Source organism: Pseudomonas sp. 21LCFQ02 (assembly GCF_024129895.2).
GTDB lineage: Bacteria > Pseudomonadota > Gammaproteobacteria > Pseudomonadales > Pseudomonadaceae > Aquipseudomonas.
The window spans coordinates 229744-341926 of record NZ_CM178749.1; the positions used below are offsets into that span (position 1 = coordinate 229744).

The 112183-nt window shown below is 60.6% G+C and carries 112 protein-coding genes, 1 tRNA gene, 1 pseudogene and 1 riboswitch (2 of these 115 running past the window's edge); of the genes and pseudogenes, 71 read left to right on the forward strand and 43 right to left on the reverse strand.

Annotation, left to right across the window (positions count from 1 at the left end):
• The 11 genes from algK to NJC40_RS01125 form a co-directional block, all read left to right on the forward strand.
• On the forward strand, positions 1-1327 hold the 3' portion of the coding sequence (gene algK / locus NJC40_RS01075; RefSeq protein WP_253140534.1) for an alginate biosynthesis TPR repeat lipoprotein AlgK. 113 nt of this gene lie to the left of the window's left edge; only the last 1327 of its 1440 coding nucleotides appear in the window; the start codon falls outside the window, past its left edge; the stop codon is at positions 1325-1327.
• Entirely contained in the window at positions 1324-2832 is a 1509-nt protein-coding gene (locus tag NJC40_RS01080; RefSeq protein WP_253140535.1) for an alginate export family protein, read from the forward strand. Before algK ends, NJC40_RS01080 begins: the two co-directional genes overlap by 4 nt.
• A 26-nt stretch (positions 2833-2858) precedes the next feature.
• A complete protein-coding gene (gene algG / locus NJC40_RS01085) occupies positions 2859-4469 on the forward strand; it encodes a mannuronan 5-epimerase AlgG (RefSeq protein ID WP_045482967.1) in 1611 nt (536 codons plus the stop codon).
• A gap of 14 nt (positions 4470-4483) precedes the next feature.
• Positions 4484-5923, forward strand: coding sequence for an alginate O-acetyltransferase (locus NJC40_RS01090; RefSeq protein WP_253140670.1), 1440 nt, complete (start codon positions 4484-4486; stop codon positions 5921-5923).
• 8 nt (positions 5924-5931) lie between these two features.
• The gene (locus tag NJC40_RS01095) at positions 5932-7056 is read left to right on the forward strand and encodes a mannuronate-specific alginate lyase (RefSeq protein WP_253140536.1); all 1125 of its coding nucleotides are present in this window, start codon (positions 5932-5934) and stop codon (positions 7054-7056) included.
• 161 nt (positions 7057-7217) lie between these two features.
• The gene (locus tag NJC40_RS01100; RefSeq protein WP_045482971.1) at positions 7218-8771 is read left to right on the forward strand and encodes an MBOAT family O-acyltransferase; all 1554 of its coding nucleotides are present in this window, start codon (positions 7218-7220) and stop codon (positions 8769-8771) included.
• A gap of 10 nt (positions 8772-8781) precedes the next feature.
• A complete protein-coding gene (locus NJC40_RS01105) occupies positions 8782-9954 on the forward strand; it encodes an alginate O-acetyltransferase (RefSeq protein ID WP_045482974.1) in 1173 nt (390 codons plus the stop codon).
• Between the two features lie 13 nt (positions 9955-9967).
• Complete coding sequence (locus NJC40_RS01110) at positions 9968-10651, forward strand: alginate O-acetyltransferase AlgF (RefSeq protein WP_045482977.1); 684 nt, start codon at positions 9968-9970, stop codon at positions 10649-10651.
• Positions 10652-10755: 104 nt separating this feature from the next.
• The gene (locus tag NJC40_RS01115) at positions 10756-12207 is read left to right on the forward strand and encodes a mannose-1-phosphate guanylyltransferase/mannose-6-phosphate isomerase (protein ID WP_045482980.1); all 1452 of its coding nucleotides are present in this window, start codon (positions 10756-10758) and stop codon (positions 12205-12207) included.
• A gap of 111 nt (positions 12208-12318) precedes the next feature.
• A complete protein-coding gene (locus tag NJC40_RS01120; RefSeq protein ID WP_253140537.1) occupies positions 12319-12780 on the forward strand; it encodes a multidrug transporter in 462 nt (153 codons plus the stop codon).
• A gap of 297 nt (positions 12781-13077) precedes the next feature.
• On the forward strand, positions 13078-13896 hold the full coding sequence (locus NJC40_RS01125) for an SDR family oxidoreductase (RefSeq protein WP_253140538.1): 819 nt from the start codon (positions 13078-13080) through the stop codon (positions 13894-13896).
• A 147-nt stretch (positions 13897-14043) separates the two neighbouring features.
• Here the strand turns inward: NJC40_RS01125 and NJC40_RS01130 are convergent, their stop codons facing one another.
• Genes NJC40_RS01130 through NJC40_RS01145 form a run of 4 tightly spaced genes read right to left on the reverse strand, consistent with a single transcriptional unit; the run spans position 14044 to position 18820 of the window.
• Entirely contained in the window at positions 14044-14901 is an 858-nt protein-coding gene (locus tag NJC40_RS01130; protein WP_045482989.1) for an efflux RND transporter periplasmic adaptor subunit, read from the reverse strand.
• A gap of 21 nt (positions 14902-14922) precedes the next feature.
• Positions 14923-15123, reverse strand: coding sequence for a DUF1656 domain-containing protein (locus tag NJC40_RS01135; RefSeq protein WP_253140539.1), 201 nt, complete (start codon positions 15121-15123; stop codon positions 14923-14925).
• The gene (locus NJC40_RS01140; protein ID WP_253140540.1) at positions 15113-17296 is read right to left on the reverse strand and encodes an FUSC family protein; all 2184 of its coding nucleotides are present in this window, start codon (positions 17294-17296) and stop codon (positions 15113-15115) included. The genes NJC40_RS01135 and NJC40_RS01140 overlap by 11 nt, the downstream gene beginning before the upstream one ends.
• A 24-nt stretch (positions 17297-17320) precedes the next feature.
• On the reverse strand, positions 17321-18820 hold the full coding sequence (locus tag NJC40_RS01145; protein WP_253140541.1) for an efflux transporter outer membrane subunit: 1500 nt from the start codon (positions 18818-18820) through the stop codon (positions 17321-17323).
• A 200-nt stretch (positions 18821-19020) separates the two neighbouring features.
• Here NJC40_RS01145 and NJC40_RS01150 point away from each other — a divergent pair, with 200 nt between their 5' ends.
• Positions 19021-19959, forward strand: coding sequence for a LysR family transcriptional regulator (locus NJC40_RS01150; RefSeq protein WP_045482997.1), 939 nt, complete (start codon positions 19021-19023; stop codon positions 19957-19959).
• Positions 19960-20126: 167 nt separating this feature from the next.
• Here NJC40_RS01150 and NJC40_RS01155 read toward each other — a convergent pair whose 3' ends face one another.
• Positions 20127-21209 (reverse strand): IS481 family transposase, encoded by a 1083-nt coding sequence (locus NJC40_RS01155; protein WP_253140671.1) that lies wholly within the window; start codon positions 21207-21209, stop codon positions 20127-20129.
• Between the two features lie 515 nt (positions 21210-21724).
• Here NJC40_RS01155 and NJC40_RS01160 point away from each other — a divergent pair.
• A complete protein-coding gene (locus NJC40_RS01160; protein ID WP_253140542.1) occupies positions 21725-22699 on the forward strand; it encodes a 2-hydroxyacid dehydrogenase in 975 nt (324 codons plus the stop codon).
• Here the strand turns inward: NJC40_RS01160 and NJC40_RS01165 are convergent, their stop codons facing one another.
• Positions 22700-23602, reverse strand: a complete 903-nt coding sequence (locus NJC40_RS01165; protein ID WP_253111772.1) for a DMT family transporter — start codon at positions 23600-23602, stop codon at positions 22700-22702.
• 134 nt (positions 23603-23736) lie between these two features.
• Here NJC40_RS01165 and NJC40_RS01170 point away from each other — a divergent pair, with 134 nt between their 5' ends.
• Positions 23737-24657, forward strand: a complete 921-nt coding sequence (locus NJC40_RS01170) for a helix-turn-helix domain-containing protein (RefSeq protein ID WP_045483008.1) — start codon at positions 23737-23739, stop codon at positions 24655-24657.
• 113 nt (positions 24658-24770) lie between these two features.
• Here the strand turns inward: NJC40_RS01170 and NJC40_RS01175 are convergent, their stop codons facing one another.
• The 3 genes from NJC40_RS01175 to NJC40_RS01185 are packed head-to-tail and all read right to left on the reverse strand — an operon-like array spanning position 24771 to position 27060.
• On the reverse strand, positions 24771-25100 hold the full coding sequence (locus NJC40_RS01175; protein ID WP_045483011.1) for a DUF3325 domain-containing protein: 330 nt from the start codon (positions 25098-25100) through the stop codon (positions 24771-24773).
• Positions 25100-26716, reverse strand: coding sequence for a PepSY-associated TM helix domain-containing protein (locus NJC40_RS01180; RefSeq protein WP_253140543.1), 1617 nt, complete (start codon positions 26714-26716; stop codon positions 25100-25102). Before NJC40_RS01180 ends, NJC40_RS01175 begins: the two co-directional genes overlap by 1 nt.
• Positions 26713-27060 (reverse strand): DUF3649 domain-containing protein, encoded by a 348-nt coding sequence (locus NJC40_RS01185; RefSeq protein ID WP_045483014.1) that lies wholly within the window; start codon positions 27058-27060, stop codon positions 26713-26715. The genes NJC40_RS01180 and NJC40_RS01185 overlap by 4 nt, the downstream gene beginning before the upstream one ends.
• A gap of 193 nt (positions 27061-27253) precedes the next feature.
• On the opposite strand from NJC40_RS01185, the gene NJC40_RS01190 reads away from it, so the two are divergent.
• The 5 genes from NJC40_RS01190 (at position 27254) to NJC40_RS01210 (ending at position 32477) form a co-directional block, all read left to right on the forward strand.
• Positions 27254-27757 carry a sigma-70 family RNA polymerase sigma factor gene (locus NJC40_RS01190; RefSeq protein ID WP_253140544.1) on the forward strand — a complete coding sequence of 168 codons (504 nt, stop codon included), beginning with the start codon at positions 27254-27256 and terminating at the stop codon, positions 27755-27757.
• A gap of 2 nt (positions 27758-27759) precedes the next feature.
• Positions 27760-28731, forward strand: a complete 972-nt coding sequence (locus NJC40_RS01195) for a FecR domain-containing protein (protein WP_492180455.1) — start codon at positions 27760-27762, stop codon at positions 28729-28731.
• Between the two features lie 96 nt (positions 28732-28827).
• Complete coding sequence (gene fecA / locus NJC40_RS01200; RefSeq protein ID WP_253140545.1) at positions 28828-31176, forward strand: TonB-dependent Fe(3+) dicitrate receptor FecA; 2349 nt, start codon at positions 28828-28830, stop codon at positions 31174-31176.
• A gap of 264 nt (positions 31177-31440) precedes the next feature.
• Complete coding sequence (locus NJC40_RS01205) at positions 31441-31866, forward strand: HPF/RaiA family ribosome-associated protein (protein ID WP_253140546.1); 426 nt, start codon at positions 31441-31443, stop codon at positions 31864-31866.
• 263 nt (positions 31867-32129) lie between these two features.
• The gene (locus NJC40_RS01210) at positions 32130-32477 is read left to right on the forward strand and encodes a DUF3509 domain-containing protein (protein ID WP_253140547.1); all 348 of its coding nucleotides are present in this window, start codon (positions 32130-32132) and stop codon (positions 32475-32477) included.
• Between the two features lie 63 nt (positions 32478-32540).
• On the opposite strand, the gene NJC40_RS01215 is transcribed toward NJC40_RS01210, so the two are convergent.
• The gene (locus NJC40_RS01215; RefSeq protein WP_045483028.1) at positions 32541-33014 is read right to left on the reverse strand and encodes a phosphate-starvation-inducible protein PsiE; all 474 of its coding nucleotides are present in this window, start codon (positions 33012-33014) and stop codon (positions 32541-32543) included.
• Between the two features lie 238 nt (positions 33015-33252).
• On the opposite strand from NJC40_RS01215, the gene NJC40_RS01220 reads away from it, so the two are divergent.
• Entirely contained in the window at positions 33253-33516 is a 264-nt protein-coding gene (locus NJC40_RS01220; RefSeq protein ID WP_253111768.1) for a YebG family protein, read from the forward strand.
• Between the two features lie 64 nt (positions 33517-33580).
• Here NJC40_RS01220 and NJC40_RS01225 read toward each other — a convergent pair whose 3' ends face one another.
• Genes NJC40_RS01225 through pdhA form a run of 3 tightly spaced genes read right to left on the reverse strand, consistent with a single transcriptional unit; the run spans position 33581 to position 36779 of the window.
• Positions 33581-34684: a dihydrolipoamide acetyltransferase family protein gene (locus NJC40_RS01225; protein ID WP_253140548.1), complete on the reverse strand. Its 1104-nt coding sequence runs from the start codon at positions 34682-34684 to the stop codon at positions 33581-33583.
• An 18-nt stretch (positions 34685-34702) separates the two neighbouring features.
• Positions 34703-35689 (reverse strand): alpha-ketoacid dehydrogenase subunit beta, encoded by a 987-nt coding sequence (locus tag NJC40_RS01230; protein ID WP_253140549.1) that lies wholly within the window; start codon positions 35687-35689, stop codon positions 34703-34705.
• Positions 35682-36779, reverse strand: a complete 1098-nt coding sequence (pdhA, locus tag NJC40_RS01235) for a pyruvate dehydrogenase (acetyl-transferring) E1 component subunit alpha (RefSeq protein ID WP_253140550.1) — start codon at positions 36777-36779, stop codon at positions 35682-35684. The genes NJC40_RS01230 and pdhA overlap by 8 nt, the downstream gene beginning before the upstream one ends.
• A gap of 346 nt (positions 36780-37125) precedes the next feature.
• Here pdhA and NJC40_RS01240 point away from each other — a divergent pair, with 346 nt between their 5' ends.
• Complete coding sequence (locus NJC40_RS01240; RefSeq protein WP_253140551.1) at positions 37126-37926, forward strand: SirB1 family protein; 801 nt, start codon at positions 37126-37128, stop codon at positions 37924-37926.
• On the opposite strand, the gene NJC40_RS01245 is transcribed toward NJC40_RS01240, so the two are convergent.
• The gene (locus NJC40_RS01245; RefSeq protein ID WP_253140552.1) at positions 37923-38486 is read right to left on the reverse strand and encodes a hypothetical protein; all 564 of its coding nucleotides are present in this window, start codon (positions 38484-38486) and stop codon (positions 37923-37925) included. The genes NJC40_RS01240 and NJC40_RS01245 overlap by 4 nt on opposite strands.
• A 394-nt stretch (positions 38487-38880) precedes the next feature.
• Between NJC40_RS01245 and NJC40_RS01250 the strand changes: the two genes are divergently transcribed.
• On the forward strand, positions 38881-39333 hold the full coding sequence (locus tag NJC40_RS01250; protein WP_253140553.1) for a hypothetical protein: 453 nt from the start codon (positions 38881-38883) through the stop codon (positions 39331-39333).
• 109 nt (positions 39334-39442) lie between these two features.
• Positions 39443-40780: a hypothetical protein gene (locus NJC40_RS01255; protein ID WP_253140554.1), complete on the forward strand. Its 1338-nt coding sequence runs from the start codon at positions 39443-39445 to the stop codon at positions 40778-40780.
• A 19-nt stretch (positions 40781-40799) separates the two neighbouring features.
• Here NJC40_RS01255 and NJC40_RS01260 read toward each other — a convergent pair whose 3' ends face one another.
• A complete protein-coding gene (locus NJC40_RS01260; RefSeq protein ID WP_253140555.1) occupies positions 40800-41252 on the reverse strand; it encodes a flavodoxin in 453 nt (150 codons plus the stop codon).
• 257 nt (positions 41253-41509) lie between these two features.
• Here NJC40_RS01260 and NJC40_RS01265 point away from each other — a divergent pair, with 257 nt between their 5' ends.
• From NJC40_RS01265 to NJC40_RS01295, 7 genes are all read left to right on the forward strand, one after another.
• Entirely contained in the window at positions 41510-42115 is a 606-nt protein-coding gene (locus tag NJC40_RS01265) for a hypothetical protein (RefSeq protein WP_045483051.1), read from the forward strand.
• A 171-nt stretch (positions 42116-42286) separates the two neighbouring features.
• A complete protein-coding gene (locus NJC40_RS01270; protein WP_253111759.1) occupies positions 42287-42853 on the forward strand; it encodes a putative antibiotic biosynthesis monooxygenase in 567 nt (188 codons plus the stop codon).
• A gap of 178 nt (positions 42854-43031) precedes the next feature.
• A complete protein-coding gene (gene folM / locus NJC40_RS01275) occupies positions 43032-43739 on the forward strand; it encodes a dihydromonapterin reductase (RefSeq protein WP_253140556.1) in 708 nt (235 codons plus the stop codon).
• 20 nt (positions 43740-43759) lie between these two features.
• Entirely contained in the window at positions 43760-44323 is a 564-nt protein-coding gene (folE, locus tag NJC40_RS01280; protein ID WP_045483060.1) for a GTP cyclohydrolase I FolE, read from the forward strand.
• Positions 44323-44694: a dihydroneopterin triphosphate 2'-epimerase gene (folX, locus tag NJC40_RS01285; protein ID WP_253140557.1), complete on the forward strand. Its 372-nt coding sequence runs from the start codon at positions 44323-44325 to the stop codon at positions 44692-44694. Before folE ends, folX begins: the two co-directional genes overlap by 1 nt.
• 29 nt (positions 44695-44723) lie before the next feature.
• Positions 44724-45032 carry a DUF1244 domain-containing protein gene (locus NJC40_RS01290; RefSeq protein ID WP_373568499.1) on the forward strand — a complete coding sequence of 103 codons (309 nt, stop codon included), beginning with the start codon at positions 44724-44726 and terminating at the stop codon, positions 45030-45032.
• Complete coding sequence (locus NJC40_RS01295) at positions 45025-45366, forward strand: HopJ type III effector protein (RefSeq protein ID WP_253140558.1); 342 nt, start codon at positions 45025-45027, stop codon at positions 45364-45366. The genes NJC40_RS01290 and NJC40_RS01295 overlap by 8 nt, the downstream gene beginning before the upstream one ends.
• Before the next feature lie 85 nt (positions 45367-45451).
• Here the strand turns inward: NJC40_RS01295 and trxB are convergent, their stop codons facing one another.
• Both trxB and NJC40_RS01305 read right to left on the reverse strand, forming a co-directional pair.
• Entirely contained in the window at positions 45452-46414 is a 963-nt protein-coding gene (gene trxB / locus NJC40_RS01300; RefSeq protein WP_045483069.1) for a thioredoxin-disulfide reductase, read from the reverse strand.
• Positions 46415-46536: 122 nt separating this feature from the next.
• Complete coding sequence (locus NJC40_RS01305) at positions 46537-47136, reverse strand: peroxiredoxin (RefSeq protein ID WP_045483072.1); 600 nt, start codon at positions 47134-47136, stop codon at positions 46537-46539.
• Positions 47137-47398: 262 nt separating this feature from the next.
• Between NJC40_RS01305 and cysZ the strand changes: the two genes are divergently transcribed.
• The 4 genes from cysZ to NJC40_RS01325 all read left to right on the forward strand — a co-directional run bounded on the left by cysZ (position 47399) and on the right by NJC40_RS01325 (position 51174).
• A complete protein-coding gene (cysZ, locus tag NJC40_RS01310; RefSeq protein ID WP_253140559.1) occupies positions 47399-48160 on the forward strand; it encodes a sulfate transporter CysZ in 762 nt (253 codons plus the stop codon).
• A gap of 206 nt (positions 48161-48366) precedes the next feature.
• A complete protein-coding gene (locus NJC40_RS01315; RefSeq protein WP_253140560.1) occupies positions 48367-48846 on the forward strand; it encodes a hypothetical protein in 480 nt (159 codons plus the stop codon).
• 260 nt (positions 48847-49106) lie between these two features.
• Positions 49107-49454, forward strand: a complete 348-nt coding sequence (locus tag NJC40_RS01320) for a hypothetical protein (RefSeq protein ID WP_144403190.1) — start codon at positions 49107-49109, stop codon at positions 49452-49454.
• A gap of 547 nt (positions 49455-50001) precedes the next feature.
• A complete protein-coding gene (locus tag NJC40_RS01325; protein ID WP_253140561.1) occupies positions 50002-51174 on the forward strand; it encodes a glycosyltransferase family 4 protein in 1173 nt (390 codons plus the stop codon).
• Positions 51175-51198: 24 nt separating this feature from the next.
• Here NJC40_RS01325 and NJC40_RS01330 read toward each other — a convergent pair whose 3' ends face one another.
• Both NJC40_RS01330 and NJC40_RS01335 read right to left on the reverse strand, forming a co-directional pair.
• Entirely contained in the window at positions 51199-51681 is a 483-nt protein-coding gene (locus tag NJC40_RS01330) for a glutathione peroxidase (RefSeq protein WP_045483081.1), read from the reverse strand.
• A gap of 110 nt (positions 51682-51791) precedes the next feature.
• On the reverse strand, positions 51792-52277 hold the full coding sequence (locus NJC40_RS01335) for an FKBP-type peptidyl-prolyl cis-trans isomerase (protein WP_045483084.1): 486 nt from the start codon (positions 52275-52277) through the stop codon (positions 51792-51794).
• On the opposite strand from NJC40_RS01335, the pseudogene NJC40_RS01340 reads away from it, so the two are divergent.
• From NJC40_RS01340 to yihG, 3 genes and pseudogenes are all read left to right on the forward strand, one after another.
• A pseudogene (locus NJC40_RS01340) lies at positions 52246-52597 on the forward strand (DUF3565 domain-containing protein). The gene NJC40_RS01335 and the pseudogene NJC40_RS01340 overlap by 32 nt on opposite strands.
• Positions 52598-52687: 90 nt before the next feature.
• Positions 52688-54778 carry a phosphate acetyltransferase gene (pta, locus tag NJC40_RS01345; RefSeq protein ID WP_045483087.1) on the forward strand — a complete coding sequence of 697 codons (2091 nt, stop codon included), beginning with the start codon at positions 52688-52690 and terminating at the stop codon, positions 54776-54778.
• 61 nt (positions 54779-54839) lie between these two features.
• Positions 54840-55757 (forward strand): 1-acylglycerol-3-phosphate O-acyltransferase, YihG family, encoded by a 918-nt coding sequence (yihG, locus tag NJC40_RS01350; RefSeq protein ID WP_253140562.1) that lies wholly within the window; start codon positions 54840-54842, stop codon positions 55755-55757.
• Positions 55758-55786: 29 nt separating this feature from the next.
• Here the strand turns inward: yihG and NJC40_RS01355 are convergent, their stop codons facing one another.
• Positions 55787-56518: a YiaD family glycine zipper/OmpA-like lipoprotein gene (locus NJC40_RS01355; protein WP_045483092.1), complete on the reverse strand. Its 732-nt coding sequence runs from the start codon at positions 56516-56518 to the stop codon at positions 55787-55789.
• 453 nt (positions 56519-56971) lie between these two features.
• Between NJC40_RS01355 and NJC40_RS01360 the strand changes: the two genes are divergently transcribed.
• Complete coding sequence (locus tag NJC40_RS01360) at positions 56972-58150, forward strand: HD-GYP domain-containing protein (RefSeq protein ID WP_253111751.1); 1179 nt, start codon at positions 56972-56974, stop codon at positions 58148-58150.
• Here NJC40_RS01360 and NJC40_RS01365 read toward each other — a convergent pair.
• The 5 genes from NJC40_RS01365 to NJC40_RS01385 form a co-directional block, all read right to left on the reverse strand.
• Positions 58143-60827 (reverse strand): winged helix-turn-helix domain-containing protein, encoded by a 2685-nt coding sequence (locus NJC40_RS01365; RefSeq protein ID WP_253140563.1) that lies wholly within the window; start codon positions 60825-60827, stop codon positions 58143-58145. The genes NJC40_RS01360 and NJC40_RS01365 overlap by 8 nt on opposite strands.
• Positions 60828-61023: 196 nt before the next feature.
• On the reverse strand, positions 61024-62382 hold the full coding sequence (locus NJC40_RS01370) for a DUF1329 domain-containing protein (protein ID WP_045483101.1): 1359 nt from the start codon (positions 62380-62382) through the stop codon (positions 61024-61026).
• A gap of 25 nt (positions 62383-62407) precedes the next feature.
• Positions 62408-64345 carry a DUF1302 domain-containing protein gene (locus tag NJC40_RS01375; protein WP_045483104.1) on the reverse strand — a complete coding sequence of 646 codons (1938 nt, stop codon included), beginning with the start codon at positions 64343-64345 and terminating at the stop codon, positions 62408-62410.
• A 343-nt stretch (positions 64346-64688) separates the two neighbouring features.
• Positions 64689-66371, reverse strand: a complete 1683-nt coding sequence (locus tag NJC40_RS01380) for a fatty acid--CoA ligase (protein WP_253140564.1) — start codon at positions 66369-66371, stop codon at positions 64689-64691.
• 105 nt (positions 66372-66476) lie between these two features.
• On the reverse strand, positions 66477-67106 hold the full coding sequence (locus tag NJC40_RS01385; RefSeq protein ID WP_253140565.1) for a LysE family transporter: 630 nt from the start codon (positions 67104-67106) through the stop codon (positions 66477-66479).
• 101 nt (positions 67107-67207) lie between these two features.
• Between NJC40_RS01385 and NJC40_RS01390 the strand changes: the two genes are divergently transcribed.
• The 3 genes from NJC40_RS01390 to NJC40_RS01400 all read left to right on the forward strand — a co-directional run bounded on the left by NJC40_RS01390 (position 67208) and on the right by NJC40_RS01400 (position 70226).
• The gene (locus NJC40_RS01390; protein ID WP_253140566.1) at positions 67208-68173 is read left to right on the forward strand and encodes a 2-hydroxyacid dehydrogenase; all 966 of its coding nucleotides are present in this window, start codon (positions 67208-67210) and stop codon (positions 68171-68173) included.
• Positions 68174-68395: 222 nt separating this feature from the next.
• Positions 68396-69394: a methyltransferase gene (locus NJC40_RS01395; protein ID WP_253140567.1), complete on the forward strand. Its 999-nt coding sequence runs from the start codon at positions 68396-68398 to the stop codon at positions 69392-69394.
• A gap of 39 nt (positions 69395-69433) precedes the next feature.
• A riboswitch (yybP-ykoY riboswitch) is annotated at positions 69434-69555 on the forward strand.
• An 86-nt stretch (positions 69556-69641) separates the two neighbouring features.
• Positions 69642-70226: a TMEM165/GDT1 family protein gene (locus NJC40_RS01400; RefSeq protein ID WP_045483111.1), complete on the forward strand. Its 585-nt coding sequence runs from the start codon at positions 69642-69644 to the stop codon at positions 70224-70226.
• 3 nt (positions 70227-70229) lie between these two features.
• Here NJC40_RS01400 and NJC40_RS01405 read toward each other — a convergent pair whose 3' ends face one another.
• Positions 70230-71048: a M48 family metallopeptidase gene (locus tag NJC40_RS01405; RefSeq protein ID WP_253111743.1), complete on the reverse strand. Its 819-nt coding sequence runs from the start codon at positions 71046-71048 to the stop codon at positions 70230-70232.
• Positions 71049-71339: 291 nt separating this feature from the next.
• On the opposite strand from NJC40_RS01405, the gene NJC40_RS01410 reads away from it, so the two are divergent.
• Complete coding sequence (locus NJC40_RS01410) at positions 71340-71792, forward strand: methyl-accepting chemotaxis protein (RefSeq protein WP_045483114.1); 453 nt, start codon at positions 71340-71342, stop codon at positions 71790-71792.
• Positions 71793-71795: 3 nt separating this feature from the next.
• Here the strand turns inward: NJC40_RS01410 and NJC40_RS01415 are convergent, their stop codons facing one another.
• The 3 genes from NJC40_RS01415 to NJC40_RS01425 are packed head-to-tail and all read right to left on the reverse strand — an operon-like array spanning position 71796 to position 72865.
• Positions 71796-72419 carry an SOS response-associated peptidase gene (locus tag NJC40_RS01415; RefSeq protein WP_045483116.1) on the reverse strand — a complete coding sequence of 208 codons (624 nt, stop codon included), beginning with the start codon at positions 72417-72419 and terminating at the stop codon, positions 71796-71798.
• Between the two features lie 3 nt (positions 72420-72422).
• Positions 72423-72683, reverse strand: coding sequence for a putative signal transducing protein (locus NJC40_RS01420; RefSeq protein WP_045493784.1), 261 nt, complete (start codon positions 72681-72683; stop codon positions 72423-72425).
• The gene (locus NJC40_RS01425; RefSeq protein ID WP_045483118.1) at positions 72683-72865 is read right to left on the reverse strand and encodes a CPXCG motif-containing cysteine-rich protein; all 183 of its coding nucleotides are present in this window, start codon (positions 72863-72865) and stop codon (positions 72683-72685) included. The genes NJC40_RS01420 and NJC40_RS01425 overlap by 1 nt, the downstream gene beginning before the upstream one ends.
• A gap of 138 nt (positions 72866-73003) precedes the next feature.
• Here NJC40_RS01425 and NJC40_RS01430 point away from each other — a divergent pair, with 138 nt between their 5' ends.
• Together NJC40_RS01430 and NJC40_RS01435 are read left to right on the forward strand one after the other, a co-directional pair.
• On the forward strand, positions 73004-74173 hold the full coding sequence (locus NJC40_RS01430) for a 1-acyl-sn-glycerol-3-phosphate acyltransferase (protein WP_253140568.1): 1170 nt from the start codon (positions 73004-73006) through the stop codon (positions 74171-74173).
• Positions 74174-74321: 148 nt separating this feature from the next.
• Entirely contained in the window at positions 74322-74543 is a 222-nt protein-coding gene (locus tag NJC40_RS01435; protein ID WP_045483122.1) for a hypothetical protein, read from the forward strand.
• Between the two features lie 69 nt (positions 74544-74612).
• Here NJC40_RS01435 and NJC40_RS01440 read toward each other — a convergent pair whose 3' ends face one another.
• Positions 74613-75194: a YajG family lipoprotein gene (locus NJC40_RS01440; RefSeq protein ID WP_253140569.1), complete on the reverse strand. Its 582-nt coding sequence runs from the start codon at positions 75192-75194 to the stop codon at positions 74613-74615.
• A 179-nt stretch (positions 75195-75373) separates the two neighbouring features.
• On the opposite strand from NJC40_RS01440, the gene NJC40_RS01445 reads away from it, so the two are divergent.
• Both NJC40_RS01445 and mqo read left to right on the forward strand, forming a co-directional pair.
• Positions 75374-75607 carry a hypothetical protein gene (locus NJC40_RS01445; protein ID WP_045483128.1) on the forward strand — a complete coding sequence of 78 codons (234 nt, stop codon included), beginning with the start codon at positions 75374-75376 and terminating at the stop codon, positions 75605-75607.
• Between the two features lie 664 nt (positions 75608-76271).
• Positions 76272-77783 (forward strand): malate dehydrogenase (quinone), encoded by a 1512-nt coding sequence (gene mqo / locus NJC40_RS01450; RefSeq protein WP_253140570.1) that lies wholly within the window; start codon positions 76272-76274, stop codon positions 77781-77783.
• Between the two features lie 127 nt (positions 77784-77910).
• On the opposite strand, the gene NJC40_RS01455 is transcribed toward mqo, so the two are convergent.
• Positions 77911-78807, reverse strand: coding sequence for a homocysteine S-methyltransferase family protein (locus NJC40_RS01455; RefSeq protein WP_253140571.1), 897 nt, complete (start codon positions 78805-78807; stop codon positions 77911-77913).
• A 109-nt stretch (positions 78808-78916) separates the two neighbouring features.
• Here NJC40_RS01455 and NJC40_RS01460 point away from each other — a divergent pair, with 109 nt between their 5' ends.
• Together NJC40_RS01460 and NJC40_RS01465 are read left to right on the forward strand one after the other, a co-directional pair.
• Positions 78917-79738, forward strand: a complete 822-nt coding sequence (locus tag NJC40_RS01460) for an ABC transporter substrate-binding protein (RefSeq protein ID WP_045483136.1) — start codon at positions 78917-78919, stop codon at positions 79736-79738.
• Positions 79735-80568: an amino acid ABC transporter permease gene (locus NJC40_RS01465; RefSeq protein WP_253140572.1), complete on the forward strand. Its 834-nt coding sequence runs from the start codon at positions 79735-79737 to the stop codon at positions 80566-80568. Before NJC40_RS01460 ends, NJC40_RS01465 begins: the two co-directional genes overlap by 4 nt.
• Before the next feature lie 53 nt (positions 80569-80621).
• Here NJC40_RS01465 and NJC40_RS01470 read toward each other — a convergent pair whose 3' ends face one another.
• The 3 genes from NJC40_RS01470 to NJC40_RS01480 all read right to left on the reverse strand — a co-directional run bounded on the left by NJC40_RS01470 (position 80622) and on the right by NJC40_RS01480 (position 82066).
• Positions 80622-80915, reverse strand: coding sequence for a PA4642 family protein (locus NJC40_RS01470; RefSeq protein ID WP_253111735.1), 294 nt, complete (start codon positions 80913-80915; stop codon positions 80622-80624).
• Positions 80916-80980: 65 nt separating this feature from the next.
• A complete protein-coding gene (locus NJC40_RS01475) occupies positions 80981-81460 on the reverse strand; it encodes a hypothetical protein (RefSeq protein WP_045483142.1) in 480 nt (159 codons plus the stop codon).
• A gap of 48 nt (positions 81461-81508) precedes the next feature.
• Positions 81509-82066 (reverse strand): hypoxanthine-guanine phosphoribosyltransferase, encoded by a 558-nt coding sequence (locus tag NJC40_RS01480; protein ID WP_045483145.1) that lies wholly within the window; start codon positions 82064-82066, stop codon positions 81509-81511.
• Positions 82067-82266: 200 nt separating this feature from the next.
• Between NJC40_RS01480 and upp the strand changes: the two genes are divergently transcribed.
• The gene (gene upp / locus NJC40_RS01485; protein WP_045483148.1) at positions 82267-82905 is read left to right on the forward strand and encodes a uracil phosphoribosyltransferase; all 639 of its coding nucleotides are present in this window, start codon (positions 82267-82269) and stop codon (positions 82903-82905) included.
• Positions 82906-82909: 4 nt separating this feature from the next.
• The gene (locus NJC40_RS01490) at positions 82910-84187 is read left to right on the forward strand and encodes a uracil-xanthine permease family protein (RefSeq protein ID WP_045483151.1); all 1278 of its coding nucleotides are present in this window, start codon (positions 82910-82912) and stop codon (positions 84185-84187) included.
• Between the two features lie 244 nt (positions 84188-84431).
• On the opposite strand, the gene hemH is transcribed toward NJC40_RS01490, so the two are convergent.
• Together hemH and NJC40_RS01500 are read right to left on the reverse strand one after the other, a co-directional pair.
• Complete coding sequence (hemH, locus tag NJC40_RS01495) at positions 84432-85457, reverse strand: ferrochelatase (protein ID WP_253140573.1); 1026 nt, start codon at positions 85455-85457, stop codon at positions 84432-84434.
• 8 nt (positions 85458-85465) lie between these two features.
• On the reverse strand, positions 85466-86374 hold the full coding sequence (locus tag NJC40_RS01500; protein WP_045483157.1) for a TIGR01777 family oxidoreductase: 909 nt from the start codon (positions 86372-86374) through the stop codon (positions 85466-85468).
• 306 nt (positions 86375-86680) lie between these two features.
• On the opposite strand from NJC40_RS01500, the gene NJC40_RS01505 reads away from it, so the two are divergent.
• The 11 genes from NJC40_RS01505 (at position 86681) to NJC40_RS01555 (ending at position 96535) form a co-directional block, all read left to right on the forward strand.
• Positions 86681-87670: an NAD(P)/FAD-dependent oxidoreductase gene (locus NJC40_RS01505; protein ID WP_045483161.1), complete on the forward strand. Its 990-nt coding sequence runs from the start codon at positions 86681-86683 to the stop codon at positions 87668-87670.
• On the forward strand, positions 87667-87882 hold the full coding sequence (locus tag NJC40_RS01510; protein WP_253140574.1) for a TIGR02450 family Trp-rich protein: 216 nt from the start codon (positions 87667-87669) through the stop codon (positions 87880-87882). Before NJC40_RS01505 ends, NJC40_RS01510 begins: the two co-directional genes overlap by 4 nt.
• 328 nt (positions 87883-88210) lie before the next feature.
• A complete protein-coding gene (locus NJC40_RS01515; RefSeq protein ID WP_045483167.1) occupies positions 88211-89173 on the forward strand; it encodes a YbgA family protein in 963 nt (320 codons plus the stop codon).
• Positions 89174-89176: 3 nt separating this feature from the next.
• Complete coding sequence (locus NJC40_RS01520; RefSeq protein WP_253140575.1) at positions 89177-90109, forward strand: MerR family transcriptional regulator; 933 nt, start codon at positions 89177-89179, stop codon at positions 90107-90109.
• A gap of 20 nt (positions 90110-90129) precedes the next feature.
• Complete coding sequence (gene phrB, locus NJC40_RS01525) at positions 90130-91569, forward strand: deoxyribodipyrimidine photo-lyase (protein ID WP_045483173.1); 1440 nt, start codon at positions 90130-90132, stop codon at positions 91567-91569.
• Positions 91569-91991, forward strand: coding sequence for a nuclear transport factor 2 family protein (locus tag NJC40_RS01530; protein ID WP_045483176.1), 423 nt, complete (start codon positions 91569-91571; stop codon positions 91989-91991). Before phrB ends, NJC40_RS01530 begins: the two co-directional genes overlap by 1 nt.
• Positions 91988-92779, forward strand: coding sequence for an SDR family NAD(P)-dependent oxidoreductase (locus NJC40_RS01535; RefSeq protein ID WP_253140576.1), 792 nt, complete (start codon positions 91988-91990; stop codon positions 92777-92779). The genes NJC40_RS01530 and NJC40_RS01535 overlap by 4 nt, the downstream gene beginning before the upstream one ends.
• A complete protein-coding gene (locus NJC40_RS01540; RefSeq protein WP_253111727.1) occupies positions 92776-94023 on the forward strand; it encodes an NAD(P)/FAD-dependent oxidoreductase in 1248 nt (415 codons plus the stop codon). Before NJC40_RS01535 ends, NJC40_RS01540 begins: the two co-directional genes overlap by 4 nt.
• Positions 94020-94826, forward strand: coding sequence for a DUF1365 domain-containing protein (locus tag NJC40_RS01545; RefSeq protein ID WP_253140577.1), 807 nt, complete (start codon positions 94020-94022; stop codon positions 94824-94826). Before NJC40_RS01540 ends, NJC40_RS01545 begins: the two co-directional genes overlap by 4 nt.
• Positions 94807-96075 carry an SAM-dependent methyltransferase gene (locus NJC40_RS01550; RefSeq protein ID WP_253140578.1) on the forward strand — a complete coding sequence of 423 codons (1269 nt, stop codon included), beginning with the start codon at positions 94807-94809 and terminating at the stop codon, positions 96073-96075. The genes NJC40_RS01545 and NJC40_RS01550 overlap by 20 nt, the downstream gene beginning before the upstream one ends.
• Positions 96068-96535 carry a DUF2878 domain-containing protein gene (locus tag NJC40_RS01555; RefSeq protein WP_253140579.1) on the forward strand — a complete coding sequence of 156 codons (468 nt, stop codon included), beginning with the start codon at positions 96068-96070 and terminating at the stop codon, positions 96533-96535. Before NJC40_RS01550 ends, NJC40_RS01555 begins: the two co-directional genes overlap by 8 nt.
• A 114-nt stretch (positions 96536-96649) precedes the next feature.
• Here NJC40_RS01555 and NJC40_RS01560 read toward each other — a convergent pair whose 3' ends face one another.
• The 6 genes from NJC40_RS01560 to hemA form a co-directional block, all read right to left on the reverse strand.
• Complete coding sequence (locus tag NJC40_RS01560; protein WP_045493787.1) at positions 96650-97168, reverse strand: acyloxyacyl hydrolase; 519 nt, start codon at positions 97166-97168, stop codon at positions 96650-96652.
• A 115-nt stretch (positions 97169-97283) separates the two neighbouring features.
• Positions 97284-98099, reverse strand: coding sequence for a glutamate racemase (gene murI / locus NJC40_RS01565; RefSeq protein WP_253111723.1), 816 nt, complete (start codon positions 98097-98099; stop codon positions 97284-97286).
• Positions 98096-98842 carry a molybdopterin-synthase adenylyltransferase MoeB gene (locus NJC40_RS01570; RefSeq protein WP_162484332.1) on the reverse strand — a complete coding sequence of 249 codons (747 nt, stop codon included), beginning with the start codon at positions 98840-98842 and terminating at the stop codon, positions 98096-98098. Before NJC40_RS01570 ends, murI begins: the two co-directional genes overlap by 4 nt.
• On the reverse strand, positions 98836-99669 hold the full coding sequence (gene prmC, locus NJC40_RS01575; RefSeq protein ID WP_253140580.1) for a peptide chain release factor N(5)-glutamine methyltransferase: 834 nt from the start codon (positions 99667-99669) through the stop codon (positions 98836-98838). Before prmC ends, NJC40_RS01570 begins: the two co-directional genes overlap by 7 nt.
• Complete coding sequence (gene prfA, locus NJC40_RS01580; protein WP_045483203.1) at positions 99670-100752, reverse strand: peptide chain release factor 1; 1083 nt, start codon at positions 100750-100752, stop codon at positions 99670-99672.
• Positions 100749-102026, reverse strand: a complete 1278-nt coding sequence (hemA, locus tag NJC40_RS01585) for a glutamyl-tRNA reductase (protein WP_045483205.1) — start codon at positions 102024-102026, stop codon at positions 100749-100751. Before hemA ends, prfA begins: the two co-directional genes overlap by 4 nt.
• Before the next feature lie 214 nt (positions 102027-102240).
• Here hemA and NJC40_RS01590 point away from each other — a divergent pair, with 214 nt between their 5' ends.
• The 8 genes from NJC40_RS01590 (at position 102241) to ychF (ending at position 109523) form a co-directional block, all read left to right on the forward strand.
• Entirely contained in the window at positions 102241-103968 is a 1728-nt protein-coding gene (locus NJC40_RS01590; RefSeq protein ID WP_253140581.1) for a tetratricopeptide repeat protein, read from the forward strand.
• A gap of 209 nt (positions 103969-104177) precedes the next feature.
• Positions 104178-104795, forward strand: a complete 618-nt coding sequence (gene lolB, locus NJC40_RS01595; RefSeq protein ID WP_045483211.1) for a lipoprotein insertase outer membrane protein LolB — start codon at positions 104178-104180, stop codon at positions 104793-104795.
• Positions 104796-104799: 4 nt separating this feature from the next.
• Complete coding sequence (gene ispE, locus NJC40_RS01600; protein ID WP_045483214.1) at positions 104800-105648, forward strand: 4-(cytidine 5'-diphospho)-2-C-methyl-D-erythritol kinase; 849 nt, start codon at positions 104800-104802, stop codon at positions 105646-105648.
• A 39-nt stretch (positions 105649-105687) separates the two neighbouring features.
• A tRNA-Gln gene (locus NJC40_RS01605) sits at positions 105688-105762 on the forward strand.
• A gap of 45 nt (positions 105763-105807) precedes the next feature.
• The gene (locus NJC40_RS01610; RefSeq protein WP_002552145.1) at positions 105808-106749 is read left to right on the forward strand and encodes a ribose-phosphate pyrophosphokinase; all 942 of its coding nucleotides are present in this window, start codon (positions 105808-105810) and stop codon (positions 106747-106749) included.
• A gap of 139 nt (positions 106750-106888) precedes the next feature.
• Positions 106889-107485: a 50S ribosomal protein L25/general stress protein Ctc gene (locus NJC40_RS01615; protein ID WP_045483216.1), complete on the forward strand. Its 597-nt coding sequence runs from the start codon at positions 106889-106891 to the stop codon at positions 107483-107485.
• A 190-nt stretch (positions 107486-107675) separates the two neighbouring features.
• The gene (gene pth, locus NJC40_RS01620) at positions 107676-108257 is read left to right on the forward strand and encodes an aminoacyl-tRNA hydrolase (RefSeq protein ID WP_045483219.1); all 582 of its coding nucleotides are present in this window, start codon (positions 107676-107678) and stop codon (positions 108255-108257) included.
• A gap of 165 nt (positions 108258-108422) precedes the next feature.
• The gene (gene ychF, locus NJC40_RS01625) at positions 108423-109523 is read left to right on the forward strand and encodes a redox-regulated ATPase YchF (RefSeq protein WP_045483222.1); all 1101 of its coding nucleotides are present in this window, start codon (positions 108423-108425) and stop codon (positions 109521-109523) included.
• Positions 109524-109998: 475 nt separating this feature from the next.
• Here ychF and NJC40_RS01630 read toward each other — a convergent pair whose 3' ends face one another.
• Positions 109999-110586, reverse strand: coding sequence for a TetR/AcrR family transcriptional regulator (locus NJC40_RS01630; protein ID WP_045483225.1), 588 nt, complete (start codon positions 110584-110586; stop codon positions 109999-110001).
• Positions 110587-110751: 165 nt separating this feature from the next.
• On the opposite strand from NJC40_RS01630, the gene NJC40_RS01635 reads away from it, so the two are divergent.
• Complete coding sequence (locus NJC40_RS01635) at positions 110752-111852, forward strand: alkene reductase (RefSeq protein ID WP_253140582.1); 1101 nt, start codon at positions 110752-110754, stop codon at positions 111850-111852.
• A 52-nt stretch (positions 111853-111904) separates the two neighbouring features.
• Positions 111905-112183, forward strand: partial view of an SDR family NAD(P)-dependent oxidoreductase gene (locus NJC40_RS01640; protein ID WP_253140583.1) — the 5' end (the start) only. It continues 504 nt past the right edge of the window; the window shows 279 of its 783 coding nt (coding positions 1-279); the start codon lies at positions 111905-111907; the stop codon falls past the right edge of the window.

Consider the following 112183-nt stretch of genomic DNA (forward strand, 5'->3'; position numbering starts at 1 on the left):
CGATCAGCGCCTGGCCAATGAAGCCATGCAGAACGGCGATACTGCCCTGGCGGAGCGCAATTACCGGCAACTGGCCGAGCTGGGCTACAGCGATGCCCAGGTCGGTCTGGCCGACATTCAGGTGGCCAGCGGTGACCCGGCCCGCCTCAAGGAGGCCGAGGCCACCTACCGGGCTGCGGCGGCCACTTCGCCACGCGCCCAGTCACGCCTGGGCCGGCTGCTGGCCGCCAAGCCCGACGCCACCGATGCTGAACGCAAAGAAGCCCAAGGGCTGCTGCAAAAAGCTTTCGCCAGTGGCGAGTCTGGCAGCCTGTTGGCGCTGGCCATGCTTTACCTGCAATACCCGCACAGCTTCCCTGAGGTCAACGCCCAGCAGCAGATCAGCCAGTGGCGCAGCATGGGCTATGCCGAAGCCGGCCTGGCACAGATCGTTCTGTACCGCACCCAAGGCACCTACGAGCAGCATCTGGATGAAGTCGAGAGCATCTGCAAACAGGCGCTGGCCAGCACCGACATGTGCTACGTCGAACTGGCCACGGTCTACCAGACCCGTGGCCAGGCCGACCAGCAAAAAGCCCTGCTCGACCAGCTCAGAAGTGCCTACTCGGCCGGCCGTGTCGACGCCCAGCGCGTCGACAGCGTAGCCCGGGTACTGGGCGATGCGCAGGTCGGCAGCCCTGATCCGCAAACCGCCCAGCAATTGCTCGAAGGCATCGCGCCGGGCTACCCGGTGTCATGGGTCACCCTGGCCAAGCTGCTCTACGACTTCCCGGAGCTGGGCGACGTCGACAAGATGATGGAGTACCTGGACAACGGCCGCGCCGCCGACCAGCCGCGCGCCGAACTGCTGCTGGGCCGACTCTACTACGAAGGTAAATGGGTGCCGGCTGACGCGAAGAAAGCCGAGCAGCACTTGAGCAAGGCCAGTGCCAGCGAACTGTCTGCCCACTACTACCTGGGCCAGCTGTACCGCCGTGGCTATCTCGGTCAGGTCTACCCGCAAAAAGCCGTGGATGAACTGCTGCTCGCCGCCCGTGGCGGGCAGGCCAGCGCGGACTTCGCCCTGGCGCAGCTGTTTTCCCAGGGCCGCGGCATCAAGCCTGACCTGGTCAATGCCTGGGTCTTCAGCCAACTGGCCAAGACCCACAATCCGACCCCGCAGGCCGATGAACTGGCCCAGCAGATCAACCCACAACTGTCACCCGCACAACTCGCCGCTGCCCAGCAGCTGTTGCAACGCGAGCAAAAAGCCCGGGGCGCGACCGCCAGCCAGAACGCGCTGGTCCTGCAGACCCTGCAAAAAGACGACGGTGAGGAAGCACTATGAAGCTGAACCCTTTGATGGCCGCTGGCATGGGCCTTGGTTTCACCCTGCTGTGGGCCTGCCCGACGCTGGCCGCCATGACTGAAGAAAAAAACTTCGGCCTGGAAGCGAAGATCACCGCGCAAAGCGAAGATGACCGCGACCTGGGCACCCGCTCCGGCGGTGACGTCAAGGGTATCGGCCTGGACCTGCGCCCCTGGGTATACGGCGAGCGCGGCAACTGGAGCGGCTACGCCATGGGCCAGGTGGTCACCGCCACCGATACCATCCAGACCGACCCGCTGGAACAGACCACCATCGACAGCAATGGCCAGAGCGGCACGCAGATCTCCCGCGGTAACGCCAGCGAACGTGAAGTCGACAAGACCTACGCCGCGCTGCGTGAATTCTGGATCGGCTACAGCGGCTTCACCCCCTACCCCGGGGAAGTACTCAAATTCGGCCGCCAGCGCCTGCGCAACGCTGATGGCCAGTGGCACGACACCAATATCGAAGCGCTGAACTGGACCTTCGACACCACCCTGCTGCGTGCCGAACTGGGTGCCGCTCAGCGTTTCAGCGAGTACCGCACCGACCTCACCGAACTGGCGCCGGAAGACGAAGACCGTCAGCACCTGTTCGGCTCGGCCAGCTATCAATGGACGCCAGGCCACTGGGCCGGCATCCGCGCCCACCACAGCCATGAAGACGGCAAGCTCAAGCGCAGCGGCGAAGTGCTCGACGATCTGGACAAGACCGCCAATGGCGACCTGACCTGGGTCGGCCTGAACGTCGACAGCGATGCCTATAACCATCGCAATACCCACACCGTCAATTACTGGGGCAGCCTGACCTGGCTGACCGGTAACCGCGACCAGATCGGCGCCAACTACGACAACACCACCGACCAGTATCTGGCCGGCGACAAGACCGGGCGTAACGTCAATGGCTGGGCGACTGACCTGGGCATCCGCCTGCGTCTGGACCCGCAATGGCAAGTGGGCGCCGCGTACTCGCGCGCCAGCAAGGATTACGAACAGAACGGCCTGGAGAGCAACCGCTCGAACTGGACCGGCACCCGCTCGCGCGTGCACCGCTTCGGTGAAGCCTTCCAGGGTGAAATGGCCAACGTCGAAAGCGCTTCGCTGTTCGCCTCCTGGCAGTTCAACGAGGAGTACGACGCCTCGCTGATCTACCACAAGTTCCGCCGCGTCGATGGCAACGCCGGCATCGGTGGCGCCGGGATCAACCCGACCCGTGAAGTGATCGATGCCAGCGGCATCCCGACCAATACCTTCAGCTCCCTGCCGCTGGAAGACGGCCGTAAGGATCTGGGTCAGGAGATGGACCTGGTGGTCACCAAGTACTTCAAACAAGGCCTGCTGCCGGCAGCGTTGAGCCAGTCGTTCGATGAGCCGTCGGCGCTGGTGCGCCTGCGCGCCGGGGTGTTCAAGCCGGGTGATGCCTATCACGACCAGGTCGACAGCTACATGCATCGCGCCATTGTCGATGTCATCTGGCGCTTCTGAAGCGACGGCCCAAGGAGTGCGATGAAATGAATCGTCAGATCAACAACGCCAGGCCGCGCCATTGGCCGCATACCCTGCTCGAAAGCGCAGTGCTGGGCAGCGCCTTGCTGGTGGCCAGTGCCGCACTGGCCAACACCCCGGTGGTCAGCGAACCGGCCAAGTCGGTGGTCAAGGAGCTGCAACAGGCCAAGACCTACACCATCACCAGCCCACCGGCCGAGCCACTGGCGATGCAGACCCCCGAGCTGCCCGACCTGTCCGGCTACACCACCGAGGCTGCGCTGCAAAAGATCGACCGCAGCGCCAAAGGCAAGGTGCGTGTGACGCGGATGATGGATGAAGAAACCGGCATGAAGGAGTTCGTCGGCGGCGACAACAAGATGGCCGAGTGGGTGGCGCGCCAGCGCGGTATTCCGCAGATCATCGTGGTCGAGAACGGCTATGCCAGCCTGCAGGACGTCGCCCGCCAGGTGCCCAAACAGATGCTCAGCGAAGTGTCGCCCGGCGTATTCATCGCCCGCGTGCCGATTCTGGTCAAGCAAACCGGCAGCCTGGAAATCGACAAGCGCACCACCGAACTGCGCCTGTCTCAGGAGCGCGGCGCGTTTCTGGTCAACGAAGGCAAGCTGCTGATCGCCAATACCCAGGTCAACGGCTGGAGCGAGACCCGCAACGGCCATTCCACGTGGCGCAAGGCCGGCGAATTCCGCCCGTTCCTGCTTAGCTGGGGCGGCTCGCAGACCTGGATCGCCAGCAGCAAGATGGCCAGCCTGGGTTATGACCAGAGCAAGTCTTACGGTGTGAGTATTTCCCAGTACACGCCCAATGCGGCCAAGGTGCTTAACCGCCCCGAGCCGACCGGCTGGATCATTGACTCGGAATTCTCGGACCTGTGGTACGGCTTCTACTGCTATGAAACCGAAAACTTCGTGATCAAGGGCAGCACCTACCGCGACAACATCGTCTACGGCATCGACCCGCACGACCGCTCGCACGGGCTGATCATCGCCGAGAACACCGTGTACGGAACCAAGAAGAAGCACGGGATCATCATCTCCCGCGAGGTGGACAACAGCTTCATCTTTCGCAACAAGAGCTACGATAACAAGCTCTCCGGCGTGGTCCTGGACCGTAACAGCGTCGGCAATATCGTCGCCTTCAACGAGATTTACCAGAACCACACCGACGGCATCACCCTGTACGAGAGCGGCAACAACCTGTTGTGGGGCAATCGGGTGGTGGCCAACCGTCGCCACGGTATCCGGGTGCGTAACAGCACCAACATCAAGCTCTACGACAACCTTGCCCTGGGCAATGGCCTGATGGGCGTCTACGGCCACATCAAGGACTTGAACGACACCGACCGCGACATCGACCTGGACCCGTTCGACGCCGAAGTTTCGCTGATCGTGGTCGGCGGCCAGCTGGCCAGCAACGGTTCCGGCCCGCTGGCAATCGACTCGCCGCTGAGCGTCGAACTCTACAACGTGGCCATGCTGGCACCGACCAAAAGCAATGGCATCACCTTCAACGGCGTACTGGGCGAGAACCAGGAGCAGATCCTCGATCTGCTGGTGCGCCAGAAACGCGCCGTACTGATCGATCCCGTCGAAAGCCAGAGCGAGCTGCGCCCATGAGCCGAGAGACTTCCATGCATAGCCACCTGATCAAATGGCTGGGCCTGTCCAGCCTGACCCTGGGCCTGATGGCCGCTACCAGCGCTGCGCGTGCCGATGACAGCCAGGCGCCGGACTTCACTGCCGAGCCGTGCTGCCAACTGTGCCCGGCCGCCCATGATGCCAGTAACTACACCACCCGCTATCAGCAGAACTTCACCACCCTGATTCAGGCTGAGGGCGACTGGCTGTTCCGTACCAAAGAAGACCTGCGCACCGAGTTCGACACCACGCCGGCCGGCTATAAGCGCCTGCAAGAACTGCAACGCGCCTTCAAGCGCAAGGGCATCGACCTGGTGGTGGTCTATCAGCCAACCCGTGGCATGGTCGACCGTAACAAGCTGCTGCCGCAGGACCGCGCCAAATACGACTACGACACCGCGCTGAAGAATTACCAGGCGATGCTCGGCCGCTTCAGCAAGATGGGTTACTGGGTTCCGGACCTGAGCCCGCTGACCAGTGAAACCCAAGACCAGGATTTCTACTTCCGTGGTGACCAACACTGGACCCCTTACGGCGCCCAGCGCACCGCCAAGGTGGTGGCCGAGACGGTGAAGCAGATCCCGGGCTTCGACGAGATTCCCAAGCGCGAATTCGAAAGCCACAAGTCCGGGCGCATGGGCAAGACCGGCACCCTGCACAACATGGCCGGCCAGCTGTGTGGCACCAGCTATGCGATCCAGTACATGGACCAGTTCGCCACTGAGCCCAAGGGCGAAGCCGGTGACGGCGACCTGTTCGGTGACTCGGGTAACCCGAAGATCACCCTGGTCGGCACCAGCCACAGCGGCAAGAACTACAACTTCGGCGGTTTCCTGCAGGAATACATCGGTGCCGACGTGCTCAACGTGGCCTTCCCCGGTGGCGGCCTGGAAGGCGCGATGATCCAGTATCTGGGCAGCGAAGACTTCCACAACAATCCGCCGAAAATCATCGTCTGGGAATTCTCGCCACTGTATCGCCTGGACCAGGACAGTATCTGGCGGCAGATGTTTGCCCTACTTGATGACGGCTGCGATGCCAAGCCTGCGGTGCTCAGCGCCGAAACCAGCCTCAAGCCCGGCAACAACGAAGTGCTGGTCAACGGCAAGAACGGCATCAAGGACATTCGCAACTCGGCCAACCGGGTCGACATCCAGTTTGAAGACACGTCGGTAAAAACCCTCAAGGCGCGCCTGTGGTACATGAACGGCCGCCATGAAGACCTGAAGATCGAAAAACCGGAAACCGCCGACACTGATGGACGCTTCGCCTTCGACCTGCGCGAAGACGAAGACTGGGCCAGCCAGCAACTGCTGGCCCTGGAAATCGAAGGACCCGAAGCAGGTAGTGAGCCACAGAAAGTCAAAGCCCAGGTGTGCAAACGCAATGCATTGCCAGGTACCCAACAGCATTCTGCGCAAGCCGGATTATGAGGTGACTTATGCAGATATCCCGACCTGTCCGCCCCGCCCTGCTGTCGCTGGCCATCCTGGCCGCGACCGCCTGGAGCGGCGCGGCTGCGGCAGCAGCGCCGCTGATTCCGCCCCAGGGTTACTCGGCCCCTATCGAGAAGATGAAAACCGGCGATCACAACTTCAGTTGTGCCGCCATCCCGCAGCCGTACACCGGTGCGTTGGTGTTTCGCAGCAAATACGAGGGCTCCGACAAGGCCCGTGCAACCCTTAACGAAGCCGCTGAAAAAGCCTTTCGTAACGCCACCCAGGACATCACCGACCTGGAGCGCGGGGTGAGCAAGGTGGTCATGCAATACATGCGTGACGGCCGCCCCGAGCAGCTTGATTGCGCGCTCAACATCCTGACCACCTGGGCCCGCGCCGGTGCGCTTGAGTCGCAGGAGTTCAACCATACCGGCAAGTCGATGCGCAAATGGGCGCTGGGCAGCATGTCGGCGGCGTACCTGCGGCTGAAGTTCTCCGACTCGCGGCCGCTGGCCAACCATCAGCAGCAGGCCCAGGAAATCGAAGCCTGGTTCAGCAAGCTCGGTGACCTGGTGATCAGCGACTGGAGCAACCTGCCGCTGGAAAAAATCAACAACCACTCGTACTGGGCCGCCTGGTCAGTCATGGCCACCGCCGTGGCGACCAACCGCCGCGACCTGTTCGACTGGGCCGTCAAAGAGTTCCGGGTCGCCGCCAATCAGGTCAGCCCGGAAGGTTTCCTGCCCAATGAAATGAAACGTCGCCAACGCGCGCTGGCTTATCACAACTACGCCCTGCCGCCGCTGGCGATGGTCGCCAGTTTCGCCCGCGCCAATGGTGTGGACCTGCGCCAGGAAAACAACGCGGCGTTGCAGCGCCTGGCCCAACGGGTGCTTGAAGGGGTACGCGACCCGGACGAGTTTGCCGACCGTGGTGGCGAGAAGCAGGACATGACGGATCTGAAAAAAGATCCGAAATTCGCCTGGCTGGAACCGTACTGCAGCCTCTACACCTGTGATGCCCAGGTGCTGGAGGAAAAGCACGAAAAGCAGCCGTTCAAGACCTTCCGCCTGGGCGGGGACCTGACCCGGGTCTATGACCCTAATCACGACCGTGACAACCAGTGATTTGGTAACACCGTAGGAGCGGCTTGAGCCGCGAATGATTCACAGCGAATTTCGCGGCTCAAGCCGCTCCTACAGATAGCAATGCGATGTCCCTCCTGTTTTTCATGGGGGGGTTTGGGGGGGCATTGGCCCTTATTGCCGGACTGACGGAGTAAAGACGGATGGTGTTTTCATCCAACGTGTTCCTGTTCCTGTTCTTGCCGATCTTCCTCGGCTTGTACTACGTGAGCGGGCAACGCTACCGCAACCTGCTGTTGCTGATCGCCAGCTACATTTTCTACGCCTGGTGGCGTATCGACTTCCTGAGCCTGTTCATCGCCGTTACGGTGTGGAACTACTGGATCGGCCTGAAGGTGGGCGCCGCCGGGGTACGGACCAAGACGGCGCAGCGCTGGCTGCTGTTGGGGGTGGCGGTCGACCTGTGCATCCTGGGCTACTTCAAGTACGCCAACTTCGGTGTCGACAGCCTCAACGCCATCATGACGTCCATGGGCCTGGAGCCGTTCATCCTGACCCACGTACTGTTGCCGATCGGTATCTCGTTCTACATCTTCGAGTCCATCAGCTACATCATCGACGTCTACCGGGGTGACACACCGGCGACCCGTAACCTGATCGACTTTGCCGCGTTCGTAGCGATCTTCCCGCACCTGATCGCCGGTCCCGTACTGCGTTTTCGTGACCTGGCCGACCAGTTCAACAACCGCACCCACACCCTGGACAAGTTCTCCGAAGGCTGCACGCGGTTCATGCAGGGCTTCATCAAGAAGGTGTTCATCGCCGACACCCTGGCCGTGGTCGCCGACCATTGCTTCGCGCTGGAGAACCCCAGCACCGGTGATGCGTGGCTGGGTGCGCTGGCCTATACCGCACAGCTGTACTTCGACTTCTCCGGCTACAGCGACATGGCCATCGGCCTGGGCCTGATGATGGGCTTTCGCTTCATGGAGAACTTCAAACAGCCGTACATCAGCCAGTCGATCACCGAATTCTGGCGGCGCTGGCACATCAGCCTGTCGACCTGGCTGCGCGACTACCTGTACATCACCCTGGGCGGCAACCGCGGCGGCAAGATCGCCACCTACCGCAACCTGTTCCTGACCATGCTGCTTGGCGGCCTGTGGCACGGCGCAAACATCACCTACGTGATCTGGGGCGCCTGGCACGGCATCTGGCTGGCCATCGAGAAAGCCGTGGGCATCAACACCAAGCCTTACAGCTTCAACGTGATCCGCTGGGCGTTCACCTTCCTGCTGGTGGTCATCGGCTGGGTGATCTTCCGTGCCGAGAACCTGCACGTGGCGACCCGTATGTACAGCGCGATGTTCAGCTTCAGCGACTGGCAGTTGTCGGAACTGACCCGCGCCAACCTGACCGGTCTGCAGATCGCAACCATGGTGCTGGCTTACGCGACCCTGGCGTTCTTTGGCCTGCGCGACTTCTACAGCGACCGGCCGGCCAAACAAGGCAAAGCCAAGGCCGACGGCCCGGCCACTGACCAGCCTGGCACCATCAAGGCGGTCCCGGGCGATGCCGCTGGCAGCATCCATGAGCCGGGCTTCACCGTGGGCCGCGAAGCCAATGTGCAGGCGGCCTACTGGCAGGCTGACTGGCCACGCTACGCCATGCGCGTGCTGGTGTTGCTGCTGTTCATCGCATCGATCCTGAAACTGTCGGCGCAGAGTTTCTCGCCGTTCCTGTACTTCCAGTTCTGAGGAGCCTGACATGACCCGTTCATTACGCATCCTCTACATCGCGGTATTCATGAGCCTGCTGATCGTGCTGGGGCTCTGGTCGCTGGGCAGTTTCGCCAGCTTCACCAAGACCCCACAGCAGACGGTACTCAACGGACGCTGGACCAAGGCGGTGGAAACTCATTACGACGATGAGTTTCCGATCAAGCGCCTGAGCACCAACTTGTGGGCGGCGCTGGACTACAAGCTGTTCAACGAGGGCCGCCCAGGTGTAGTCCTGGGTGAGGACCAGTGGCTGTTCACCGATGAAGAGTTTGACGCCATCGCCGGCGGCGAAAAGAACCTGGCCGACAACCTGGCACTGGTTCGCGGTGTGCAAGACACCCTGAACAAACAGGACGTGAAGCTGGTGCTGGCGATCATTCCGGCCAAGACCCGTCTGTACCCGGAGCACATCGGTGAACACACCCCGGCGCGCCTGCATGCCGATCTGTACCAGCGCTTCCATCAACAGGTCGCCCAGGCCGGCATTCTTGCCCCTGACCTGCTGCAACCGCTCAAGGACGCCAAGCAGCGTGGCCAAGTATTCCTGCGCACCGACACCCACTGGACCCCGCTGGGTGCCGAAGTCGCCGCGCAGCAACTGGGCATGGCCATTGACCGCCAGGTGCAACTCAATGGTGAGCAGACCTTCGTCACCGCTGAGCAAGGCACTGCCGAGTACAAGGGCGACCTGACCAACTTCCTGCCGCTCGATCCGCTGTTCAGCAACCTGCTGCCCAAACCCGATGCCCTGCAAAAGCGCAACACCGAAGCAGTCGGCGGTGCCAGTGAAGGTGACGAGGCGCTGTTCGCCGACAGCGAAATCCCGGTGGGCCTGGTCGGCACCAGCTACAGCGCCAACCCGAACTGGAACTTCCTGGGGGCACTCAAGCAGGCGCTGCGCAGTGATGTCGTCAACTACGCCGAAGACGGTCACGGCCCGGTGCTGCCGATGCTCAAGTACCTGCAGACCGAAGAATTCAAAAACAACGCACCACAAGTGGTGATCTGGGAATTCCCCGAGCGCTACCTGCCGGTACACAACGACCTGGGTGAATTCGATGCCAACTGGATCGCCCAACTGAAAAAGCCGCAAGCCAGCCAGGACAACCTGGCACAGAACACCCAACCATCCGAGTCGCCCGAGCGGGCGCAAAACTGAGAGGACTGCCCTTATGACCTTGAAGACCACTGCCAATCGTTCGGCCAACACCACCCTGATCAAGCGCTGCGCGCTGGCCATGAGCCTGAGCCTGGGACTGGGCATCGCCGCACTGCCGGTGCAGGCCGCCGGTGACGCCGCCCTGTACGGCCCGACCGCCCCGAAAGGCTCGACCTTCGTGCGGGTCTATAACGCCAGCAACAGCGAAGTCAGCGCCAGCGTCGGCAACACGGCGCTCAATGACGTCGCGCCGCTGGGCAGCACTGCATTCAGCTTCATGCCAGGCGGCGACTACACCGCCAAACTCGGCAGCCAGAGCGTCCCGGTGAAGCTGGCCAGCGATCATTACTACACCCTGGTCAATCACGCCAACGGCAAACCGCAACTGGTCGAGGAAGCGCCGTTCAAGAACAAGCAGAAGTCTCTGGTGCGCCTGCAAAACCTCAGCGACCAGCCACTGACCCTGAAAACCGCCGACGGCAAGACCGACGTGGTCAAGAGCGTCGCGGCCAAGGGCACTGGCGAGCGTGAAATCAACCCGGTGAAGGTCAGCCTGGCGCTGTACAACGGCGACAAAAAAGTCTCTGACGTCAAACCGGTGGCCCTGGAGCGCGGTGAGGCAGCGGTGCTGTACGTCACCGGCAGTGGCAGCAGCCTGTCGCCGGTGTGGGTCAAGCCACCGGTTGAAACTCGCTAACCCGATTGCTGCCCCGGCTCTTGCCGGGGCTCTGGAACAACAACAAGACGCAAGAATGGCAGTACCCGTACAGCCCCTATTGAATACTTCGGAGATGCAGAAAAATGATTCCAGTAATCCTGTCAGGCGGTAGCGGTTCTCGACTCTGGCCACTGTCGCGCAAGCAATTTCCCAAGCAGTTCCTGGCATTGACCGGCGAACACACGCTGTTCCAGCAGACTCTGGAGCGCCTGGTGTTTGAGGGTATGGAAGAACCCATCGTCGTGTGCAACAAGGAACACCGCTTTATCGTCAACGAGCAACTCGCCGCACTGAACCTCGACACCCAGGCGATCATCATGGAGCCGTTCGGCCGCAACACGGCACCGGCCGTGGCGCTGACCGCCATGCTGATGGTCAATGAAGGCAACGACGACCTGATGCTGGTGCTGCCGGCCGACCACGTGATCGAAGATCAGAAAGCCCTGCAACGCGCCCTGGCGCTGGCTACCATTGCCGCCGAACGTGGCGAGATGGTGCTGTTCGGCGTGCCGGCGACCAAACCGGAAACCGGCTACGGCTACATCCGTTCCACTGGCGACTCACTGCTGCCCGAAGGCGTGCGCCGGGTACAGAGCTTCGTCGAGAAACCCGACGAAAAACGCGCCAAAGAGTTCGTCGAAGCCGGTGGCTACTACTGGAACAGCGGCATGTTCCTGTTCCGCGCCAGCCGCTACCTCGAAGAGCTTAAAAAGCATGATCCGGACATCTACGACACCTGCGTGCTGACCCTTGAGCGCAGCAAGCAGGACGCCGGCAGCATCGACATTGACGAAGCCACCTTCGCCTGCTGCCCGGACAACTCCATCGACTACGCGGTCATGGAAAAGACCCAGCGTGCCTGTGTGGTGCCGCTGAGTGCCGGCTGGAGCGATGTGGGTTGCTGGTCGTCGCTGTGGGAGGTGCACGAGAAGGACAACCAGGGCAACGTCACCAAGGGTGATGTGGTTCTGCAAGACAGCCGCAACTGCATGATCCATGGCAACGGCAAGCTGGTGTCGGTGATCGGCCTGGACAACATCGTGGTGGTGGAAACCAAAGACGCGATGATGATCGCCCACAAAGACAAGGTCCAGGGCGTCAAGCAGATGGTCAACACCCTCAACGAGCGTGGCCGCAGCGAAACCCAGAACCATCTGGAAGTCTATCGTCCATGGGGCTCCTACGACTCGGTGGACATGGGCGGGCGCTTCCAGGTCAAGCGTATCTCGGTCAAGCCGGGTGCCAGCCTGTCGCTGCAGATGCACCACCACCGCGCCGAGCACTGGATCGTGGTCTCGGGCACCGCCCAGGTGACCTGCGACGAGAACGTGTTCCTGCTGACCGAAAACCAGTCGACCTACATCCCGATCGCTTCGGTGCACCGCCTGAAAAACCCCGGCAAGATCCCGCTGGAAATCATCGAGGTGCAATCGGGCAGCTACCTGGGTGAGGACGATATCGAGCGCTTCGAGGATGTCTACGGGCGCACCGACTCCATCGAGTCGGGGGTCAAGACCCAGACCATCGCGCGCTGATTCAGCACCGCAACACCTGCAGCATCTGATAACGCCCTGCCTTTGTGCAGGGCGTTGTCGTTATGCCGGTGGTAGGATGACCCGCATCATCACGTGCGAGGACACTCTTCCATGCTGATCGGCATCTTATTGATCCTGACCTGGCTCATCTTGCTATTGCGCTATCCGGCCAAGGCTTTGCCGGTGTCGCTGGTGGCCGCCATGGCGCTGGGTATCGTGGCTGCCACGGTCATCTGGCAAGACAGCCGGGAAACCCGCCAGTTGGAGCGCCTCGACCTGCGTTTGAATCTGGCACAAAGCTGCCCGGCCGACCGGCCGTTGCAGGTGAGCATCACCAATACCAACAAGACGCCGCTGCGTGAGTTGCGCTGGCGAGTGGCGGCTTATGTGCCGGGCGACACGGTGAACCTGGTGGATAACACCTACAATTCGGCGCGTTATCGTGGGCCGGGTGAGTTGCAGGCTGGCGCTTCGTGGCAGGAGTGCTTGCCATTGCCGGCATTGCGCAGTGGCTATCGGGCGCAGAGCCTGGAGTTTCGGGCCGAGCATTTGCAGGGGAGTTTTTCCAACTAATTTGAGTGGGCCAGGTAGGAGCGGCTTTAGCCGCGAAGGCCGCGAACAGCTTGATGTCGGTGCAAGGATCGTTGCCGCAGTTGTCTGAACTGAGGGTTTCACCCCGACGCTTGCTCCTGGCTTGGGTCCGCCCTGCGGGCGAACTTCCCTCCGTCCGGCATCGATTCGGGGGGCCAGCGCCCAAGTCGCGATTCGCGTCGTCTGTGCCATCTCGGTTTGAAAAGCAAGAGCAGATCGGCAACGGCAACGGCAACGGCAACGGCAGACATTAAAAGCAGTATTTTATAAGGACTCTATATGCCCATTACTCTGATCACCGGTTGTTCCAGCGGCATTGGCCGTGCGTTGGCTGATGCGTTGCATGCCGCCGGTCATGAGGTTTGGGCCACGGCGCGCAAGGCTGAAGATGTCGCGGCGCTGGCCGCTGCGGGTTTCACTGCTGTGCAACTGGACGTCAACGATGCCACCGGGCTGGCGCAATTGGCTGCACGGCTGGAAACCCATGGGCTGGATGTGCTGATCAATAACGCCGGTTACGGTGCGATGGGGCCGTTGCTCGATGGCGGTGTCGAAGCGATGCAGCGTCAGTTTGAAACCAATGTCTTTGCGGTGGTCGGGGTGACCCGTGCACTATTCCCGGCATTGCGGCGCAATCGCGGCCTGGTGGTGAATATCGGCAGTGTCTCGGGTGTGCTGGTGACGCCGTTCGCCGGTGCCTATTGCGCTTCCAAGGCGGCGGTGCATGCGCTTAGCGAAGCGTTGCGTCTGGAGCTGGCGCCGTTCGGTATTCAGGTGATGGAAGTACAACCGGGCGCGATTGCTTCAAGCTTTGCGAAAAACGCCAGCCATGAGGCCGAGCAGTTACTTGATGAACAGTCGCCCTGGTGGCCGATCCGCGAAGGCATCCGCGCACGTGCACGCGCCTCTCAGGACAAGCCGACACCCGCTGAAGACTTCGCCCGTGGCGTGGTCGCCGCCCTGCAACGCCCTCGCCCGCCGCGCCTGTTACGGCTTGGAAATGGCTCGAAAGTCATGCCGCTGATGGCCTGGCTACTGCCTGGCAGCTTGCTTGGGTTTGCCTTGAAGAAGCGTTTTGGATTGGATCAGCGGTTGTAGCACGTGACGGGGGCGACAGTCATTGCTTCGAACAGCTTCGTGGGCAAGCCGACTCCCACCGGATGAGAGTCGTGCTTGCTAATCGCGTTACACACAAACTCTGTGGGAGGCTCTGCTGGCGAACAGCATTCAACGCCGATACGTGCATTACGGCCCCGCCTTGAGAATCACCGTACACGTCATCCCCGCCGCCAGCACAAAATCCTCCGGCCACGGATCAAGCCGGATGCGTACCGGCACCCGCTGGGCCAGGCGTACCCAGTTGAAGGTCGGGTTGACATCGGCCAGCAGCTCACGGCTTTGCGGGTTGTCGCGGTCGTAGATGCCGCGGGCGATGCTGTCGACCCGGCCGGTCAGGCGCTCGCCGCTCATCATCTCCAGTTCTGCCATATCGCCGACCTGCACATGGGGCAGTTTGGTTTCTTCGAAGTAGCCGTAAACCCAGAACGAATGCCGGTCGATCAGCGCCAGCTTGGCCTCGCCGGCATGGGCATAGTCGCCGCGATGCACGTTGAGGTTGGTGATGTAACCGTCCACTGAAGCGCGCACCTGGGTGCGTTGCAGGTTCAGCTCGGCGATTTCCAGACGGGCCTGGGCCTGCCGGTAATCGGCTTCGGCGCTCAAGGCCAGATGCCCTGTATCATCGCGGTTTTCGGCAGAGATCACCCGTGTATCCATGTCGGCGCGGCGCTTGGCATTGCTGGCGCGCATCTGCCAGGCGGCCTTGCGCGCAGCCACTTCGGCGCGGGCCTGCTTGACCGCCAGTTGGTAATAATCGGGGTCGATCTGCAGCAGCAGGTCGCCCTTTTTCACTGTTTGGTTATCGCGCACCGCAACATCAACTACTCGCCCGGAGACCTCCGGCGCCACATTGATGATGTCGGCCCGCACCCGGCCATCGCGGGTCCAGGGGGTCTGCATGTAATGCACCCACACCGCACGCCCCAGCGCAATCGCCACGGCCAGGATCAACAAGGTAGCGGCGACACCGAACAGCTTTTTCATCCCAGGTTCTCTCACCAGGCATCAATGATAGAGGCCCAGCGCCAGAGCGCCGAACACACAGACAAACAGGCTCAGGCGCAACAACGCCGGGTGCCAGAACAGGCGGTACAGGTCCAGGCTCGCCAGCAACCGGTCCAACAGCCAGGCAAACAGCATGGCCAGCACAAACAGCAAGCCCATCCCCGGCATGTACAGGTCGAACACAGCGATCTCACGCGGCATCTGGCCCCCCCGCAACAGGCAGTGGCTGACCGAACCCCGCCAGCGGCGATTGCGGATCGAGCAGGCAGGTGCGAATAAAGTGCAGATAACTCTCGACCCGGCGCAGTGGCGAGGTCTCGAAATGCGAGGCAAACGGCTCTTCGGTGTGCCTGACCCTGGCAATCGCCCGGTCCACGGCTGCCAGGCTGCGTCCCAGATTGCGTGCATCGGGCTGGATGAACAGACGGATCAGCGCACGGCCCATGACCCGGATCGACAGCCGCCACGAGCGATGTTGCGCATAGCTGGGATGGACCGGCAGCAGCGCCTGCTCGCGGCGCAGCTCGATGATCGCGTGGCCGATCTCCAGCACCACGAACATCCAGCGCAACAACTCGCGCTGCACCTGCGGCTTACCAGCGGCCAAGGCGTCAGCCTGGTGCATCACGTCGCGGGTCTGGCTTTCGAAGCTCGACCCCAGACGCTCGAGCGGCGCGCTGATGGCAAACACCACCTGGCGGCGCAGGTCGTCCTCCAGATGGCGCCACATCCAGCGACTGTTGGGCGGCAGGATCACTGCACCGGCCGCTGTGCAAACCAGCATGGCCACCAGCATGGCGAGGTAATCATTGATAAACGCCGACGGGTCGTAATGGGCCAGATTGCCCGGCAGTGAACCCATGCAGAAAAACAGCAACAGGCCCAGACCATAGCCGCTCCACTGCGCCCGTGAGGACAGAAAGGTCCCGACCACAAACACTGGCGCCAGCACCATGCATAGCAGCGCGAAACCGTCGATATGCGCAAAGACCACAAAGGTCTCGACAAAGCCGAGCAGCGCCGCCAGTGCCGTACCGCAGCCGATCTGCAGCGACAGACGCCAGGGGTTGGCGTTCATCGAGGACAGCGCCACGGTCACCGCCGCGACCACGATCATGGTCGCGCCACTGGGCCAGGCGGTCAGCACCCACCCGGCACTGAGCAGGCCGACCACCAGGCTGGCGCGAACCCCGGCGCCCCATGCCGCCATGGCGTTAGTGCGATTGACGAAGGGTTCTTGCCACTGTTCACGCACGTGGTTGTGGTCGGCCAGCGAGGCGTGGGTCTGCGCATAGTTGTGCAGGTCGCAGACCAGCCGGTACAGCAGTTCGAACGCCGTGTGAAAGTCCAGCCGCTCGGCTTCACTGGGGCTATCGGCCTCCAGTTCGCGGCGCATCTGCCGTACCCGTGGCGGCAGCTCTTGTTTCCAGTATTCCAGGCCAATCACCAGCCGCGCCGCCGCTTCCAGAGTCAGGGCATGGTCGGCGCAACTTTCCAGCAAACTCGCCAGGCTGAGCACGCCCGGTTCGATGCGTTTGAGCACCCTCGTCAGTTGCTGGCTGCGCAGGCGCTCCAGCAACTGATGCAGAGCATTGAAGCGCGTGGTGACGGCCATGAACTCGCTGTTAAGGCGGTTGATCCGGCCATTGCGCCGCCGCATGTACGGGTCTTCGAACAGGGTCACACTGCGCAGCCCTTCCAGGCCGATAGCCTCTGCAACGAAGCGCAGATTGCCGGCCTCGAAGGCGTCTGGCGGATGGCCCTCACGCAATCCGTCCACGGCAAACCGGGCAAAGCGGCCAAAGCGCTGGAACAGGCTGTTGCGCAGCGCGGCGCCAGCGCTCTGCGGCAGGATCGCAGCGCTGACCAGAGTGGAGCAGATGATGCCGAGAAAAATCTCCAGCACGCGCCAGACTGCCGCCATGAACGCGGCCTCCGGATGCGCCAGGCTCGGCAGGCCGATCAACGCGGCGGTGTAGCCGGCCAGTACGAAGGCGTAGGCGCGAAAGTTGCGAAAGCGCGCAGCCCCCGCCGCACACAGCCCCACCCACAAGGCCAGGCAACCGAGAAACGGCACTGAGTCCTGCCCGAATAGCGCCATGAGCAGCACCATCATGCCCGACCCCACCAGGGTGCCGAGCAGCCGATAGAAGCTCTTGGCAAACACCTGACCACTTTGCGGCTGCATGACCAGAACCACCGTGATTACCGCGATGCGCGGCTGCGGCAACTCCAGACGCAAGGCCAGCCAGTAAGTCAGATACACCGCCAGCAAGACCTTGGCGATATACACCCAGGTAACGCCGTCGCTGCGTAACCACACATCAAATTCCCGGCGCCAGGGCAAGGCAGCTTCGGGCACGCTAACGCTCATCAGGTCTATGTCCAGAGGTGATTTCTAGTTGTGGTTTGTCGCCAGGCCGGCAGGTATCTGCGGGGCCTTTAACTGCGGTTCGGCAGGAGAATCCTGGCCGGCCTGCAGGGCCCCACCCAAAGCGATCGACAAGTCTGCATAAGCGCTTAACCGCGCGGCCTCGACCTGTTGCTCAATACCCTGCAGGCGCCACAGGCGGGTCTGGCTGTGCAGCACACTCAGGTAGTCGACCAGCCCGCGCTGCCAGGCCAGGCGCGCCAGGGCGCACAGCTCATTGGCCTTGGCCACTGACTCGGCAGCCAGACGTTGTTGCTGCTCAAGGGAGTGACGCCGCACCAGTTGGTCAGCGATGCCTTGCAGGGCGCTGACCAGGGTCTGCCGGTAATGCGCCACCGCCAGGTCGTAAGCGGCGCTGGCCTGACCCAACTCGCCGCGCAGACGCCCGCCGTCGAAGATCGGCAGGCTGATGGCAGGGCCTGCGTTGTACGCCAGCTTACTGGCGGTCAAGAACTCCAGCATGCCGCCACCGGTGGCCATATAGCCGAGGCTGGCAGTCAAATCGACATTGGGATAGAAGCCCGCTTGCGCCACGGCGATGCCCCGCGCCTGGGCGGCGACCTGCCAGCGGCTGGCAACCACATCGGGGCGCTGACCCAGAAGTTGCGCAGGCACAGCAGTGGGCAATGGCAACGGCTGGTGGAGTGTCAGTAACGGCCGCTTGAGGCTCGCCGCGTGCTCCGGCCCAAGCCCGGCCAGCGCGGCCAGTTGGTGGCGGCTCAGCTCAATGGCTTCATGCACGCCGTCGATCTGCCGATGAGTCTCCGGCAACGATGCTTCGGCCTGGCTCACCTCCAGCTGGGTGCCGATACCGGCTTGCAGACGCTGCCGGGCCAGCTCGGCAATCTGCACCTGCTGGGCCAGCGTCGCCTCAAGAATGTCGAGCTGCGCATATTGCAAGGCCAACTGGATATAGGCGTGGATGACATTGCCCTGCAATTGCAGTTGCGCCTGACGCTGCTCGGCGGCGCGTTGCTGCGCGATATCCAGTGCCCGCTCGCTGGCGTTACGCTCACGCCCCCAGAGATCAAGATCCAGGCTCAGGTTCAGGCCGGCATTGTTGTCCCAAGTGTGGGAGTCAGCCAGATTGCCAGGGCCATAAAAGCCATCCTCGGGCCAGCCTCTACGGGCCAGGCGGCCACCGCTAGTGAGCTGCGCAGCCTCACGTGACTGGGCAACACCGGCCATGGCCTGAGCCTCGCGAACCCGCGCAGTTGCCGCTTGCAGGCTCGGGCTGCCACGGCTGGCGCGTGCGATCCAGGTGTCTAACTGCGGGTCGCCATAGGCACGCCACCACTGCGTCGCCGGCCAGTGGGCGTCACGGTTGGCCAGGTCAATGGCCAGTTCGGCGGTGGGTAGCAGGTCGGTGTGCGGCTGGATGCCTTGGGTGGAAATGCAGCCGTTGAGTAACACGGATACTGCCAGGACATTGAACGTTTCAAGCGCTCTGATGAGGCAACGCGGCAAGGCTGCAAATTCCCGGAGAAATAACGCGACTGTCTGAATGACGGCGATTCTAGGGCGGGCTCAGGAAAGCGATAAGCAGGGTAAAAAGGGAATCTTTGTTACCGAAACGGAAATAATCGCCAAAGGAGGATGGACAGAGGCTGGTTACTTCGTGTCACAATTTGCTACAACCGTGATTGACGTTGCTTCCGAGAAGTTCCATGGACACCCTGCAAAACATGCGCGCCTTCAGTTGTGTGGCGCAAGCGGGCAGCTTTACTGCGGCCGCTGCACAACTGGACACTACCACTGCGAATATTTCCCGTGCGGTCTCCAATCTCGAAGCGCACCTGCAGACCCGCCTGCTGAATCGCACCACGCGGCGCATCGCGTTGACCGAAGCCGGCAAGCGCTACCTGCAACGCTGCGAGCAGATTCTGGCGTATGTCGAGCAAGCCGAAGCCGAGGCCAGTGACGCCCATGCGCGACCGGCCGGGTTGCTCAAGGTGCATTCGATGCCTGGTATTGGCCAGCACTACGTGATCGACGCCATCGCCCGCTACCGCAGTGACCATCAGGATGTGGCGTTTGACCTGACCCTGACCAATCGGGTGCCGGATCTGCTGGAAGATGGCTACGACGTGTCGATCGTGCTGGCCAGTGAATTGCCGGATTCGGGCTTTGTATCGCAGCGTCTGGGCATCACTTACAGCATCGTCTGTGCCTCACCTGCTTACATCAGGGCGCGGGGCATGGCGCATAAGCCCGCAGACTTGCTGGGGCATGACTGCCTGCGGCTGGTGAGCCCGGTGTTTCCGCTGGACAAGTGGCCGTTTACCGGCCCGGATGGCCAGGAGATGGTCACGCTGAAGAGTTCACCGTTTCTGGTCAATTCGGCCGAAGCGATGAAGACCGCGATTGCCAGCGGCATGGGGGTGGGGATTCTGCCGATCTATTCAGCCATCGACGGCCTGCGTGACGGCACGCTGGTAAGGGTGTTGCCGCGCTATCGCTTCCAGGAGCTGAATCTGTATGCGGTGTATCCATCGCGGCAGTACCTGGATGCCAAGATCAAGACCTGGGTGGAGTATCTGCGCAGCACCTTGCCGGAGATTCTGGCGGCCGATGAGGCGGATTTGCAGGTGTATACGCTGGATTGAGGCTATGCGGTGCGCTGGCCGCTTTCACAGAGGCGGCGTGATGAGTACCTCTTGAGTACGACACAAATCCGGTGGGAGTGGCCGGCCGGCGCTCCGGTTGCCGACGAAAGCGCCGATGTACGGACCGGAGACATCGCTGACACATGTGCGGGGACATGGTTGACACATTATTGCTTGCTATCGGGCTGGTTGAAATCGATCGTTCTTAGTTTGTGATGGCAGAAGAACACATCGAAGTGCTCGGGCCCTTTCTTGCTCGGCCGCAGCGCCAAAGTATGACCCGACAGGGCATGGGCGATGCGGAACGAGCGCTTCTTGAAGCGGAACTGGCTGTCATAGGGCTTCACCAAAACATCCTCCGGGCCGTACTCAAACTCGCCGAGCTGCCTGGGGAACGCTCTCTGGCTGATGCGATAACGATGCATGGGCGTCTTGTAATTCAGAGCTTCATGCGGGCGCCGATGGTTGTAGATCTCCCGCCACTGATCAAACGCCTTCTGGGCCTCATTCAGGTTACGGAACGTGCAACCATTTAAGACTTCAGCCTTGAAACTTCGGTGAAAACGCTCGTTCTTACCGTTGGTTTGCGGGTGCCTGGGGCGGCTGAAACTAAGGTGAATGCCCAGTCGCACAAGCCAGATGCCAAGGGGCGTGAGCTCGCCGGGGTTGCGAGGCGCTCCCCAGGGTGCGCCATTGTCGACATTGATCTGCAACGGTATTCCATAGCGCCTAAATACCTCCGTCATGTGCTCTTGAACCAATGGTCCACGCTGATGCGCGCAAGCTTGAATCACCAGGTTGAAGCGCGAGTGATCGTCGATCATTGTCAACGGATGACAAACACCCTGACCTGTTTGGAAATATCCTTTGAAATCCATCTGCCACAGATCGTTGGGCGCTTCATGTTCGAAGCGTTTCCAAGGGGTGGCTGCGGCACTGGCCTCAGGTGTTATCAACCCATGCCGATGCAGAACATTGGTGACGGTGCTGGGCGAAATGCGCTGATCTAGCACGTGACTGATCTTGCGACCACCCCATGCCGGGTGAGCTTGGCGTAGCGCAATGACTTCCGCCTCAAGCCCGGGGGCCGTTTGCGTGGGGCTGGCAGCCGGTCTGCGGGACTTCTCCTTCAGGCCCTCGTCACCGTCTTGCTCAAAACGTCTGAGCCACTTGTAGCCCGTTTGCGGGCTGATGCCGTACTGGCGGCATAGCGCTCTGATGTTGGCGCTGGGCTGGCGCGCCAGGGTAATGAACTATTCTTTCAGGCTCATGGCGTCTCTCGTGTTCCAAGGCATGGTCGAAACATTCCGGCAAATGTGCTTGCCGAAAGTGTCAACCATGTCCCCGTACACGTGTCCACCATGTCTCCAGTCTATACAAAGCAGCAAAATGGGGGAAAACTGCTTGCTCCTGGTTTGGGTCCGCCCTGCGGGCGGACTTCCCTCTGTCCGGCGCCGATTCGGGGGCCGGCGCGATGGGCGTCCTGCCCAGCGCACCTGAAACCGACATCCATGTCGGTTTCTCCCCCAAATCGACGCCTACCCTCGGCCAGCACCCAAGTCGCGATTCGCGTCATCTGTGCCATCTCCGCTCGAAAAGCAAAAGCAACATCAACGGCACCAGCACAAGCCCTGAGGTTGTCGCAGCAGCTTGAGGTCCTCGATGTGTTTTGCCACTCATCGGTTGTACGACAAGAAAACGGCTGACCTGTGCGCGAGGGAATGTTAGCGTGCTACTCATTCATCCGCTCAAGAGTGAACGCACAATGAAAAAAACCGTACTCGCCTTCAGCCGTGTCAATCAGGAGATGGCCGAACGCCTGGCGCAGGACTTCAACGTGATTATTCCCGACCCGAAGAAGGGCGATATCAATGCGCAGTTCAACGAGGCATTGCCCGAGGTGCACGGGTTGATCGGTTCGGGGCGCAAGCTGGGGCGTGAGCAGCTGGCGACGGCTGAGCGTCTGGAAGTGGTGTCGAGCATTTCGGTGGGTTACGACAATTATGATGTCGAGTACCTCACTGAGCGCGGTATTGCGCTGACCAACACCCCGGACGTGTTGACCGAAAGTACCGCCGACCTTGGTTTTTCGCTGATCATGAGCAGCGCCCGCCGCGTTGCGGAGCTCGATGCCTACACCAAGGCCGGTAACTGGAAGCGCAGTATCGAGCCGCCGCATTTCGGCACTGATGTGTACGGGAAAACCTTGGGTATCGTCGGCATGGGCAACATCGGCGCAGCCATCGCCCGACGCGGTCGGCTGGGTTTCAACATGCCCATCCTGTACAGCGGCAACAGCCGCAAAAGCGCACTGGAGCAAGAGCTGGGCGCGCAGTTCCGCAGCCTGGATCAAGTGCTGGCCGAGGCTGATTTCGTCTGCCTGGTGGTGCCGTTAAGCGACAAGACTCATCACTTGATCGGCAAGCGTGAGCTGGGGTTGATGAAGAAAAGCGCCATTCTGGTGAATATCGCCCGTGGACCGGTCGTAGACGAGCCGGCGCTGATCGAAGCCTTGCACAACGGCACTATTCGCGGCGCAGGTCTGGACGTCTACGAGAAGGAGCCGCTGTCGGAGTCGCCGCTGTTCAAGCTCAGCAATGCGGTGACCCTGCCGCACATTGGCTCGGCCACCACCGAGACCCGCCAGGCCATGGCTGACCTGGCCTACCAGAATCTGCGCAGCGCCCTGCTCGGTGAACGGCCGCAGAATCTGGTCAATCCGCAGGTGTGGAAAGGCTGATCACGCCAGCTTGCCCGCCGCCGTGCCCGGCACGGCGCGCGGTTTGCTGAACACCAGCACGTTACCGGCCATCACCAGCACCAGCCCGAACAGCGCCGGCAGGGTCCACTGGTAGCCTTCGACAAACACCGAGATATTCAGCGCCACCACCGGAAACAGCACGGTGCAGTAGGCCGCGCGCTCCGGGCCCATGCGGCCGACCAGGGTCAGGTAAGTGGTGAAGGCAACCACCGAGCCTGGGATGACCAGATACAGCAGTGAGCCGACATAGCGTACGTTCCATTCGAAGTGCAATGGCACACCGCTGACCAGGCAATACAGGCTCAGCAGCAACGCGCCATAGAGCATGCCCCAGGCATTGGTCGTCAGCGGCTTGAAACCAGCCTTCTGCTGCAGGCTGGAGAGCATGTTGCCGGCCGAAAAACACAAGGTGCCCAGCAAGGCCAGGCCCAGGCCGATCAGGGTCTCGCGGCTGGCCGTATGCCCGACCAGCTCAGGCCAGAACAGACACGCCAGACCACTGAGGCCCAGCAGCGCGCCCAGCAGCACATTACGGGCAATGCGCTGGCCGAAGAACAGCCGTGCATTAAGCGCGTTCCACAGCGTGGAGGTGGAGAACACCACGGCAATCAGGCCGCTGGGGATCCACTGGCTGGCCGTGTAGAAGCACAGGAAGTTCAGGCAGAACAGACAAAGACCTTGAGCCATGCAAATGCCTTGTCCGCGACGGTTCAGTGGTTGCAAGCGGCCGCTGAGCAGCAAAAAGGCGAACAGCACCAGCGCGGCCAGTGCAAAGCGATAGGCGATCGACAGGGCAATTGCCACTTCGCCCAGTTGCAGCTTCAAGGCGATCCAGGTGGTGCCCCAGATCAGTACGGTGGCCAGATAAAGCGAGAGGTTCATGACGCAGACTCCTGAATGAGCCTTGAGTCTGCGTAGCGGCGAGCTGACCCGCTTGCACAATCTTGCGCATTTGTACGAAGGCCCGATGGCAAGCACCCACGTGCGGCGTAGGATAGCGTCATAGAGGAGTCATCATGTCCGCGCTCGACACCATTCAGGTCTTCCAGTCATTGAACAGTTCACCCCACGCCCGCCTGGAGCGCAGTGCGTGGCTGGGCGACGGTTTGATTGCGGCGCAATGGAACAACCACCATGACCTGCGCGAATACCACTCGCCAAGCCACCACACCCTGTCGTGCTATATCGCCGATGGGACTGGCACCTTTCGCCGGGATCAGCCCGACCAGAAGGGTGCACCGGGCAAATTATGTGTGCTGCCGGCTGGCCACGAATCAGCGTGGGTCATCAACGGCCAGATCCGCCTGGCGCATCTGTATGTCAGCCCTGAGCAATTGGCGCTGGGCTGCGTCACCCTGCTGGACCGCGAACCTCGGGAGCTGCAACTGCAGGAAAACACCTTTCTCGATGACGCCCGGCAGACCGCGCACTTTCAACAGTTGATCAGCCTCAACTGGCAAGAACCGGGCGAACGCCTGCTGACCAGCAGCCTGGCTCATGAAATGCTCAGCCATGCGGTACTGACCCAGGTCGGCCTGCGTGCAGGGCTGCAACTCAAAGGCGGTCTGGCTCCGCACCTGCGCCGACGTGTACGCGAGTTCATTGAAACGCAACTGGACCAGCCCCTGAGCCTGGGGCAACTGGCCGGGCTGTGCGCCCTGTCGGAGTATCACTTTGCGCGAATGTTTCGCGAGAGCTTCGGCACGCCACCACATCGCTATGTATTGCAGCGTCGTTTGCAGCGGGCTTGCCGGTTATTGCGCGAGACCACCCAGCCGCTGGGTGAGGTGGCGCTGGCCTGCGGATTTGCCAGTGCCAGCCACTTCACCAACCGGTTTCGTCAAACGCTGGAGGCAACACCGGGTGAGTATCGCCAGGTCTTTCGCACGTCCTGCGAAAGGACCTTGCAGACGCACACAGACGGCGCTCCGCTCTAGCCGCGAAGAGGCCAGTAAAGTCACAACATCTGCTACCAATGCAGTGTTCTTACTGGCCTCTTCGTCGGAAAGCCGCCCAGACCAAGGTCGCTCCCACCGACGACATGAAGCACTTAAGTGACCAGTATTGCGGCTAAAGCCGCTGCTACCAGCAATCCGGCGCTCGCCAGCGGCAGGATCCAGCGCGGTTTGTAGGGCATCAGAAACACCAACAGCACTGCGCTGCCCATCAACGCTGCCGTCCATTCGACCAGCCCCATCGCCCAGCCACGGGTAGCGACTGCCAGCCAGCCGGCCACGACCAGCAACAGCCAGCCGGTAATTTTCAGGCCACGGCGTCGCTGCATTGAAGGTTTGCCAGCCAGCAGGTCGCTGTAATGGCGCTCCATGGACAGGCACAGCGCCGTAAAGCCCGAGTAACACAGCAAGGCAGGCAGCAGCATCAGTTGGCCTCCTTGATCACGGCACCGGTCATGTCCGTCGGCTCCGGTAACGCAGCCGCCGGGCGTGGGGCCTTGCGCACCTTGGCCGCAGCTTCAGGGCGGTTCCTGAATTTCAGCGCCGCCCAGCCGAGCAGCAGGCCGGTGGCCAAGGCCGTCAGGTCGAAGCCGATCAGCACCCAGCTGCCGCCCTTGAGCGAGGTCAGCAGATACTGGCTGCTGGTCACAATATCCAATAGCGGCAACGCGCCAAACAGCAACGCGCCCAGCCCCAACTGCTCACGCCAGGCAGTTTGCCCATTGCGTAATGCGGCGTGCAGCACTGACAGCGCCCAGATGATGAAAAATGCATTGACCTCCCAGTCTTCGCGCCCTGGCATGCCCACCGGCAATAGCCGGTTGGCCCAGAACACCGCGACCACGGCAAGCATCAGCCCGGCCATGCTGGAGATATTGAGGATCTGCACCAGCCGCAACTCGAACGGCAGCACACCGGTCTTGGCATGTTTAAGCACCCGCTTGCCGAGCCACATCACCAGCCCCGTGCCGATCATCGCGGTGCCGGCGATGCCGAATACGAAGTACAGCCAGCGCACCACGATATTGGCGAATTGCCCCATGTGCAGATCCCAGAAGCCTTCGGTAATCAGCGATGGTGCGGCTTTGGCAGGGAGGCTGTCAGACAACAGCGCACCGCTGGTGGCATCGAAGACCAGGGTATCGCCTTGCTGGCGGGTCACTCGGTCATGGCCGTTACGGTAGAGAGTCGCTCTGGCATTGGCATCACCCGGATTGTCGATGGTCACCCGGGAAATCATGTTCTCGCCCCAGCGCTCGTCGGCCATGCTCAGCAACGAATCCAGGCGAATCAGCGGTGCCGGCACACCTTGCGCCTTGGGGGCCGCCGAGGCCGGGTACAACTCGTCATAGAAGGCTCTGGTGTTGTCACCGTAGGTGGTGATGATGCTCGCCGGCATCACCAGCGAGGCGAAGAACAACAGGCTGCTGTAGGTGATCATCAGGTGGAACGGCAGCACCAGAACGCCTAACGCATTATGGCCGTCCAGCCAGGAGCGCTGGCCCTTGCCGGGCCTGAAGGTGAAGAACTCCTTGAAGACTTTCTTGTGCACGATGATGCCGGTGATCAAGGCGATGAACATCACCATGGCCGCGATCGTGGTCAGCCAGCGGCCCCATGGGTAAGGCATTTCCAGTTGGTAATGGAAACGGTAGAAGAAATCACCGCCACGGGTTTCGCGTGCCTGTATTTCAGTGCCGGTCAGCGGGTCGAGGGTCACCCGCTCGAACTTGCCACGCTCACCCGGCTTGGCGGGCTTGCCGACCGCGACCACATTCATCGTCGGATCGCGTTGTTCGGGCAGGTTGATGAACCAGCGCACGGCGCCCGGCGATTTCTCCTGCAGATAATCCTGGGCCACGCGGACACTTTGCGTGGAGTCCAGCGCCCGCACCTCAAGCTCCGGGGTCATCCAGTGAGTGATCTCGGCACGAAAGTACGACAGCGTTCCGGTCAGGAAAATCGCAAACAGCAGCCAGCCAAAGATCAGCCCGAGCCAGGTGTGCAACCAGGCCATGGCCTGACGCAAGCCCTCTTTCATGACAACCACCGCGTCGCAGCCCAGGCCGCCCCCAGCAATGCGCAAGGCAGCAGCGTGCCGACCCAAGCATGCCAGGCGCTGCGGCACGAGAAGCACCAGATGAACGCGCCCAGATACGCGAGAAACGACAACATCATCCCTGCCAGTACCGCCTCGGCACGGGGCAACGGCAGCCAGAGGGCCAGGCAGATGCTCGACAGCGAGGCCAGCAGGTAGCCACCGAATGTTGCGACAATAAAGCGTGAAGCCACGGCCAGCCGGTAAGCAACCGGGACGCCGGTCTGTTTCGGCCGGGGCGCGCGGGCTGCGGCCTTGGGCGCAGGGTTGGTAACGGTGCCGTCCATCTAAGGGGCTCGCGACAGAGATGAATAAGGATCCAGAACAGCATTCACAAGTGCCTGTTACTGGCCGGTCAAACACACCACACCCATAAAGAATGCGGAAAAAACCCGGCAATAGTAATGATAAATATTCTCACAAGCAAAAGAGTCTGACAGAATCGCCACCCTTTCTCGCTCGTCGTGGATTGTCTACGCCATGCCCATCGTCCAGCCCAGCGTAAACCAGACTGTCGCAGGCCTGTATCAGGAGCATCACGGCTGGCTGACCGGCTGGCTGCGGCGCCGCCTGGGGTGCCCGGACAATGCCGCCGACCTGGCCCAGGACACCTTCGTCAAGGTGCTGCTGGCCCGTGACACAGCGCAGTTGGTAGAGCCCCGGGCGTTCCTGACCACCATTGCCAAACGGGTGTTGAGCAATCACTACCGCCGTCAGGATCTGGAACAGGCCTGGTATCAGGCGCTGGCCGACTTACCCGAGTGCTACGCGCCGTCAGAAGAAGAGCGGGCAGTCATCTTCGAGACCCTGGTTGAGCTTGATCGTCTGCTCGACGGTCTGGCCATGCCGGTCAGGCGCGCGTTCCTGCTGTCGCAGGTCGACGGCCTGAGCCATGGTGAAATTGCTGCCCAGCTGGGCATCTCTATTGCCACGGTCAAACGCCACCTGAACAAAGCGGCGCTACGCTGCTATTTCGCGCTCTGAACATGAACGGCGAATCGCTCAATCGCTCGGACATCTCCCCCGCCGTGGCGCAGCAAGCGGTCGGCTGGCTGATTGAAATGCAGGACGGCGCGCTCAGCCCGGCGCGTCAGCTAGCCTGGCAACAATGGCTCAACGGCCATCCCGAGCATCAGCGTGCCTGGGCGCATATTCAGCGCGTCAATCAGCGCCTGGGCGGGCTGTCGTCGCCACTGGCCCATGCCACCCTCGGGGCGCCGAAGTCCGCCGGGCGGCGCCAGGCGCTGAAACTATTGATACTGCTGGGCGGCGGCAGTGCGCTGGGCTGGAGCCTGCGTGATGAGTTGCCGGTGCAGGCGTTGCTGGCTGACTATTCCAGCCGCGTGGGTGAGCAACGCAAAATCGCCCTGGACGACGGCAGCCAGTTGCAGTTGAACACCGCCAGTGCCGTGGATGTGCACTTTGATACGCAAGCGCGGCTGATTCGCCTGCGCCAGGGCGAACTGCTGATCAGCACCGCCGCCGATCATCGCCCGCTGAATCTATTGACTGCCGAAGGCCGCATCGAGGCTGGCAACAGCGCCAACCGCTTCAACCTGCGCCAGCTCAATGGCCGTACGCACCTGGCGTTGCTGGCCGGCAGCGTGCAGATCATCCCGCATGAGCATCCGGGGGCGCCGCTGCTGCTCAAGGCCCGTCAGCAAGTAAGCTTCGAAGCGAACGGCTGGGGCAAGGTGCAGCCGGTGGATGCTGGCAACGGCGCCTGGGCCGACGGCATGCTGGTCGCTTCGCGCATGCGGCTGGCCGACTTTCTGCTGGAGCTGGGGCGTTACCGCCATGGCCGCCTCAAGTGCGACGAGCGTATCGCCGACCTGCTGATTTCCGGCAGTTACCCGCTGGCCGACAGTGAACGCATTCTCGACATGCTCGAAGTAGCACTACCGGTGAAGGTGCGGCGTTACACCCGTTATTGGGTGAGTGTGCAGGCCAACGTTTGAAGGCCGAAAATAAATGAAAAAACCTGAGCCGTTTTGCCCGGCTCGCGTGACAGACAGGGAAAGCACCACTCAATCCTCATCAAAAGGACACCCCGAATGTCTGCCCGCCCTGCCCCTTTGCACCCATTGGTACGCACCCTGCGCCACGTCATCTTTGGTGCCAGTCTGGCGCTGACCGGTGTGTTGCCGGCCTACGCCGAAGCACCCGCCAAGACTTACCACATCGCCGCCAGCGAACTGGAAAGTGCGCTGAATCAGTTTGGCCGTGAGTCCGGCGTGCTGATTTCCTATGGCTCGCAATTGACCAATGGCCTGCTCAGTCAGGGCCTGCAAGGCCAGTACACACCGCAACAGGGGCTGGCCGCGTTGCTGCAAGGCACCGGCCTGCAAGCCCAGGCCGATGGCCAGGGCGGTTTCACCCTGCAAGCGGCCAGCCCGGCAGTCAGCGGCCCGATCGAACTGGGCGCGTCGAGCATCGTCGGCGACTGGTTGGGCGAAGCCAAACAAGACAACGTTTTCGAGCATGCCGGGGCCCGTGATGTGATCCGCCGTGAGGAATTTGAGCGCAGCGGTGCCAGCAGTGCCCGCGAAGTGCTCAACCGCATTCCCGGCGTCAACGCCCCGGAGAACAATGGCACCGGCAGCCACGATATGGCGCTGAACTTCGGCATTCGTGGTCTCAACCCGCGCCTGGCGGCACGCTCCACGGTATTGATGGATGGCATCCCGGTGCCGTTCGCGCCCTATGGTCAGCCGCAGTTGTCGCTGGCACCGGTCAGCCTCGGCAACATGGACGCGGTGGACGTGGTGCGTGGCGGCGGCGCGGTGCGCTATGGCCCGCAGAACGTCGGCGGGATCGTCAACTTCGTGACCCGTGCGATCCCCGATGCGCCGACCGTCAAAGCCAGCGTGCAGACCCAGGTCAGCCCCTCGTCCAGCCAGGATGGCTTGAAAACCACCGGCAACCTGCTGGCCGGTGGCACCGCTGAAAACGGCCTGGGGGGCGCGATTCTGTACTCCGGCGTGCGCGGCAGCGACTGGCGTGAGCACAGCGATACGCAGATCGACGACCTGATCCTCAAGGGCAAGTACCAGATCGATGAGGCCAACAGCCTCAACGCCATGGCCCAGTATTACGAAGGTGAAGCCGACATGCCCGGCGGCCTGAGCACGGCGGCCTACAAGGAAGACCCATACCAGTCGACACGCCTGAAAGACAAGTTCTGGGGCCGCCGCACGCTGGTGAACTTCGGTTACCGCTATGAGCAGGACGCCCGGGTATTCACTGCCAATACGTTCTTCACCAAGACCCTGCGCAGTGGCTATCTCGACCAGGCTTCGTTCGTCTCGCTGTCACCGCGCGAGTATTGGGTGCGCGGCCTGGAAACCCGCTTCTCACAAGGTTTCGCACTGGGCGAAAGCTGGCATGAAGTCGGTGTGGGCTATCGCTATGTCAACGAAGCCGGCCATGAGTTGCGCTTTCGCGAACCGGTGACCGGCGCCCTGCCGACCACCGCCAGCCGCAACGACCGTGATACCCGCGGCGCCACCGAAGCCAATGCGTTCTACATCGACGACCGTATCGACATCGGCAAATGGACCATCACGCCGGGCATCCGCTACGAGATGATCGACACCGCGCAGAGTAACAAGCTGACCAGCGTTAAATACCAGGGCGATTACAATACCGCGCTGCCGGCCCTGAACGTGGTGTATCACGTCACTGACGAGTGGAACCTGTATGCCAACACCGAAGGCTCGTTCGGCAGCGTGCAGTACAGCCAGATGCCCAACCGGGTCGCCGGTGGCGAAGTCAAACCCGAGAAAGCCCGCACCTGGGAGCTGGGCACGCGTTACGACAATGGCCCGCTGCGTGCCGAGATCGGCGTGTTCCTGATCAACTTCGACAACCAGTACGAGAGCAACCAGACCAACGACAGCGTGATAGCCCGCGGCGAAACCCGTCATCAGGGTATCGAGACCAGCGTCAACTACGCGCTCGACGCGCTCGACCCGGCGCTGGCCGGCTTCGATGTCTACGCCAGCTACGCCTATGTTGACGCGACTATCCGCGAAGACGGGCCGAACAAGGGCAATCGTGTGCCGTTCTCGTCGAAGCACAAAGGTACGCTGGGTCTGAGCTACACCGAAGGTCCATGGAAGCTCAATCTCGACAGCGCGTTCCAGAGCGACCAATTCGCTGACAACGCCAATACCTCAGCCGAAAGCGCCGACGGCAGCACCGGACGGATTCCGGGTTACATGCTGTTCAGCACCCGCGCCGCCTATGATTTCGGTCCGCAATTGTCTGACCTGAACGTGGCAGTGGGAGTGAAGAATATCTTCAACCGCGAGTACTACACCCGCTCGTTCGACGACAACAACAAGGGCAAATACGTGGGTGAGCCACGCACCATTTACGTGCAGACTTCAGTGGCATTCTGACGCAGCTCGCCTCTAGGCGTAGGAGCGGCTTTAGCCGCGAATTTATGGTTTTTTGCCGATTTTCGCGGTTGAATCCGCCCTTGCGGGGACATACCTGAAGCCATATGAATTTTTTGCGGCGAAATATTTCTTCCACACAGGGGCTTGAAATATGAATCGATTAGCGCCAACACTGTGATTGAGCGCGGCCGAAATGTGACTGGTTGCTCAGGAGCAAACGTGCCGCCTCGCTCAAGCACGAGTTAGCCCTAGTAAGGATCGACTATGCAAATCCAGGTCAATAGCGACAACCACATCGAAAGCAGTGTCCGACTGGAGAGTTGGGTTCGTTCTACCCTTGAAAGCACACTCGAACGCTACGACGATTACCTCACCCGCGTTGAAGTCCATCTGCGCGATGAAAACGGCGACAAATCCGGCCCTGATGACATTCGCTGCCAGATCGAAGCTCGCCCCAAAGGCCATCAGCCTATTTCCGTGACCAGCAAAGCCGGCTCTGTCGATCAGGCCGTTGAAAGTGCTGCGACCAAACTCGACAGTGCCCTGGAGCATCTGATCGGCAAATTGCGTGACAAACACCGCAGCGCTGCGCAAACCGGATTCCCGCTGGCATCTGAAAACACCGATGCCCTGTTGCAGGAAGAATTCCTCGAAAAAGAACAGGAAAAAGAAGCCGAAAAACTGGTCTGATCAATTCACCGAGCAGCCAGAGGCGGGCCCGCAAGGCCCGCTTTTTTTGTGCCTGCGATTAACCGGCACCGTTGGTCGCCGCTGGCTTGATGCATGCATGCTGTTACGTCGTCTGCGGCATCAAACCGGTCGCTCATGTGCCACTGCATCATGAACATTACCGCTACCTTGCCATGACAGCCGATTGCTGACCGCTTATCCGTCGCTGAGAACCAAAGGATATGAGCCCGGTCAACTTATGCAGAATCCATGAGCAGGTACCAATGATGGACACCCCCGACAATCCCTTTCAGTTGATCACTGACACGTTTGCCCCCGAGTACCGGGTGAACCTCAGCATTCAGGGGCTGGATGGCAGCATCATGCTGACCCTGTCGAACGAATCTGGTGTGGTCGCCAAGCGGCTGATCAGTCCGCAGCAGCGCAATGAACCCAAGCGCCTGCAGCGGCTGATTGAAAGCGTGCAATTCGGCATTGCTATCGAACAGGGCCACAGCGCCGTGACCCTCCTTGAAGCCATGACCGACCAGGACCGCCTCAAGCAACTTGCAGCGCCAGCCCCACAGCGCAACTGGCTGAGCAACCGCCCAAGCCTGGCGGTCGGCATCTGAAACCATGCTCCATAACAAAGCCCGCTGCTCCAACAGCGGGCTTTTTCTAACGGCGATCGTGCCTCACTTCTCCGTCACGTTATCGCCCACCTCTTCACCCGAGGCATCGATAGCCTTGCTCGACGGGAATTGATAGGACGCATAACGCACCGCCAGCACCGACAGCGCAAGGAAAAAAATCCCGCCACACAGGTACAACAGACCGATGTCCGGCGCCTTGTGGTGGGACACGTCGCCAATCAGGTAGCGGGTCAGCGCGGTGATGGCGATGTACAGCAGAAAGCGGATTGGCAGGTGGTTGGTCTTGAAGTAAATCCCGACCATCGCCCCCAGCTCCAGGTAGATGAACAGCAGCAGGATGTCATCGACACTGGCGTGGCGTTTGTCGACCATGTCCATGAACGCCATGATCGAAGCCCATGCCGTCACGGCGCCAATGGCAAACAGACCGAGATAGTGAAACCCCTCCACCAGCAGGTTGCCGATGGAGTTGGCGCCATCGTGCATACGTTTACGGCTGTTGTTCGCCCATTTCATGCTCTGTTTCCTTAAAAACCAATCACAGTGTTGGCGCGGGCTTTGTAAAGCAGGAACAAGGCCATATCCAGTCCTTTGGGCGCGGTCAGTTGTCGCAAGGCAAAGCTTTGCCTATAAAAAGCGGTGTCTGGAAAAGAATGCACGGGCCACTTTCCACAAACGCAAAGATGGCTTATTCTTACTACTGTATAAAAATACAGTTAACCCATATCTGTCTGGAAGGCTTGTGAGGTGGTGAATGGCCGTCGAAGTGGTATACCGCAGCAGCCGAGATCTGGAGCGCCTGTTCATGGATAAAGCCGAAGCTGATCGTCATGACAAGATGCTCGAACTCGCCGAGTTGCTGGCAACAGTGTTGAGCAAAGCCGTACCTTCGCTGAGCGAAGATCAGGTAGAAGAGGCCGGTATCTACATGGCCAAAAACCGTGATGTATTCGCCCGCGCCTTCAAGAGCCAGCCGGACGCCTTGAACGAGCTGTTCAATGATGCCGAAGCCGAGTGACGGTTTGGCGACAGGGTTGATCCGTCAGCGTCACACTGGCTGACGGACCAACTTGCCGTGGCCGTTACTCAGGCTGCTCCAAAGCCTGCACCAGCGCCTTGAAGAACCTCGCGGCCTCGCCGCCAGTCACTGCCCGGTGATCGAAAGACAGCGATAACGGCAGGATTGGATGAATCACCACAGCCCCGTCAACCGCCACCGGTTCATCGCGAATGCCACCGGCGCCGAGTATCGCCACCTGTGGCGGCACCACGACCGGGTTGGCGTAGCGGCCGAACAAGGTGCCGAAGTTCGACAGGGTGATGGTCGCGCCCATCATTTCCTGAGGCGGAATAGAGCGCGCCTTGACGTCTGCACGCAACCGGTTCAGCCCCTCCTTAAGGTCATCTGCCTGGCGATTGCCCACATCACGCAGCACCGGCACGAACAAACCATCCGGGGTGTCCACGGCAATACCCAGGTCGAGATGCTCGTGCTGGCGAATCGACAATGACTTGCCATCGAACCAACTGTTGAGCACCGGCTCGACCTTGCACGCCTCGGCCATGGCCTTGCCCAGCCGTATCAACGGATCGCGGGCCTTGCCCCAGCGATGCAGGTCAGCATCGGCATACAAGGTCACTGGCACCACTTCAGCATGCGAGCGAGCCATATTGATCGCCATGCTGCGCCGCACGCCGCGCAGCTTCTGGCCACCAAAGCGGTCACGCTCGGCCTGGGCGGCGCGCTCGACATCGGCGCGGCTGATCAGCCCGTCACCGCCAGTACCTGTCAGGCTGGCCAGCTCTACCCCCAATTGCCGGGCCAGTTGGCGGACTGCCGGTGTGGCACGGGTGGCCAGGTGCTCACGGGTAGAGGGCGCAGCGCCGACAAAGAATTGATCCTCAAGGCTGCCACCGGCTTCAAGCTTGCCCACCACCGTGCCGTTATCGCCCTCGCCTTCAAAGCCGATCAATGGCTCGCCCACATGCAGAATGTCGCCATCGCCACCAAACAGTTTGCCTACCACGCCGTCATAGGGCGCCGGAATGTCCACCAGCGCCTTGGCAGTTTCCACCGATACCAGCAACTGGTCAGCCTTGACGCTATCGCCCACCTTGACGTGCCACTGCACCACTTCGGCTTCTTGCAAGCCTTCGCCCAGATCGGGCAGTTTGAAAAATTTCATCGCAAACCTCCTCGGGTCTCAGGCGTATTCCAGAGCGGTGTCACAGGCGTGAAGAATGTCCTCGACACCAGGCATGTACAGCTGCTCCAGCCGGTACAGCGGCGGCGGGATGTCCGGGGCAGTGACGCGCTGGATCGGCGCCTGCAGGTCGAGCAAGGCCCGTTCGTAAAGGCTGGCGGCAATCTCGGCGCCGACCCCGCAGGAACGCGGCGCCTCGTGAACAATCACACAGCGGCCAGTCTTGCGCACCGACGCTTCCAGGGTGTCGAGGTCCAGTGGCTTGATGCACGCCACATCAATGACCTCCGCCGACACCCCGCGCTCGGCCAGCGCCTGGGCGGCCTGCAGAGTCTCATGCACACTGGCGCCCCAACTCACCAGGGTGATATCGCTGCCCTCACGCAGGGTGAAGCAGCTGTCCAGAGGCAGGCGTTTGCCGTCATCGACCAGTGCTTGCGGGTTCATGCGATAGAGCCGGGTCGGCTCCAGAAAAATTACCGGGTCCGGGTCGTCGATAGCGGCCAGCAGCAGCCCGTAAGCGCGAGCCGGCGAAGAAGGAATCACCACGCGTAGACCGGGAATGTGCGCAAACAGCGCCTCGGTGCTTTCACTATGGTGTTCCGGGGCACGAATACCCGCGCCCATTGGCGCACGCAGCACCATCGGGCAGGTCAGCCGGCCACGGGTGCGGTTGCGCAGCCGGCTGGCATGGGACACCAGATGTTCCATGGCCGCATAGATAAAGCCCAGAAACTGGATTTCCAGCACCGGCTTGAGGCCCTGCGCCGCCATGCCCACGGCCAGACCGCCAAGCATGGTTTCGGCCAGCGGCGAGTCGATCACGCGCTTGAAGCCAAAGCTCTCGCGCAGCCCTTGTGTGGCACGGAACACCCCGCCATTGACCCCGACGTCTTCGCCCAGCACCACAATGTTTTCGTCTTCTGACATGGCCCGGTGCAAGGCCAGGTTGACGGCTTCGAGCAAGGTGACTTTTTCATTATTCATGGTGTTCGCCTCCGCCACGCCGTGCGACCCGCTCCAGGAACCACTCACGCTGCTCGGCCAAGGCTGCCGGCCAGCGGGCGTAGACGTGGTCCATCGCCGAAATGGCAGGTTGCAGCTCATGCGCCTCATAAGCATTGACCGCCTCCTGGATCAGCGCCTGGCACTCGCTGACCAGCGCCTGCTCACGGCCTTCGTCCCAGATGCCCTGGACGGCCATGAAACTCTGCAGACGCTTGATCGGCTCTTCGTTCCAGGCATGGCGCACTTCATCAGCCGAACGGTAACGGGTGGCATCGTCGGCCGTGGTGTGGTCACCCAACCGATAACTCAGGCATTCCAGCACCACCGGGCCCTTGCCCTTGCGCGCCCGGTCGAGCGCCACCTGCATACGGTCGTAGACCGCGAGGATGTCGTTGCCATCGACCTGTTCACCCTGAAAGCCGGCGCCTATGGCCTTTTGCGCCAGGGTCGGTGCGCCGCACTGAATGCGCCGCGGCACAGAGATCGCCCACTGGTTGTTATTGATCACGAACACCACCGGCAACTGCCAGGCGCCAGCCACATTAAGCGCTTCTAGAAAGTCGCCCTTGCTGGTCGCACCGTCACCACAGGTGGTGACCGCCACTCGATGCTCGCCACGCACCTTGAAGGCGCTGGCCACGCCACAGGCATGCAGCGCCTGGGTCGCAATCGGCACGCACAGCGGAAAGTCCTGGGCGACGCTGGGCTCGGCGTAGGCGCTACCGCGCTCGTCACCGCCCCAATACAGCAAAATCTCATCCATGCGCACCCCGCGCATCAGTTGCACGGCGGTGTCGCGGTAGTAAGGCACCAGCACGTCTTCGCCGCGCATCAGGCTGCCAATGGCCACGCCGATGGCTTCCTGACCAAGACACGGGGCAAAGGTGCCGATCCGGCCAGTGCGTTGCAAAGCGATGGTTTTCTGATCGAACAGCCGGGTCAGGACCATCTGCCGATAGAGGCGGGTCAGCAGATTGAAGTCGTCAGCCCAGGCGGGCAGAGGGGCAGTCAGTTGGCCGTCAGGGGCCAGGTAGCGGGTGTACGCCAGCTCACTCTTGTTATTGGACATTGCCTACTCCAGACACGCAGGTCATGCGTGATAGTCGTGGTTCGCGGCTTGTGGCTGCATGGAACCGTCGACAGCACCGGGTAATGGCGCCAGCCGACACTCATAAGGTGTTATGCCAAGGCCTGAGTGCTGCGCGCTTGGGAATCGGCATAGACCTATGTCAATCGTAGTCCGGTTCGGAAAATATGCGCGCTGGTGCTTGCGTCGAGATCCGCAGGAGGCCTGATTCAGCGCACAACTTTTGAAAGCATTTAAACGCCGTGCTGAATGCATCTGGCGCTGGACGAATATTGACCAGAGGACTAAAACAGAGGCGTGTCTGCAAACAATCACTGGGGGAACGGTCATGACGCCACGCCAACACTGCCTGAGGTGTTTGCAACGGACCCCGCCTGCGGTGTTCGAAGCCGCGCTATGGATCGGCGCCGAACACGACCCGGCGTTTCTCCCCGCCCATATCAATGACGATATGGATCATCTGCTGCACGACATCAGCATTGCATTGCCGGCGTTGCCGGCGGCAGAACTTGCCCAGCCACTGCTGCGTGAAATGAGCCATCTGGGCTTTCAGCGTGACGAATGGAACCCGCCCAAAGCCGAGTCTGCCCTGCTGCACCGGATCATCCAGCGGCGTCGCGGTCAGCCCTTGGGTATCGCCCTGATCGCGATGGAAATCGCACGACGCTTGAACATCGAGCTCGAAGGGGTGAATTTTCCCGGACACTTCCTGCTGCGCGTGCCGGGTGCCGATCATGTACTCGACCCATGCAATGGCCGACGCCTGTATCCCAAAGATTGCCGTGAGCTGCTGGTCCGCCAGTTCGGCCCGGACATGCCGCTGCGCGCCGAACACATGATGCGCGCCAGCCCTTTGAGCCTGTTACAGCGCATGTCACGCAACCTGCGTCACCTGCATCAGATCAACGACGACTTTCTGGCCTCGCTGATGGATGCCAACCGGATCATGGAACTGGGCCAGGCGACCAGCAGCGACCACATGGCCCGCGCCAGCCTGTACCAGACCCTCGACTGCCCGCAGGCCGAACGCTTCGACCTGGAACACGCCCTGCTGCTGAGCGAAGACCCGTTGCAACGCCTGCGGCTGACCGAGCGTCTGAGCCAGTTGCCGGCCAGCCGTCTGCATTAAGGCGCCTTGGCATTGCGCGTTACCGGCCTCGTGCCGTTGCGCTCCTCTGCCTTGGTCTTGACCATCTCCGGGCTGTCGCCGGACTCGGCAAACACCTGCAGGTTCTGGACGATGTGAATGGTGCGGATGTAATCGGGCAACAGCGCCTCGGCATAGCGATCACCCCAGAGTGTTTTCTCTTTCATCTCAACGATGCGCTGGGCGAGAAATTCCAGGGCATTGATTGGCTGATCGGCATTGATCACCTTGCCATTCTTGTCGAACTCGGCCCCGGCGCGGCTCATCAGCTCGGCGGTGAGGTTGTCGATCAGCCCGAATTTGTACAACACCATGCCGGCTTTGCTGAGCTCTTTGGGAGTGATCTGTTCAGGATTGAAGTCCTTGAACAACGACTTCATTCGTTGCCGCTCCATGGCCGGGGTATTGAGTGCAATCGCGTTTTCACCGATTTCACGTAGTACCTGTTGGGCCTGTTCAGAAGAAACAACAGGGGCCGTTTCACGTGTCTTGGGCGTTCTGATCTCGACTTGCGGCATTTCACCCCATATGGAACTCACCATGAGAAAACTCCTGATCACTAAAAAGGATTCTCCTGCACTATCGGCGTTTCTCCCGGTTCATGAACGCCACGCTTAAAATCAAGACCGCACTTACAACTCCGCCAGAAACTTCCCACATAACCCTTCAGGGACTTTCGATAAACACCCTGCTCCCTTAATGGCACAGCAAAAGCTGCGGCTCAAAAATAAAAACCATCATTTAGATGCCGCCCCACGCCAGCTCACGCACACTTTACGGTCTTGCAGAAACCCCCTACACAATAGTCAGACTCGGGATGACTGCAAATTTAATCCAGACATGCTTAAAGATAACCACCTACCGCTTCATCGACGACCTCGGTGAAAACCACTGCTGAAACTCTCGTTCAGCTACAAAAAACAACAAGGAATTCTTATGAACAGATGGTTTTTTATCACCACCATGCTGCTGGCCTTTTCTGCCCAGGCAGATGAGTTCGTCATTGAAAAAACAGCGAAACCCAGAACAATAAGGCTCGTGAATGAGGATACAGCTGCGTCGTTCTTCCAAATCTCTCGGGCCGATTTACCGCCAAGATCAATCGGCGTACCGATGCAAGTTGAGCAACTCAGTTGGCAAACCACTCACTACCCGTATCCGGGCATCAACGAAACAATCAAAGTTTGCTACTACCCCTACGGAGACCTTCCTCAAAGGCCTGTCATCTGCGATACCCAACCTGCAACTCCGGCCGGTAGCTCTGACCTGTTCAAGGGACAGCCTTTTGCCTATGAAAGCCAGATAAAGATCCACCACACAGTGAGAGGGAGCAGGCAGACCATCAGCCCGGCAGGCCACGACAGATTAACTCTGCGTATTAGCCGCTGAGCACTCATCAGTCGCTTCGGTCATGGCCGGGCCGAAGCGTATTGCGCGTCGAACATTTGATCACTCAACTCGTCCGTCAGCCGCTGCAAGCGGGCAACAGGAGACGTTCATGCTTAGTATTAACAGCCAGGTTATTTCATCCAGCAACCTGTTACGCCCCATTGCCAATGGCCCCGATCAACCGACCCACCTGACAACTGAAGTTCCGGATTACGACACCTCAGATACACTCTCATGCTTGGCCCGACAATTGAGCGAGGCGGCTGTTCGCGCCAGCGTTCGCGAAAAAGAAATGACTGCCGTGCAATTACGTCACCACCTTGCGTCGCTGGAGCAGCAACTGGCGGGAGATAAACCTCTGGTCCAAAAAGAGTTACACGATACCCAACAACCCGGAGCCCGAGCATCAGTAATCCACGCCCGGCAGGCCACCGAACTCGGCAACGGTAGAAGCGCAAATCCGTTCGGCGGCATGCCAGAAGATCAGTTAACCTTAATAGCCTATGACGAAGGCCCGGCCTTTACACTTAATGAGCGTCGCGCAGCCTGGCAAGCGCTGCAAACTTTGCCGCGCACGCCATTTCCGTTTTCACTTGCGTCAACGGCCATAAAAAATGATGAGGGCCACCAGATTCTGGTATCGAGGATATTCAACGGTACGGAGCCTGTGCTGAGTACCTTTGCAGAAACCGGACATTCAGAAAAAACGCCTGACGCTCAATATCTGAACCGCCAGGACCGCACCTTGCTGTCGCATGTCTACGCTTGGGCTCAGGGTCTGGGTATCGATCTGAGATATGTAGATGATCTAGCCAGCGAGCTTGGTGTCTATCGACATTATGACGATGGCCGCAGCCTGGGCAACATCGACAAAAACGCACGCTATGACGGCTCTGGGCGCGAACTCAGTGTAAGTTTCACGCCGAAAAATGCTCTCTTGGCCAAACGTATGCTAGGCGGCCTCGCCTCTAGCAACACGTTGCTGGACAAGGGTTTTCTGCGTTTCGAACTTGATCCGCGTTACATGCCAGGCCGAGATGGCTGCGACCTTACATTCCTGGAACAGGTTGTAAACCGCTTCTCCACCAACGGTTTGAAAGACAGCGAACTCAACAATCACTTTGCCGCTTACCCTGAAAATCCAGCCAGAACCAAGATCATCGAGTGGTCAAAGCAGGCAAGGCGCCCCAATTACGGGGAGCCACATGCCATTTCTATCAACGGCGTCTGGACCATCACCCCTAAAGGAAAAGCGGCAGGTTATGCTTTGAACCCGGCCACCGGCCAGCTTGAGCAGCTCGAGCCTGACCCCAAGCCCATCGAGAAAAAAACCGGAAATTTGCTTGATGGTTTTTTTGACAAGCCCGGGGTCAAGCGGCTATTGCCGACACCCTTCATGCAACTGTTGATGAAATACAAACTGCAAGGCCGGGTACGCAGGCCCTGAGTCTGGAGCAGGCCCGCCGTCAGGCGAGTTTGCCAATCAGCTCAGCCAGCCAAGGCTCGGCGTCGGTGTCCGGGGTGACGCTCTCACTGGCGTCCAGGCGCAGCATGGCCTGCACTTCATTGACGCCCAACTCGCCAAACAACTCGCGCAGCTGTTCGCCACCGCCACAGAAGGTGTCGTCGTAGGCACTGTCACCCAGTGCGATCACTGCGCCCGGCAGGCCGCGCAGGCTGGCGGGCAGTTCATCGCGCAGCTGGTAGTACAGATCCTGGATATTGTCGGGCAGTTCACCCATGCCGGTGGTGGAGGTCACCGCTAACAACGCCTGAGGGGCAAAGCCCAGCAGTTCGGCCTGGGTCAGGCGCGAATTGAGCAGCACTTCGTGGCCGGCACTGCGCAGCAGGCCGCTGGCATGCCGGGCAACGTCTTCTGCTGCGCCGAAGACAGAACCGCAAAGGATGGCAATTTTCATAAGTAGTCCCATGACCCGGTAAAAATTCAGGCATTATGCACCATCACGTCGGCCTGTTTGTTCAGCCAGGATGCAAAGCATGACTTGCCGACTTTAATGATGAGCACCGGGCCTGCGTTCTGACGTACGGTCAGCCCCCTCAAAACCATGTGATCCGGGCCTGAGCCAGAATCGCCGGTGCTTTACGACCAACGGTATGAACATTACCGGGAATCAATGGTCTCCTTACACAATTGCGGACTCGTCCGAGCTTCGATATGAACCCTGACGCCTTACTGACGCAGGATGAACTGGATTTCATCCTGGACATGCAGCACAACCCGAAACTCAATGTGCGTGACAACACGCGCAATTTGATGATGAACGGTGGTGCCCAGATTCAGGAACTGTTGGCGCGCTTGGCGGCGAGCGAGCAGGTGACCATCCAGGCGCAGTTCAATAACCAGCAGATGACCTTCCCGCTTCATCTTGTGGAAGACGAGTTCCATGCCTTGCACCTTGAGCTGGGCACGCCGAGTATCTACGAAGAAGGCCCGCAGATTCGCCCATGGCGTCTGATATTGCCCAAACCACAGCCGCTGGAAACCGAGGATGGTGCGCTGACGGCCCTGTGGATACACGAAATATCCTTTAAAGGCGTATTACTGGAGCAGCGCCGCCCCGGTGATTTCCCCCAGCGTTTTTCAGCCTGGTTCGCCCCTGATGATTACGAGCCGATACCGTTGCGCGGCCGTTTCGAACGCCTGACCGAAAATGGCATGGCAGCCTATCGGCTGAGCCAGAGCAATCCGTTGCATGCCGAGCGCCTGCGCCAGTACATGCTTCATGAGCATCGCAAGGCCAATCCCGACCTGCACGCCTGAACATACCTTGGGCGCGAACTCAGCCGACCCAAACTCCCTCTGGATTGTTTTGCAAATTCAGGAATAATCCTTGCTTGCTTTCAAGCGAAGCCGTCGCGGTTCCACCACCCCGGAGCCATGACTTGTGCGCGTCCCTACCCGGGAGGCTCATGCATCTATTGGAGATACACAATGTCTACTGCTCCCGTCACCTTGATGGTGGCCCGCCGTGTGACCCACGGTCGCTATCAGGAGTTAATCGCCTGGCTGCATGAAGGCGAACGCCTGGCCACTGATTTTCCCGGTTACCTCGGCTCTGGGGTGTTGGCACCGCCACCGGGCGATGATCAATTTCAGATGATATTCCGCTTCACCGACGCGCAGACCATGCACGCCTGGGAGCATTCGGCGTCACGACGCGCCTGGTTGGTGCGCGGCAGCGGCCTGTTCGACAGTCCATCGGAGCAGCGCGCCAACGGTATCGCCGGCTGGTTTGGCAGCGCCGGTACACGCCCGCCGCGCTGGAAACAGGCCGTGGCCATCTGGCTGGCATTTTTCCCAGTGTCGCTGCTGTTCAATTATGTTCTCGGACCGCTGCTGAGCCAGCTTGAACTGATGCCACGCATCATGCTCAGCACCCTGATCCTTACACCGTTAATGGTCTATCTGTTCATTCCACTGTCGACCCGCCTGCTGTCCAGCTGGCTCAATGACAGCCCGCAGCGCAGCAATCGCGCCGGATCGACGGCTCCGCACTGAGAGACCAGCCACCACGCCTGGAGCCGGCACAGCCCTCCAGGACGTGCAAGCCTGCCCCGCAGGTTGTACAGCGCACGGCATTGGTATAACTTCGCTCGTTACACCAGTTTCCAACCTGTACGCAGATGTGATCCTTGTATCTCATCCTGCTGCGCAGATCTGACTCCGTGAGCTGTCCATGGCCTCCACTGCACCGATACTGATCACCGGCGCCAGCCAGCGCGTCGGCCTGCACTGTGCGCAGCGCCTGCTCGAAGAAGGTCAGGCGGTGATCATCAGCTACAGAACGCCCCGACCTGCCGTCGAGCAGTTGCGTGCGGCAGGGGCTGTTACCCTGCACGCCGACTTTTCGTCGCAGACCGGCATCATGGCGTTTATCGACACCCTGCAGCAGCACACCGACAGCCTGCGGGCCATTGTGCATAACGCTTCGGAGTGGCTGGCCGAAACACCGGGGGACGAGGCCGAGGTCTTCACCCGGATGTTCAGCATTCACATGCTCGCGCCCTACCTGATCAACCTGCATGGGGCCAGGCTTTTGCAACGCAGTGCGGTCGCCGACATCGTGCATATCAGCGATGACGTGACCCGCAAGGGCAGCAGCAAGCACACCGCTTACTGTGCCAGCAAGGCTGGCCTGGAAAGCCTGACCCTGTCGTTCGCCGCGCGCCTGGCGCCGCAGATCAAGGTCAACGGCATTGCCCCGGCGCTGCTGATGTTCCAACCCGATGACGACGCGGCATACCGCGCCCAGACCCTGGCCAAGTCGGCCCTGGGCATCGAGCCTGGCCCGGAGGTGATCTATCAGAGCCTGCGCTACCTGCTCGACACGCCCTACGTGACCGGCACCACCCTGACCGTAAACGGCGGACGGCATCTCAAGTAAGCCGCCCCGAGGACCCTGAAATGAGCGAACCCCTGTCACAGCAGTACCGAGACATTCTCGTGGGCCTGGGCGAAGATCCACAGCGTGAAGGCCTGCTCGATACCCCCAAGCGGGCCGCCAAGGCCATGCAGTACCTCTGCCACGGCTACAATCAGAGCCTGGATGAAATCATCAATGGCGCGCTGTTTGCCTCGGACAACGACGAGATGGTGATCGTCAAGGACATCGAGCTGTACTCGTTGTGTGAACACCACCTGCTGCCCTTCATCGGCAAGGCCCATGTGGCCTATATTCCCACCGGCAAGGTCCTGGGCCTGTCGAAGATCGCCCGGGTGGTGGATATGTTCGCCCGCCGCCTGCAGATCCAGGAAAACCTGACCCGACAAATCGCCGAGGCCATCCAGAGCGTCACCCAGGCCGCCGGCGTGGCAGTGGTGGTCGAAGCGCAGCACATGTGCATGATGATGCGCGGTGTCGAGAAACAGAATTCACTGATGAACACTTCAGTCATGCTCGGCGCATTCCGTGAGTCGAGCACCACACGCATGGAGTTTCTGCAACTGATCGGACGGAGCAAGGGCTGATGGCGAAACTGGAACCAGGCACCGCGCGCATCCGGGTCAAGGACCTGCGCCTGCGCACATTCATCGGCATCAACGAAGACGAGATTCTCAACAAGCAGGACGTGCTGATCAACCTGACGATCTGCTACCCGGCCCAGCAAGCGGTGCGCGACAACGACATCGATCACGCGCTGAATTACCGCACCATCACCAAGGCAATCATCCAGCACGTCGAAGGCAACCGCTTCGCCCTGCTCGAACGCCTGACCCAGGAAGTCCTGGATCTGGTGATGAGTAATCAAGCGGTGACCTACGCCGAGGTGGAAGTCGACAAACCTCACGCCCTGCGTTTTGCCGAGTCGGTGTCGATCACCCTCTCTGGCCAGCGCTGATATCATCGCGCGCTTCAACGGAGCCCATCATGACCGAGCCACAATTGACCGAACAGCAACGCCTGGAACTCGAAGCGGCCGCCTTCCGCCGCCTGGTTGCCCATCTGGACAGCCGCAAGGACGTGCAGAACATCGACCTGATGAACCTCTCGGGTTTTTGCCGCAACTGCCTGTCGAAGTGGTACAAGGCCGCCGCTGACGAGCGCAGCATCGAGGTCAGCCTCGACGACGCCCGCGAGGTGGTGTACGGCATGCCGTACAACGAGTGGAAATCGCTTTACCAGAAACAAGCCAGTGCCGAGCAACTTGCGGCCTTCAAGGAACCCAAGCATGACTGATCTGAACACCCTGCGCGCCAGCCTGCGCAGCGGCCAACACGCATTCGCCGAGACCCTGGCATTCATTGCCGAAGGCTACGACTATCAGCCACAGGCCTTCCGCAACGGCGAGGTGGAAAACGCCGCCGGGCAGAACGAAGGCTCGTGCAAGACCCTGGGCCTGGCCCTGCTTGAAGGGCTGAGCGACGAAGAAGCCCTGCTGGCCTTCGGCGAACACTATCGCTCGGTACAGGCCACTCCTGAAGGCAGCGACCACGGCAATATCCGCGCCCTGATTGCCCATGGCCTGGCCGGCGTGAAGTTCGAAGCCGAACCGCTCAAGCGCAAAGCCTGATCTGCGCCGCTGAAGCGGCTCTTGCAGGCGCGCAAGGCACAAAAAAACCGGCTATCGAAGCCGGTTTTTTGTGGGTCAGACGCAATCAGAACGAGGCGTTGGCCAGGCCGTCCAGGTAGCGTTCGACGTCCAGCGCCGCCATGCAGCCGGCACCGGCCGAGGTGATCGCCTGACGGTACACGTGGTCAGCCACGTCGCCCGCCGCGAACACACCCTCGACACTGGTCGCCGTGGCATTGCCTTCACGGCCGCCATTGACCACCATGTAGCCGTCCTTGAGCGCCAGCTGGCCTTCGAACAGCGAGGTGTTCGGGGTGTGGCCGATGGCGATGAACACACCGTCAACCTTCACATCTTCCTGACTGCCGTCGTTGTTCTTCAAGCGCGCACCGGTCACGCCCATGTTGTCGCCCAGCACTTCGTCCAGGGTCGCGTTGAGCTTGAGTTCGATCTTGCCTTCGGCGACGCGGGCGTGCAGCTTGTCGATCAGAATCTTCTCGGCGCGGAAGGTATCACGGCGGTGTACCAGCGTGACCTTGCTGGCGATGTTGGCCAGGTACAGGGCTTCTTCCACAGCGGTATTGCCACCGCCAACCACCGCCACCGGCTTGTTGCGGTAGAAGAACCCGTCACAGGTCGCACAGGCCGAAACGCCCTTGCCCATGAATGCTTCTTCGGACGGCAGGCCCAGGTAGCGGGCGCTGGCGCCGGTGGCGATGATCAGCGCGTCGCAGGTATAGGTGCCGCTGTCGCCCTTGAGGCTGAACGGTTTGCCGGCCAGGTCCACGGAGTTGATGTGATCGAAGACGATCTCGGTCTCGAAGCGCTCGGCGTGCTCACGCATACGCTCCATCAGCGCCGGGCCGGTCAGGCCATGGGGGTCGCCCGGCCAGTTGTCGACTTCAGTGGTGGTGGTCAGCTGACCGCCTGCCTGCATGCCGGTGATCAGCAGCGGCTTGAGGTTGGCACGGGCGGCGTAGACCGCAGCACTGTAACCGGCAGGGCCGGAGCCGAGGATAATCACTCGGGAATGACGGACATCGGACATGACACACTCCTGTCGACCGGCCACTAACGCCGGAGTTGCAACGATTGAACGGGTGGGGCACCGCAACGCATGCGCTGCCCCTGAATTCGGTTGGCCGCAACCGGGGTCACGGCCAGAGGGCCTTACAGGCCTTTGGCGTTCGAAGCCAGGTAATCAGCAACGCCCTGGGCGTCTGCTTTCATGCCTTTCTGGCCTGGGCGCCAGCCGGCCGGGCAAACTTCGCCGTGCTCTTCGGTGAACTGCAGGGCTTCGACCAGACGGACCATTTCGTCGACGTCACGGCCCAGTGGCAGGTTGTTGACCACCTGGTGCTGAACCACACCGGACTTGTCGATCAGGAACGAAGCGCGCAGGGCCACGCCAGCGTCGTGCTCGATGCCGTAGGCGCGAGTGATCTCGTGCTTGACGTCAGCGACCATGGTGAACTCGACTTCGCCAATGCCGCCCTTCTCGACCGGCGTGCTGCGCCAGGCGTGGTGAGTGAACTGCGAGTCGATGGAAACGCCGACCACCTCAACACCCAGCTCGCGAAAGCGCGCAATGCGGTTGTTGTGGGCAATGATTTCCGAAGGGCAAACGAAGGTGAAGTCCAGCGGCCAGAAGAACAGCACCACGTATTTGCCACGCAGCGAAGACAGCTTGAAGCTGTCGACGATCGAACCGTCGCCCAGCACTGCTGCGGCATCGAAATCAGGGGCTTGCTTGTTTACCAGTACGCTCATGGATGACTCCAGTCAGAAATGGAAAAGGATAGGTGAGGAAATTGGTCATCAGCCTATCGGGGTGGCGAAGATTAAGGAAATTTCGTTTCACAATCCACCTCATAGACTTCTCCTATTCAGAAAAGTACCGAGGCCATTACTTTAACCCCTGCTACGTCGTGGCGGCGAATCCGGGCCATGCCGGACACACAGGCTGGCCAGCCTCTTTAACCACTGCCACAAAGCCGGTAAGGTCGCCGCAGACCCTGATTCGGAGGCTGTCATGCCCGCACCCGCCCTCACCGGCCCGCAATACCTCGCCGAAGGCCTGAAACTGATACTCAGTCCTGGCCTGCGCCTGTTTGTCCTGCTGCCCTTGAGCATCAACCTGCTGCTGTTCGGGGGCCTGGTGTACCTGGCGGTGCATCAGTTCGGCATGTGGGTGGACACCTTCATGCCGACCCTGCCGGACTGGCTGAGCTTTCTGAGCTACATCCTGTGGCCGCTGTTCGTGTTGCTGGTGCTATTGATGGTGTTCTTCACCTTCACCATGCTGGCCAACATCATTGCCGCACCGTTCAACGGTTTTCTGTCGGAAAAGGTCGAGGCCGTGGTGCGCGGTGAAGACACCTCACCACCGTTCAGTTGGGGTGAACTGGCCGCCATGATTCCCCGCACTCTGGCTCGTGAAGCTCGCAAGCTGGGTTACATGTTGCCGCGGGTTATAGGGCTGTTCATCCTGTCGTTCATTCCGGTGGTCAACCTGATCGCGACCCCGCTGTGGCTGTTGTTCGGTGTATGGATGATGGCAATCCAATACATCGACTATCCCGCCGACAACAACAAAATGAGCTGGCAGGACATGCTCGCCTGGCTGCGCAGCAAACGCTGGGCCTGTTTGAGTTTTGGCGGCACGGTGTATGCCGCGTTGCTGATCCCGTTCGTCAATATCTTCATGATGCCGGCAGCAGTGGCCGGGGCGACGTTGTTCTGGGTCCGGGAGCGGGGCGAGGGAGGTTTGTCACAGGCTAATACTGGCCGTTAAAGGCAGATTGTTGCCGGGCAGCACAGGGGTGATCACCCGCTGCCCGGCAGCTTTACAGGGCCCCAGCCCTCTTACGCCAATATGGCATCGGTCTTGCTCAAGGGATCCGGCGCAGGGAACCGGATTGCCACGGCGGCGTTACGTGCTGTCATCGTCAGCCGCCTCCTGGTCACACCCGGCGCGCCCACAACCATTGAGGACAGAACATGCGCATTGATGCCACTTCACCCATTGCCGCGCTCACCGGCCAGCAAAACCCGACAAGAAAATCCGGGGCTGATACGCAACAATCCAATCTCCAGGCTGTGCAAGCACAAGCCGCCCTGCCGACAGACAAGCCAACTGACAGTGTCAAATCTGAAAACATGTACGTAAAAATGGCCAGGCAATCCCCGGACAAAGCCGAAGAAACCGCATATTCACTGGTCAACGACTCCATGAAAGATCCACTGCTGAACATTTCCAGCTGGCCGGTGATTCGCTATTCGGTCTCAGGGCAGTTGGTGACAGATGAGTCCAACGCCTACTTCCAGAAACTCTCGGCTGATTCATTCAAACTGCGTACCGACCTCTACAACTCGGAAAAGGCCAAAGGCACTTCCGCACTCGAAATTGTTGAAAAGCTGGTCGCATTAAATAGCAGTTTGCCCAAAAGTTTTCAGGACATGGCCAACTGGCAAGCATAACGCTGTAGGCAAGGCGGTTTTCGCTTCAGCAACCGCCTATCGCCCCACAAATCCAGGAACATTCTTACATTGCTTGGGGAACAATTCGATTTTCCGGCAACGCGTAATTAATAGCGGCAATCGATCTCCAGCACTGGCAAATAGTTGCCATCAGAAAACACCAAAGACATGTAAGAATATTCCCAACCAGACCAACCAGCGCACTTCCCACTCTTTATTTATAGCCCCATCGCCGCGACAGCATAAACCTGGCATTCAGTTTGCTCTTCACTATCGTGTCCACAGAAGAGGAACTGACCATGACAACTGATTTATCCATTTCGAATTCATCCGGCTACACCCGTGCGCCCGCAGCGCTTGAGAGCGTTCCGTCTTCACGCGCAGGCCGATTCAGCCAGATCCTGAAAAATGCCAGTAACGACGCCCCCAAGCCACCGCCAGAACCTGCCGCCGCTACGCTCATACCTCTTCAGCTAATGCGCCCGGCGACCTTCATGCAGAACAAGAATGTGCAACAACAAGGGTCGGTCGTGCAGGACGACAACTTTGTACCGGCGCCAGCGGCATTGGAGCGTATCCCTGGCAAAGGGCGAGTGCTCAAAAACTAGCGATGCACCACCCTGGTTTGTTTGACGCACATCGCAAGAGGATCTTTTCCATGTTCTTTTCCACAACCGCCGGTTCTGACCGCCTCATTCACGCCCACTCAATTCTGAAACACTATAAGTTGAAGGGCGCAACCTTGAGGGACAATGACCGACGAGCAATCAAGGCAGCAGAATGAACTCATGAAAGGCACGCCTGCCATCAGAACTCTGGAAAAAACCTGAACTTCAACAATGTGCTGTCTCAACGATATCCGTGACATGGCCAATTGGTGAATAATGGGGCTCTGGGTGTTGCCAGAGCTCCACACTTTTTAATCAAGCCAATTATTCGATAATACAACGCTATTCAGAATAGCTTTCACGCCCCCAAAACCCCTAACTGAAACTCACAGAAACGTCCTACAACATCTTCAGCGCTTGAAAAGTTTTATGTAGTCCTGATGCCGTCTTCAAGAAATTTGACGGGCGCATACCTCTCACCCTGCCCGTCATAAAACCACCACAAAAACCTCACACAAACGCAACCGCTCAGGTCAACACTGAGGTAATGAGCACATTCCTGCATGTCACCCTGGTCACCGAAACCTATGCTCCCGAAATCAATGGCGTGGCCAATACCCTCGGGCGGCTGTGTGATGGTTTGCGTCTGCGCGGTCACAAGGTCGAACTGATCCGGCCCCGTCAGGGTCACGAGCCGGCACCTGCCGAGCCTGATGAGCTGATGCTCTGCCGTGGCTGGCCGATTCCGGGTTATCCGGGGCTGCAATGGGGCCAGGCCTCGATGCACAAGCTGTTACGCCGTTGGCAGCGCAAACGGCCAGACGTGCTGTACATCGCCACCGAGGGTCCTTTGGGGCTGTCTGCATTGCGCGCGGCAAGGCGGCTGGGTATCGCGGTGGTCAGCGGTTTCCACACCAACTTTGCGCAATACACCCAACAGTACGGCATGAGCTTCATTACCCGGGCGCTGACGCATTACCTGCGCTGGTTCCACAACCGTTCGCACTTCACCCTGGCCCCCAGCGTCAGCCAGCGCCTGGAGTTGCAACGCCGTGGCTTCGAGCGGGTCGAGCTATTGTCGCGTGGCGTGGACAGCCAATTGTTCAACCCGTCGCGGCGCTCGGCCGCCTTGCGCGCCGAATGGGGTCTTGAAGAAGATGCAATCGCTGTGCTGCATGTCGGCCGGCTGGCAGCGGAGAAAAACCTCGGTTTGCTCAAAACCTGCTTTGAGGCGCTGCGCCAGAATTATCCACAGCACACGCTGCGCCTGGTGATCGTCGGTGATGGCCCGCAGCGTCAGTGGCTGCAACGCGAACTGCCTGAGGCCATTTTCTGTGGGGCGCAACGCGGAGAAGCGCTGGCCGAGCATTTCGCTTGCGGCGACATGTTTCTGTTTCCCAGCCTGACCGAGACGTTTGGCAATGTGGTGCTTGAGGCGCTGGCGTCAGGACTGGCGGTGGTGGCTTATGACGAAGCGGCAGCCGGTCAGCACATTCGTCATGGACATAACGGTGCGCTGGCCATGCCGGGCGACGAGGATGCTTTCGTCGATGCCGCCTGCTGGCTGCTCGAAGACAGTGAAACCCTGCGCCGGGTGCGGCTTAACGCCAGGCAGCACGCCAGCCGCCAGGGCTGGAACAGCATCATTGATCAGTTCGAAGGGCAGTTGTTGAATGCCTGCGCGCAAGACAGTGCAGTGCCGGTAAAGCCCGTGCCTTGAGGGCGCGGGCCATTGAGCGCGGACTCAGGCCAGGGCCTTCTCGATCGCCTGAATGACAGCCTGATCATCCGGCGCAGTGCGCGGCGAAAACCGCGCGACCACCGCGCCTTTGCCATTGACCAGAAATTTCTCGAAATTCCAGGTGATGTCACCGGGAAACTCCGCTCCTTCGCCGGCCAGCAGACGGTACAGCGAATGACGATGCGCGCCGTTGACCTCAAGCTTCTCACCCAGCGGGAAGGTCACGCCGTAATTGAGCTGGCAGAACGACTGGATCTCGGCGTGGGTGCCTGGCTCCTGCCCGGCGAACTGGTTGCACGGCAGGCCCAACACGCTGAAGCCTTGGTCTTTATAGTGCTGATAGAGCGTTTCAAGCGCTGCGTACTGAGGTGTCAGGCCACATTTGGAGGCCACGTTGACCACCAGTACCACCTTGTCCTTGAACGGCGCCAGAGGCAGAGCCTGCCCGTCGAGCCCGGTCAGGGTGATGTCGTGAAAAGCACTCATGGATGGAACCCCCCTTCAAGCCATACCCGCAAAAAAGGGCGGCCCGCAGGCTGCACAACGCGCAGAACTGCCGGGACGCCCTTGCGGTTATCTGAGCTTAGCAGCCCATATCAGTGGTGATGGCCACCTTCGCCATGAATATGGCCGTGGGCCAGTTCTTCCTGGCTGGCATCACGAATATTGATGACCTTGACCTTGAAGTTCAGGCGCTGACCGGCCAGCGGGTGGTTGCCGTCGACCGTCACGTCGTCGCCGTCCAGATCACGGATGGTGACGATCTGCATGCTGCCGTCCGGGCCGGAAGCGTGGAACTGCATGCCAACTTCCAGTTGGTCGACACCTTCGAACATGCTGCGGCTCAGGGTGCTGATCAGCTCGGCAGAGAACTCGCCGTAAGCGTCTTCAGGCTCGATGGAGACGCTCAGCTCGTCGCCTACATCTTTGCCTTCCAGCGCTTTTTCCAGGCCTGGAATGATGTTGCCGGCACCGTGCAGGTAGACCAGCGGCGCGCCGCCGGACGAGCTGTCGATGACCTCACCAGCGTCGTTGGTCAGGGTATAGTCGATGGAGACAGCCTTTTGGGCAGCGATAGGCATGAGTGCAAGACCTTTGCTTGATATGGATGAACGCCCAAGTCTAACCAAGCCATGCCCTGAAAGCTAACGCAACACCGACAGGAGGGTTTATGAACACGACACCGGTACTGACAATCCTGACCGGCTGGCGCCAGGATGAAGAAGGTAACTGGGTCGCGATCCTGGCTTGTGGCCATACCCAACACATGCGCCATCAGCCGCCATGGCAATCGCGTGCCTGGGTGCTGGACCCGCAGTTGCGCGCTGAAAAAATCGGTGAGCCGTTTGCTTGCGGATGGTGCGCACGCCCCCCCGATGACGATAGTCTTGGCTCCAGTTAGAGCGCTGCGACAGACAGCGTCGGTATTTTCGGGATCATCCGGCAGCCATAAGTGCCGGGGCCCCTTGCACTGCTCAATTCGGAAGCCCCCATGCAGACTTTTTTCATTGCGCCCACGGACTTCGGCGTGGGACTGACCTCCATCAGCCTGGGTCTGGTCCGGACCCTGGAACACGCCGGGCTCAAAGTCGGGTTCTTCAAGCCCATCGCCCAGCCACACCCTGGCGATACCGGCCCGGAACGCTCCACCGAACTGGTCGCCCGTACTCACGGCCTCAAGCCGCCCACTCCACTGGCGCTGTCGTATGTCGAGCGCATGCTGGGCGACGGCCAGCTCGATGAGCTGCTCGAAGAAATCATCCGCCTGTATCAACAGGCCGCAGTCGGCAAGGATGTACTGATCGTCGAGGGCATGGTCCCGACCCGGCATGCCAGCTACGCCGCGCGGGTCAATCTGCATCTGGCCAAAAGCCTGGATGCCGAGGTGATCCTGGTATCGGCACCGGAAAACGAAGTGCTGACCGAACTGTCCGGCCGGGTTGAATTGCAGGCTCAGATGTTTGGCGGCCCGAAAGACCCGAAGGTTTTAGGCGTGATTCTCAACAAGGTGCGCACCGAAGAAAGCATGGAGGCTTTCGCTGCCCGCTTGAAAGAGCACTCGCCCTTGCTGCGCAGCGGCGACTTTCGCTTGCTTGGCTGCATTCCGTATCAAGCCGACCTGAATGCACCGCGCACCCGCGATGTGGCTGAACTGCTCGGCGCCGAGGTGCTCAATGCCGGCGATTATGAGCAGCGGCGCATGGCCAAGATCATCATTTGCGCACGCACCGTGGTCAACACGGTGCACCTGCTTAAACCCGGTGTGCTGGTGGTCACCCCTGGCGACCGCGACGACATCATCCTGGCCGTCAGCCTGGCCACCATGAACGGCGTACCGCTGGCCGGCATGCTGCTGACCAGCGATATCGTGCCCGACCCACGCATCATGGAACTGTGCCGTGGCGCGCTGCAGGCTGGCCTGCCAGTGCTGTCGGTGAGCACCGGCACCTACGACACCGCCAACCGGCTGAACCAGCTCAACAAGGAAATTCCTGTCGATGACCGGGAGCGGGCCGAGATCATCACCGATTTCGTGGCCGGCCATCTGGACGCCGAATGGCTGCATCAGCGCTGCGGCACGCCACGGGAACTGCGTCTGTCGCCGGCGGTATTCCGTTATCAGTTGATCCAGCGCGCCCAGGCCAGCAACAAGCGCATCGTATTGCCTGAAGGCAGCGAGCCGCTGATCATCCAGGCGGCGGCCATCTGCCAGGCTCGCGGCATTGCGCGCTGCGTGTTGCTGGCAAGGCCCGCTGAAGTCCAGGCCGTGGCCAAGGCGCAAGGTATCGAGCTGCCAGCGGGGCTGGAAATCATTGATCCGGACCTGATTCGCCAGCGTTATGTCGAGCCGATGGTCGAGCTGCGCAAGAGCAAGAGCCTCAATGCACCGATGGCCGAGCAGCAACTGGAAGATCCGGTGGTGATCGGCACCATGATGCTGGCCCTCGATGAAGTCGACGGCCTGGTCTCGGGTCTGGTGCACTCCACCGCCAACACCATTCGCCCGGCCCTGCAACTGGTCAAGACCGCACCGGGCTGCAGCCTGGTGTCTTCGGTATTTTTCATGTTGTTCCCCGACCAGGTGCTGGTCTATGGCGACTGCATCATGAACCCGCACCCCAGTGCCCAGGCGCTGGCTGAAATCGCCCTGCAAAGCGCCGACTCGGCGCAAACCTTTGGCATTGCGCCACGGGTGGCGATGATCAGCTACTCCAGCGGCCACGCGGATAACGATGAAGAAGTGGCAAAGGTCCGCGAAGCCACGCAATTGGCCCGTGAGGCGCGCCGTGGCCTGCTGATCGACGGCCCGTTGCAGTACGACGCAGCGGCCAACGAAAACGACGCCCGGCAACTGGCGCCCAATAGCCAGGTGGCAGGGCGCGCCACGGTGTTTGTGTTTCCCGATCTCAACACCGGTAACACCACCTACAAGGCCTTACAACGCAGTGCTGACTGCGTGACGCTGGGGCCGATGCTGCAAGGCCTGCGCAAGCCGGTCAATGACCTGCCGCGTGGTGCCCAGGTCGATGATATTGTGCACACCATAGCCCTGACCGCCATTCAGGCCGACACATTGTCCTGATACACCGAGTGATGCCGGAACGGTCCGGCATCATCTTCAATACCCGGAGTTGTTCACTACCATGGCTTTCCTGCCTGCCCCTTTGCGTGGCGTTGTTGACGCGCTGCTGTTGGCGCTCAACACGCTGGCCTGCTGTATTCCGCTGTTTGTGGTGACCGTGTTCAAGCTCTGCCTGCCGTTCGCCGCTGCCCAGCGCCTGAGTAACAGGCTCATGAATCTGATCCAGGAAAGCTGGATCGCCAACAACAACGCCTGGATTCGCCTGCTGACCGGCACCCGCTGGCACCTGAGCGGCCTGGAAGGTCTGGATTACCAGCATTCCTATCTGGTGACCAGCAATCACCAGAGCTGGGTCGACATCATGGTGCTGCAATTCGTGCTCAATAAACGCATTCGGCCGTTGAAGTTCTTTCTCAAGCAAGAGCTGATCTGGGTGCCGGTGATCGGTCTTGCCTGGTGGGCACTGGGCTTTCCGTTCATGAAGCGCTATTCCAAGGCTTACCTGGCCAAACACCCTGAAAAGCGCGGCAAAGACCTGGAAACCACGCGACGCACCTGCGCAAAGTTTCGCGACAACCCGGTGAGCATTTTCAACTTCGCCGAAGGCACCCGCTTTACCCCGGCCAAACACGCCGAACAGCAGTCACCGTTTCGTCACCTACTAAAACCCAAGGCTGGCGGTATCGCCTTTGTGCTCGATGCGATGGGCGAACAACTTGAGTCGATCGTCAACGTGACCCTCTATTACCCCAATGGTCAACCTGGCTACTGGGACCTGCTGTGCGGGCGGGTCGGTCAGGTGGTCGCGCATTTCGATGAGGTGCCTATCCCGGCCGGGTTCATCGGCAAAAGCTACGATCAGGATCAAGCCTACCGCCAGGCCTTCCAGCAGTGGATCAATGCCTTGTGGGAAGAGAAAGACCGGCTGCTGGATCAACTGGCAATCGAGCACCCCGCCACAGGCCGTCAGCGCCGATAAGTCACTCGGCGCTGGGCAGGCTGCAGCAATTACTGCTGATACTGATCGTACTGCTGGCCCGGAATCGGCTTGAGATTGACCTCGACCCGGCGGTTCTGGGCACGGCCATTGGCATCGGCATTGCTGGCAATCGGTGAGTCAGGGCCGGCACCGCGCACCGACAAGTGCGTCGGATCGACCCCTTGGGAAGTCAGGTAAGTCGCCACGCTCTGCGCGCGCTGCTGGGACAGGTCCATGTTGTGCTGGCGGCTGCCGGTGCTGTCGGTGTAACCGATGATCTCGATATTGTTCTGGTTGAACTGCTTGAGTGAGCCCGCCAGGTTATTGAGCGGCGAATAGAAGCTGCTGGCGATGGCCGCCGAATCGGTGGCGAAGGTAATGTTGCCAGGCATGATCAGCTTGATCTGGTCACCCTGACGCTGCACTTCAACCCCGGTATTGGCCATCCGCGCGCGCAGCGCAGCTTCCTGACGGTCTGCGTAGTAGCCGTAGCCGGCCGAAGCGGCACCGACCACCGCCGCGCCGATCAGCGCCCCCTTGCCACGGTTGTTATGGTCAATGGCAGCACCCGCCACAGCGCCTGCGAGGGCGCCGAGCCCGCCATACTTGGCGGTACGGCTCATACCCTGTTGCTCCTGGTTGCCGTAACCGCCTTGATTGCCGCCATAACCTCCCTGGTTATCGTAGGGGTTGGGCGAGGCGCAGCCGGCCAGCAGGGCAACGGCAGTGGCGGCAATAATCAGTCGGGGCGTGATCAACATTCAATGAGCTCCTGATTTTTTACATTTCTTTGTACTGCAACGAACGCTTATTGCCGATTTAGAACGCAAAAGGTGCGGAAAATTCCTGGCCGAACGGCATCATTCGAGGTTGGCCAGGCGGCACTGACGGCACATTGATTGAAGCAAAAACGGCCACCCAAAAGACCTTGTAAAAAAAATTTAAGCCAGCCTCTGACGCCATTAAACCAGCACGTTACAACAAGCTGATTTATCTAAGAAAATCAAATACAGCAAGGCGTTGACGCCTGAACATTGTCATACAAACTCATTAATTGCTCCGTATACTGGCATAACGCGACCATCGGATTTTATGGTCTTGAGAACAGGGCAGATGTGAGGTTGCCAACCGCACGCGCCTCTCTTGCTTTACACCATTTTCTGAACGACCCGGCACGGACCGCTGCATCCACCTCCTAGAAAGGGTGACCAGCCATGCTAAGAAAAATACTGGTATCCGACCTCGCCCTGGGCATGCATATCCACGAATTCTGCCGGCCCAGAACCAACGATCCGTTCTGGATCGGACAGGTCGAGGCTGTGCTGCGTGATATCGAAGTTCTCGAACGCATCAAGCGTTCTGACACGCTGGAAGTGTGGATTGACACCTGCCGCGGCAAAGCCCCTGACACTTGCTCGCCTGCGCAGAATGCGGATGTCGCACCGGTCAGCCTCGATAAAGAGCTGCTGCGCGCCAGATTGATTTGCGGACGTGCGAAAAACGCCGTCATGTCCATGTTTGCCGAAGCCAAGATGGGCCACGCACTCAATACCGACGATATCGAACTGCTGATCGAGGAGATTTCCGGCTCGGTCATGCGCAACCCGCATGCGCTGATCAGCCTGTCGCGCCTGAAAAACTCCGATGAATATACCTACATGCATTCGGTGGCGGTCTGCGCCCTGATGGTCGCACTGGCCAGGCGCATGGACCTGCCCGAAGACCAGGTGCGTGACGCCGGGGTTGCCGGTCTGATGCATGACGTGGGCAAGATGATGATGAACCCGGACATTCTCAACAAGCCCGGACAACTGACCCGCGAAGAGTTCGAGGCGATGAAATCGCACCCGGAAGCCGGGCTGAAAATCCTTGAAGGCAGTTGCCAGGTTACCCGTGCAGTGATGGACGTCTGCCTGCATCATCACGAGAAATTCGACGGCAGCGGCTATCCCCATGGCCTGGTGGGTGAAGAGATCAGCTTGTTCGCCAGAATGGGCGCGGTGTGTGATGTCTACGACGCCATAACCTCTGACCGGCCCTACAAGAAAGCCTGGGGAGCCGCCCGGGCGATCCGTGAAATGGCCACCTGGAAAGGCCATTTCGACGACAAGATCTTCCAGCACTTCGTCAAGACCGTGGGCATCTACCCGGTGGGCGCGCTGGTGCGCCTGGAAAGCGGGCGGCTGGCAGTGGTCATGGAGCAATCCGAACAGTCGCTGCTGACCCCCAAGGTCAAGGTGATCATGTCGGCGCGCACCGGCAAGCCGCTGGAGCACCGCATCGTGCACCTGGGCAAGAGCCAGGAAGCCGACAGCATCATCAAGTTCGAATGCCCCCATGAATGGGGGATCGAGAAATTCAACGAGTTGTGGGCCGGGGCGCCGCTCAACTAAGCAACCCCAACGCCTTGGCCCGGGCCACCGCCTGAGTACGTCGTTCGACACCGAGCTTGCCGTTGATATGGCTGGCGTGGCTCTTGACCGTGTGCAACGAGATGAACAACCGCTCGCTGATCTGCTGATTGGAAAAACCCTGGGCGATCAACTGTAGAACACCCAGCTCACGTGCACTGAGGCTCTCGCCCGACAGCGTTGCGCATTGCGGGTTATCCCCGCCAGGCAGGTGCTCCAGCAGCGTGTCACGGACCTCGCTGACCGCCACCTTGTGCAATTGCTGACGTAACCACGCCGCGTGCCGCTCGATCAAGGGCTGAAACGCCAGTAGCCCGCCACGTTCACTGATTGCCAAACTGCGAGCCAGCAACGGCGTGGCACATTCCTGTCGCCCCTGATCAAGCAGCACCGCCATGCGTCTGGTCAGGGTATTGAGCACCAGCCACTGGGCGTCGATGTCCGCCGCACGTTGCTCGAGCGCCTGCAAGGCGCTCAGGGCAGTCTCCCCATTGGCCAGTTCAGCACGCTGCAGCTCGACCTGTAGCGGCAATTGCGGCTGACATTCAGGCGCGGCCAGCGACAGCCCGGCACTGTAGGTCTGGCTCAGGCGTAACAACCACGGGCCGGCCAGGCCTATGCGTCCCTGGCCCTGCCACAGCTCGCATTTGACCAGGGTTATCATTGCCAGATAGTGCACCGGCGGCACGCCCCAGCCATGCATCAGACGCTCGACCTCGGCCAGTTCGGCGAACGCCTCGGCCTGGCGCCTGGCGCGTCCCAGCAGCGAAGCCAGGGTGCAATAGCCGGTCAATACACTGATGTCCCGGCAATCACGGGCTTCGGCCAAGCCGCTGCGCAAGGTCTCGAAGGCCTCATCGGTCCGCAGGCACAGACTCAGCAGATAGCCATGGTAAAGAGTCAAGCGGGCACGAATGGGATAACGTCGCGCAGGGTCCAGTTTGTTGAGCAACTGCAATCCGGTGCGCACCTGTTCCAGGGCGCGGAAAATCTCGCCACGGGCCTGTAGAACCTGCGCACGGTCATGACAGGCCAAGGCTTCGAACAACGGGTTGGCGAGCCGCTGCGCCAGCTCCAGCGCATCGCGACTCAAGGCCCGGGCACGCAGCAGGTCACCGTCGGTGATCGCCAGGTTGACCAGCGTCGACAGACACACCAGACGTTGCCCATAGCGTCTCTCTGGCAAGCTGAGCAAGGCTTCGCTGCAATAACGCCGCGCCGTATCGGCATCGCCCCTGCCCCGGGCAATAATGCCGCTCAGCGCCAGCCATTGGGCGAGCATTGATTGTTGCGCCGTGGCCGAAGGCGCCGGCAGAAAACGCGCCAGATGGCTGGCCAGTTCTTCGGCAGCATCAGGCTGGCAGGCCAGCCCCAATGCCCAGGCATACAGCACGATCAGGCGCGGCGTGCTGGCCAGCAGGCTGTCGGGCAAGTCCATTTTCCAGCGCAACAACATGACCACGTTCTGTTCGGCCAGCAGCTTTTCTTCAGCCAGGTGCTGCGCCAGGCTGGCTGCAGTATCGGCATCGCCGGCCAGCAGTGCCTGTTCAACCGCCTCGTCGAGCATGCCGTGTTCATGGAACCAGCGGCAGGCATTGAGATGCAGGCGCGTGGCGGCCTCCGGGCGGCGGCTGCGCAAAAAATCAGCAAACAGATGGTGGTAACGCAACCACTGCCCCTGCTCATCCAGCGGTATCAGGAAAACCTGGTGAAGTTGCAGGTAATCGAGCATCGCGGCGCTGTCATCACGATCACGCAGGGCGTCACACAGCCCGCTGCAGAAACGCTCCAGACAGGCCGTGTCATACAGAAATGCCTGCACCTGCTCTGGCAGGTAGTCGATGACTTCCTCAAGCAGGTATTCGCTGACCAGCGCCTCACTGTCTTGTGCGGCATGCCCCTGAGTGGCCAGCAACCAGAAACGCAGCCCCGCTACCCAGCCTTCGTTGCGTTCGATCAATCGCTGCCGGGCCGGGCCATCGGCAACCAGAGCATGGCGCGCCAGCAAGGCCTGCGCTTCACCGCAGGTCAGGCGCAGATCCTGTTCGTTGAGTTCCAGAATATGCCGCGCCAGGCGCAGCCGAGACAGCTGCCAGTCCGGACGCAGGCGGCTGGTGACCAGCAACACCAGCCCGCCTGGCAGATGATCAAGGAGCATTTGCAAACAGCGATCCAGCACCGGCCCCTGAACCAGGTGATAGTCGTCCAGCACCAGCAGCAGCGGCCGGCTCAGCACCAGGTGCATGGCCAGTTCGTCGAGCAAGGCATCGAGCCAGGCTTCCAGCGCCTGTGGCTCCTGGGCGTTGCGCAACCTCAGCGAGGCCAGCGGCTGGCCACCGAGCTGCGGAAAAAAGCCCTGCAGCGCACATAGCAGCCGCTCCATGAAGCGTCCGGGCTCTGCATCTCGTCTACCCAGTCCCAGCCAGGCACTTTGCCATGGTGCCGGCAATGATTCGCAGAACTCCACTGCCAGCGAACTCTTGCCGAACCCGGCGGGCGCGCCGACCAGGATCAGCCGCCCGGACAACCCTTGGCGCAGCCGCTCGCACAGACGCGGGCGCGGCACATGGTCTTCGGATAACGGGGGACGAAAGAAACGCCGCTCCAGCGTATGGGTGGCGTGATCGACGAATCCTTGCATGCGGGACAGATCAGTCATGGCCGGCTCTTGTAATTGTCTTGGCAAGACATTTATTCGGCATCGCAGATGTCCGCAGCCTAACGGCTGCTTGAGCGCTTTTGAAGGACATACCCTAAAGATTCGTAACAAAATTCCTACAAGGATTAAAAAACGTCTGCGCCGCCAATGAAAAAGCCCCCTGACGGGGGCTTGATCACAGCGAACGTTCAGATGCTCAGCGCACACCGTCCTGACGCAGGGCGCCAGAGCTGAATTCGCTGGCGCTGGCCTCGAAGCCGAACTCGTAGGCGCGACGCTCTTCGTTCTTCATGCCCAGCGCCATATAACGGCCGGACTGCAGATCGTACAGGGTTTCGATCACGTACCACGGCACTTGCTTGTCGTAGTAGTTGACGGCATGAGCCTCGGCCACCCGCCACAACTGACCACGACCGTCGTAGTGGTCGATGACCGCAGCCTGCCAGGTGTCTTCATCAATGAAGAAGTCACGTTTGGCATAGATATGCCGCTGGCCGGATTTCAGGGTTGCCGTGACATGCCAGACCCGACGCAGCTCATAGCGGGCCAGGTCCTGATTGATGTGCCCGGCCTTGATGACGTCGTCGTACTTGAGCGAGGTGTCATCGAGCTTGTGACTGTTGGCGGCGATGTACATCTCCTGCTTGCCTACCAGCTTCCAGTCGTAGCGGTCCGGCGCACCGTTATACATGTCCAGGTTGTCCGAGGTCCGGGTGCCATCGGCCGCAGTACCCGGACCATCGTAGGAAACCTCCGGCGCCCGGCGTACACGCCGCTGACCGGCGTTGTACACCCACGCCATGCGTGGTTCCTTGACCTGGTCGATGGTCTCGTGGACCAGCAGCACACCACCGGCCAGCCGCGCAGGCGCGGTGACCTGTTGCTTGAAGTAGAACAGGATGTTCTCGGAAATACCGGTGCCCTTCATCTGGTCACGGAACACGAACTGGTCACTGAACTTGACGATCGAGTAAGAGCCGTTGGGCTGCGGAGTGGCCTGAGTGACCTGACGTTTGACGGCACCACCGCGATAACGGGTGATGTGGTTCCAGATCACCTCGACGCCACTGGCCGGGATCGGAAACGGAATGGCGGTCTGGAAGTTCTCCAGACCGTTGCCGCCAGCGGTCAACTTCGCGTTGGTGGCATTGCGCTTGGCCGCAGCGGCGACTGAATCGGGCACCGTCGCGCCACGGTGGCCGGGGTAGACCACAATCTTGTAGCTCTGCGGATAGCGCTTGAACAGCGCGTACTGCCCCGGCGCGAGTTTTTCCTTGTACTGCTCGACATTGCTCGCGGTGATGGTGAACAGCGGCTTTTCACTGGCATAAGGGTTGGCCAGGAAACCCTTGCCATCGATGGCCCCGGCATTGGTCGGCATCGGGCTCCAGGCCGGGATGCTGTTGTCGGCATTACCGGCCTTTTCCCCGCCCAAGGGGGTCAGGCTGGTCCCCAGCTTGGCGGCTTCGGATTCCGATACCGCCGCCATTACCCCGGTCGCCAGCATCGACAGCCCCAGCACACTGGCTTGCAACAGACCTTTGGTCATTTTCATGTTCGTCGTCCTGAAATACCGATTCTTAGAAGTTCACACCAAAGCTCAGTGCCACAAAGTCGCGGTCGTCGACCGTGGTGTACTTGCCATCGAAGAAATTGGTGTAGGAAAGGCTCGCGGTGTAGGTGTTCTGGTATTCGGCATCCAGACCAAGGCTGACCGCCTTGCGACCTTCCTCGAAGTTGCCGCCAGGACCTGGCGAGTAGCCTTTGACGTCATGCGACCAGGCAACGCTGGGCCTGAGGTTGACCCCGGCGAAGACGTTGTTGTAGTCCCAGATCGCCCGGGCGCGGTAGCCCCACGAGTTGCTGGTCGTGAAGCCGTCGTTCTCGCAGTAACGGCTCAGGTTGTTTTGCGCAGCACCAGTCAGAGTACCCGAGTTGAGAATGCCGCACTGACCGCGTGGCAGCGGACCAGGCCCGTACACCGGGTCGCGGCCATAACGGATTTTCGAGGTGCTCTCCAGCCCGCCGACGTGGGTCCAGCCCACCTCGCCCACCACGGTCAGACGCTCGGCGCCCATTACCTGGTCGAAGAAGTGCGTGAAGGTGGTCTGCAGCTGGGTGATTTCCTTGCGCCGGTAACCCGGCTGGTCGGTGTTGGGCCGACCGGTCAGCACTGACACATCAGGGTTGAGCGGCGACAGCCCGGAATACAGGATGTCAGTGGTGTTGATCTGCACCGGCGCGTTGGGCCGGTAGCTGATTTCACCGCTCCACGCCGTGCCGGTAGGCAACGAGGTCGAGAAGCTCAAGCCATACAGGCGGATGTCTTCGGGGTACTCGACGTAGTAGCTGGAGTTGCCCGCCACCACCACAGGCAGCAGGGTCGGAGCCAGCGCCGTGGCGGTGGCCAGCGGAATACCGTTGCCCACCAGCGAGCCGACCAGGCCGGAGGCGCTGAAGGATGACGGCGCACCACCGCGACCGCTGAAGATCGGCGCACGGCTGTGGTAGTTCATCATGTAGGCACCGAACTCGGTGTTCAGTGGCTCGAAGTTGTAACGCACGGCAAAGCCGAACTGGCCGCTGTCGCGGGCATCGCGATCCGGACCGCGCCGCACGATGGCGCCTTCGTCGGGCGATCCGAACAGCACGCCCTGCTGGGCCAACGAGTTGAATATCGCGCCGCGGGCTGCTGCTGGCAGGCCCGATGCGGCCAGCCCGGCGTTCAGGCCATTACGGCTACGCAGCACTGCCAGGTTATTGTTACAGCCGTCGGCGATCACATCCGGCTGAGAGAAGAAGGTACCGCAGTTATCCACTACGGTCTGGTCCCACTCCAGCTGATAGAAGCCCTCGACGGACAGATTCTGGGTAATGCCCTGCGACAGGTAGAACATGTTGACCGGAATCAGGCCTTCCTTGACCTCGGAACCGGGCCGGCGGAACGCCGAAACGTCGATCGGGTTCACGCTGTTGATGCCGCCACCAATGAAGGTACTTTCACCCCAGCTGACCACCTGCTTACCGAACCGCACCGTGCCAGGCTCATCGCCAATCGAGTAACGGTGGTAGATAAAGGCATCGAGCAACTGTGCGCCGGACGACTTGGCGCCTTCCTTGCGGTTGGAGTCGCTGATGTCCTTGAACTCGCGGCCTTCGTCCTTGAGTTCAAAGTCATACCAGTACTTGCCACGCACGAAGACCCCGGTGTCCCCGTATTTCAGCTCCAGGTCGTGGATACCTTTGAAGACCTTGGAAAAGGTCTCGCCGCGCTTGAAGTTCAGGTGGCCGTCGTCGGAAGTCTGGGACAGGCCACGCCCGCCGTTATTGGCACCGATCAGGTTCTTGTTGGGGCTGGCGGTCGACCAGCTTGCCCCCACCGAAAGCGAGGAGTCGAAGCTGCCTTCGATTTCGCCAATATTGAAACTGACACCGAACGCGGGGCCAGCGAGCGTAGAGGCGAGGCTGACCGCCAAAGGCAGTCTGGCCCTGCGCCAGAACGGGGTTGCTGTAGTCATCAACGCTACTCCATGTGCTTTTATTTTTATGGCAAGAGGGACTTCGAAAACGACTCGGTGCTCCAGACATATCCGAGTGGCAGCGCGTAGGTCTGGCGTGGGCTCCACCACGCCGTTGCGCTTTGATGCCAGATCCCCTGTGCCGACTATAGCCAGCCGTCTGTAATGCTTGATCACTCTAAAGTGTGATTTAGGGCATCAGACTCTCTGGCCCGCCCATTCCCGCCCGACAGCGTGACAGGCTTCGGGGAGAATGGCTGGTTTTGGCAATTTGGCAAGCCACGCGTGTGGCTGGCCAGACAGAATGCCTGCCGCCCTTGATACAGACGACAGGCATTCGACCTCAGAGTGTAGACAGCAAAACGCTATTACTGCTTTGCCATTCGACGATATCCAGACGCATACGTTTTTTGTCGAGTTTGCCAACGCTGGTCTTGGGGATTTCCGGCACCACGGCAATCTGCTGCGGAATCGCCCATTTGTTGATATGCCCCTGCTCAACGAACGGCGTAAGGTGCGCCTTGAGCAGCGCGGCATCGATAGGCTGCCCTTCATGGGCAACGATCAGGGCAAACGGACGCTCGCCCCATTGCGGGTCAGGAATGCCGACCACCGCCACTTCACGCACGGCGGCATGGCGACTGCAAAGGTCTTCAAGGGCCAGGGATGACAACCATTCGCCGCCGGTCTTGATCACATCCTTGATCCGGTCACGAATATCGATGAAGCCAAAGCCGTCGAGGGTGGCGACATCGCCGGTGTGCAACCACCCGCCGGCCCACAGCTCACGGCCCTTTTCCGGCTCACGGAAGTAATTCTCAGTCAGCCAAGGTGCGCGTAGCACCAGTTCACCTTGGGTCTGGCCATCAGCCAGCAGGAAATTGCCCTGTTCGTCGACGATTGCAGCCTCCACCAGCATGCCCGGCACACCGGCCTTGATCCGGAAGCGGATCTGCTCGTCATCACTGCTGGCCAGCAGCTCTTCATTCAAATGCGCCACGGAAATCAGCGGCCCGGTTTCCGACATGCCATAGGCGGCGGTCAGTTGTATGCCCTTGGCCTTGGCTGCCTGATACAGGCTACGGTTCAGCGAGCTGCCGCCGATGATGATCTTCCAGCCGCCAAAGTCCTTGTCCTTGGCCGACTTGGCATTGAGCAACATCTGCAGGATGGTCGGCACACAGTGTGAGAAGGTGACTTTCTCGGTTTCCCACAGCCGGACCAGAAACTCAGGGTCGTAACGTCCGGGATAGACCTGTTTGACCCCGAGCATGGTCGCGGCATAGGGCACGCCCCAGGCGTGCACATGGAACATCGGGGTGATGGGCATGTACACATCATTGGTGCCCAGCAGCCGCACACTGTCGATACTGCCCATGATCGCTGCCACGCCCATGGTGTGCAGCACCAGTTGCCGGTGGGTGAAATACACGCCCTTGGGGTTACCGGTGGTGCCGGTGGTGTAGAAGGTGGTGGCCACCGAATGCTCGTCGAAATCCGGGAAGTCGTACTCCGGGCTGGCCGCTGCCAGCAACGCTTCGTACTCGCCGACCAGGCCTGGCAGCTCGACGGGCTGATCCGGCGTGTCGGTCAGCAACAGGGTCTTCTCCACCGTGGTCAGATGCCCGGCAATCCCTTGATACAAGGCGGCGAATTCGCTGTTGACCAGCACGAGCCGGTCATCGGCGTGATTCATGGTGTAGACAATTTGCTCCGCGGACAGACGCACATTGATGGTATGCACCACCGCGCCGATCATCGGGATGGCGAACATGCACTCAAGATAACGATGGCTGTCCCAATCCATGACTGCCACGGTGTCGCCGGCCTTGACGCCGGCCTCGGTCAAGACATTGGCCAGGCGGCGCACGCGCTCATTGAGGGTCGGATAGGTGTAGCGGACCAGGTCGCGGTATACGATCTCGCGGGTTCTTTCATAGCGAGTGCCGGAAAGCAGCAGGCTTTTGATCAACAGAGGATATCGATAGGCGCCTTCAGCGGGCGCCAGAACGCGAGTCTGCAACATAAGAGTCCCTTTCCAGAGTTCACAGGCGAAGATCCAATATGGACGCTAGAGCGCTTGCTCGCCAGTGTGCATCAGTCAAAGGGACGATTTATCGACCAATACCCGTCATTGGCTCTGGGTGAACGCCAGCTTGACCCCAAGGGCCACGAGTACGCCCCCCATCGCACGATCAAACCAGTGCCCCATGCGCGCAAAGCCAGCGCGCACCCGCGCCTGACTGAACAGTCGCGCGACCATGACGAACCAGGCCGCGGTAGCAATCGCCAGATACACGCCGTAACCGCCCTGCACCGGCAGCGGCGTGTGCGGATCGATGACCACGGTGAACAGCGACAGGAAAAACAGCGTGGCCTTGGGGTTAAGGCCGTTGGTGACAAAGCCGCTGACGAAGGCGCCGCGTGCCGAACGTTGCACGGCACCGGCCGCCAATGGCTCGGCCGAGGCACTGGCCGGTCTGGCGCGCAAGGCCCTGATGCCGATGTACAGCAGGTAGGCCGCCGCCGCCCATTTCAGGGCATTGAACAGCACGATCGACTGAGACACGATGATGCCGATGCCCAGCAACGAATAGCCCACGTGGAGGAAAATCGCCGAACCGACGCCCAACGCGGCCCAGGTTCCAGCCTCGCGTCCATGGGCCACGCTCTCGCGCACCACGACGGCGAAATCCGGACCGGGACTGGCGACCGCCAGCAGATGAATCAGGGCAACGGTGAAAAACTCGGTCCAGTACATATAGCGCTCCAACGAACAAAACCGCCAGCGCCAGGCGCAGCGTGTGATAGAAAAGATTGGTAACACTACAACCCTCAACCCCGACACGGAAGGTACAGCTGATGAGTAATAACGGCAGAGCAGTTTTTCTCGACCACACTTCACTGGATCTGGGCGATCTGGACCTTGGTATCCTGCGCGACAGCTTTGCCGATCTGATCCTGCACGCCAGCACCACCCCTGACCAGGTGATCGAACGCCTGCAAGATGCACAGGTGGCGATTACCAATAAAGTGTTGATCGACGCAAAAACCTTTGCCGCCTGCCCACAGCTCAAACTGGTCCTGGTCGCCGCCACCGGCACCAACAACGTCGACCTGGCAGCGGCCCGTGAACACGGGGTGAGCGTATGCAACTGCCAAGGCTACGGCACGCCATCGGTGGCGCAGCACACCCTGCTGTTGCTGCTCGCTCTGGCGACACGTCTGCCGGATTACCAGAACGCTGTACAGCAAGGGGCGTGGCAGCAATCTTCGCAGTTCTGCCTGCTGGATTTCCCTATCATCGAACTGCAAGGCAAGACCCTCGGCCTGCTGGGCCACGGCGAACTGGGCGGTGCGGTGGCGCGCCTGGCCGAAGCCTTCGGCATGCGGGTACTGAGCGGCCAGTTGCCCGGCAGGCCGGCCCGTGCCGACCGCCTGCCATTGCATGAGCTGCTGCCGCAGGTCGATGCCCTGACCCTGCACTGCCCGCTCAACGAGCACACCCGGCATATGCTCGGCGCCCACGAACTGGGCCTGCTCAAGCCTCATGCACTGGTGGTCAACACGGCACGTGGCGGGCTGATTGATGAACAGGCGCTGGCCGATGCCTTGCGTAATGGCCACCTGGGCGGTGCGGCCACTGACGTGCTCAGCGTCGAGCCGCCGGTCAATGGCAACCCGTTGCTGGCAGGCGACATTCCGCGCCTGATCATCACCCCGCACAGCGCCTGGGGCGCCCGCGAAGCGCGGCAACGGATCGTTGAACAGATCGCCGAAAATGCCCGTGGGTTCTTTACCGGCGCACCGCTGCGGGTTGTCGCTTAACCTCAATACTGTTCATTTAAGTACTGTATGCCCCCGGTGGGAGCGACCTTGGTCGCGAAGAGGCCGGTAAAGACAATACATCTGCTGTGAATGTGCCGCCGTCTTCGCCAGCAAGCTGGCTCCCACAAAGGCATGCAGTGCTTATCTGAACAGTAGTGCGGCTAAAGCCGCTCCTACAGCGGCGGCGCTGTTAAACTGCGCCCTTTTTTCAGGAGTCAGGACATGGACCCGCGCAGTGAGGTGATTCTTCGCCAGACCGAGTTGTTTCAGGGCAATCTGCTGCTGGCCGGGCTGCCGGCCGACGACTTGCTCGGCAAACTGCCGAATGCGCAGGGCTGGTGCTGGCATGCCGGTGACATGGCCGCGCTGGAGGGCCGCTTTGCCGGGCGCCTGCATTTCGGAGTCGAGCCGCCGGCAGCGGACTTCGATGCCGCCGTGGTGTTTCTGCCCAAGGCCCGGGACCTCAGCGACTACCTGCTCAACGCCCTGGCAGCACGCCTGAGCGGCAAGGATCTGTTCCTGATCGGCGAAAAACGCGGCGGGATCGAAGCCGCTGCCAAACAACTGCACCCACTGGGCAAACCGCGCAAGCTTGACAGTGCACGTCATTGCCAGCTCTGGCAGGTGACCCTTGAACATCCACCACAAGCCAAACCGCTGAACAGCCTGGCGAAGACCTTTGAAGTCGCTCTGGAGGACGGTGTGCTGAACGTTGTCAGCCTGCCGGGCGTATTCAGCCATGGCCGGCTCGACCGCGGCACCGCACTGCTGCTCAAGCATCTGGCTAACCTGCCAGAGGGCTCATTGCTGGACTTCGGCTGTGGCGCAGGCGTGCTCGGCGCTGCGGTCAAACGTCGCAACCCGGCCCTTGAAGTGGTCATGCTGGATGTCGACGCGTTTGCCACTGCCAGCTCCGCGCTGACCCTTGCCGCCAATGGCCTGCAGGCACAAATCATCACTGGCGACGGTATCGATGCCGCCCCGGACGGGCTCGATACTATCCTCAGTAACCCGCCGTTCCATACCGGCGTGCATACCGACTATAAAGCCTCGGAAAACTTGCTGAAAAAAGCCCGGTTACATCTGCGAAAAGGCGGTGAACTTCGGTTGGTCGCCAATAGTTTCCTGCGCTACCAACCTCTGATCGAGGAGCATGTCGGCGCCTGTGAAACCCTGGCCGAGGGCGATGGTTTTCGGATTTATCGCGCCAGACGCAACTGAAAATAAGCGCTTGCCCAAACCGTGCGAGCTAGGCAGAATCCGCTCCGTCCTAGGGGAGTAGTCTCCCGCGAGCCACCGGCTCGTCCGGCATGCATCAACATACTTGGCCCGCAGGCCATGGTGCGTGCGACCCGCAATCCGCGTCAGACGGAGCAGGGTTTGACAAGACCTATGACACGCACAACCTTACCCAGGGCGGGGAGGCTGTACGTGTCATTAGCCGTGTCGACCCGCCCCTGGAAACCTGATGCTGGAATCTCTTCTTATCCCCACCGCCATCGTGGCCCTCGCCGAAATAGGCGACAAAACGCAACTGTTGGCGCTGATCCTTGCCGCACGATTTCGCAAACCCTGGCCGATCATTGCCGGTATCGTCGCTGCGACCCTTGCCAACCATGCCGCAGCAGGTGCCGTAGGCGCCTGGGTCGGGCAGTTTTTCTCGGATGTCGTACTGCACTGGATCCTGGCTGCCAGCTTTGCCGCCACGGCGCTGTGGACCCTGGTACCAGACAAACTGGACGATGACGAAACCAGTACCGCGCGCAAGTTCGGCCCGTTCATGACCACCCTGATTGCCTTCTTCATCGCCGAAATCGGCGACAAGACCCAGATCGCCACGGTGATGCTCGCGGCCCAGTACAGCTACCTGTGGCTGGTGATTCTGGGCACCACCCTCGGCATGTTGATCGCCAACGTGCCGGTGGTGCTGGCCGGTAATTTCGCCGCCGAGAAACTTCCCCTGACCCTGATTCGTCGCCTGGCAGCCAGCGCCTTTCTGGTCATGGCGCTGGTTGCGGTGTACAAGGCGATGCAGATCAGCGGCTGGCTATAGTACTCAGGACTTCTTCGCTTGCTCATAAAGCGGCATGACCTTGGGAATTGCCGCCTGCAGCGAGGCAATGCGGTTCTGCGAGGCCGGGTGGGTACTCATGAATTCCGGCGTCGAACCGCCGGCCTTCTGGGTCATTTTCTGCCACAGCGTGATCGCCGCGTTGGGGTTGTAACCGGCGCGGGCCGACAATTCCAGGCCCAACAGGTCGGCTTCATTTTCGTTGCTGCGGCTGTTGGGCAGGGTCAGGCTGTAATTGACCACGGTATCGGCCAGCGCCAGGCTGTCCTGGCCCAACCCCAGCAACGCGCCAGCGCCCTGTTTGGCCATCGCCACACCATAGGCCTTGGACATCGCCTCGCGGCCATGTTCACGTAGGGCATGGGCGATTTCATGGCCCATCACGGCTGCGATCTCATCGTCAGTGAGGTTAAGGTTCTCGATCAGCCCGGTATAGAAAATGATCTTGCCGCCCGGTCCGCAGTTGGCATTGAGTTCGTCGCTTTTGATCAGATTCACTTCCCACTGCCACTGCGCCGAATCGGCACGCAACTTCGGCGCCTGGGCGATCAGCCGGTCAGCGATGGCATGCACGCGCTTGGCATTGCTGCTGGTGGTATCCAGCACGCCCTTGCTTGAGGCCTCACCGACCGTCTGCTGATAAGACTGGGCATACATGTTGTTGACCTCTTCGGTCGACAGCATGCTGAACATGTACTGCTTGCGCTCTACCCCTACCGAGTCACCGGTGGTGGTGTTAACTGCCTGGCAGCCGCCCAGCAGTACGGCAGCGCCAAGGGCGCAAATGGCAAAAGACTGACGCATCACGTAACTCTCCTTACAGGCTTGGCGGTCATCCTAGGCCGTACAGAGCTTGTGCGCCAGCGCTCCGCCAATCGCCCCTTGGTCCGCAAAAAACGCCCGATAGTTCCCTGGCCTGTAACAGACTTGCTGGATCATGCTGCCAGGGTTCGTCGTCGGCCAGGCTTCATGATTTTCCGGCAGCGGGCGATAGTACTAAGAGGGTGTTTACAAAATAGGCGAACGCCGTATTGCCGAGTGCAGCCATTTTGTGGACACCCGCTAAAGAACGGGGCTGTTCGGTCTGGAGTTGCCATGAAGCGCAAGTCGATCCGGTTTTCCATCGCGTCACTGACAGGCACACTGACGCTAGGCATAGCGGCGTTGCCCGGTAGCAGCCTGGTCGGGCTGCTGCCCGGTGTGGCAGGGTTGCTGCTGATCTGGCTGGCCGCCAGCAGGGTCGCGCGCCGCCCACAGCAACAAGCCGACCGCCATGAGGGCATCGCTGATGCCATGAACCTGATACAGCGCCTGCCACACACAGACGTCAATGCTGACGCCCTTCGCCCCCGGATGCGCAACCTTGCCGACCAGGCCAACCTGCTGGCCCTCAACAGCGCCATCCACGCCGCAACGCGGCAGGTACAAGGCCGGGATGTTACCCAAACGCCCGGTCGCACGCGCCCGGTGGTGCCGCGTCAGGACGACACCGACCCGATCCGCCTGGCAGAGCAGCAACGGCGGTTGATCAATCAGTTCAAGGTCTGAAAGCTAGAGAGGCGTGAGGCACTGCGGCCCATTCAGGGCCGGATCATTGATCAGATTGGCCAGCGGCCGCTCGCGCAGTTGCGTCTGCCGCGCAGCCAGCAGGCCTTGCAAGACGTGCTCCGGGGTCTTCGGGTCGAGCCAGGCGCGCTGACCGTCTTCGTCGAGTATCAGCGGCCGGCGCTGATCCATGGCCGGCTGAGTGACCACCGCAACGCTCAGCCACTCCTGCTCCTGCACCGGGTAGCGCTCCCAGATGGCTGCAAAAAACAGCGAAGAGCCTTCGGCGGGCGTCAGCCAGAAGGGCTGCTTGCGGGCATTGCCGCGCCATTCATAGAAGCCGTTGGCCGGCAGCAGGCAGCGCCGCTGAGAAAACGCCTCACGAAACATCGGCTGCTCGGCCACGGTTTCGGCGCGGGCATGGGCCGGGGTGCGGCTCAAATCGGTCAGCCAGGCCGGCGTCAGCCCCCAGCGCGCGCGCGCCAGGGTAGGAGCGCCCTGTTCATCGGCACGCAGCATCAAGACCCATTGCGTCGGGGAGATGTTCCACTGTGGCTGCTGATCGGATGGAAACCCCGGTATGGCGGCAAAGTCACGATTCCAGCGAAACAGGGCATAGCGTCCACACATAGTTCAGCACACCAGTACATCAGGAAAACTGTCGGGCTCGTCAGCGTCGACAGGCAAGGCGGCATTGTACGCATTGATCAGCTGCAGTGCCTGTTGCACCTGTTCATCGCAGACCACAATGCCCAGCAGGCCGCTGACCGGCAGATGCCCTGCCCCACCGAGCAGGTCACGGCCGGTCATATGCGCCTCGATGCCCTCGCTGGCCAGCATCGCCAATAGCAGCTCCCCTTCCAGCAAATGCTCAGGTTCGTAGATTCGCTGCATCATTCATTCTCGCTGCGCACATCCAGACTCCAGTGCTCACCATCAGTGCGCAGGTCGAAAACAATCGGCCGACAGCACACCTGGCAATCTTCTATGTACTGCTGATCACCACCAGAAAGATCCAGCAGCGTCTCGACCGGCTCGCCACAATAGGGGCAGTCATAACTCTGTAATTCCTGCATCAGGTCTGCTCCGTAAGATTTGCGTATAATCAGCGTCCGTTCGAAGGCTGATCCTTTTTTGAATCCGGATTTTGCTATCTGTTTATTTCAGACCAGCCTTTTCATACCTGTATCCGTTCCCACCCCCTACAAGAGAGCATGATGGGCGAATTTGATGCCATCCGACCTTATGACGACGCCGAGGTGCCTGCTGTACTGGCGCGTCTGCTTAGCGACAAGGCCTTCCTCGCGACCCTGACCAAGTTCCGCTTTCCGCGCCTGGCCAACACCTTCGGCTGGTTCCTGCAACCGGCCCTGGCCCGCAAACTGCGCAAGGAGTTCGCCGGCATCAATTCGGTGGCGACCCTGCAGGACAAGATCGAGGTGTACGTCGATCACACCATCGAGCGCGCCACCGACGGCGTGACCTACGCCGGCGTTGAACAGCTCAAGTCCGGCAGTGCCTATCTGTTTTTGGCCAACCACCGCGACATCGTGATGGACCCGGCCTTCGTCAACTATGCGGTGTATCACGCCGGCCTGCCCACGCCGCGCATCGCCATTGGCGACAACCTGCTGCAAAAGCCGTTCGTCAGCGACCTGATGCGCCTGAACAAAAGCTTCATCGTGCACCGCTCGATCAGCGGCCGCCGCGAAAAGATGGCTGCCTACCAGTTGCTGTCGGCCTATATCAACCATTCGATCACTCACGATACCCAGTCAATCTGGATCGCGCAGGCCGAAGGGCGGGCCAAGGACGGCGACGACCGTACCGAGTCGGCAATCCTCAAGATGTTCCACATGAGCCGCAAGGACGAGCCGTTCGGTGAGGTGATTCGCTCCTTGAATCTTAGCCCGGTATCGATCAGTTACGAGTACGACCCGTGCGACCAGGCCAAGGCCCGTGAGCTGTACATCCGTGCCACCACTGGCAGCTACGCCAAGACCCCGGGCGAAGACGACATCAGCATTGCCCTGGGCATTACCGGCTACAAAGGCCGGGTGCATGTGAACTTCGCGCCGCCGATCAGCGACCAGTTCGAAGACACCAAACAACTGGCCGCAGAAATCGACCGGCAGATTCTTACCGGTTACCGGCTGTTCCCGGTGCATTACCTGGCCTGGGCGCAGTGGTGCGAGCGCGACGCAAGCCTCAGCGTGCCGCAGGCTCATGAGCTGTTTGGCGCCGAAGAACTGGCCAAGGCCAAAGCTGAGTGGGAAACGCGCCTGGCAGGCTGCCCTGCCGAGCATCGCCCGTATCTGATCCAGCAATATGCGACTCCGGTGCGCAATCAGTACCGGATCAAGGCCGGTCTGGCCCTGCCTTGAGGCTCAATGGCAGCCGCCCGGAGGCTGCCATTTTCTGCTCCGCTGTCACCGGCTTGTCATCCAGCCACGCCATTGTATGGCCCTTCAAAAGGGAGCCTGGCACTTGCCAGGCATTTTGCAGGGAACGCCCGTACATTCTGGAGTCGACATGCTGCACGCCAACAATCAGGACCGTCTCTACCTCATCGCCCAAAGCGATGAGCAGCAGGAGCTTATCGACGGCCTGGCCTTCAATGTCCACGACCGCCGCTGGCTGGTCTATTGCGCTCTGGGCGGTCATCAACATCACGACCTGCCTGAGCAAGACCCGGACACCGGCCTGAGCTTTCTGGATTTTTCCGTGGCCACCGCAGCGGCGGTGAATCACTGATCAACGCAGCCGCAACGAAAAAGCCCGGCCTCTGATCGAGAGCCGGGCTTTTTTACATCGGCAACACGGTTACTGAGACAGCGTGCTACCGATGGTCGGGTCCTGGAACACCCGGGTCAGGGCATCGCTCAACACATCGCCAACCAGCTTGGTGTTGGTTTCCTGGTTCGGCGCCATGCCAAAACGCTGGTCCAGCGACGCTGCATAACGGCCGTTGTAGCTGCGGCCGTTGTTGCGCACGTCAGCGCGGAACGTCGAGCTGATGGTCGCCTCGGTTACATACATGCCTTCTTTGGGCGACTGGTAACGCAGGTCGGCCAGGGTCACGGTCAGTTGCGGGGCGTTACCGCCCTGGGTCGGAGTGAAGCCCAGCAGGCGGACGGCGGCTTCGGCCTGGGCCTGCAGTTTAGGCAGCAGGTCGGCGCCATTGACGGTGATGGAACTGGTTTCAGGGTACATGCCGCCGCGCGTGCCCAGGGTCTGGCTCTGACGCCCATCCACCACCCGTACCACGACCGGCTGGCCATGCCCCACCGGCGCCAATTGCGCGGTGATACGCGGCTGCGGGCTCAGTTGTTGCGGGCTGTGGGCACAACCGACCAGAGTCAAACTGCTTACAGCAAGCAGACTAAACAAAACGCGACGCAGCATGTTTATTTCTCCATGGGGGCCAGCAATCGATGCCGGGAGTATAGCGGCGCACCGCAACTGCCTGATAGCTGAAAATCCGACCACCGGTTCGCGCTGATGGTTCCGGTCTGGCCGGGCTGTAATCAGGGTGTCACGTCAAGCCGCCAAGCTAGCCTCAATCAACAAACGAGAGCACCGTCATGGGCTTTTTCCAGTCTCTGTTCAGCGTCCGCCCTGCCCTTCGCCACTATGCCCGCATCGACCAGCAGGGTATCTGCCGTGCACTGAAGCACTGCAGCCAGGCGCCGGCAGGCAATGAATGGGTCGAAGTGACTGAACAACGCATGGCGTGGCTCGGCCAGCCTCTGCCCGCCAGCGCCCGGATTGCACCGCGTGCAGACCGTTTGGTAGCACGTGAGCTGCTGGCTGCCTGAATTAATCGCGATAAAAGTCAAACAGGCCGATCAATTCCCGATGTTTCATCGCTATAATCTCCCCCCGATTATAAGGACGTCTCCTGATCGGGCCTCGCTGCATCGCTAATCCACGAAATTAGCTCCCCCGCAACGCCCACAGAGAGCCGCCCACGCAGTCCGCTTGCATCGCGATAATTCGATGGCTGGTAGGCAATGGCTCGAATCCGATCGAACCTTTCCCGCCGCCGCCGTCTCATCTGTGATAGCCGGGCATGCCAGAGCTGCCCTCGCAGCCCTTTTTGAGGTTTGGTTCGCGTGTCCAAAAGAGCGCGAAATAACGGGTTTCACAACTTCCAAGAGTGTGGCGAGCACATGAACAGGTTTGAAGATGTACCTTTAACGTTTCCGTCGGCCTCACCCGGCAGGGTCGAACGTCGCTGCGCAGCGTCCTGACGATGGTCGAATGGCCCGGCATGCTGGAAAATGCGTTCATAGTCATTATGAACCCTTGAACAGTCTGACCGGGGCCTGCGCGAGAGATGCAAAACATTGCGAAGAATCGGACCCTCGATCCCGGCCAGGACGTGCGTAGCATGAATGCGGTTCATGCCCTCAATACCTGGCATCCAGCCTCGGGATCGCAGGCCGTCAATTGGGTGCAGCAGATTTTGGAGACGCGTTAATGGCGCATAACGAAGCAGTCGACGTGGTATTGGTCGGAGCCGGCATCATGAGTGCCACTCTGGCGGTACTGCTCAAAGAGCTCGACCCCAGCCTGAAACTGGAGGTCGTCGAACTGATGGACTCCGGCGCTGCGGAAAGTTCCAACCCGTGGAACAACGCCGGCACCGGTCACGCCGGGCTGTGCGAACTGAACTACACCCCGCAGGCTGCCGACGGTTCGGTCGACATCAAAAAAGCCGTGCACATCAACACCCAGTTCGAGGTTTCGAAGCAATTCTGGTCCTATCTGGTGCGCAAGGGCAGCTTCGAAACGACCCGCACCTTTATCAATCCCGTCCCGCACCTGAGCTACGTGCAGGGCGAGAAAGACATGTCGTTCCTCAAGGCGCGTTTCGAGGCCCTGCGCCAGCATCACGCCTTCGCCTCGATGCAGTACACCGAAGACCACAGCAAGATGACCGAGTGGATGCCGCTGATGATGGCCGGCCGCCCAGCCGATCAGAAGCTGTCCGCCACCCACATGGCCAATGGTACTGACGTCAACTTCGGCGCTCTGACCAACCAGCTGCTCAAGCACCTGGCCAGCGAGCCCGATGCCCAGGTCAAGTACAACAAGCGCGTCACCGACCTGACCCGCAATGGCAAGGGCTGGACCGTCACCGTCAAGGACGTCAACAACGGCAGCAGCCGTGAGATCGACGCCCGCTTCGTATTCCTCGGTGCCGGTGGCGCTGCGCTGCAACTGCTGCAGATGTCCGGTATCGAAGAAGGCAAAGGCTTTGGCGGCTTCCCGGTCAGCGGCCAGTGGCTGCGCTGCGACAATCCTGAAGTGGTCAAGCATCACCAGGCCAAGGTCTACAGCCAGGCCGCCGTAGGTTCGCCGCCGATGTCGGTTCCGCACCTCGACACCCGCGTGGTGGACGGCAAGACTTCGCTGCTGTTCGGCCCGTTCGCCGGCTTCACCACCAAGTTCCTCAAGCACGGCTCGTTCATGGACCTGCCGTTCTCGGTGCGCCTGTCGAACATCAAGCCGATGCTGTCGGTGGCCCGCGACAACATGGACCTGACCAAGTACCTGATCAGCGAAGTGCGCCAGACCATGGAACAGCGCCTGGATTCGCTGCGCCGCTTCTACCCGCAGGTCAAGGCCGAAGACTGGCGCCTGGAGATTGCCGGCCAGCGCGTGCAGATCATCAAGAAAGACGCCAAAAAAGGCGGCGTGCTGCAATTCGGCACCGAGCTGGTCTCGGCCGCTGATGGCTCGCTGGCCGCCCTGCTCGGTGCGTCGCCGGGTGCATCGGTGACCGTATCGATCATGCTCGACCTGATCGAACGCTGCTTCCCTGAACAAGCCAAGGGTGCGTGGAGCGCCAAGCTCAACGAGATCTTCCCGGCTCGCGAAAAAGAGCTGGCCAGCGATGCCCAGCTGTACAAGCGCATCAGCACCCAGAGCGACAAGGCCCTGGGGCTGATCGAGCAGCAGCAGACCGAGGCACAAAGCATCGCCTGATGCCTTTAAAGCCGAATAAACAAAACCCCGTGCGCTCAGTGAGCCACGGGGTTTTGTTTTTTTAGCTGGATTCGCGGCTGAAGCCGCTCCTACCGGACCCGAGTGAGCGCCGTCACATCGCGGGCTTTCAGAGGCTCTCGGCCAAGACAGCGATGTGCTCCGGGCCGATTCCACAGCAGCCGCCGATATGGGTCGCGCCACGTTTGACCCAATCGGCGGCCCATTGCTGGTAGCCCTGCGGGTCGAGGTCTTCGCGCAGCTCATCCAGACCATCGTTGGCGGTGGCGTCCTTGGGCTGTGGCGGGAAGGCGTTGGCATAGGCCCCTACCCCGATTTGCACATTCAGCTCGGCAAACACCGCGCGGGCGGTATCAATCGCCGCGCCGATCACTTCCGGCTGGCTGCAGTTGAACAGCAGGGTTGCAGCACCCAGCTCGGCCGCCGCTCGCGCGGCATCGGCCACCGGCTCGCCGGAGCGCAGCCGCGGGGTGTCATCGGTGTCTTCATCCTGCAGAGTGAACGACAGCCAGAACGGCTTGCCGTCAGCCGGCAGGCCAGCGCGGATGGTCCGCGCTTCGACAATTGCGCTCTGGGTTTCTGCCAGCCACAGGTCGACGTGCGCCGCCAGGCCACGCACCAGTGGCTGGAGGATCTCGTCGGCACGGCTGGCATCGAACAGGTCCGGACGGTAGGAGCCAAACAGTGGCGGCAAAGAGCCGGCCACCAGTGCCCGGCCGCCAGCGGCATCAGCGGCCTGGCGCGCCAGTTGCCCGGCGGTGGTGGCCAGCGCCTGGCCTTCACGAGCGAAACGCTCCTCACCGATATGAAACGGCACCACCGCATAGCTGTTGCTGGTAATCACCCGCGCACCGCTCTGGATGTACGCCGCATGCACCGCCACTACCGCCTCGGGCGCCTCGGTCAGGGCCAGCGCCGACCACTCCGGCTGACGGAACGGCGCACCACGACGTTGCAGTTCCCGGCCCATGCCGCCATCAAGAATTACCGTCGAACCTTGAGTCATATTTGACCTGCTTATATACATATGAAAAAGACTCATTAGAATTGAGCCCTATATAACGTATTTAATACGCGCCTTTATCCAAACAACAACCATTTTTTGAGGATCTGACGTGAAACTACGTGCGCTTGCAGCTATCGGCCTGTTTGCCCTGACCGTCTCCAGCCAGGCTCTGGCGGGCGCCACTCTGCAACGGGTGCAGGACAACAAAGAGCTGGTCAATGTGCTGATGGAAAGCTACCCGCCGTTCTCGTTTCTCAATGATCAGAACCAGCTTGATGGTTTTGACGTCGATGTCGCCAAGGCCGTAGCCGCGAAGCTGGGCGTCAAGGCGCGCTTCGAGACCCCCTCCTGGGACGTGATCGCCGCCGGCCGCTGGAGCGGTCGCTATGACATCTGCATCTGTTCGATGACCCCGAGCCAGGCCCGCGCCGAGGTCTTCGACTTCCCGGTGGAATACTACGCCTCGCCAGCGGTAATCGTGGTCAACGCCAAGGATGAGCGGATTCATGAGGCCAAGGATCTGAGCGGCAAGAAAGTGGGCCTGACCAGCGCTTCGAGCTACGAAAGCTACCTGAACAAGAACCTGGTGATTGAAGGCAGCACCGGCAAGCCGCTGGAGTACCCATTCGAAAACGTACAGATCGCCCCTTATGACAACGATAACGTGGCGTTTCAGGATCTGGGCCTGGGTGCCGGCAAGCGCCTGGATGCCGTACTGACCAACCTGGTTACCGCCCAACCGCGTCTGGATCAGGACAAGCGCTTCAAGCTGGCCGGCGCGGCACTGTATGAAGAGCCGAATTTCGTCGCCATCGAGAAAGGCGATGCCGAATGGAATGCCAAGGTCCGCGAGGTGTTCGAAGAACTCAAGAAGGACGGCACCCTGAGCAAGCTGTCGCAGAAGTGGATCGGCGCCGATATCAGTAAATGACCCAGTTTCCTTCACAACGCCCACCTGCGCAGGCCAAGACCAGCCTGCTCAAGCGCGTGTTCGGTTTTCGGACCCGGCTGTACCTGACCTGGGCGACGATGTTCGCCCTGTTTGCCGGTTTTTTCCTGAGCTTCGATCTGAAGTTCTCGATCATCCTCGACAAGTTGCCGAACCTGATCGGCCTGAGCCTGGCCCCTAACGGCTTTCTGCAAGGCGCGGTGCTGACCCTGTTCGTGTGCCTCTGCTCGATTGCGGTGTCGGTGCTGCTGGGCTTTGTTGCCGCGCTGGCGCGTTTGTCGCGCAGTGCGGTGGCGTTCGGGATCGCCAGTTTCTATGCGTCGTTCTTTCGCGGCACACCGCTGCTGATCCAGATTCTGTTGATTTATCTGGGGCTGCCGCAGATTGGTGTGGTGCCGGGCGCGGTGACCGCCGGGATCATTGCGCTGTCGTTGAACTACGGCGCGTACCTGAGCGAGATTTTCCGGGCGGGCATCATCGGCGTTGCGGCCGGGCAGCGTGAAGCAGCCATGGCCATGGCGCTCACGCCACTGCAGGTGTTCTGGCTGATTACCCTGCCTCAGGCGATGCGCACGATTATTCCGCCGACCACCAATCAGTTCATTTCGATGCTCAAGGATTCATCGCTGATTTCGGTGATGGGGGTTTGGGAGGTGATGTTTCTGGCGCAGTCGTACGGGCGCTCGAGTTATCGCTACATCGAGATGCTGACCACCGCGGCGGTGTTGTACTGGATCATGTCGATCGGGCTGGAGTTGTTGCAGGCAAGGATGGAGCGGCATTACGGCAAGGCGTATCAGCCGCGCAACTGAACGCTTGCAGGAGGGGCTTGAGTTCAAGCCCCTGCCACGAGTCCGTCTGCCGCTCAGGCTGCTGCGCGGGCTTGTTCGATCAGGGCGATGTAGTCGTCGGCGTTGCGCTGGTCCTTGATCAGGTCGACGAAGGTGTTGCCTTGTTCGTCTTTGCCGTTCAGGTCCAGGCCAGCTTCGCGGAAGAACACCAGAAACCGCTCGAAGTCGTCGATACGCAGGCCACGATAGGCTTTGATGAGTTTGTGCAGCGACGGCGAAGTGGCGTCGAACGGTTCAAAGTCGAGGAACAGTTTGATCTGCTCGTCGCCGATTTCGTCACCAATGATCTGCTTCTTGTCTTTACGCATTGCGGGCTCCAGCTGTCGCGCTCACTTTCACGGGGCAGGCAGTTTATATCTGCCAGCCAAACCACTCAACGCGGCTTTGTGCCTGCGGTATGCAGATCGGCCCAGACGTGACCGTTGGCGTAGGTCAGAAACTGGCAATAGACCTTCTCATTGCGCAGCAGATCCACCAGAGTGCGGTAGTGCGACTGCGGGTAAGACAGGGTCAGGGTACGGGTCGCCGGATCAAAGCTGGGCTTTTTCAGGCTTTTGCTTTCACCATCGAAATGGATCTGCACCTCGCTAAGGGTCGCGCCTTTGTTAAGCGGTTTACCTTTGAGGCTGATCGACAGCGGCGCGGTCACAGGTATCGGCTGCTGATTGGACGGTCGCTGGTTGCCGACCACCACCGAGTACTCAGTGACCAGCATCAGTTGTTGCTGCTCCGGCTGCCCCTCACGCAGGTTCAGGTCGTCAGGCGGCAGGTATTGCTCGTGCATCGGCGCGGCCAGCGCCGCATCCGCCAGCAGGGCCAGCGTCAGTGCACCGGTCATCATCAACGATTTCATTTACCTGTCTCTCCTTATCCCTGACCTGCCATGCAGTCAGGCCGTCAATTACATTCCTTTGACCGCATAAATGCCTGCGGCGTTACGCCAGTAGCCTTTGTAATCCATGCCATAGCCAAAGATATAGCGGTCAATGCACGGCAGGCCCACATAGTTGGCTTTCAGGTCAGGCCGTGCTTTGCGGTCATGATCCTTATCGATCAGCACGGCAGTGTGAACTGCACGGGCACCGGCATGGCGACAGAAATCGATGATTGCGCCCAGGGTATGACCTTCATCGAGGATGTCGTCGATGATCAGCACGTCACGGTCGATGAACGAGACTTCCGGCTTGGCCTTCCAGAACAGCTCGCCGCCGCTGGTTTCGTTGCGGTAGCGGGTGGCGTGCAGGTACGACGCTTCCAGCGGGAAGTTCAGGTGAGTCAGCAGTTTGCCGGAAAAGATCAGGCCGCCGTTCATCACACAGAACACCACGGGATTGCTGTCGGCCAGTTCGGCATTGATCTGCGCGCCGACCCGGGCGATGGCAGCCTCGACTTCGGCTTCGGTGTACAGGCAGTCAGCCTCGCGCATGATTTGACGGATATGCTCGAGATCAGCGGACATGAATCGCTCCAGATAACAATGAGAAAAACCGGCAAAGGTACGCAAGCAGGTGACTCGGAGCAAGCAGATATCGACTAACGTTGCCGATGTTGCTCAATTGAAGGCCAAGTGCGTCAGACAATACTGCAAGCGGCGTAAGACAGTCACCGCTTGATCGATTAATCTAGGCCGTTTTTTGCCCGTATCCAGGAGCCTTTCCCATGCCCATCCGTGAAATCCGTCATCCGCTGATCCGCCACAAGCTCGGCCTGATGCGCCGCGCCGACATCAGCACCAAGAATTTCCGCGAACTGGCTCAGGAAGTTGGCGCTCTGCTGACCTATGAAGCAACCGCCGACCTGCCGCTGGAAAACTACGAAATTCCGGGCTGGGCCGGCCCGGTGCAAGTCGAGAAGATTGCCGGCAAGAAAATCACCGTCGTGCCGATCCTGCGTGCCGGTATCGGCATGCTCGACGGCGTGCTCAGCCTGATTCCCGGTGCCAAGGTCAGTGCCGTAGGCGTTGCCCGTAACGAGCAAACCCTGCAAGCGCATACCTACCTGGAGAAGCTGGTCGACGGCATCGACGAGCGTCTGGCGATGATTATCGACCCGATGCTGGCCACTGGCAGCTCGATGGTCGCCACCATTGACCTGCTGAAAAAGGCCGGTTGCCGCGAGATTCGCGCCATGGTCCTGGTCGCCGCGCCAGAAGGCATTGCCGCCGTCGAAAAGGCTCACCCGGATGTGCTGGTGTACACCGCCTCGATTGACGAGCGCCTGAACGAGCACGGCTACATCATCCCGGGCCTGGGCGATGCCGGCGACAAGATCTTCGGCACCAAGCAGAAGGACGCCTGAGCCGATGAAACACGATGAGTTCAACGACCCGCTGTGGCGCACGGTGCTGTCTGGGGCGCAGATGCTGTTCGTGGCGTTCGGCGCCCTGGTGCTGATGCCGCTGATTTCAGGACTCGACCCGAACGTTGCGCTGTTTACCGCAGGTTTGGGCACCCTGCTGTTCCAACTGGTCACTGGCCGTCAGGTGCCGGTGTTCCTGGCATCGAGCTTTGCCTTCATCACCCCGATCATTCTTGCCAAGGGCCAGTTCGGCCTGGCGGCGACCATGGGCGGGGTCATGGCGGCAGGCTTCGTCTACACCTTCATGGGCATCGCAGTAAAGATCAAGGGCACCGGTTTCATCGACCGCATGCTGCCGCCGGTGGTGATCGGCCCGGTGGTGATCTCCATCGGCCTGGCCATGGCGCCGATCGCGGCCAACATGGCGATGGGCAAGGCCGGTGACGGCGCCGAACTGATTCATTACCAGACGGCCATGTGGATCTCCATGCCGGCGTTGCTGACCACGCTGATCGTGGCGGTGTTCGGCAAAGGCATCTTCCGCCTGGTGCCGATCATCGCTGGCGTGCTGGTGGGCTTTGGCATGTCGTTCTGGTTTGGCGTGGTCGATACCGCCAAGATCGCCGCCGCACCCTGGCTGGCGATGCCGCACTTCACCGCGCCGGAATTCAACTGGCAGGCGATCCTGTTCATCGTTCCGGTGGCCCTGGCTCCGGCCATCGAGCACATCGGCGGGGTGATCGCGGTGGGCAGCGTGACCGGCCGCGACTACCTGAAAAAACCCGGCCTGCATCGCACTCTGCTAGGTGACGGTATTGCCACGACCTCAGCCGGCCTGTTCGGCGGTCCGCCCAACACCACCTATGCCGAAGTAACCGGCGCAGTGATGCTGACCAAGAACTACAACCCGAAAATCATGACCTGGGCGGCGATCTTTGCCATCAGCCTGGCGTTCGTTGGCAAATTCGGCGCGCTGCTGCAGAGCATCCCGGTGCCGGTCATGGGCGGTATTTTGTGCCTGCTGTTCGGATCTATCGCCGCGGTGGGGCTCAACACCATGATCCGCCATCAGGTGGACATGGCCGAAGCACGCAATCTGGTGATTGTCTCGGTAACGTTGGTGTTCGGTATCGGCGGCGTACTGATCGGCACCGGCACCGGCCCTGATGATTTTGGCCTCAAGGGCATCGCCCTGTGTGCGATCACCGCGATCTTCCTCAACCTGATCCTGCCGGGTAATGACGGCTGGAAGAAGAAGCCGCTGGAAGACCAGGCACCCTGAAGGCGCTGAGCGATAGCCTCGTAGGAGCAGCTTCAGCTGCGAAAGCTTCGCGGTTAAAACCAATACTGGTCAGTTAAGTGCCTTATGTCCCCGGTGGGAGCTACCTTGGTAGCGAAGAGGCCGGCACATTCGCAGCAGATGCTGTGACTTTACCGGCCTCTTCACGAGCGAGCTCGTTCCCACAAAGATTTGCGGCGCCTAAACGAACGGTATTGCGGTTAAAAACGCCCCTGCGGCCGCGCGCTTACAAAGGCGCGGCAGTTCGCTCACAGAGCGCATTGAGCGCCACCGCCCAATGCTCATCGTCGTTCAGGCACGGCACCAGTACCAGTTCATCACCGCCAGCTTCCTTGAACTGTTCGGCACCGCGGTCGCCAATTTCTTCCAGGGTCTCGATGCAGTCAGCGACAAACGCCGGGCACATGACCAACAGGCGCTTGACACCTTTGCTGGCCAATTCATCCAGCCGTTGCTCAGTGTAGGGTTCAATCCATTTGTCGCGCCCCAGACGCGACTGGAACGACACTGACCATTTGCCATCCGCAATGCCCGCCAGTTTGGCAAACGCCGCTGCCGACTGGATGCACTGCGCCCGATAGTTGGTGGCCAGTACCTCAGCCGGGGCATTCATGCAGGCTTCATCATCCTGAAAGCGGAATTTACCGGTAGGGTCGAGCTTGCGCAGGTGGCGCTCCGGCAAGCCGTGGAAGCTCAGCAACAGGTGGTCGTAAGGCTGCTCGAGGTACGGACGGGTGGTCTGCACCAGTGCCTCAAGGTATTCAGGCTGGTCGTAGAACGGCGGCAGCAGGTTGAACTGCATGTCCAGACCTTTGTCGCGCACCACCCGCTTGACCTCTTCAATCGCCGTGGTCACCGTGCTGTCGGCAAAGTGCGGGTACAGCGGCACCAGCGTCACCTGGCGGATGCCCTGGCCGGCCAGGCGCTCAAGTACCGACTCAATGGACGGCTCGCCATAGCGCATGGCCAGTTCAACCGGGCCATGCTGCCACTGCGCCTGCATCTTCGCCTGTAAACGCTTGCTCAGCACCACCAACGGCGAGCCCTCGTCCCACCAGATCGACGCATAGGCATGCGCCGACTGCTCGGGCCGCTTGATCAGGATCAGCGACACCAGCAGGCGGCGGATCGGCCACGGCAGGTCGACCACATAAGGGTCCATCAGGAACTGATTGAGGTAACGGCGTACGTCAGCCACGCTGGTGGAGGCTGGCGAGCCCAGGTTGATCAGCAACAGCGCATGATCGGTCATGCAAGGTCCTATTTCGAAGAGGAAGCCAGCACGTTACCCAAGGCATCGTGCAGTTCAGTAAAACGGAAAACAAACCCGGCCTCGTGCAGGCGTGCCGGGCGCGTGCGCTGACCGCCGAGCAACAGGTCAGACATTTCGCCCAGCACAATACGCAGGGGCAGCGCCGGCAGCGGCAGCAACGCCGGGCGGTGCAGCACTTTACCCAGGGTCTTGGCGAACTCGCGGTTGCGCACCGGGGCTGGCGCGCAGAGATTATAAGGACCGCGGGCTTCGCTGTGGTTCAACAGAAAATCTATCGCCGCAATCTGGTCGTCGATATGCACCCACGGCATCCACTGCCGGCCATTGCCAATCGGCCCGCCCAGACCGCAACGAAACGGCGGCAGCATGCGTTTGACAAACCCGCCGTCAGCCGACAACACCAGCCCGGTGCGCAGCAGCACCACCCGCATCCCGAGCGGCTCGGCACGCTGGGCAGTTTCTTCCCAGGCCTGACACAAATGACTGGCAAAATCGTCCTTGACCGGTTGCTGGCCCTCGTCCAGTTCACGCTCGCCGCCATCACCATACCAACCCACCGCGGAACCTGAGAGCAGCACTCGCGGCCGCTGCGTCTGGCGTTCAAGCCAGGCCAGCAACTGTTCGGTGAGGCCAATCCGGCTTTCCCAGAGCAGCAAGCGCCGCTTGCGCGTCCAGGGCCGGTCGGCAATCGGCGCACCGGCCAAGTTGACCACCGCATCCACCGTCTGGCCATCGAGTTCTGCGAGCTTGGCGATACCTCGCACCCCATCACCGCACACCTTGCGCACCTCGGCGGGGCGACGGCTCCAGACCGTGAGTTGATGTCCTTGCTGCTGCCAGAACTGGCAAAGCGCTTTACCGATCAATCCTGTACCACCGGTCAGCAAGATGTGCATGAGGGGTATCCTTGAGTGGCGTTAATGGCCTTGAAGTAGTCTATTTCTTGCAGGCTGTGCTTGTTGATGTTCTGCAGTGAACCCTTTTGCTGAACCATAGGCCACACCTGAAAGGATTGGAGCTTTACTGCCCGAACCGTGGCAGTTGGCCCATTGTCTATTAGCTACAGACTGACCGTTACGGACCGTACGAGTTGCAGTGCCTTCATGCCCTTATATGTGAACGGCTGCAACTTATACCAACGAAGAAGATTGTACAGGTTTTCAGGACGGCGTAGTCTGTGCAGACAAGGTAACGAGGCCCCTATGACTGTACCTATCGCAATCATCGGTACCGGTATCGCCGGACTCTCCGCCGCCCAGGCCCTCTCCAGCGCCGGGCATGCCGTTCACCTTTTCGACAAAAGCCGCGGCAGCGGCGGACGCATGTCCAGCAAGCGCAGTGATGCCGGCTCGCTGGACATGGGCGCGCAGTATTTCACCGCCCGCGACCGTCGTTTCGTCGCCGTCGTCAACCACTGGCAAGCCAATGGCTGGGTCGAGCAATGGAAACCTTCGCTGTACAACTACCATGGCGGCCGGCTCAGCCCGTCCCCGGATGAACAGGTGCGCTGGGTCGGCAGTCCCGGCATGAGCACCATCACCCGCGCTATGCTCGACGATCTGCCGGTGACTTTTTCCTGCCGCATCACCGAGGTATTCCGCGGCAGCCGTCACTGGAGCCTGCAGGATGCCGAGGGCAAAACCCATGGCCCGTTCAGCCACGTGATCATCGCCACGCCAGCGCCACAGGCCACCACCTTGCTGGCCGGGGCACCGAAACTGGCCTCGGTTGTGGCCGGGGTCAAGATGGACCCGACCTGGGCGGTGGCACTGGCGTTCAGCACGCCCCTTGATACTCCGCTGCAAGGCTGCTTCGTGCAGGACAGCCCGCTCGACTGGCTGGCCTGCAACCGTAGCAAGCCAGGGCGTGAGGGCCAGCTCGATACCTGGGTGCTGCACGCCACCAGCACCTGGAGCCGCGAGCACGTCGACATGCCCAAAGAGCAAGTGATCGAGCACTTGCATGGTGCCTTTGCCGAACTGATCAGTTGCGCTATGCCAGCGCCAGTGTTCAGCCTCGCGCATCGCTGGTTGTATGCGCGGCCTTCCGGTACGCATGAATGGGGCGCACTGTCCGATGCCGACCTGGGCATCTACGTGTGTGGCGACTGGTGCCTGTCGGGCCGCGTCGAAGGGGCCTGGCTCAGTGGCCAGCAAGCGGCAAACCGACTGATTGAGCATCTGGCCCGTTGAACCGCATCAACCCCCGCAAACTGCTGCTGTCGAAGTGGACGGCAGCAACCCCGCAGAATCGCGAAAAGCACTTTCTGGTCACCGAACTGTTCCGTGACGAGGAAGGCACGGTGCTGGAGATCGAGTTGCAGGCTGTGCTGACTCAACGTACTGAGCGCCTGGCCTGGCAGGTGTTGCAGGATGCGCAGCGCTGGCAGATGGGTTGGAAGTAGGAGCGGCCGGGCGGCGATCCGCTTTAGCCGCGAATTGGTATTTAGACCGATGGAAAATCCTGCATCGCGTTGACTGATCTGCTGGATTCGCCCTGCTAGGCGAGAAGCTGGCTTCCCTGGCAGTTTCTCCCCCGAATCGACGCCTACCTTCGGCCTGCACCCAAGTCGCGATCTGCGTCGTCTGTGCCATCTCGCTTCGAAGATCAAGATCAACGGCAACAACCGCACCCTGTACAAAAAATTTGACTTGTACAACCCCACATCTAAGATGAACTCAGATTGTACAAGCAATGTCATCTGTACAAGTTCTTGAGTTCTGAGGTGTGCAATGCTCCAGCCTGTGACCGATAAACCCAAACTGGGCGTCAGTGCCTGCCTGATGGGCGTTGAAGTTCGTTACAACGGTGGCCACAAACAATCGGACCTGTGCACCCGCACACTCAGCGATTACTTCGACTTCATCCCCGCCTGCCCGGAAGTGGCGATCGGCATGGGCATCCCGCGCGAGACGATCCGCCTGGTCGGTGACCCCGACGCGCCGCAGGCGGTGGGCACCGTACACACAGACCTCAACGTGACCCGTGAGCTGGCCGAGTATGGCCAGCACATGGCCGGGGCAATGACCGGGATCAGCGGCTACATCTTCATGCAGAAGTCGCCCTCCTGCGGCCTGGAGCGGGTCAAGGTCTACCGAGACAACGGCGCGCCATTCGAGACCGGCAGCCGGGGGATTTACGCCCAGGCATTCTGCGCGCAGCATCCCGACCTGCCGGTGGAGGAAGACGGCCGCCTCAATGACCCGGTGCTGCGCGAGAATTTCATTACCCGGGTTTACGCCTACACCGCCTGGCAGCAATTGCTCGCACAGGGCCTGAGCCGCCGCGCCCTGACCGAATTTCACTCACGCTACAAGTACCAGCTCATGGCCTGTGACGTGCAGCAATACCGGGCGCTGGGCAAGCTGCTGGGCAGCATGGGCCGCAGCGACCCCGACCAGGTCGGACCGGATTATTTCAGCCAACTGATGCAAGCCCTGAAGAAGTGCGCCACCCGCGGCAGCCACACCAACGTGCTGCAGCACCTGAGCGGCTACCTCAAGCAGACCCTGGATGCCGATGCCCGGCAAGAATTGCACGACCTGATCCTCCAGTACCGCCAGGGCATCGTGCCGCTGATCGTGCCGCTGACCCTGCTCAAGCATCATTTTCGTCAACACCCGGACCCGTATGTGGCGCTGCAGGTTTATATGCAACCGCACCCGGAACCGCTCAGCCTGCGAAACGCTATCTGAATCATGAACACACTCGCACTCGACGACGCCGCGCAACAACCGCAACCGGAGCACTTGCCCAACGACTGGCTGCCCATTCGTGAAGTGGCCCGCCGGACCGGGGTCAACGCTGTGACCTTGCGGGCCTGGGAGCGACGCTACGGGCTGATCGTGCCGCACCGCACCGCCAAGGGTCACCGGTTGTACTCCGATGAACACGTGCAACGGGTCATGGCCATCCTCACCTGGCTGGACCGTGGCGTGGCGGTCAGTCAGGTCAAGGCCTTGCTCGACAGTAAAAGCCCGGCCCCGGTCAGCCCCGGTAACGACTGGCAAACGCTGCGTCAGACGCTGCTGCAGGCCATCAGCGAACTGGCCGAACGACGCATCGATGACCTGTTCAACCGGGCCATGTCGCTGTACCCGCCACGCACCCTGTGCGAGCAATTGCTGATACCACTGCTGGCCGATCTGGAACAGCGCTGGCAAAGCCAGTTCGGCAGCCAGATGGAGCGGATGTTTTTCCATTCCTGGCTACGCAGCAAGTTCGGCGCCCGCATCTATCACAACAACCGTCAGCTCAGCGGCCCGGTGGTGTTACTGGTCAACCAGTCGGACCGGCCCATGGAGCCGCACCTGTGGCTGGCGGCCTGGCTGGTCAGCAGCGCCGACTGCCCGGTGGAGGTGTTCGACGGCCCGTTACCGGTGGGTGAACTGGCCCTGGCCTGTGAATACCTGAGCCCTCGCGCCGTGCTGCTGTATGCCAGCAAAACCCTGAACCTGCCACAACTGCCCAAACTGCTGGGCAACATCCATTGCCCAATCCTGCTCAGCGGGCCGGCCGTGGTGATCCATCATGACCAATTGCCCGTATACACCCACGGGATCGCCAATCTGAGCCTGGCCCGTGACCCGCTTGAGGCTTATGGCGAGTTGAACAGACTCGGCCTTATCTAACCCGATCCTGAGGACTTTTCATGCAACTGCTCTGGCTGCGCAGCGACTTGCGCGTACATGACAACACTGCCCTGAACGCCGCGATGGCTAAAGGCCCGACCGTGGCGCTGTTCCTGCTCAGCCCTGCCCAATGGCAGCGCCATGACGATGCCGGCTGCAAAGTGGATTTCTGGCTACGCAACCTGGTCGAGCTGGAAAAAGCCTTGGGCAAGTTGAATGTACCGCTGCTGATTCGCCAGGCCGATACCTGGGACAAGGCGCCGCAGGTGCTGCTCAAGTTGTGCGAAGAACTCAAGATCGAGGCCGTGCACGCCAACGAGGAATATGGCGTCAATGAGAGCAGCCGCGACCAGGCGGTGCGCCAGGCGCTGGAAAAAGCCGATATCGGCTGGCACAGCCACCTGGACCAGTTGCTGTTCCCGCCGGGCAGCGTTCTGACCAAAAGCGGGCAGTATTTTCAGGTCTATAGCCAGTTCCGCAAGGTGTGTTACGCACGCCTGCACACCTCGATCCCCCAGCCGCAGCGCCTGCACAAGGCGCAGCCGCCGTTGCAGATCAGCAGCGATGCAGTGCCGGACCAGGTCAAGGGCTTCGACACCCCCTCGCAGGCACTGCGCGAGCTATGGCCGGCCGGCGAGGCCGAAGCCCGGCGGCGGCTTGACCAGTTCAGTGACGAGCAAATTCACTACTATCTGAGCGAGCGCGACTTTCCGGCCAAGCCTGGCACCAGTCAGCTCTCGGCGTATCTTGCCGCCGGGGTAATTTCCCCCCGCCAGTGCCTGCATGCCGCGCTTAACAGCAACCAGGGTGAGTTCGAGAGCGGTAACGAAGGCAGCGTCACCTGGATCAACGAATTGCTGTGGCGCGAGTTCTACAAGCACACCCTGGTGGGTTACCCGCGGGTGTCCAGGCACCGCGCCTTCCGCCTGGAAACCGAAGCCCTGCGCTGGCGCAACGCGCCCAGGGATCTTGAAGCCTGGCAGCAGGGCCGCACCGGGATACCTATCATTGATGCGGCGATGCGCCAATTGCTGGAAACCGGCTGGATGCACAATCGCCTGCGCATGGTCGTGGCAATGTTCCTGACCAAGAACCTGCTGATCGACTGGCGCGAGGGCGAGCGGTTTTTCATGCGTCATCTGATCGACGGCGATCTGGCCGCCAATAACGGCGGCTGGCAGTGGAGTTCGTCCACCGGCACTGATTCGGCGCCGTACTTCCGTATTTTCAACCCGCTGTCGCAGTCAGAGAAATTCGACCCCGAGGGCCGCTTTATCAAACAGTGGTTGCCGGAGCTGGCCGGGCTGAACAAAAAAGAGGTGCATAACCCCTCGGCGGCAGGCGGCCTGTTTGGCGTGCAAGGCTACCCACAACCGATTGTCGACCTGAGCGCCAGCCGCACCCGCGCCCTGGAGGCATTCAAGAATCTTCCTCACCGGCAGGTCAGCCAGGAGCATTGATGAGCGATTTCCTCCAGCAGTTCGCCCACGGCTTTGCGGCGCTGAACAAAGACAACCTCGACCGCCTTGGCCAGTTGTACAGCGAGGACGTGTGCTTCAGCGACCCGTTGCACAACCTGCAGGGGCTGGGACAGATGCGCGAGTATTTCGACCAGTTGTACGCCAATGTCAGCGAGCTGAGCTTTGACTTTCATGGCTTCGATGAAGTGCGCCCCGGCGCCGGTTATCTGCTGTGGACCATGCATTACCGGCATCCGCGCCTGGAAGGCGGCAAGCTGCTGCAGGTCGAAGGCTGCTCGCATCTGCTGTGGCACGACAAGGTGTATCGCCACCGCGATTACTTCGACGCCGGCGCCCTGCTTTATGAACACCTGCCAGTGCTGGGCGGGGTGATTGGCTGGTTGAAGCGGAGGCTGGCATGAAGCGGCGTGTCTGGTTGACCGGTGCCAGCAGCGGCATCGGCCATGCGTTGGCGGTGCAACTGCTGCAAGACGGCCACCAGTTGGCCTTGACCGCGCGCAACGTCGAGCCGCTGGAGGCATTGGCGCGGCGCTTTCCCGGCCAGACGCTGCTGGTGCCCGGTGACCTTACCGATGCCGCCCAGGTAAAGGCGATGGGTGAGCGTATCCAGCAGCACTGGGGCGCGCTGGACAGCGCCATCCTCAACGCCGGCACCTGTGAATACCTCGAGACGTCCAGCTTCGACGCCAGCCTGGTGGAACGGGTAATCCGCACCAACCTGATCGCCACCAGCCTGTGTATTCAGGAGGCGCTGCCGCTGTTACGTCAGGGCCAGCGGCCGCATCTGGTCGGTGTCGCCAGCGCGGTAACCTTTCTGGCCCTGCCAAGGGCCGAAGCTTATGGCGCGTCCAAGGCCGGCCTGCGCTACCTGCTCGAATCGCTGCGCGTCGACCTGGCCCATGAGCAGATTGACGTCACCGTGGTCAGCCCAGGTTTTGTCGACACGCCACTGACTGCCCGTAATGACTTCCCGATGCCGATGCGCTGGTCGGTCGAAAAAGCCGCACGGCACATTGCCCAGCGCCTGCAACGGCCCCGCCGCCCACTGGAAATCGCCTTTCCGTGGCTGTTTATCTTCAGCCTGCGGCTGCTCGGGTTGCTGCCGGCCCGCCTGCGTCTGATGCTGGGCAAACGCATGGCCCGGCCAGCCGCTTCGCCCTCTTCGTCTGAGAATAAGGACATTCAATGAAAATTGCCGTGATCGGCTCTGGTATTTCCGGCCTGACCTGCGCCTGGTTGCTTGACCGCCGCCATGAGGTGACGGTCTTCGAAGCCTCCAGCTGGATCGGCGGGCACACTCACACGGTGGATGTGCAGGTCGGCGGCCGTGATTACGCCATCGATACCGGCTTCATTGTGTTCAACGACTGGACTTACCCGAACTTCATCCGCCTGCTCGGCCAGTTGGGCGTCGCTTATCAACCGGCAGAAATGAGCTTTTCGGTGCATGACCCGAAAACCGCCACCGAATACAACGGCAATAACCTAAACAGCCTGTTCGCCCAGCGCAGCAACCTGCTGTCGCCCGCGTTCTGGGGCATGCTGCGCGACATTCTGCGGTTCAATCGCCAGGCCATTGCCGACCTGGAGCAACAGCGGATCGCCGCCGACACCACGCTGGGCGAGTACCTGCGCGCCAAGGGCTATGGCACGCGCTTTATCGAGCACTACATCGTGCCCATGGGCTCGGCGATCTGGTCGATGTCGCTCAACGAGATGCTCGGCTTTCCGTTGCAGTTCTTTGTGCGTTTCTTCAAGAACCACGGTTTGTTATCGGTGACAGACCGTCCGCAATGGCAAGTCATCCAAGGCGGCTCGCGCAGCTACATCGACCCCCTGACCGCCCGTTTTCGTGAGCGTATCCGCCTGGACTGCCCGGTCCAGCGCGTCGAGCGCGATGATGGCGGGGTGACGCTGCACAGCGGCGCCGGCAGCGAGCGGTTCGATCAGGTGGTGTTTGCCTGTCATAGCGACCAGGCGCTGCAAATGCTGGCCGCACCGACCGCGGCCGAACAGCAGATCCTTGGCGCCCTGCCCTATGCCGAGAACGACGTGGTGCTGCACACCGACACCCGCCTGCTGCCCGACCGCCGCCTGGCCTGGGCCAGCTGGAACTACCGGCTCGGCGGCGACCCGCAGCAGATGGCTGCGGTCACCTACAACATGAACATCCTGCAAGGGCTGCACAGCGACACCACGTTCTGCGTCAGCCTCAATCAGACGAGCGCCATCGACCCGGCGAAGATCCTCGGCCGCTACCGCTACGCCCACCCGCAATACAGCCTGGCCGCCGTAGCAGCGCAAGCACGCTGGGCCGAACTCAAAGGTGCCAACCACAGCTGGTATTGCGGCGCCTACTGGGCCAACGGGTTTCATGAGGACGGCGTCAGCAGCGCGCTGCGGGTGGCCGAAGCCTTTGGGGAAACGTTGTGAACAGCGCCCTGTACAGCGGCTGGATCGCCCACCGGCGCTTCGTGCCGCGCGGGCATCAGTTTCGCTACCGGATCGGGCTGCTGTACCTGGACCTCGACGAGCAGGACGCGGTACTCGGCCTTTCCCCGCTGGCCGGCAAGCAGCGCTTCATTCCGTTCTCGTTCCGCGAAACCGATTACCTCAAGGCCTGGACCGGCCGCGGCGTACCGCTGATCGATGCGGTACGCGAGCGCGTCGCAGAGGCGCTGGGCAAAGTGCCCGACGGGCGCATCTGCCTGCTGACCCAGGCGCGCAGTTGGGGTCTGGCGTTCAACCCGGTGAGTTTCTTCTATTGCCATGACCGCAACGGCGCCTTGCAAGCGATTCTCTGTGAAGTCAGCAATACGCCCTGGCGTGAGCGTTATCACTATGTACTGCCGGCTCAAGGTACGGGGCATCAACACTTTGCCGTGGCCAAGGCCTTTCATGTCTCGCCGTTCATGCCCCGCGATCTGGAATACCGCATGAAATTCAGCCCGGCCGCCGAACGCCTGGGCGTACATATGGCGGACTGGCAAGGCGAGCAGAAGGTCTTTGATGCAACCTTGACCCTGCAACGCCAGGCGCTCAGCCGCAGCACCCTGCACCGCTACCTGCTGGCCTTTCCATGGATGACCGCCAAAACCTGCTTGGCCATCTACTGGCAAGCCCTGCGCCTGCTGCTCAAACGGATCCCGATTGTCGACCATCAACCTGCCGAAGGCGAATACCGCACGGCCACAATGCCTCCCAAGGAAAGACCTCATGAAAAGCCTCAGCAGTAGTTTTTCCGCGTCACGGACCACCTATGGCCTGACCGCAGGTTTGTTGCGCAAGGGCGTACTGCGCCAGTTGGGTAACTTGCGTCAAGGCCAACTGGTGATCGTCGAAGGCAATGAGCGTCAGGTATTCGGCCGCGCCGGCGCGTTGCTGCAAGGCGAGATTCAGGTGCTCGACAGCGCGCTCTGGGGCATGGTCGCCAGCAATGGCTCGATTGGTGCCGCCGAGGCGTTTATCCACGGCTATTGGACCACCCCTGACCTTACCGCCGTGGTACGCATCTTCGTCAGCAACCTCGATGTGCTGGACGCCATGGAAGGTGGGCTTGCGCGCCTGACCCGGCCACTGCTGCATGGCCTGCACTGGCTCAACCGCAATACCCGCCAGGGCTCGCGGAAAAACATCGAGGCGCATTACGACCTGGGCAACCGCCTGTTCGAACAGTTTCTCGACCCGACCATGATGTACTCGGCGGCGCAGTTTCGCAGCGCCGACGACACTCTGGAACAGGCGCAGCTCAACAAGCTGGAGCGCATCTGCCAGAAGCTTGACCTCAAACCCGAAGACCATCTGCTGGAGATCGGCACCGGCTGGGGCAGCATGGCGATTTATGCCGCGCAGCACTACGGCTGCCGGGTGACCACCACCACCCTGTCCAAAGAACAGTTCGCCTATACCGAACAGCGCCTGATTGATCTGGGCCTGCAGGACCGGGTGACCCTGCTGCTGGAGGACTACCGCGACCTGAGCGGCGAGTACGACAAGCTGGTGTCCATCGAGATGATCGAAGCCGTGGGCCACCGCTTTTTGCCTACCTATTTCAAGCAATGCGCCAGCCTGCTCAAGCCCGACGGGCTGATGTTGCTGCAGGCGATTACCATCCGCGAACAACGCTACGAGCAGGCACGGCGCAATGTGGACTTTATCCAGCGCTATATATTCCCCGGCGGCGCGCTGCCTTCGGTACACAAGATGCTGGAAATCGTCGGCAGCGACACCGACATGAATCTGCTGCACATGGAGGATTTCGGTCTGCACTACGCCCGAACCCTGCGCCTGTGGCACGACAACTTCCGCCAGGCCCACACACAGTTGAAAGAACTCGGCTACGACGATTACTTCCTGCGCCTATGGGAGTTCTACCTGTGCTACTGCGAGGGCGGCTTCATCGAACGAACCATCGGCACCGCACAACTGCTGCTGGCCAAGCCACAGGCACAACGCTCGCCACTGCTCGGCAAACTTGATGCGTGACAAGCTCATCAACGCCCTGCTGTTCCAGGCGGGCTGGTTCGCCTGTGTGCTGGACTGGTTGTGGCTGGCGGCGCTGATTCTGGGCGTGCACATCCTGCGTCACGGGCAAATACGCCTGCTGCTCAGCGTGATGCTGTTCGGCACCTTGCTCGACAGCGCCCTGACCTGGCTTGGGGTGTTCGATTTCAGTACGGGCAGCCAATGGATACCGCTGTGGCTGATGCTGCTCTGGGCACTACTGGGCACGACCTTGAACCACTGCCTGGCCTGGACAGCAAAGCCGTGGTGGCTGGGGAGTTTGCTGGGTGCAGTAAGCGGGCCACTGTCGTATTACGCCGGGGCGCAACTGGCGGGGGTGGGGTTGCCGCTGGGGCTGTGGCCGAGTCTGTTGCTGCTGGCCGCAATCTGGGCGGTAGTGTTGCCGTTGTTACATGGGCTGGCGCGGCGTGTTCGCGGTTGAAGCGGTTCGCTGCCCGGCCGTTACCGGGTTGCGTGTAAACCCCATAGGAGCGGCTTCAGCCGCGAAAGCTTTCGCAGCTGAAGCTGCTCCTACAGAACCGGGCAGTGGGCGGTATCAGAACGGCAGCTTGTAATGCAGCGCGTAGCTTTCAATCCCGTCGTTCGGCTGTTTGAGGCCGGCGTTGGAGTAATGGGTGGCGCGGATGCCCACTTCATGACCACCGGCAAAACGCAGGCCGAAGCCGATGCGGTCTTCAAAGTTGAACGAACTGCCCAGCTTGTTACCTTCGATCTGGGTATTGGAGAAGCCCGCAATACCAATACCGGCCTCAATGTAAGGCTTGACGCTGTTGCCGGCGAATTCATACACAAACACTGGCGAGAACGACAGCGAGTGGTTGTCCTTGTATTTGTCACCGTCCCAGAACGTATAGGCCGCATCCCAGTAACCGGTCAGGCGGCCGACATCGCTTTGCAGCCAGCTCTTGTCCCAATCGAACTGCACGCCCAACCGATAGGTCATGGTCGACTCACCGGTATAACCCACGGAGAACTCCGCACCATCAGCCTGTGCAACGCAAACCTGCCCCATCATGGCAGCTGCAAACACAGCCACGCTAAAAAGTCGTTTCATCAGAAACATCCCTGAATAATCACGCCGTTATAGTTTTTTGAAGCTTGCAGACCTGTAGATAGAAATCTGTAACCAAACATTAGTTCAGTCGCGCCAACAGAATTTCACATTTTTTTTACAAGTTGAAGCTTTGCACACTGTCGGCGCTTTTCCATAGGGTAGGTAAGATTTTTCTGAAGTTGTCCGAATCGCCACTGGTCCAGAACTGAGTTGGCCGAGCCGGCCCCTGCGCCGTCAGCTCACGTTGCTCGAGCAGGCGCTGCAACTGGCGGGCTACCGCAGCCCCGGTGTCGATCAGGCTGATGTGCGCTGGCAGCATCTGGCGCAGCAGCGGTTTAAGAAACGGATAGTGGGTACAGCCCAGAATCAGGGTGTCACAACCTTGTGCCAGCAGCGGCTCGACGTAGCGTTGCAGCAGCCGGGTAATGGCCGGGCCATGCAGCTCGCCGGTTTCGATCAGTTCCACCAGTCCGGGGCACGGCTGGGTCACGACCCGCACATCACCGGCAAAACGGTCGAGCAAGGCGGCGAATCGAGCACTCTGCAACGTACCGGTGGTCGCCAGCACCCCCACCACGCCACTGCGGGTCGCGGCGGCCGCCGGTTTGACGGCAGGCTCCATGGCCACCAGCGGCCAGTCCGGGTAGCGCTCACGCAGTTGCGCAGCAGCGGCGGCAGTGGCCGTGTTACACGCCAGCACCAGCGCCTTGGCGCCCTGGGCATGGAAAAAACCGGCGATGCTCATGCAGCGCTGGACAATGAACTCGGGGCTTTTCTCGCCGTAGGGCACATGCCCGGCATCGGCAAGGTAATACAACGACTCGGCCGGCAACAGGCGGCGGATCTCGGCCAGCACCGACAGGCCGCCAACCCCGGAGTCGAACACCGCCACCGGCGCTTGGCGAGCATGGCTCATCTGCACCTCAGTCATGAACCACACACGGCACAAGCCGGATCACGGCGCACTTTCAGCTCGCGAAAGCGCGTGCCCAGCGCGTCGATCAACAACAACCGGCCGACCATCGGCTCGCCAAAGCCGGCCAATAGTTTCAGCGCCTCAAGGGCTTGCAGGCTGCCGACCAGCCCCACCAGCGGGCCGATGACCCCGGCTTCGCTGCAGGTCAGTTCGGTATCGCTGCCGTGGCCGTACAGGCAGTGGTAACACGGACTCTCGGCACGGCGTGGGTCAAATACCGACAGCTGCCCTTCCTGACGAATCGCCGCCCCGCTGACCAGCGGTTTGCCGGCGGCGACACAGGCGGCATTGACCGCCTCGCGGGTGGAGAAGTTGTCGCAGCAATCGAGTACCAGATCGACCCCGGCGATTACGGCCGCCAGCGAATCGGCATCCAGTGCCTGACGATGCGGCACCAGCGTGACCAGCGGATTGATCGCCGCCAGCCGGGTCATTGCCGAGTCAACCTTGAGCACCCCGACACTGTGGCTATCGTGAATGACCTGGCGTTGCAGATTGGTCAGGTCGACGCTGTCGAAGTCCGCCAGATGCAACTCGCCGACCCCTGCCGCCGCCAGATACAGCGCCACCGGCGAGCCCAGCCCGCCCAGGCCGACGATCAGTACACGGCTGGCCTTCAGGCGCAACTGGCCGTCGATATCCACGTGTTGCAGGAGAATCTGCCGGCTGTAACGCAGCAGCTCTTGGTCACTCAGCACGGCAGGCATCCGAAGCTGATGCGCTCGTGATCACCCAGATCGCGGCGGGTCTGTACGCGCTGATAGCCATGCTCGACCAGCAACTCGCGCACCGCAGCGCCCTGGTCATAGCCGTGTTCAAGCATCAACCAGCCAGCGGGGTTCAGATGCTCCACGGCCTGGGCAATGATCACCCGGATGTCATCCAGGCCATCGCCACCGGAGGTCAGCGCGCTGCTGGGTTCAAAGCGCACGTCGCCCTGGCTCAGGTGCGGATCGGTATCGGCGATATAAGGCGGATTGCTGATGATCAAATCGAAACGCTCATCACCCAGCGCCTCGAACCAATGACTCTGCAGGACCTTGGCATTGTCCAGGTGCAGGCGCTGGCGATTGCGCTCGGCCAGCGCCACCGCTTCCGGTACTCGGTCGACAGCGGTAACCCGCCAGTTGCGCTTTTCATTGGCCAGCGCCAGGGCGATCGCCCCGCTGCCGGTGCCCAGATCGAGCACACTGGCCGACGCGAAGGGCGGGACCTGCTCCAGAGCGGCCTCCACCAGCATCTCGGTTTCAGGACGCGGAATCAGCGTATGCGGCGCCACCTCCAGATCCAGCTTCCAGAAGCCTTGCTGGCCCAGGATATAGGCCACCGGCTCACCGCTGCGGCGGCGCTCCAAGTAACCCGAGAACGCCTGGGCCGCCTCGCTGCTGACGATCCGCTCTGGCCAGGTGTGCAGAAAGCTGCGCGGTTTGCCCAGTGCCGCTGCCAGCAGCAACTCGGCGTCCAGACGCGCCGTCGGAGAATCGGGAAGTTCAGCACTTCTTAACAGGCTGGCGATGATGGTCATTTATTCACCCAGTGCCGCGAGTTGGTCTGCCTGGTATTCGGCAAGCAATGGTTCTATCACTGCATCGACTCCACCGGCCAAAACTTCATCCAGCGAATACAAGGTGAGATTGATCCGATGGTCGGTCACCCGGCCTTGCGGATAGTTGTAGGTGCGAATGCGCTCGGAACGGTCGCCTGAGCCGACCAGCAGCTTGCGCTCGGTGGCAATGGCGTTGGCCGCCGCACTGCTTTGCATGTCGTTGAGTTTGGCAGACAACCACGACATTGCCCGGGCGCGGTTCTTGTGTTGCGAACGCTCTTCCTGGCACTCGACCACGATACCGGTAGGCAAGTGGGTGATGCGGATCGCCGAATCGGTCTTGTTGACGTGCTGACCACCGGCCCCCGAGGCACGGTAGGTGTCGACGCGCAATTCTGCCGGGTTGATCTCGATGGCCTGCTGTTCATCAGGCTCGGCGAGCACTGCCACGGTGCAGGCCGAGGTGTGGATGCGACCCTGGGATTCGGTTTCCGGCACGCGCTGGACACGGTGCGCACCGGACTCGAACTTGAGCTTGCCATAGACACTGTCGCCCTCGACGCGGGCAATGATTTCTTTGTAGCCGCCGTGCTCGCCTTCGTTCTCGGACAAAACCTCGACCCGCCAGCCACGCCGCTCGGCGTAACGCGAATACATCCGGAACAGGTCGCCGGAAAAAATCGCCGCCTCGTCACCGCCGGTGCCGGCGCGAATTTCCAGAAACACGTTACGCCCGTCGTTAGGGTCTTTGGGCAGCAACATGCGTTGCAGTTGCTCTTCGAGCGCCTGCAATTGCAGCTTGCCTTCGCGCACCTCTTCGACGGCCATTTCACGCATGTCCGGGTCGCTGTCCTTGAGCAGCGCCTGGGCGCCGTCAAGATCAGCCAGCACCTTCAGACGCTGCTTATAGGTCTCGATGACCGGCTCCACTTCGGCGTATTCACGCGAATAGGCACGGAATTTGGTCTGGTCGCTGATGACTTCCGCGTCGCCGAGCAGCGCGGTCAGTTCCTCGAACCGGTCGTTGAGCACGTCCAGCTTATTGAGCAGTGAAGCTTTCATTGCGGGGATTTATCCGTCGAGCCCTCACCGAGGGCGAATAGTTCCTGGGCCATGGCCAGCGCATCGAGGCGGCCTTCGGCAGACAGCTTCTTGAGCTGCACACTTGGCGCATGCAGCAGCTTGTTGGTCAGGCCACGGGCCAGTTGCACAAGGATTTCCTCGGCATTACCGCCATTGGCCAGCAGGCGCTGGGCCTTGCTCAGTTCTTCATCGCGCAGGCGTTCGCTCTGCTGACGATAGGCCTTGAGCACATCGACCGCCGCCAGTTCGCGCAGCCGTGACATGAACTCTTCGGCACCGACCTCGACCAGCGCTTCGGCGGCCAGCGCGGCGCCCTGGCGTGACTTGAGGTTTTCCGCGACCACTTCGTGCAGGTCGTCGACGGTATACAGGTAGACGTCGTCCAGCTCACCGACCTGGGCCTCGATATCCCGCGGCACGGCGATATCGACCATGAAGATCGGCTTGTGCTTGCGCAGCTTCAGTGCACTTTCAACCGCGCCCTTGCCCAGAATCGGCAACTGACTGGCGGTGGAACTGATGACGATATCGCTGTTGACCAGCTCGGCCGGGATATCCGAAAGCAGCACCGCATGGGCGCCGAACTCGGCGGCCAGAATGCTGGCGCGCTCCAGGGTCCGGTTGGCGACCACGATACGTTTGACGCCCAGATCGCGCAGGTGGCGAGCAACCAGGGTGATGGTCTCGCCGGCGCCGATCAGCAACGCCTGGCTGCGTTGCAGGTCACTGAAGATCTGCTTGGCCAGGCTGACCGCAGCAAAGGCCACTGACACCGGGTTTTCACCAATGGCCGTGTCAGTACGCACCTGCTTGGCGGCGCTGAAGGTGGCCTGAAACAGCCGGCCGAGCAGCGGCCCCACCGTACCGGCCTCACGGGCCACGGCATAGGCGGATTTCATCTGGCCGAGAATCTGCGGCTCGCCCAGCACCAGCGAGTCGAGCCCGGAGGCGACGCGCATCATATGCCGTACGGCGGAATCATCCTGATGCACATAAGCACTCGCCTGTAACTCTTCGAGGCTAAGCTGGTGGTAACTGGCCAGCCAGCCCAGCACGGCGTCGGCGCTCAGGTGTTCATGGGCGATGTACAACTCGCTGCGGTTGCAGGTCGACAGGATTGCTGCTTCGCTGCTGTCAGTCAGGCGGCAGAGCTGTTGCAGGGCCTCAACCAACTGCTCAGGCGTAAATGCCACGCGCTCGCGCACGTCTACTGAGGCAGTCTTATGGTTGATACCAAGTGCAAGGAAGGCCATTCAGGGTCGCTGGTGGTGACGTGAAGCCAGCAATTGTCCTACTTAGCCAGGATTAGAACAACCACCGTAGATTATTGTCCCACTAGAAATCCGGCCAATTGCCCCTGAAATACCGGCACCGGCGGGGGCTCCGGTTTTTTAAAGCCGCTGTGGGTTTTGCCGACAGCCTTGTGTCATGATGGTCCAAACCGCAGGTAAGCCGCCTCTCTTATATATGAATAAATCCCCCGCGTTGTTCCTCGCCCTCGTCATGCTCGGCGGATGTCAGTCTTTGGCTCCGGTCGACACACCTTCGGCGCAGGCCCAGAAAGAACCGACCCCGGCACCGGCTGAAAAGCCGGTGGTGTACGGCTCGTTCACCCAGGAGACGATGTACAGCCTGCTGGTGGCCGAACTGGCTGGGCAACGCAATCGCTTCGATATTGCCCTGGACAACTACGTGTCTCAGGCGGCGACCACCCAGGATCCGGCCGTCTCCGAACGCGCCTTTCGTATCGCAGAATACGTCGGTGCCGATGACGCGGCGCTGGATACCGCACTGATCTGGGCGCGCAATAACCCGGAAAATCTCGAGTCGCAACGCGCAGCCGCCATTCAACTGGCCCGCGCCGGTCGTTACGACGACTCGATGCGTTATATGGAGCGGGTTCTGCAGGGGCAGGGCGACACGCATTTTGATTTCCTTGCGCTGGCGGCCGCCGAAACCGACTCCGACACTCGCAATGCACTGATCAAGAGCTTCGACCGGCTGCTGGCCAAATACCCCAACAATGGCCAACTGGTGTTCGGCAAGGCCCTGCTGCTGCAGCAGAACGGCGACTCTGAACAGTCGCTCAAGCTGCTTGAAGACAACCCGCCCAAAGACGGCGAGATTGCCCCGATCCTGTTGCGTACCCGCCTGCTGCAAAGCCTGGGGCGCGGCAAGGAAGGCTTATCGATCCTGGAAAAAAGCCTCAAGAAATACCCCGACGAGAAGCGCCTGCGCCTGACCTACGCGCGCATGCTGGTCGAACAGGACCGCATGACCGACGCCAAGGCGCAGTTCGCCAACCTGTTGCAGCAATACCCTGACGACGATGACCTGCGCCTGTCGCTGGCACTGGTGTGTCTGGAAGCCAAGGCCTGGGACGAAGCCGCCGGTTATCTCGAAGAACTGGTCGCCCGCGACGCCCATGTCGACACCGCGCACCTGAACCTGGGGCGTATCTTTGAAGAGCGTGACGACCCGCAAAGTGCCCTGGATGAATATGCGCAAGTAGGGCCGAGCCAGGAGTTTCTGCCGGCGCAGTTGCGCCAGGCCGATATCCTGATCAGCAATGGCAACGCTGCCGAGGCCTCGCGGCGCCTGAAAGAAGCCCGCGACAACCAGCCGGACTACGCCATCCAGCTGTACCTGATCGAGGCCGAGACCCAGACCGCCAACAATCATCCCGAGCGTGGCTGGCAGGTGCTCAACAGCGCACTGAAACAGTTCCCGGACGACATGAACCTGCTGTATACCCGGGCCATGCTCGCGGAAAAACGCGACAATCTGGCGCAGCTTGAAACCGACCTGCGGGCCATCCTCAAGCGCGACCCGGAAAACGCCATGGCGCTCAATGCGCTGGGCTACACCCTGGCCGATCGCACTACCCGCTATGAAGAAGCCAAGGCTCTGATCGAAAAAGCCCACATCATCAACCCTGATGACCCGGCCGTGCTCGACAGCCTCGGCTGGGTGAGCTTCCGCCTCGGCAACCTCGAAGAAGCCGAGCGCCTGCTGCGCCTGGCACTGGAGCGTTTCCCCGACCATGAAGTCGCCGCCCACCTGGGCGAAGTGCTTTGGGCGCGGGGCAAAGAGCGCGAGGCGCGCCAGGTCTGGGCCAAAGCCTTTGAAGAGCAACCCGACAGCCCGGTTTTGCGCAGCACCGTGCAACGCCTGACCGGCTCCGAAAAACTCTGAACCCAAGGCTGAGGTGAACCTCGTAGGAGCGGCTATTAGCCGCGAAAGGCTTCGCAGCTAAAGCTGCTCCTACAAGGCCCCGTGTTTGCTACGCGACAGCGCGGCACCGGGGCGATAGACGAGTTCCTACCGTCGAACCAAGCTACATCACGGTTGGAACCGAACGCCGGCCAGTCGCTCCAGATCAATCTCATAACCCAGAGATGACTATGTTTTTACGCAATCTCATCGTATTCAGTTTCATCGCCCTGCTCGCCGGCTGCGCCGGTATTGGCTCGCGCGAAGCCCTGCAAGGCAAAGGCAACTCCCAGCAGTGGGGATTGCATAAACAACAGCTCAGCACCCTCGATGGCTGGCAGATCAACGGCAAGGTCGGCATTCGCGCGCCCAAAGATTCGGGCAGCGGCACGCTGTTCTGGCTGCAACGCCAGGATTACTACGATATCCGCCTGTCCGGCCCGCTGGGTCGCGGCGCGGCTCGTCTGACCGGCCGCCCTGGCAGCGTAGCCCTGGAAGTTGCCAACCAGGGGCGCTTCGAAGCGACCACCCCGGAAGGCCTGCTGGAGGAGCAACTGGGCTGGAAACTGCCAGTCTCGCATCTGGTCTGGTGGGTGCGCGGCCTGCCAGCACCGGAGACCAAGAGCCGTCTGACCCTGGATGACGACAGCCGACTGGCCAGCCTCGAACAAGACGGCTGGCAGGTCGAGTACCTCAGCTACATCGAGCAGAACGGCTTCTGGCTGCCCGAGCGGGTCAAGCTGCACGGCCAGGATCTGGACGTGACCCTGGTAATCAAAGACTGGCAACCACGCAAGCTGGGGCAGTAAACCAATGACTGACGCACCACTGTGGCTGCCCGCCCCGGCCAAGCTCAACCTGATGCTGCACATTCTCGGCCGCCGCGCCGACGGCTACCACCAGTTGCAGACCCTGTTTCAGTTCGTCGACTACGGTGACGAGCTGGGTTATGCGCTGCGCGATGACGGCCAGATCATCCTCAACACCGAAATTCCCGGCGTGCCTCACGACAGCAATCTGATCGTGCGCGCCGCCCGCGCCCTGCAAGCGCAGTCCGGTTGCCCGCTGGGCATCGACATTTGGCTGGAGAAGCGCTTGCCCATGGGCGGCGGCATCGGCGGCGGCAGCTCCGACGCCGCCACCACCCTGCTCGCCTTGAACCACCTCTGGCAACTGGGCCTGGACCATGACGCGCTGGCAAAACTGGGCCTGAGCCTGGGCGCCGACGTGCCGGTGTTCGTCCGTGGTCACGCGGCATTTGCCGAAGGCGTGGGTGAAATCCTCACCCCCGTGGAACCCGACGAGCCTTGGTATCTGGTGGTTGTGCCACAAGTCTCTGTAAGTACAGTAGAAATATTTTCCGATCCATTGTTGACACGTGATTCCAAGCCCATTAAAGTGCGCCCCGTTCCCGAGGGAAACGGTCGAAATGACTGTCAGGCAGTGGTTGAAAGACGTTATCCAGAAGTACATAACGCCTTGAAATGGCTAGGTAAATACACCGAAGCCAAACTGACTGGAACTGGAGGTTGCGTGTTTGGGGCCTTCCCAAACAAAGCTGAAGCTGATAAAGTCTCGGCCCTTCTTTCAGATCCCCTTACAGGATTTGTAGCCAAAGGCAGCAACGTTTCGATGTTGCACCGCAAGCTACAGGGTCTTTAGAGGAACAGAGTGCCAGGCACTCGAGAGCACCACCACTACAGGGGCGTCGCCAAGCGGTAAGGCAGCAGGTTTTGATCCTGCCATGCGTTGGTTCGAATCCAGCCGCCCCTGCCATTTTCCTATCTCATCCAGGTTACTCACAGCCTCCAGGTACTGCGCGTGTCCAAGATGATGGTCTTTACGGGGAATGCCAACCCCGATCTGGCTCGGCGTGTTGTACGTCAGCTGCATATCCCTCTCGGTGACGTCTCTGTCGGTAAATTCTCCGACGGCGAGATCAGCACTGAGATCAATGAAAACGTTCGCGGTAAAGACGTTTTCATTATTCAGCCGACTTGCGCTCCGACCAACGATAACCTGATGGAACTCGTCGTGATGGCTGATGCCTTCCGCCGCTCCTCAGCATCGCGAATCACTGCTGTGATCCCCTACTTTGGTTATGCCCGCCAGGATCGCCGTCCGCGTTCCGCACGTGTGGCAATCAGTGCCAAGGTCGTCGCCGACATGCTCACCGTTGTGGGTATCGACCGCGTTCTGACCGTTGACCTGCATGCTGACCAGATCCAGGGCTTCTTCGATATTCCGGTAGATAACATCTACGGTTCGCCAGTTCTGGTGGACGATATCGAAGACCAGCGCTTCGAAAACCTGATGATCGTTTCCCCGGACATCGGCGGCGTCGTGCGTGCACGTGCTGTTGCCAAGTCGCTGGGTGTCGATCTCGGCATCATCGACAAACGCCGTGAGAAAGCCAATCACTCTGAAGTGATGCATATCATTGGCGACGTTGAAGGACGCACCTGCATCCTCGTCGACGACATGGTCGATACTGCCGGTACCCTGTGCCATGCAGCCAAAGCTCTGAAAGAGCACGGCGCGGCCAAGGTATTCGCCTACTGCACACACCCTGTGCTGTCGGGTCGGGCCATCGAAAACATTGAAAATTCCGTGCTCGACGAACTGGTGGTGACCAACACCATCCCGTTGTCTGCCGCAGCACAAGCCTGCAGCCGTATCCGTCAACTGGATATCGCGCCGGTGGTGGCTGAAGCGGTTCGCCGCATCAGCAATGAAGAATCGATCAGCGCGATGTTCCGCTAAGAGCCAACAGCTTTCAGCGTGCATCTCGTCGACGAAAAGCGCCCCGCCCTGGTCATCTGGCCAAGGCGGGGCTTTTTTGCCCATATCGCCTGACGCTGGTCGCAAACGTCAGGATGATTGGCTACTTTGGAGATCCAAAATGACTGATTTCAATCTGAATGCTGAAGCGCGTTCCGACCTGGGGAAAGGTGCGAGCCGCCGCCTGCGTCGTATCGCCAGCCTGGTTCCAGCTGTTGTCTACGGTGGCGACAAAGCCCCTGAGTCGATCAGCATCCTGGCTAAAGAACTGGCCAAACTGCTGGAAAACGAAGCGTCCTACGCTCACGTTATCGCCCTGAACGTTGGCGGCCAGAAACAAGACGTGGTCATCAAGGCCCTGCAACGTCACCCAGCCAAGGGTCACGTACTGCACGCTGACTTCGTTCGCGTTGTAGCTGGTCAAAAACTGACCGCTAAAGTACCGGTTCACTTCATCAACGAAGAAGCTCCGATCAAGAAAGGCGGCGAAATCTCGCACACTACCACTGAGCTGGAAGTGAGCGTTCTGCCGAAAGACCTGCCTGAGTTCATCGAAGTTGACCTGGGTAACGCCGAAATCGGCACCACTATCCACCTGTCCGACCTCAAAGCACCTAAAGGCGTTGAGTTCGTAGCACTGGCACACGGCACCGACCTGGCTATCGCCAACGTCCACGCGCCACGTGTAGCTGCTGAAGAAGAACCTGCTGCCGAGTAATTTCATTAGGGTGCCTCTAAAAACGTCGGCGAAGCAGCCAGTTTTAAGAGCTACCCGTTACCCGGTAACGCGCAGTTGTTCAGATAGCATCGTGATAAAACAGCGTTTACACCGGTAAATGAGCCCGTTTTGTCCACAGCCGCCTTAGAGCGGCGATGTTATCCACAGCTGTAAGAAGGAAGCCCCTGCAGTGACCGTAAAACTGATCGTTGGCCTGGGAAATCCAGGCGCCGAATACGAACAGACCCGGCATAACGCAGGGGCTTTTTTCGTCGAGCGTATTGCTCAGGCGCAACGGGTCAATCTCGTCGCCGAGCGCAAATTCTTTGGCCTGACCGGACGCTTCACGCATCAGGGTCAGGACGTTCGTCTGTTGATTCCCACCACCTACATGAACCGCAGCGGCCAGGCCGTGGCGGCACTCGCCGGCTTCTACCGTATCGGTATCGACGAGATCCTGGTGGCCCACGACGAACTCGACTTGCCGCCGGGCGTCGCCAAACTCAAGACGGGCGGCGGTCATGGCGGCCACAACGGCCTGCGCGACATCATTGCGCAAATGGCCAACCAGAACACATTTCATCGCCTGCGGCTCGGCATTGGCCACCCAGGGGATGCCAGCAAGGTGTCAGGGTTTGTCCTGGGTCGCGCGCCACGCGCCGAACAGGAAAAGCTCGACGCCAGTATCGACTTTGCCCTCGGCGTGCTGCCGGATATCCTTGCCGGCGACTGGAGCCGTGCGATGCGTACCCTGCACAGCCAAAAGGCCTGACAGGGGGAGCCTCTAAAAACGTAGGCGAGGCAGTCAGCGCAAGGCAAAAACAGGCGAACAAGCGCAGTTGACTGACGGTCAATGAGCATTGTGAGCCTGTTTTAACGCAGCGATGACAACGCAGGTAGTTTTTAGAGCCTCCCCCAAATAACTGAGGGGAACACCATGGGATTCAATTGCGGCATCGTCGGCCTGCCTAACGTCGGCAAGTCCACCCTGTTCAACGCCCTGACCAAGTCGGGCATCGCGGCAGAGAACTTTCCCTTCTGCACCATCGAGCCGAACAGCGGCATCGTACCAATGCCCGACGCGCGCCTGGCGGCCCTGGCAGCCATCGTCAACCCCAAGCGCATCCTGCCGACCACCATGGAATTCGTCGACATCGCAGGTCTGGTAGCCGGTGCCTCGAAAGGCGAAGGCCTGGGCAACAAGTTCCTGGCCAACATCCGTGAAACCGACGCCATCGCCCATGTGGTGCGCTGCTTCGAAGACGAGAACGTGATTCACGTTGCCAACAGCGTCGACCCCAAGCGTGACATCGAAATCATCGACCTGGAACTGATCTTCGCTGACCTCGACAGCTGCGAGAAGCAGGTCCAGAAAGTTGCCCGCAACGCCAAAGGCGGCGACAAAGACGCCGTGGCCCAGAAGGCCCTGCTGGAACAACTCATCGCCCACTTCACCGAAGGCAAGCCAGCGCGCAGCCTGATGAAGAACATGAGCAGCGACGAGAAAGCCGTGATCCGTGGCTTCCACCTGCTGACCAGCAAGCCGGTCATGTACATCGCCAACGTCGCTGAAGACGGCTTCGAGAACAACCCGTTTCTCGACGTCGTCAAAGCCATCGCCGAAGAAGAAGGCGCGGTAGTGGTGCCGGTGTGCAACAAGATCGAAGCCGAAATCGCCGAGCTGGACGAAGGCGAAGAGAAGGACGAATTCCTCGAAGCCCTGGGCCTGGAAGAACCTGGCCTGAACCGCGTCATCCGTGCCGGTTACGAGCTGCTGAACCTGCAGACCTACTTCACCGCCGGCGTGGAAGAAGTACGTGCCTGGACCGTGCGGGTCGGCGCTACTGCGCCGCAGGCGGCCGGTGTGATTCACACCGACTTCGAGAAAGGCTTCATTCGCGCCGAGTGCGTGGCGTATGCCGACTTCATTCAGTTCAAGGGTGAGGCTGGGGCTAAAGAGGCTGGCAAATGGCGCCTGGAAGGCAAGGATTACATCGTTAAAGACGGTGACGTGCTGCACTTCCGCTTTAACGTTTGATGTTCAGCCCCGTGGAGTGACACGCGGCTTGATGCAATGACCAAACCCCCGGTTCGCGTTGGCGACCGGGGGTTTTGTTTTTTTGCCGCAAAGCGTTATTGCACTAGGGGCTGTTGACGTTTCAGCGCAGGCCGCGTTGCAGCGCCAAATCGTGTCAGGCGAGGCGAAGGACGCAGGAAATGGTCGCTCCCTTTTCAAGTCCTTCAACGACGCATGGCGCGATTTGGGGCGCAACCCGCAGGGCCGTGGCTGTTTTGTCACACACACTTCAACAGACTGAAGCCTATGCAGGCCGACAAAACAGACCTCGGCGCGGTTGTGATGAAACGTCATCAGCCCCTAGACCCAGCGCATGCAGACACCGCACTCAACAGCGCCGGCAAAGTTTCCACACCCAGATCCATCACGACCCGGCCAGTAGCGACTGCCCGTGCGGCTGCACCTTCAAGCGAATCAGCGAGGACGTGGGCAATGCTCAGACGCCACTTTGTTTATTCGCTGGCAAAGATGCAATTATGTCGGCACGGCAAGTTTCCAGTATTTCATCCGCGAGAGCCGAGTCATCCGGACACGCCCGAGAAAGGATGACCGCACCGACTGCATGGGCCAGCAGGTCGATCATTCTCGCCCTGGCGTCCTGCTGCGGCGCATCCAGACCTGCCTGAAATTTTTCCTCAAGCGCTGCCAGCATCTTTTCAACGCCAACGGCAAAGGTCGCCTTCAATTGCTCTGATTGGCGAGCCGCGTCACCGCACAGCGCTGCCATCGTACAGCCCTCACCCCGTCCGTCTCGATGACCCCGAGAAACGTACCTGTTTACGAAACCTGCAACATCAAGGTCGCGGGTACGGTCAAGCGATTGCGAAAGGCTATTTTCAGCGGCTTCAGCCATCAGATCAGCCTTGGAACCGAAGTGCTTGTAAAAGCCCCCCTGAGTAAAGCCAGCAGTGGCCATCAGCTCCGTCACACCGACCCCATCGTATCCACGCTCACGAAACAGCTCTGAAGCCGTATCCACAATGCGAGCCCGGTTGGCGAGTGATTGCGTCTTGGTGATCTTCATTGCGCACTCCTGAGCCTGGCAAACATAGGCCGCACTATACTCTGATGTCGATCATAATCAAAACAGTTGACACTTTTGATTACGATCGACATCATAAAAGCCAGCAGCATATCTTTGCCTCCTGGGCGCAGATGGCGGTCCTTGATCAACGAGTATGGAATCAATATGAACGACAAGACCTTGTTTGAGCCCTACACCCTTGGCTCACTGACGCTTTCCAACAGACTCGTCATGGCGCCGCTGACGCGAAACCGCGCTGGGGCGGGTTTTGTGCCGCAGCAGCTCACTGCAACCTACTACGCGCAACGAGCGTCCGCAGGCCTGCTGATTGCTGAGGCCACTCAGATCTCACAGCAAGGACAGGGCTATCAAGATACGCCCGGTATCTATACAGCGGCGCAGATAGAGGGATGGCGCGCTGTGACCGATGCAGTTCACGCCGAAGGAGGACGCATTTTCCTGCAGTTGTGGCATGTAGGGCGCGTTTCTCATGTTGATCTTCAGCAAAACGGTGCAGCGCCAGTAGCGCCTTCTGCCCTTCAAGCCTCGACGAAAGTCTTCGTCAACAACGGCTTCGCCGATGCCTCAGTCCCTCGGGCCCTGGATATCGAAGAGTTGCCCGGGATCGTTAATGACTTTCGCCAAGCGGCAAAAAACGCCATCACTGCGGGGTTTGACGGCGTAGAGATCCACGGCGCCAACGGCTATTTGCTGGATCAGTTCCTGAAAGATGGCGCCAATGTTCGTACTGACGCCTACGGTGGCTCGGTTGAAAACCGTGCACGCCTGCTGCTCGAAGTCACTGATGCCGTGCTCAGCGAGATCGGTGCTGAACGAACCGGAATTCGTATCTCTCCAGTGTCACCTGCCAATGGCGTTTCAAGCAGCGATCCGCAAGCTCAGTTCGACTACCTCGTTGACCAACTCAACGCCCGAAGCCTGGTTTACCTGCACGTGGTCGAAGGTGCGACTGGCGGCCCCCGTGACGTCGCCCCCTTTGATTTTGGCTCCCTGCGCCAGCGCTTCAAAAATACCTACATCGCCAACAACGGCTATGACATTAACCTGGCGACTTCCCGGCTCAACGATGACAAGGCCGATCTGATCGCCTTCGGACGTCCGTTTATTGGCAACCCGGATTTGGTAGAGCGACTCAAGACTGATGCCGCTTTGTCCGCATTCGACCCTGCCACTCTGTATGGCGGAGGTGCAGCCGGCTACATCGACTACCCGACGCTTGCAGAATCCCGCGATGCGCACAACTGAACAACCTCAAACACTGAATCGTTAATCGACGTCCATTCAAGAGCATCTATTTATGAGCATCTCTGAAACCGTACTTATTACTGGCGCCTCTACAGGCATTGGCGCAACTTACGCCGAGCGCTTTGCCCAGCGCGGGCACAACCTGGTACTGGTTGCCCGCGACAAAAGCCGATTAGACGTACTGTCGGCCCGTCTGCGTGAGAAATACAGCGTTGTGGTTGACGTGATTCAGGCTGACCTGACTCAGACCAGCGAACTGGCAACCGTAGAAGCGCGTCTGCGTGAAGACGCTCGCATCGGGATTCTTGTGAATAACGCGGGAGCCGCCCAA

Excerpts from the sequence above, each read along its gene's own strand:
- NJC40_RS01080 (WP_253140535.1), top strand. The coding sequence starts at position 1,324 with ATGAAGCTGAACCCTTTGATGGCCGCTGGCATGGGCCTTGGTTTCACC.
- algG (WP_045482967.1), top strand. The coding sequence starts at position 2,859 with ATGAATCGTCAGATCAACAACGCCAGGCCGCGCCATTGGCCGCATACC.
- NJC40_RS01090 (WP_253140670.1), top strand. The coding sequence starts at position 4,484 with ATGCATAGCCACCTGATCAAATGGCTGGGCCTGTCCAGCCTGACCCTG.
- NJC40_RS01095 (WP_253140536.1), top strand. The coding sequence starts at position 5,932 with ATGCAGATATCCCGACCTGTCCGCCCCGCCCTGCTGTCGCTGGCCATC.
- NJC40_RS01100 (WP_045482971.1), top strand. The coding sequence starts at position 7,218 with ATGGTGTTTTCATCCAACGTGTTCCTGTTCCTGTTCTTGCCGATCTTC.
- NJC40_RS01105 (WP_045482974.1), top strand. The coding sequence starts at position 8,782 with ATGACCCGTTCATTACGCATCCTCTACATCGCGGTATTCATGAGCCTG.
- NJC40_RS01110 (WP_045482977.1), top strand. The coding sequence starts at position 9,968 with ATGACCTTGAAGACCACTGCCAATCGTTCGGCCAACACCACCCTGATC.
- NJC40_RS01115 (WP_045482980.1), top strand. The coding sequence starts at position 10,756 with ATGATTCCAGTAATCCTGTCAGGCGGTAGCGGTTCTCGACTCTGGCCA.
- NJC40_RS01120 (WP_253140537.1), top strand. The coding sequence starts at position 12,319 with ATGCTGATCGGCATCTTATTGATCCTGACCTGGCTCATCTTGCTATTG.
- NJC40_RS01125 (WP_253140538.1), top strand. The coding sequence starts at position 13,078 with ATGCCCATTACTCTGATCACCGGTTGTTCCAGCGGCATTGGCCGTGCG.
- NJC40_RS01130 (WP_045482989.1), bottom strand. The coding sequence starts at position 14,901 with ATGAAAAAGCTGTTCGGTGTCGCCGCTACCTTGTTGATCCTGGCCGTG.
- NJC40_RS01135 (WP_253140539.1), bottom strand. The coding sequence starts at position 15,123 with ATGCCGCGTGAGATCGCTGTGTTCGACCTGTACATGCCGGGGATGGGC.
- NJC40_RS01140 (WP_253140540.1), bottom strand. The coding sequence starts at position 17,296 with ATGAGCGTTAGCGTGCCCGAAGCTGCCTTGCCCTGGCGCCGGGAATTT.
- NJC40_RS01150 (WP_045482997.1), top strand. The coding sequence starts at position 19,021 with ATGGACACCCTGCAAAACATGCGCGCCTTCAGTTGTGTGGCGCAAGCG.
- NJC40_RS01160 (WP_253140542.1), top strand. The coding sequence starts at position 21,725 with ATGAAAAAAACCGTACTCGCCTTCAGCCGTGTCAATCAGGAGATGGCC.
- NJC40_RS01165 (WP_253111772.1), bottom strand. The coding sequence starts at position 23,602 with ATGAACCTCTCGCTTTATCTGGCCACCGTACTGATCTGGGGCACCACC.
- NJC40_RS01170 (WP_045483008.1), top strand. The coding sequence starts at position 23,737 with ATGTCCGCGCTCGACACCATTCAGGTCTTCCAGTCATTGAACAGTTCA.
- NJC40_RS01175 (WP_045483011.1), bottom strand. The coding sequence starts at position 25,100 with ATGCTGCTGCCTGCCTTGCTGTGTTACTCGGGCTTTACGGCGCTGTGC.
- NJC40_RS01180 (WP_253140543.1), bottom strand. The coding sequence starts at position 26,716 with ATGAAAGAGGGCTTGCGTCAGGCCATGGCCTGGTTGCACACCTGGCTC.
- NJC40_RS01185 (WP_045483014.1), bottom strand. The coding sequence starts at position 27,060 with ATGGACGGCACCGTTACCAACCCTGCGCCCAAGGCCGCAGCCCGCGCG.
- NJC40_RS01190 (WP_253140544.1), top strand. The coding sequence starts at position 27,254 with ATGCCCATCGTCCAGCCCAGCGTAAACCAGACTGTCGCAGGCCTGTAT.
- NJC40_RS01195 (WP_492180455.1), top strand. The coding sequence starts at position 27,760 with ATGAACGGCGAATCGCTCAATCGCTCGGACATCTCCCCCGCCGTGGCG.
- fecA (WP_253140545.1), top strand. The coding sequence starts at position 28,828 with ATGTCTGCCCGCCCTGCCCCTTTGCACCCATTGGTACGCACCCTGCGC.
- NJC40_RS01205 (WP_253140546.1), top strand. The coding sequence starts at position 31,441 with ATGCAAATCCAGGTCAATAGCGACAACCACATCGAAAGCAGTGTCCGA.
- NJC40_RS01210 (WP_253140547.1), top strand. The coding sequence starts at position 32,130 with ATGATGGACACCCCCGACAATCCCTTTCAGTTGATCACTGACACGTTT.
- NJC40_RS01215 (WP_045483028.1), bottom strand. The coding sequence starts at position 33,014 with ATGAAATGGGCGAACAACAGCCGTAAACGTATGCACGATGGCGCCAAC.
- NJC40_RS01220 (WP_253111768.1), top strand. The coding sequence starts at position 33,253 with ATGGCCGTCGAAGTGGTATACCGCAGCAGCCGAGATCTGGAGCGCCTG.
- NJC40_RS01225 (WP_253140548.1), bottom strand. The coding sequence starts at position 34,684 with ATGAAATTTTTCAAACTGCCCGATCTGGGCGAAGGCTTGCAAGAAGCC.
- NJC40_RS01230 (WP_253140549.1), bottom strand. The coding sequence starts at position 35,689 with ATGAATAATGAAAAAGTCACCTTGCTCGAAGCCGTCAACCTGGCCTTG.
- pdhA (WP_253140550.1), bottom strand. The coding sequence starts at position 36,779 with ATGTCCAATAACAAGAGTGAGCTGGCGTACACCCGCTACCTGGCCCCT.
- NJC40_RS01240 (WP_253140551.1), top strand. The coding sequence starts at position 37,126 with ATGACGCCACGCCAACACTGCCTGAGGTGTTTGCAACGGACCCCGCCT.
- NJC40_RS01245 (WP_253140552.1), bottom strand. The coding sequence starts at position 38,486 with ATGGTGAGTTCCATATGGGGTGAAATGCCGCAAGTCGAGATCAGAACG.
- NJC40_RS01250 (WP_253140553.1), top strand. The coding sequence starts at position 38,881 with ATGAACAGATGGTTTTTTATCACCACCATGCTGCTGGCCTTTTCTGCC.
- NJC40_RS01255 (WP_253140554.1), top strand. The coding sequence starts at position 39,443 with ATGCTTAGTATTAACAGCCAGGTTATTTCATCCAGCAACCTGTTACGC.
- NJC40_RS01260 (WP_253140555.1), bottom strand. The coding sequence starts at position 41,252 with ATGAAAATTGCCATCCTTTGCGGTTCTGTCTTCGGCGCAGCAGAAGAC.
- NJC40_RS01265 (WP_045483051.1), top strand. The coding sequence starts at position 41,510 with ATGAACCCTGACGCCTTACTGACGCAGGATGAACTGGATTTCATCCTG.
- NJC40_RS01270 (WP_253111759.1), top strand. The coding sequence starts at position 42,287 with ATGTCTACTGCTCCCGTCACCTTGATGGTGGCCCGCCGTGTGACCCAC.
- folM (WP_253140556.1), top strand. The coding sequence starts at position 43,032 with ATGGCCTCCACTGCACCGATACTGATCACCGGCGCCAGCCAGCGCGTC.
- folE (WP_045483060.1), top strand. The coding sequence starts at position 43,760 with ATGAGCGAACCCCTGTCACAGCAGTACCGAGACATTCTCGTGGGCCTG.
- folX (WP_253140557.1), top strand. The coding sequence starts at position 44,323 with ATGGCGAAACTGGAACCAGGCACCGCGCGCATCCGGGTCAAGGACCTG.
- NJC40_RS01290 (WP_373568499.1), top strand. The coding sequence starts at position 44,724 with ATGACCGAGCCACAATTGACCGAACAGCAACGCCTGGAACTCGAAGCG.
- NJC40_RS01295 (WP_253140558.1), top strand. The coding sequence starts at position 45,025 with ATGACTGATCTGAACACCCTGCGCGCCAGCCTGCGCAGCGGCCAACAC.
- trxB (WP_045483069.1), bottom strand. The coding sequence starts at position 46,414 with ATGTCCGATGTCCGTCATTCCCGAGTGATTATCCTCGGCTCCGGCCCT.
- NJC40_RS01305 (WP_045483072.1), bottom strand. The coding sequence starts at position 47,136 with ATGAGCGTACTGGTAAACAAGCAAGCCCCTGATTTCGATGCCGCAGCA.
- cysZ (WP_253140559.1), top strand. The coding sequence starts at position 47,399 with ATGCCCGCACCCGCCCTCACCGGCCCGCAATACCTCGCCGAAGGCCTG.
- NJC40_RS01315 (WP_253140560.1), top strand. The coding sequence starts at position 48,367 with ATGCGCATTGATGCCACTTCACCCATTGCCGCGCTCACCGGCCAGCAA.
- NJC40_RS01325 (WP_253140561.1), top strand. The coding sequence starts at position 50,002 with ATGAGCACATTCCTGCATGTCACCCTGGTCACCGAAACCTATGCTCCC.
- NJC40_RS01330 (WP_045483081.1), bottom strand. The coding sequence starts at position 51,681 with ATGAGTGCTTTTCACGACATCACCCTGACCGGGCTCGACGGGCAGGCT.
- NJC40_RS01335 (WP_045483084.1), bottom strand. The coding sequence starts at position 52,277 with ATGCCTATCGCTGCCCAAAAGGCTGTCTCCATCGACTATACCCTGACC.
- pta (WP_045483087.1), top strand. The coding sequence starts at position 52,688 with ATGCAGACTTTTTTCATTGCGCCCACGGACTTCGGCGTGGGACTGACC.
- yihG (WP_253140562.1), top strand. The coding sequence starts at position 54,840 with ATGGCTTTCCTGCCTGCCCCTTTGCGTGGCGTTGTTGACGCGCTGCTG.
- NJC40_RS01355 (WP_045483092.1), bottom strand. The coding sequence starts at position 56,518 with ATGTTGATCACGCCCCGACTGATTATTGCCGCCACTGCCGTTGCCCTG.
- NJC40_RS01360 (WP_253111751.1), top strand. The coding sequence starts at position 56,972 with ATGCTAAGAAAAATACTGGTATCCGACCTCGCCCTGGGCATGCATATC.
- NJC40_RS01365 (WP_253140563.1), bottom strand. The coding sequence starts at position 60,827 with ATGACTGATCTGTCCCGCATGCAAGGATTCGTCGATCACGCCACCCAT.
- NJC40_RS01370 (WP_045483101.1), bottom strand. The coding sequence starts at position 62,382 with ATGAAAATGACCAAAGGTCTGTTGCAAGCCAGTGTGCTGGGGCTGTCG.
- NJC40_RS01375 (WP_045483104.1), bottom strand. The coding sequence starts at position 64,345 with ATGACTACAGCAACCCCGTTCTGGCGCAGGGCCAGACTGCCTTTGGCG.
- NJC40_RS01380 (WP_253140564.1), bottom strand. The coding sequence starts at position 66,371 with ATGTTGCAGACTCGCGTTCTGGCGCCCGCTGAAGGCGCCTATCGATAT.
- NJC40_RS01385 (WP_253140565.1), bottom strand. The coding sequence starts at position 67,106 with ATGTACTGGACCGAGTTTTTCACCGTTGCCCTGATTCATCTGCTGGCG.
- NJC40_RS01390 (WP_253140566.1), top strand. The coding sequence starts at position 67,208 with ATGAGTAATAACGGCAGAGCAGTTTTTCTCGACCACACTTCACTGGAT.
- NJC40_RS01395 (WP_253140567.1), top strand. The coding sequence starts at position 68,396 with ATGGACCCGCGCAGTGAGGTGATTCTTCGCCAGACCGAGTTGTTTCAG.
- NJC40_RS01400 (WP_045483111.1), top strand. The coding sequence starts at position 69,642 with ATGCTGGAATCTCTTCTTATCCCCACCGCCATCGTGGCCCTCGCCGAA.
- NJC40_RS01405 (WP_253111743.1), bottom strand. The coding sequence starts at position 71,048 with ATGCGTCAGTCTTTTGCCATTTGCGCCCTTGGCGCTGCCGTACTGCTG.
- NJC40_RS01410 (WP_045483114.1), top strand. The coding sequence starts at position 71,340 with ATGAAGCGCAAGTCGATCCGGTTTTCCATCGCGTCACTGACAGGCACA.
- NJC40_RS01415 (WP_045483116.1), bottom strand. The coding sequence starts at position 72,419 with ATGTGTGGACGCTATGCCCTGTTTCGCTGGAATCGTGACTTTGCCGCC.
- NJC40_RS01420 (WP_045493784.1), bottom strand. The coding sequence starts at position 72,683 with ATGCAGCGAATCTACGAACCTGAGCATTTGCTGGAAGGGGAGCTGCTA.
- NJC40_RS01425 (WP_045483118.1), bottom strand. The coding sequence starts at position 72,865 with ATGCAGGAATTACAGAGTTATGACTGCCCCTATTGTGGCGAGCCGGTC.
- NJC40_RS01430 (WP_253140568.1), top strand. The coding sequence starts at position 73,004 with ATGATGGGCGAATTTGATGCCATCCGACCTTATGACGACGCCGAGGTG.
- NJC40_RS01435 (WP_045483122.1), top strand. The coding sequence starts at position 74,322 with ATGCTGCACGCCAACAATCAGGACCGTCTCTACCTCATCGCCCAAAGC.
- NJC40_RS01440 (WP_253140569.1), bottom strand. The coding sequence starts at position 75,194 with ATGCTGCGTCGCGTTTTGTTTAGTCTGCTTGCTGTAAGCAGTTTGACT.
- NJC40_RS01445 (WP_045483128.1), top strand. The coding sequence starts at position 75,374 with ATGGGCTTTTTCCAGTCTCTGTTCAGCGTCCGCCCTGCCCTTCGCCAC.
- mqo (WP_253140570.1), top strand. The coding sequence starts at position 76,272 with ATGGCGCATAACGAAGCAGTCGACGTGGTATTGGTCGGAGCCGGCATC.
- NJC40_RS01455 (WP_253140571.1), bottom strand. The coding sequence starts at position 78,807 with ATGACTCAAGGTTCGACGGTAATTCTTGATGGCGGCATGGGCCGGGAA.
- NJC40_RS01465 (WP_253140572.1), top strand. The coding sequence starts at position 79,735 with ATGACCCAGTTTCCTTCACAACGCCCACCTGCGCAGGCCAAGACCAGC.
- NJC40_RS01470 (WP_253111735.1), bottom strand. The coding sequence starts at position 80,915 with ATGCGTAAAGACAAGAAGCAGATCATTGGTGACGAAATCGGCGACGAG.
- NJC40_RS01475 (WP_045483142.1), bottom strand. The coding sequence starts at position 81,460 with ATGAAATCGTTGATGATGACCGGTGCACTGACGCTGGCCCTGCTGGCG.
- NJC40_RS01480 (WP_045483145.1), bottom strand. The coding sequence starts at position 82,066 with ATGTCCGCTGATCTCGAGCATATCCGTCAAATCATGCGCGAGGCTGAC.
- upp (WP_045483148.1), top strand. The coding sequence starts at position 82,267 with ATGCCCATCCGTGAAATCCGTCATCCGCTGATCCGCCACAAGCTCGGC.
- NJC40_RS01490 (WP_045483151.1), top strand. The coding sequence starts at position 82,910 with ATGAAACACGATGAGTTCAACGACCCGCTGTGGCGCACGGTGCTGTCT.
- hemH (WP_253140573.1), bottom strand. The coding sequence starts at position 85,457 with ATGACCGATCATGCGCTGTTGCTGATCAACCTGGGCTCGCCAGCCTCC.
- NJC40_RS01500 (WP_045483157.1), bottom strand. The coding sequence starts at position 86,374 with ATGCACATCTTGCTGACCGGTGGTACAGGATTGATCGGTAAAGCGCTT.
- NJC40_RS01505 (WP_045483161.1), top strand. The coding sequence starts at position 86,681 with ATGACTGTACCTATCGCAATCATCGGTACCGGTATCGCCGGACTCTCC.
- NJC40_RS01515 (WP_045483167.1), top strand. The coding sequence starts at position 88,211 with ATGCTCCAGCCTGTGACCGATAAACCCAAACTGGGCGTCAGTGCCTGC.
- NJC40_RS01520 (WP_253140575.1), top strand. The coding sequence starts at position 89,177 with ATGAACACACTCGCACTCGACGACGCCGCGCAACAACCGCAACCGGAG.
- phrB (WP_045483173.1), top strand. The coding sequence starts at position 90,130 with ATGCAACTGCTCTGGCTGCGCAGCGACTTGCGCGTACATGACAACACT.
- NJC40_RS01530 (WP_045483176.1), top strand. The coding sequence starts at position 91,569 with ATGAGCGATTTCCTCCAGCAGTTCGCCCACGGCTTTGCGGCGCTGAAC.
- NJC40_RS01535 (WP_253140576.1), top strand. The coding sequence starts at position 91,988 with ATGAAGCGGCGTGTCTGGTTGACCGGTGCCAGCAGCGGCATCGGCCAT.
- NJC40_RS01540 (WP_253111727.1), top strand. The coding sequence starts at position 92,776 with ATGAAAATTGCCGTGATCGGCTCTGGTATTTCCGGCCTGACCTGCGCC.
- NJC40_RS01550 (WP_253140578.1), top strand. The coding sequence starts at position 94,807 with ATGAAAAGCCTCAGCAGTAGTTTTTCCGCGTCACGGACCACCTATGGC.
- NJC40_RS01555 (WP_253140579.1), top strand. The coding sequence starts at position 96,068 with ATGCGTGACAAGCTCATCAACGCCCTGCTGTTCCAGGCGGGCTGGTTC.
- NJC40_RS01560 (WP_045493787.1), bottom strand. The coding sequence starts at position 97,168 with ATGAAACGACTTTTTAGCGTGGCTGTGTTTGCAGCTGCCATGATGGGG.
- murI (WP_253111723.1), bottom strand. The coding sequence starts at position 98,099 with ATGACTGAGGTGCAGATGAGCCATGCTCGCCAAGCGCCGGTGGCGGTG.
- prmC (WP_253140580.1), bottom strand. The coding sequence starts at position 99,669 with ATGACCATCATCGCCAGCCTGTTAAGAAGTGCTGAACTTCCCGATTCT.
- prfA (WP_045483203.1), bottom strand. The coding sequence starts at position 100,752 with ATGAAAGCTTCACTGCTCAATAAGCTGGACGTGCTCAACGACCGGTTC.
- hemA (WP_045483205.1), bottom strand. The coding sequence starts at position 102,026 with ATGGCCTTCCTTGCACTTGGTATCAACCATAAGACTGCCTCAGTAGAC.
- NJC40_RS01590 (WP_253140581.1), top strand. The coding sequence starts at position 102,241 with ATGAATAAATCCCCCGCGTTGTTCCTCGCCCTCGTCATGCTCGGCGGA.
- lolB (WP_045483211.1), top strand. The coding sequence starts at position 104,178 with ATGTTTTTACGCAATCTCATCGTATTCAGTTTCATCGCCCTGCTCGCC.
- ispE (WP_045483214.1), top strand. The coding sequence starts at position 104,800 with ATGACTGACGCACCACTGTGGCTGCCCGCCCCGGCCAAGCTCAACCTG.
- NJC40_RS01615 (WP_045483216.1), top strand. The coding sequence starts at position 106,889 with ATGACTGATTTCAATCTGAATGCTGAAGCGCGTTCCGACCTGGGGAAA.
- ychF (WP_045483222.1), top strand. The coding sequence starts at position 108,423 with ATGGGATTCAATTGCGGCATCGTCGGCCTGCCTAACGTCGGCAAGTCC.
- NJC40_RS01630 (WP_045483225.1), bottom strand. The coding sequence starts at position 110,586 with ATGAAGATCACCAAGACGCAATCACTCGCCAACCGGGCTCGCATTGTG.
- NJC40_RS01635 (WP_253140582.1), top strand. The coding sequence starts at position 110,752 with ATGAACGACAAGACCTTGTTTGAGCCCTACACCCTTGGCTCACTGACG.